Source organism: Phycisphaeraceae bacterium (assembly GCA_019454185.1).
Classification (GTDB): Bacteria; Planctomycetota; Phycisphaerae; order Phycisphaerales; family UBA1924; genus JAHBWV01.
The window spans coordinates 1842000-1957342 of record CP075368.1 but is presented as its reverse complement, the minus strand read 5'-3'; the positions used below and the strand labels follow the sequence as shown (position 1 = coordinate 1957342).

Sequence of the window (115343 nt, the reverse complement as noted above, 5' to 3'; positions counted from 1 at the left end):
TGGCCATACTCCTGCTCGTACGACACCGTCGTCGCGCTCTACGACCGTGGCCAGAGCTCGAACATCCGCGCCACCAGCGGGCCCTCCGTGACGCGTCGCATCAAGTATTCGTCTTCACACAACGCCTATATTGTGCCCGGAACCGCCGACCTCGACGCCACCCGCGCGTCCGACGTCACCTTCCCCTCCGGCAAGGCCTTCATGCATGAATCGGTTGACCGCTACAAGAAGATTCCCCGCTACTACGCCTACGACGATGCACGCATCCCCGTCCTCATGTTCGACGCCTCTTCCTCGGTCCGTCAGAGCGGCGACTCCAACGCCGGCTGGGACCCGTGGAGTCCGATGACCAAGTCCTCCGCGATCACTTGGTACTCATTCTCCCGCGCCCTCTACCCGCGCAACCAGTGGGAGCCCCCGACCCGCAACGGCGCGCTCACCGACACGAACATCAAGGGCTACATGAAGTGGACCCGAGGCGGCCTCAAGGGCATTGATTACGGTGGCCGCGAGGTCTTCACCGGCCAGTCCTTCGACTGATCGTTTCCATCGCATGACTTGATTCCCGCAAAGGACCCCCGGAGACCCCGGGGGTCCTTTTCGCTTGGCGCCGGGGCGATAGGCGGCGCTCAAACCAGCACGCGGTAGAATCGTGACGTCCCCAAGCGCGTAGGAGCCCCACAATGAACGTCGTGGTCGCTGACAAGTTCGAGAGGGTCGGCCTGGATGGGCTCGCAGCAGCCGGGTGCAAGGTCTCCAACGTCCCCGAGACTCCCTCGGACGGGCTCGCCGCCGTCGTCAACGATGCCCGCGCCGAGGTGCTCGTCGTGCGCTCGAAGAAGGTCACGGCCCAGTCCATCGAGGGCATGAGGGGCGTCCGCCTCATCATTCGGGCGGGCGCGGGCTACGACAACATCGATCTCAACGCCGCATCCAAGGCCGGTATCGCGGTCGCGAACTGCCCAGGCATGAACGCCGTCGCCGTCGCCGAGCTCGCGATCGGGCACCTGATCAACCTCGACCGACGCATCCCCGAGCAGACCATCGCCGCACGCGAGGGAAAGTGGGACAAGAAAGAGTTCGGGCGCACCGGTCTCGGCGGTGCGCGGGGACTGAAGGGTTCAACGCTCGGCGTCGTCGGATGCGGCGCGATCGGACGCGCGGTCATCAAGCGTGCCCTCGCCTTTGAGATGCGCGTGATCGCGTGGAGCCGCTCCATCACCAAGGATCACGCGAAGGATCTCGGCGCAGAGTGGGGGGGCAACGACACGCCCGCCCTCCATACGCTGGCCTCTGTCTGCGACGCCATCTCGATCCATCTCCCCGGCGCATCCGACACCAAGCACCTGATCGGGCGTGACTTTCTCTCGAAGATGAAGCCCGGCGCGTACCTCATCAACACATCCCGAGGGAGCGTCATCGACGAGGCGGCTCTCCGCGAGGCGATGGTCTCAAAGGGGATCCGTGCAGGGCTCGATGTATTCGAGAATCAGCCCGCGGAGCCGCAGGGGGCATGGACCTGCCAGACCGCGAAACTGAGCGGCGTCTCGATCACCCATCACAGCGGTGCGGGGACCGAGCAGGCCCAGAACGCTGTCGCGGAAGAGGTCGTCCGAATCGTCCGAGTCCTCAAAGAAGCCGGCTCGATCGAGAATCGCGTCAACTGAGCCCCGCTCCAGGACCCGGCAGAGATCGATCGGGGCGTACAATCCACCACTCATACCTCCACTCAACGCAGATCCTCTGTTCAGGAACGATGCCATGACCACGATGAGCCCCGCCGGGACCGCGCCGGCCGTGACCAAGACGACTTCCGGCGAGCGGATCTTCAACTTCTCCGCAGGACCCGGCTGCCTCCCCGAGCCCGTCCTCCGCCAGATTCAGGAGGATGTGTTCAACATCAAGGGCTCCGGCATCGGCATCCTCGAACACTCGCACCGCGCCAAGGTCTACGACCGGGTGCTCGCCGAAGCGTTCGAAGACTTCCGGAAGATCAGCAACCTTCCGAGCAACTACCACGTCCTCTTCATGACCGGCGGCGCGACGAGCCAGAACTTCCTCGTCCCCGCAAACCTGAAGCCCCAGGACCAGACCGCCGACTACATCACCACCGGCTACTGGGCCGAGAAGAGTCTCGAGCAGGCCAGGGTCTACGGCCCCGTGCACGAGGCCTTCACGAGCAAGGACAAGAACCACTCCTACATCCCGACGGACGAGCAGATCAAGTACTCCGCCTCGCCCGCCTACGTCCACATGTGCTCGAACAACACAATCTTCGGCACCGAGTGGCACGAGATCGCCGGTGACAAGAACACCTGGCGCGAACGCATCCCCAATGTCCCCGCGGGCGTGCCCCTCGTCTGCGACATGTCGAGCGACATCTACAGCCGCTCGGTCGACTTCACCAAGTACGGCCTTGTCTACGCAGGCGCACAGAAGAATCTCGGAGCCGCCGGCACCACGCTCGTCGTCATCCGCGACGATCTCGCCTCGAAGAAAGTCCGCGACCTTCCGTGGATGCTCAGGTACGAGACCTTCGCCAAGGACGAGAGCCGCCCCAACACGCCCCCGGTCTTTGCGATCTATGTCTGCGGCCTCGTCTTCAAGTGGATCCTCGCCCAGGCCCAGGGCAACCGCCACTGCCTCGATGTCATCCACGAGCGGAACATCAGGAAGGCCGGGCTTGTCTACGACGCGATCGACACCTCCGGCGGCTTCTGGAAGGGATGCGCCCATCCACACGCCCGCAGTCTCATGAACCTCACGTTCAAGGCCCCGACCCCAGAGCTGGACGACAAGTTCTGCAAAGAGTCGGCCGCCGCAGGGCTCGACGGCATGAAGGGCCATCGCTCCGCCGGCGGCATGCGGGCCAGCATGTACAACGCCATGCCCGAGGCAGGATGCAAGGCCCTCGCCGACTTCATGCGCGACTTTGCGAAGAAGAACGGGTGAGCCAAACGGCTAAGCCCCGGTTCGTGATACTCAGACAGTCTTGAGCACGATCCGGACGCGCTCGACAACCTCGTCCACGGAGATCCGCTCCATCATCTCTCGCCCGGCCAGATCGTCCTTGTGATCAAGGACCTCCCCCGGCTGGACGTGTTGGATCACATCTCCTTCGCGCCGATACGGCCCGACCCGCGCGATCGAGGTCGGCCCGTAGAGCGCGACCATCGGGCGCTCGAAGCCGACCGCCATGTGGATCGCCGCGGAATCGTTCGCGACGACGACCGCCGCCCGCTCAACGACGGCCATCAGCTCACCGACACTTGTCTTCCCGATCAGGTCGAGCACGCGTTCATCCCGCGACGCCAGCTCGAGCAGGGGGCCGCACTGCTCGCGCTCGGACCTTGCGCCGACGATCGCGACACGTTCAATCCCCATCGCGAGCATCCGCTCCGCCAGTGCCGCGAACCGCTCCGCCGGCCACCGCTTCCCCGCCCATCGGCTGGTCGGCGCGAGCACCGCAGCGCGAGATGCTCCCAGCGTTTGCGCTGCCCACTCCCTCCAAGCCGGCAGCGTGGAGAGGCGCATATCGGCGATCGGTTTCACGCCCGCTCGCTCGACGAGCGCCAGCATCCGATCCACCGCGTGCATCTCACGACTGATGCGATGCCTCGTGTTGTACCCGAGCCAGCCGAGTTCCTGGGCATTCGCGTAGCCGACGCGTCGGCGAGCCCCCGTCGCGAGTGCAAGCATCCCACTCCGAAACAGCCCCTGTGCATCGATCACAAGGTCGTACCGCTGAGCACGCAGCCGGCGAAGAAACCGGATCGTGCTCGCCGGCCGGATGCTCTTCAGGTCCTTGCCCAGTCTCCCACGCTCGAACGGCACCACGCCCGACAACGCAGGGTGCCCGGAGATCGCGTCGGCAAAGCTGTCCTGCACCAGCCAGTCGATCCTCGCCTCCGGGTACGCGCTCCGCAACGATGCCAGCACCGGCACCGAGCGGCAGACATCCCCCAGCGCGCTCGGCCGGATGATCAGGATCGACTTGGGCAGTGATTCGCTCTGCAAGGGTCGCTGTCCATCGGCCCGGCACACGCCCGCCCGTGAAAGTGGGCCGACCGCACCCCCAATAGTCCACAGGGTCCGCACTGCAAACCATCAGGGCCGCGTCACGATCGGCGGGTGATCAGAACCGCCCTTCCCAAGTCTCCAGGAGGTCCATCCATGCGTCGCTCGATCATCGGAATCAGGCGTCGGTCCATCCTCGGCACGGCGGCACTCGCCGGAGTGCTCGGCCTTGCCGCCGTCTCCCCCGGCCTTGCCCTCGCCCAGGATGCAGGCGGCGTTCAGCCCTTCATCCTCTACGAGCACGCCCCGATGTCCGCGTGGCTTGTCGATGGGAAAGACGCCGGCCTCAAACAGGCCATCTCGATGATCCCGGCTCGACTCGCCGAACTCCCAGGCGAGATTCCGGACATGCCCCCGGAGATCGAGCCGATCGTCCAACTGGCCCTCCGGACGCTGGCTCAGCCCGCGCGGCTCGCGATCACCTACAACCCCGACAACGCCGCCGGCGGGTTCTTTGGCTACGGATTGACGCTCAGCGTGCAGGCGAAGGACCAGGGCCACGCAACCCAGTTGCACGGCATCCTGCACGCCGCGCTCCTCGAGAAGTTCCAGGAGCAGGGCATGCCCGCGCCCGCCGACAGCATGCGCTTTAAGGGCATGCAGGACGTGCAGTTGCCCTTCGGCCTCATCTCCTACGGCCCGCGTGAGTCCAAGGATGGCTGGCGATTCGAGTTGGTCGCCGGCGCGGTCGACAACCCCGACGCCGGTTTCGACCGACTCCCCGTGCCCCCACAAGGCGTCAGCCCCGTCATGCGCGGCTCACTGAACTTCGCCGCGCTGACGCCGGGTATCAACATGGCCCGCACGCTGGCGGGAAGGAACTTCCCTCCCGAGGGTGTTGAGGTCCTGACCGGATTAGAGCGAGCCGGCATCATCGGCTCCGAAGCGATCGCCATCGACTTTGTCGCTGGGTACACCGCAACCGACACCACGAGCATCGTGCGTGTGAAGGGCGCGGGCAAGTACGCGAGCCAGTGGCACATGTCGAAGGAGCCCGTGAACGACAAGGACCTTGCCATGGTCCCCGCCGACGCGACCATGATGTCCATCGCCAAGGGCGACCTCTCGGGGATTTCGGCTCTGATCGACAATCTCGCCCAGCGCGGCGTGCCCGTCAACGACGTGCTCGGCGAGTTCAAGAGCCGCACAGGAGTTGACCTCCGCGCGGACATCATCGACTCGATCGGCGGCACTTGGGGCGCGTACCTGTCAGATTCGACGGGGGGCGGCTCCTTCGGCTCGGGCGTCCTCTTCGCGTCGCTCAAGGACCGCGCCAGGGTTATCGATGCGCACCGCAGACTCGTCGCCGCAGCCGGAAAGCAACTCGCCCAACAAGACAAAGGCATGTACATCCGTCCGACGATCTGGACATCCGGCGAAGTGGAACTCATGTCCCTCCGCTTCCCCGGAATGCCCGTGCCCCTCGAGATCACCTATGCCGTCGTGGGCGATTGGTTCATCGCGGGCTTGACACCCCAGGCCGTGCTCGCGGCGTCGGCCCAGGCACTTGGCAAGTCCGGCCCGGGCATCTCCTCAAACCCGACCTTCGCCGTCGCGGTGCCCAACGGACGCAACCTCGCAAGCGTCACCTTCGTGGACACCGCCCGCGCTGCCAAGAACGGATACCCCTTGGTCAGCATGGCCGGCTCGGCGTTCGCCAACCTGGCCCGCTCCCCGAAGGGTGACCGCGACATCGGGCTGACCGTGCCGCTCTACGCCGACTTCATGAAGAACGTGAAGCCCACCACCCAGTTCTCATACTGGGACGGCGAGGACCTCGTCACCGAGAGCCACGCCGATCGCTCCATGCTCGTCAACGTCGCGGGCGCGATGGGCAGCGGTGGCGCCTTCTGGCCCCTCCTCATCGCGATTCCGGCCATCGCCGAGGGTGCCGAGCGTGGACGCTTCGGGATGGGACCATGGGACCACAACCTCCTGCCCCACGCGCGCAGGACCGCGCTGGCGCTCATCGAGTCTCCCGAGATGATCCTCGATCCAGTTCGGCGTCGGGCCTCGATCGCCGCAATCGGGCTCGTCTGGAAGCTCGACTGATCGTCTCGCCGCTTCGCATCGGTTCACGCTCGACTCGAAGAAGGGCCTCCGCACACGCGGGGGCCTTTCTCGTTGTCGGCTCCTATGCGATCACCCTTCGCCGCCGAGTTGCGTCATCGGCAGCAGCAGCCCCATCGCCACGACGACGACCACGCCCGCAATCGCCATGAGCATCAGGGGCTCGATCAGCCGCACCACGATCCCGAGCAGGCGGTCGATCCGTTTCTCGATCGTCTCGGCGACGCTGAGCAGCACCTTCTCAAGGTTGTTCGCCGATTCACCAACTGAGATCATCTCCACGATGTCATCGGCAAAGAGGCCGCTCGAAGCGAGGGGCGGAGCCAGCTGCTCGCCCGCTCGCACGGCCTCGATCGCACGATCGATCGCCTCTTCCATCAGCACGTTGCCCGCTGCTTCCTTGCTGATCGCCATCGCCTGGAGCATCGGCACGCCGTTCTCAAGCATCGTTCCCAGCAGGCGGCAGAATCTCGCCGCCGCGAGGGCCCTCACCAGTTGCCCGCACACGGGAGCGAACGTGAGGAACTCCGTGCCCCGGCGTCTCACGTCCGCACGCTTCGAGAGTCTCCATCCGAGTAGCCCGGTCGCGACCGCGCCCCCGACGATAGAGATACCAAACCCCGCGATCAGGTCGCTCGTCCCGAGCACAAGCCGTGTGGAGAGCGGCAACTGAGACATCCGCTCAAAGACCGGCTTGAACATCGGGACAAACACACCAAAGACCACGCCGAGAATCAGCACGCCGAAAAGCACGAGCAGCGCGGGATAGATGAGCGACCCGACGATCCGACCCCTGAGCTCCGCCTGCGCCAGCACAAACGCACCGAGGCGGCTGAACACACCCTCAAGAAACCCACCCTTCTCGCCAGCGCGGATCATCGCGACGTGGATGCGTGGGAAGACCTCAGGACGCCGCGACATCGCCTCTGCAAGCTCTCCTCCGTCCGACACGGTCTCAGCGAGGTGGCGATACACATCCGCGACCTTCGGCTGGCTCCGTCGGGCAGCGATCAGCTTGAGCGACCGGAGCAGGGGCACGCCCGCATGGAGCAGATCGCCGATCTGCACATAGGACTCGCCTAGCTTCCGTGCCGAGACACGCCGACCCCTGGCCGTCCGTTCTTTCGCCGGTGAGATCGTCACCGGGGTCAGGCGACGGGATTCCAACTCGGCGAGCACGGCCTGCTCCGTTGCTGCTGATAGCAGGCCGGTGACCCGGTCGCCTGAGGCAGTGAGGGCTGTGTACGCGTAAGTCGCCATCCCGAGCGAACAGAATAGCAGGCATCAAGAGAACGAACATCGCGGGGGCAGCCACGCGAGATCTCGCCCCTGATCTGTGGGCTCATGGGCTCGCGAGCAGCTCATCGATCCGGCTTACAAGCTCTGACGCGTCCGGCTTCGTGCGTGGCTCAAACCGCTGCACCACATTCCCCTCGCGATCGATCAGGAACTTCGTGAAGTTCCACGAGGGCTCGCCGCCGAGCGGCTTGGGGAGCGACGCCAGTTGCTTGTAGAGGTCACACGCATCCTTCCCCTTGACAGAGACCTTCTCGAACATGGGGAAGGTCACGTTGTACTTGCTCTCACAGAACGCGGCGATCTCCTCGTTCGTGCCCGGCTCCTGGCCCATGAAGTTGTTGGCCGGGAACGCAAGCACAACAAAGCCCTTCTCCCTCTTCGACTCGTAGAGCGACTGAAGCGCATCGTATTGGGGCGTCAGCCCGCACTTGCTCGCCACGTTCACAAGCAGAATGACCTTCCCCTTGTACGCGTCGAGGCGTTCGGCAGTGCCGTCAATCCTCGTCATGGTGTAGGAGAGCACATAAGGCGATACCTCGCCGGCCGGTTCCTGCGATGCCGATCGGTGGGAGACAAGCCCCAGGGCTACAGGAAGCCCGAGAAGAGGTGCGAGCAGGAGAGCGAGCCGAGAACGGGTTGCCATCGCATGACTCCAGTGTGGGTGCTTCGACCAACGGTTTCGGAACGACGCGCCACACAGATGCGGCCGCAGGCCGCGTTCCATCACAGAACCAGCATCAAACCAACTCCCTATCGTATCGCGTGGTGACGCTCAGACGCACAGTTCGGTTTGCGATCAATCCGAGCACCGCCGGCGATCGCGGCACAAACGGATACGGCGGCGTTCCCTCGCTCCTCCCCTGGGGCAGGACTTTCGAGCTCACGGTTTCCTGCAGTGGCATCCCCGACCCGGCCACCGGGTACCTGATCAACATCAAGGCGATCGACGACGCTGTGCGACGCACCGCCGTGCCCGCGCTCGCGGCTCACATCGACCGCCGCGCCGATCCCGCAGCGTGCGTGCCGGATCTTCTTCAGTCGCTGCGGCACCAGGTGCCTGTTCCAGTTGTCGCTGTCCGACTCCATCTCACGCCGACACTCGTTATCGACTCAGAGGTCACTATGGGAACCAGGGTGGTGCTCGCTCAGAAGTTCGAGATTGCTGCCGCACACAGACTCCACTCGCCGGCGCTCTCGGACGCCGAGAACCGGGCGTTTTTCGGCAAGTGCAACAACCCGGCGGGACACGGGCATAACTACGTGATCGAGCCGCGGGTCGAAATCGGCACGGATGCGTCGCGAGCCGCCATCACACTAGCCGAACTCGAAGAGATCACCCAGCGTGTTCTTGTCGAGCCGTTCGACCACAAGCACCTGAACCTCGATACGCCTGAGTTCTCCGACCACGGCGGACTCAATCCGACAGTCGAGAACATCGCCATGGTCTTTTTCCGGCTGCTTTCGGCCGAGATCGCTCGTCTCGGAAGAGACGCCAGACTCAGGGAGATCACAGTCTGGGAGACCGATCGAACCAGCGCGACATTCGGACCTACGCAGGATTCCAAGACCGTGAGCGATCAGCAGGTCTGATCCCGACGTACCATCCGACATGGGTGTGGCGACCATACTTGTTGAACGTGGACTGATCACGCGCGAGCAGCTCGAACAGGCCGCGGCCGAGCACAGATCGTCAGGCGAGCGCCTCGACCGTGCTCTGATCCGGATGGGAATGGTGGGGCGGCGCGAGGTGCTCGAGATCATCGGCGAGCAACTGGCCATGCCCGTGGTCGATCTCGGCGCTGCTGACGTCGCTCCGGAGGTCATCCAACTCCTACCCGCCCGCGTTGTCTTCAAGCAGCAGGTTGTTCCCATCGAGCTTCGGGATGGCGTCCTCGTCGTCGCGACGAGTGACCCCTTCGATCTTTCCGCGCTCGACGAGCTCCGCCTTGTCACCGGAAACCCCATCGAGCTTGTTCTCGCTGATGAAGAAGAGCTCCGGCAGTTCATCCGGACGCACTACGGCGTCGGCGGCGACACGCTCCATGAGATGGCGGGCCAAGGACCCGGTCTCGAATCCATCGAGGGCGAGGCGGACGAGATCGAGCAGGCGCAGGAAGCGTCGGTCATCAAGCTCGTCAACGACCTTCTCGCTGAGGCGATCAGCGAGAGAGCGACCGACGTCCATATCGAGCCCTACGAGGGATCGCTCGCCGTCCGCTATCGAATCGACGGCGTGCTCCAGCGTGCGAACGTCCCGCCCACGATTCATCGGTTCGGCGCGGCGATCGTCTCTCGCCTCAAGATCATGGCCTCGCTCAATATCGCCGAGAAACGCAGGCCCCAGGACGGACGCATCACCTTCCGGCACAAGCCGCCGGGACAGGCCCCCTCCGAGTTCGATCTCCGCATGAGCGTGATCCCGATGCTCTCCGGTGAGGGTGTCGTGCTCCGCGTGCTCTCCAAGACAGCGGTTCTCATGGGGCTCGATCAGCTCGGCATGCCCGAAAACGTCCTCAAGAGCTGGGACACGCTCATCAATCGCCCGCACGGCATCCTTCTCGTGACGGGGCCGACCGGCAGCGGCAAGAGCACGACGCTCTACGCGAGTCTCAACCGCATCGTTTCCGACGAAGTCAAGGTGATCACCGTCGAGGACCCTGTCGAGTACCACGTTCCGGGCGTCAACCAGATCCAGGTCAACCACAAAGTCGGTCTCGACTTCTCCTCCGGCCTTCGCTCCATCCTGCGCCATGATCCCGACGTCGTCATGATCGGCGAGATTCGAGACAAAGAAACCGCCGAGACCGCTGTTCAGGCCTCGCTCACGGGGCACCTCGTCTTCAGCACGCTGCACACCAATGACGCTGCCGGTGCAGCAACCCGACTCCTCGACATGGGGGTTGAACCGTTCCTCATCGCATCGAGCGTCGAGGGCGTCATGGCCCAGCGACTGGTCCGGCGCGTCTGTGCACAGTGTTCACAGCCGTTCACAGCAGAACCGGGCTCCCTGCCCAAAGACTTCGAAGAAGAAGGTGCAAACCTCCGCTGCGGGGCTGGGTGTCGGAACTGCCGAGGCACTGGGTTCAGGGGCCGGGTCGGGCTCTATGAGATGCTCCATCTGACCGGCGCAACTCGCGAGATGATCATGAAGCGGGTCAATGCCGCTGAGTTGGCCGCCGCCGCGTTGGCCGAGGGAGAACTCTCACTCCTCAAGTACGATGGATACGCCAAGGTCAGGCAAGGCCAGACGACGATGGAAGAGGTTGCCGGAGCGTTGGTTGTGTGAGGCATACGAACAGGAAGCGAAACGCGCATCCTCCGCGATCTCATCGACTTGGATAAACTTCTTTGCAGCCGAGGGGCGATTTGCTAGTATGGACTAGCTCCTGAACACTCCCTTCGCTTCAGGATGTTGAGATGATGCCGGGCCGACTCCGGTCCGACAGCCGAATCTGCCGACTGAGATACGCGGCAGGAACCGCTCAGAAAGGATCTTTGAGCCATGACCCAGGAAGTGGAGTCCAGATCAAGGGTGTCGCGCCGTCGCACGCGACGCGGGTTCACCATCATCGAAGTGATGATCGTGATCGCGATCATTCTCGCGCTCTCCGGCCTCGTCGGTTTCGCCCTGATCGGACAGAGTGCCAAGGCCAAGAAGGGCATCGCTGAGACCCAGATCCGTCTCATCAAGGGTGGTGTGAAGGCGTTCTACGTCGACTTCGGTCGCTTCCCGTCCGAGGACGAGGGGTTGGCTGTTCTCTGGAACAAGTCACTCCTCCAGTCTGAAGAGGATCAGGCCCGGTGGACCAAGTACCTCGAATCTCCCGTGCCCACAGACCCCTGGGGTTCCCCGTGGGGTTATCGGGCCGAGAGCCAGAATCGCGATGGCGAATACGACTTGTGGTCATACGGACCGGACAAGCAGGACGGGACGGACGATGACATCAACGCCTTCGCCGCCGAAGAGGCCGACGCAGACGGTGGATTCGGAAGGGGATTGCCCCCGCCCCCGCCCGGTGGCTGATATGTGCATAACCCCCGGCCAAGGGAATCACTGCCGGGGCACGTTTGAGAAGTGTGTGGGCGAATGCCCGGATCGCATGGAGCGGTCGTTTCAACTGTCGCGGAGCGAACTCGTGGTGCGGACGACCGTGTCCGCACATCTCGGGGTGACGATCATGGCCACCAGCCGAACGCTCTCACGCAACAAGTGCTTCTCGATGGTCGAGGTCTTGATCGCGATCGCGATTATCGGCATGCTTGCCGCTCTTGTGGCCGTGCCCATGACCAGCCATGTCCGCGGAGCCGAGGTCGATGGTGCCGCTGCTCGGATCCAGTCCGCGCTGAGCGATGCCCAGGCCACGGCCAGAGAATCCGGTCTGCCCGTGACAGTGATCGCAATCGTCGGTGACGATGGTCGCACCGGCGTAGACAGCCGCACCGTCTCCGATACGGCATCCCAAGCCGCAAGCGCCAATCCCGGCATGGAGCACGCCTTCACGCGCGCAACCAAGCGGCTGAACCTGCCCCAGGGCATCACCATCGCGGGCCGCACTCCCGCCGCAGACCCGGTGAGAAGTCTCGGCGGCATGGGGGCGCCCGCATCCGATTCCCGCTCTGAAGTCTCCGAACCCCGCGAACGCACCCTCGCGGTCTTTCTCCCAGATGGCAGCGCCGTTGTTTCCGGTCCCATCCTCGTGCGAGGTCGCGACGGTCGCTCCAGCGAAGTCAGAGTGAATCCCTGGACAGGTGTCGCCGCGCTCGCAGGCGCAACAACCGACGATCCTCGCCGCACCGACACGCTCGACACCCGTGCGGGCGGTTTGCAAGACGAGTTTGATCCGTTTGCGAAGTGGAGATGAACAGACGAGGCGCGATCCTTCTCGAGCTCCTTCTGGCCGTCGTGCTCTTCGCGATGGCCGGACTGGCGATCCACGGAGCTCTCGATCACGCCCTCGACCGATCCACGCTCACCGCCGAACGCCTTCGTGCAGCGGATCTCGCCTGGTCCGCGATCTCCCTGATCGAATCCGGCGTCGTTCAGCCCGAATCCATCGACGGTCCGATCGAAGAATCCTCTCCGCTCTGGATGGGACCTCCGCCCGGTGCCGGCGTAAGCGACCCGCAGCTCGGGCCCTGGAGCGGCTGGGGAATACGCGTCGAGACCGAGCCGACCCAGTTCCGTAGCCACATGCTCGTATCGATCGGCGTGGTGCGCTCGGTCGGCACCGAAGAGCGGCTCATTTACACCGCGAGACAGATCGTGCGCATCGGCAACGCCCCGGCCGCCGCCCTTCCCCTCGATCGGCAGGGAGGTGACGCGTGAGCCGTCGCAGATCCGCACGCTGCTTCACGGTGATCGAGGTCCTCGTCGCGTGTGCGTTGCTGCTCCTGCTCATGGGCGCGGTGATGTCGCTCATGTGGAGCGCGAGAGACCAGAGAGCCAGAGTCACCGCGATCTCAACATCCGCTCGCGAAGTCCTCGCGATGATGGACCAGATCGAGTCCGATCTCATGACCGCGGTCGCCGCCGATCCGCGCGAGGGCTCCGGCGTTGTGGGAGACGAAACATCGATCAGAATCCTCTCGCGAGGCGTGTGGCTGCGAGGCAGCTTCGGCGAACGATCTCCGCGTGACATCCAGGGATCCTCATTCAACTTCGACGGACAGGGGGCCAGGGTTGAGGCCGAGCGATGGCTCGTCTCGGGCGAACGCATGCGAGCGACCGTCTGCGAACGTGTTGGAGAGCTGCGATTCAGATACGCGGACGGTTTCGCGTGGCACGACACGTTCGACGCCGCCGATCGAGGCAGAATGCCGACCGCGATCGAGATCAGCGTCACCACATCCCGAGGAGAGTTCTGGCGCAGAATCGTCCGGATCCCCGATGGCGGAGGTGAAGGCGCATGAAGCGGGCAATCGCGCTGCTCTCGGTGCTGCTCGTGATCGTGCTCGGCGCGCTCACCGCCATGATCGCGCTGGACCAATCAGACGCCACCGCGTCAGGCGCAAGGGGCTCGCTGCTCAGGCGCGAAGCCAGGGCCGCCGCTTGGTCAGGCGTGCTCGGCGTCATGGCAGAGCTTGAAACCCAGCGCAACGATCTCATCGAAGGAGGCGACCCGGAACTCACCGAGGAATGGACCATTTACACCGATGGCTCGACCACGGCCCGAGTGAGGTTAGAGCAGATTGGGTCCGACGGAGGCTCCCCGCCGAGCGCCCTTGCCAGGAGCGAGGCCGCGAAACTCAACCTCAATGTGGCGACGGCACCCATGCTCGCCCGCCTCTCCGGCCTCGGCGATGAGCGAGCACAATCGATCAGGTCGCTCGCGACCCGCGGCGGACTGACAAGCATCGAGGACCTTCGCCTCGTCGGCATCGATCCTCGCGACGAGGCAGGCGCGATCGGAGGAGTCTCGCTCGAATCGCTCGCGACCGCGTACTCGCTCGATCCCGATCTCGGCATCGGCGTGGGCGATCGCGCGTCTTCCGGACGGAAGCGAGCACGCTGGGACGCCGCAGCCGGGTCCTTCGATCGTCGGCTCGCCGCCGACAACGCGGTCACCGAGACTGTCGAGCGATTGACCGGCGCGAATGTGGACCTCTCATCCGCTCAAGACGTGGCCCGGGCCCTCGATCGACTCAGTATCTCACCCTCAGTGTGGGCCGCACTCTGGGACGAACTCGCCTTCGGCGAACAGGGTGCTGGCCGCGAGGGACTCGTTGATATCTCCCGCGCGCCGGAGGCCGTACTCGGGTGCATCCCCGGATTCGAGGGCCGGGCAAAGGAGATCCATGAAGCGGCACGCCGCTTGGGCGCGGATCGCACGAGAAGCCCGACGTGGCCTCTGGATGCGCGGCTCGTCTCTTCCTCCGACATGGCACGGGCACTCCCGTGGATCACCACGCGCACGCTGCACTGGCGTGTCAGAATCGTCGGTGAGATCACGAGGGCATCGTCCTCAAACGATGAACCGATCGTGCTCTCCCGTGCGGCGTTGGATGCGATCATCGATTGTTCCGCCGATCGAGTGAGGGTGTCATACCTTCGGGACGTCACCTTCGACGGTGCGTCCGAGGGCATCGACACGCTGCTCGCTCAGACACTCGTTGCGGACGAGGAACAATCCAGCACCCCACCCGAATCTTCGCTCGGCGCGTCGCTTGCCGAAGCAGCACAACCCGGCGACGATGCTCGGTCTGTGAGCAGACCAAGCGGGACGCGCAACGGCACAAGCCGAGGGGTTTCACCTTCGCCCCAACAAGGCGGAGACTCCTCGGGACAGCGCAGGGGCCGATGGTCAGCGAAAGGATGACAACGGATGCCACGAAGATCCGACATGCTGGCGATCGAGTTCGATGGGTCGCGCCTCCTTGGCGCACGCATGTCCGTGGCATCCGGCAAAGTTGTCGTGCGCGAACTCATCGAGTCTCCAGCACCGGAGGGTCTCGACCGTGGCGATGCCGCCGCGATCGGAGCGTGGTTGGGGCGCGTCGCCGCCGAGAGCCGCCTCTCACTCCGCCGCGTTGTCTTCGTCGTGGGTCGCGAAGAGGTCATTCTCAAACGGATGAATATCCCCGGCGGAGCCGGCCTGAACCAGACCGAACTGGCCGGGCTCGTCCGACTCTCTCTCTCACGCCAGATGACCGTTGCCATCGATGGCGCGGGTATCGACTTCATCCGTGTTGATACATCCGGCGATGAGAGCGGTGCCGCCACCGTTGTCGCCGCCGCACTGCCGGCAGATCGGCTCGCCTGGTACCGGGCCGTTGCCGGTGCAGCAGGTGCTCGTGTCGGGGGGATCCAGCTCGCGATCTCCGGAATCTCCGCCATCGCACGCGGCATCGCCGCTCGTCACGACGGACCCGCGCTCTGCATCGCGCTCAGCCGCTCAAAGGCCGAGTTCCTCGTCCTTGAGAGCGGCCAGATCGCAACCGCACGCGCGGTAGAGATCGGCGCGCCTCAAGATGACGGTGGCTTGGAGCAGTACGCCGCACGTGTCGTGGTCGAGGCGAGAAGAACGTGGATGGGTTGGACCAGCGGACGCGAAGGTTCTGTTCCAGAATCACTTCTCCTCTTCGGCGATGCGGATCTAGCCGAGCGGGTTCGGGCTCGGAGCGCCGACGCCTCGCTCGCGAGCCAGGTTCGAGTCGCATCGCTCCCTCCCGGCGTCCTGATCGAGCCCGATACCAAGCAACCCGCCGATGCCGCAACCGGCGCGTTCCAGTCGATCATCGGCATCGGCGTCTGCCGCGCCGAGTCTCACGAAGCTTTCGATTTCGCGGTCGTCAAGAAAGGGCCGGATCCGAAGGCCAGGCGTCGCCAACTCGCCCTGGCAGGCACATTCTCGCTCATCATCATGCTTGGCGGCGCATGGGTTGTTGCCCAGATGAGACTCGCCGAGTTTCGCGAGAGCCGGGACACAGCCCGAGCCGCCATGAATCGTGCGGGCACGCAGTACGCCGACCTGCTCGTGCAGGAGGTAAGGGCAGAAAGCGTCGAGAGATGGGCTGGCGCGGGGATGGACTGGCTCGGACATCTCACGTGGCTCAGCGATCAGATGCCCGATCCGAAAGACGGCCAACTCGACGAGGTCTCCGCCATCATGAGCGCCGATGTCGAGTTCGTTCCGCGCGATCGCTCCGTCGCCGGTGCGCAGTGGACAAGTCGCCAGCAGGCCGTCTTCTCGCTCTCCGGCAAGGTCATCAAACGTGAGATCGCGCTCGATCTCCGCGGGCGCCTGGTGCGTGGAGATTTGTACAAGGTCGTGAACCAATCGGCGGACACCGAAGACCGATTCAGTTTCGATCTCGTCACATCCCGCCGAACGCCATCAGACTCCGCCCCTTCATCTCCCGCCGCAAAGCCCGATGCAAGGCCGGCCTCGAACGGAAGCTCGCCCGCACCGGGAGGACGCGGCACATGAGACGCTTCCTCAAGCCAACGCTACTCGTGCTTGCCGCGATCATGTTCGCCGGCGCATCCTGGTACGGATACCGCGCGATGTACGCGAACGAACGCGATGCCTTGCTCAAAGAGACAGCCGACCTGCGGCGCGCCCAGGTTGCCTACGAGAAAGAACTCCAGCGCCAGCAAGCAGTACGCGACCGCCTCGCCGCGATGGCCTCCACAACCCTCGGCAAACAGTTCGATCGTGTCGATCATCGACTGCGCACGGGGTTGAGTCGGGTGGGGCAGGATGCAGGCCTGACCGATGTCGTCGTCAGCAGCACACCCCCGAAAGACGAGCGAAACCCCGCCGCCGTTGCCAGAAACATGGAACGTCTGATGCAGGATCGCATCAAGAAGTCTCCAAACTTCTCTGTGGTTCGCGCTCAGGTGAAAGGTACGGGCACACTGCCGCAGGTCCTGCAAGCGCTCGCGACGTATGCCTGCCAGCCGTGGATCCATCGAATCGACACCCTCAACATCCGTCCCGTCGGACGCGAACGAGAGAGGTTCGAACTGAAACTCGACGTCGCGACCATCTGGATGCCCGATCTCTCGACGGACGACCCGAACGATCCCTCCATCATCGCTCCGGGCGAGTCAGGCGTGCAGGCAATCGCCTTGATCACAGCGAAGAACGTCTTCAAAGTGCCGACGCCTCCCCCCAGAACACCCAACCGAGCCGTCGCGGCGGCCCCCCCCAAACCACCGGAACCAGCCCCGCCCTTCGCGGAATGGAAACTGACAGGGGTCATCTCCGGACGGCGCGGCGTCGAGGCCCTCATGCTCAACATGAGGGATGGCGAGCGGCGAGTGCTCGCACCGGGTGCCGCCGTGCTCGGCGCTACGCTCGTTTCGGGGGCTGGCGAAGAGGCCGTCTTCGAGCTCGAAGGCACGATGTGGACAGTTCGGACAGGCGCGACACTGGCAGACCGGATCAGGAAGGAATAGGTAGACTGTGCGGGTGGTCGGACAATCGACCGCTCACACGGAAGGAGCGGGTTCTATGGCGTGGAGACGCAACACTGGCGCGGTCATTGCCTCACTCGTGCTCTGCGCAGGGCACCCGATCTCGATCTGGCACCTCGACTCGCTCGCCTTGGCACAAGAAGCCCAGCCGCCCGCGGCTCCCCCCGTCGTGCAGCTGGATGCAAGCCCGGTCCCTCCCGTCGGCATCCGCTTCAACTTTAAGGACTCCCCCTTCGATCAGGTGATCGACTTCTTCTCGCGCGAGTCCGGGTTGCCGGTCATCAAGGAGACCGACGTTCCCGCCTCCGCCCTGACCTTCATCAGCGAAGAGTCTTACACCCTTGACGAAGCGCTCAGCATCCTGAATCTGAACATGGCGAGGTTCGGCGCGCACCTCCGTCGCGAAGGCAAGTATCTCTACCTCTCCTCGCTCCAAGACGCCGCTCGCAAACCGATGAGAGTCTCCGGTGACGAAATCCCGTCCGAGATCATGCCGGACGAGATGCTGACGATCACGATCCCGCTCAACAACGCAAGGGCCGAACTCGTCGCCGCGCAGATCAAGCCCCTCCTCGGCGCATACGGCGGCATCACCCCCATCCCCGCGCAGAACATGGTCGTGATCGTCGAGACCGCGGCGCAGTGCCGCAGGATCCGCGAGATCGTCCGCTCGATCGACGAGGTCCGCCCCGTCGATTCCGCCTTCAAGCTTTTCCCGCTCAAGCACGCGAAGGCCGACTCCGTCGTCGCCGCACTCCGCGGCCTCGTCGGCGAGCGCCAGAAAACCGTGATCGTCGACAAGGACGGTCAGCAGCGCGTCGTCGAGGAGGTCAACGTCGCCGGCCTCAACATCCAGCCGGATCCGCGCACGAACTCAGTCATCGCTGTCGGCTCCGAGAGCCGCCTACGCGTCGTCGAAGAGCTCGTTGGCCTGCTGGACGTTCCACCCGGCGGCGAATCCGGCGACCAGCAGCTGATCTCATTCTCCCTCCAGGGGCTCACGGTCGATCTCGCCCAGCAGGCGCTGAACGCTGTCTACGCACAGGTCCCTGCAGACCGCAAGCCCGTGGTCGTCACAACGCCGGATCAGCAGCGCGTCACCGTCATCGGGCTCCCTCTCTATCTGCGTACCGCGACCGCACTCATCGGCGCGCTCGATCCCGCCGGCGCGCCCGATGGACTCCCCATCACTCGTGTCGCCCGCACAATCCGCTTGATGCATGTCGTCCCGAATCAGATCGAGTCGGTCCTCTCCCGGCTGCTCACGCCTCGCCAGCAGCAGGTGCTCCGATACGTCGCAGCGCCCGATCGATCCTCCATCATCGTCACAGGACCCGAGTCCGACGTTGACGCCGTCGCCGCGCTGATCGCAGGGCTCGATGTTCCCTCCGAGGCAGATCGAGACGTGCGGCTCTTCACCATCGCGGGTGGCGACCCAGCCGATGTCCTCGCTCGCGCGAAGGATCTCTACAAGGCCGCGGGGTTCGATCTCGCCAGGCCCATCCACGCCGCACTCGAGGCCGAATCCCGCACCGTCACGCTGATCGGCGCCAGAGAGAGCATCTCAAAGTTCGAAGAACTCCTCCGATCAGCGGAGGTCAGCGCACGCATCGAGCAGGAAACCCGCACCTTCCAGGTCTCGTCAAAGCCCAGCGAACTCGCGCCCATACTCGCCAGAGTCGCTCGTCCCATCCTCGAACCCACCGACGGCGCGCGATACGTGCCGCCCAGCATCGAACCCATCGACGATGTGGCCAGCGTGATCGTTCGGGCCAAGTCCGAGCAGTTCCCCGCGATCGAGGCCATGATCCGCCGCCTCGATGACTCCCGCAAACTCGGCGATGCCGAGATGCGCACCTATCGCGTCCAAAGAGTTGCGCCCGACGCCATGGCCGCCACCATTCGCCGCATGGTGGACGCAGGCACCATCTACGGTCCGGCGGGCGCGCCCTCGGGCGCGAGGGGCGTCTTCGTCGACGTCGAGCCCACAACCCGCACCCTTCTCGTCACCGGTCCTTCAGTGATCTTCCCACAGGTTGAGAAGATCCTCGCCGAACTCGACGTCGCAAGAGTCAGCCCGGCCGCCCTCAAGATGTACGACCTTGCGCACGCCAGGGCCGACCGCCTCTCACCTCTTCTTGAGCGGCTGCTCCTCGTACGGATCCGCGAGGCGCAGAGCGGAGGAGAACTTCCGCTCGGCGTCGACGCGCGCTCGTTGCTCGAGATCGTCCCCGACGCGCCCTCGAACAGACTCATCATCTCCGCGCCGGAGTCGGTCCACGCCGTCGCGGTTGAACTCCTCAAGACGCTCGACAGCGAGCAATCCAGCGCGGGCAACAGCGTCGTCAAAATCATTCCGCTCGCCTTCGCCGAGGTGAACGCCACGGTTGCCGCCTTGGGCCAGGCCGTCGGCTCGATGCAGTTCCCCAGCGGCGGCCGCGTCACCGTCACCGGCGCGCCCGGCGCAAACTCGATCATTCTCGCCGGCCTCGAGATGGATATCCGCACGGTCGAAGAGTTGATCGAGCCGCTCGATGTGCGTCCCACAAGCGCGGAAACGCCCGCCGTTGAGACCTTCGCCCTCAAGCACGCGGATGCCGCCCAGATCGCCACCACAGTGGAGAGGTTGCTCGTCGATCAACAGGAAACCGACCCGCGGATCCTGACCCTCCAACTTCGTTACGCGCAGAACCGTCCCGATCTGTTCAAGAAGCCGACCATCCGTGTCCAGGCAGAAACCAGAACAAACGCGCTCATCGTCTCAGCGCCGCAGGGCACGCTCGAACTCGCGCGCTCTGTCATCGAGAAGCTCGACCAGCCCGCCAGCGATCCGGAGCGCACCGCCGCGTCATACTCGCCTACACGGGGCGATGCGAACACGCTGGCCTACGCGGTCGCCAGAATCGTCAACGCCACGCTCCCACAGGGACGCTCACCCCTCGAGTTGTCCATCGAGCCACGCTCAGGAGCGATCCTCGCCCTCGGCACAAAGACACAGGTCGAAGAAGCATTGCGCCTTCTGAAAGAGCGCGACGAGCAATCCATCGCGATGCCCGCGAGCGAGGTCAGAATCCTCGAGCTCAAGCACTCCGACGCCAGTTCGGTCGCACAGATGGTCCAGCCCATGCTCCTCGATCGCTCGAGATGGCCGGAGGATCTCCTCCGCGCCGAGCGAGCCGGGCTCGCCCTCTCCATGCCCAGCGTCCGGGCCGAGACCCGCTTCAACCGGCTCGTGCTCAGCGGCCCCAGTCTCCTCATGCCGATCGCCGATGAACTCATCTCGGCCTTCGATCGTCCCGCACAGACAGGCCCGATCGATGTCCGCGTCTTCCGCCTCACCGAGGGTTCCGCACAAACCGTCGCCGACGCCGTCCGCGCCGCACTCGCCGGAACACTCATGCCCGGCGAACAACCCGCATCCGTCTCCGGCGAACCCTCCGGAAACACCATCCTCGTCGCGGGCAGCGCCGCACAGCTCGCTCGTGCCGCCCAGCTCATCGAATCCATGGACACCGCCGGTCGAGGCGATGGCGCAGGCGTTCGAACCGTCTTCCTGAAGAATGCCCGCGCAGAACAGGTCGCACCCCTCGTCGAGCAGGTTCTGAGGAAGGAATCCCTCCTCAGAATGCTCCCCGAATGGCAGCGCGGCCAGGCCCTGCTCCAGAGTGGCGGCAAGATCGAAGCCGAGATCCGCGTCGCCGCAGAGAAACGCCTCAACGCGGTCGTCGTCAGCGGCCCTCTCGCCACCCTGACCCTCGCCGAGCAGATGATCACCGAACTCGACGTAAAGCCCGAAACCGACTCCACGTCGAGCGTCGTGCGCGTCATCACGCTCCACGGTGCGGACGCCGCCGAGCTTGCCGTCAGCATCGGCGAAGTCATCGGCGAGCAGAACGATCAGGGGCCCGCGCCGACCCTTCGCGTCGACCGCCAGAGCAACTCCCTCATCGTCAGGGCGACGCCCGATCAGATGAAGTTGATCGAGTCCCTTGTGAAGCAACTCGACCAGGCCGCGCTCGCCTCAAGCCGACAGGTCCGGATGATCCCGGTCGATCGATCAAGAGCCGATGCCGCGCTCATGGCCGAGACCCTGAAGCGCCTGCTCGAAGACCGAGGCGGCCTCACCGTCGAAGTCATCTCCTCCGAAGAGCTCCTGAAGAGATCCGGTGCCGCTGGCCGCGAAACGCCCGACATGCCGGCCACAAAGCCCTCAAGCAACGCAGCACCCCGTCACGACGTCCCTCCTGATCTTCAAACCATGCCCTTCCTCGCCCGCGCGCTGGCCATCGCCGCACTCGGCCAGCCCTCGGTCTCGAACGAACCCGAAGAGTCCACCGGCGGCCTCACCATCGGCGTCGATCCCGCAACAAACTCTCTAATCGTCGTCGGTCCCCCTCGACTGACCGACCGTGTCGCCGCGCTCGCCGCCCAGCTCGAACGCAGTCTGCCCTCAGAGCCCGGCAAGGTCCGCATCATCACACTCCCCGATGCGATCGATGCCAACTCGGTCGCCGCGATCGTCAACCAGACCATCGCTCGCATCGGGCGATCCGGCATCGAGAATCCCAGCGGCTTCTCCGGCTCGGTGTCTGTCGCTCCCGATCCGAGCGGCGGGGCCCTCATCGTCTGGTCGAATGACACAGACTTCGCGGTCGTCGGCGAACTCATCGGTTCCATGATCCACCAACGAGGTGGGCCGACGATGACCCTCCGCGTCCTCCCCCTCCAATCCATGACCGCCGCTCAGGCCGTTCAGGCAGTCAACGACCTCGTCAGCGCCGCGCCCCGCGGCATCCAGGCCAGACGCGTTCGAGCCATGCAATGGTCCCTTCCCGGCGCAGACACGCCGGGTACCGACACGCTCGCAACCATCGAGCCCGGCGCAATCCGTGTCGTCGCAAGCCCGGGTGGCGCATCGCTGATCGTGGCCGGCCCGGTTGAAGCCATGCCCATCGTTGAGCGATTTGTCTCCCTGCTCGATCAGGGATCCAGCGGCGATCGCCTCGCCATCCAGCGCTTGACGCTCGACAACGCCAGGCCCACCGAGATCGCCTCGACCCTCCAGCGGCTCTTCGATGCCAGACGCCAGGGCACACCCGGCGCGACGCAGGTCCGTGCCCAGTTTGTCGGAGACGATCGCTCCGGCTCGCTCCTTGCCACCGGCACCCCCGACGAAATCAAAGAAGCGCTCGAACTCGCCGCCTCCATGGACAATCCCGCGGCATCCCGCGACTTTGCCTTCAAGGTCATCGAACTCAAGAACGCGCGGGCTATGGACATCGGGCCGACGCTGCAGAATCTCGCCGGCGAGATGCAGTGGGAGCGAATCTCCGGCCGCGCGGGCCAGAATGACAAAGATCGTTTCTACCTTGAACCGAACGAGCGCACGAACTCCATCGTGATCATGGGCCGCCAGGAGACCATCGAGACCGTCGAGGGCATCGTGCGTTTGCTCGATGTTCCGCCGGGCGAAGCCGGCGCGGTAGCGGTCAAGGCGGTCGCCGTGCAATCCGCTGATCTGGCATCGATCAAGTCGGTCATCGAGCGTGCCATGGCGACGCCCGGCTGGCGCCCGTGGCGTGGCCCTGATCCCGACGGAGTCACGGTCGAGATCGATCGTCTGAGGCGGGCCGTCGTTCTCGTCGGCAAGAATGATCGCGTCGAAGCCGCCGCCAAGTACATCGCCGACCTCGATGTCGGCGGTCCAGGCGCGACGATCGAAACGATCCGGCTCGAGCACGCCTCGGCCGAGCGCGCCGCGGCCAGTCTCCAGCGTTTCTTCGCAGCCAGGAACCAGGCCCAGGGGCTTCGCGCCGATAGCTTCTCAATCCTCGGTTCTCCCGAGGGGAACGTCATCATCGCCTCCGGCGATGTGGAAAGCATGAAGCTCTTGCGTGACCTCGTCGCGCAGATCGACCAGCCCGAACTCGGTGCCGACCGCTCCATCGAGGCCTACACCGTTCGCAACGCAACCGCACAGGATGCCGCATCCACCATCCGCTCCATGTTCCCCCGAAGCGGACGCGCTGAAGATCAGGTGATCGTCACGCCCCAACCGAGCACCGGCACCCTCATCGTCTCCGCGCCCACAACCCTGCAGACGCAGATCGCCGATCTCGTCCGACAACTCGACACGCCGCCGACCGATGGCGGGGCGACGCTCGCAACGGTCAAGCTTGAGTCCGCCCGCGCGACCGAGGTCGCGAACGCGCTTCGTGCCGCCCTCCCGCAGACCCTCCGCGTGACCGTCACGCCGGTCGAGCGCAGCAACTCGATCGTGCTCTCGGGCTCCCCCGAAGCAATCCAGTACGTCATCGATCAGGTCAAGAAGCTCGACGAGCAGCCCGCCCGAACCATCGCTTCGTTCAAGAGGGTAACGCTCGAGCACGCCGTTGCCGATCGCGTCTGGGCATCCATGAACGAACTGCTCCGAAACCGCCCCCGGGTTCCCGGCGAAACACCCGTGAACCTCGACTACTCCGCGACCGAGAACGCCATCTCCATCGCCGCACCGGCCGATCAGATCGACGAGATCGAGGCCATGATCAAGGCCCTCGACGTCCCCGCTTCAACGACACGCACGACCGAGTTCGTCAAGCTCGATTTCGCCGATGCAGAGCAGGCCTCCAAGGCGCTCGGCATGTTCTACGGCCGCTCCGCCCCGGAGGCCACAAGCCCAGGTGCACGCAACGTCACGATCGTCGCCGATCCCGCCTCCAACTCCCTCGTCGTCAGCGCCGAGCCGACCCAGTGGGAGGGCATCCGATCGCTCCTCAAGAAACTCGATACCGAGGACTACGACCGCTCCCGTCAGTTGGAGGTGATGCCGCTCCGCTTCGCCGATGCGACAGGTGTCGCCCGCGCCATCAACGAGGGCTTCCGCGCCATCGTTCAGGAGCAACTCGAAGCACGACGCCTCCGCGTCGAAGAATCGCGCAATCGCGGGGCCAACGCCCGCGCGGGAGAGTCCGCTGCTCCTTCGCTGCTCGTCGATGAAGAGGGCATCCCCAGCGTCGCGCCGGAGATCCAGACCAACTCCCTCGTCGTCTTTGCCGGCAAACGCTACATGGACCGCATCCGTGGCATCGTGGCACGCCTCGACGAGCCGGATTCCCTCCGCCTGCCGGAGGCACGTGTCGTCCCCCTCAGGGGCGGCAGCGCGACCGCAGTCGCCAACTCGATCCGAGAAGTCTTCGCCGCATCATCCGGTGCAGGCAGAAACGCCAATCCCAGGGCACTGGTCGTCGTCGGCGACGAGGCCAGCAACTCCCTCATCGTCCGCTGCGACGACACGCAGTTCACCCAGGTCAAGGCCCTCGCCGAGGCGCTCCAGGGGCAGGCCGATGTCACACGCCTCGCGACAAGAGTTCTCAAACTCGAGCACGTTCCCGCGGCTCGCCTCCGTCAGACGATCCTCGCCACCTTCACGCCCGTCGCGCAGCAGAATCGTGAGACACTCGCCGTCGAGATCGATCGTACCGCGAACGCCCTCGTCATCGCCTCAAGCCAGCGACTCTTCGAGCAGATCCAGACAACCATCAAGGAACTCGACACACCCGCGCTCGGCACCGCCGACGGAGAGAGCATCACTCCCGGGCTCGGCCAGGTCGTCTCGATCGTCGATCTCACCAACACGTCTCCCGCTGATATCAAGCGCACGCTCGACCAGCTCGGCATCTCCGGCGCACAGCCGTCCGATCGCCCCGGCATCGTCTCCGAGCCCGTCACAACCGTTGCCCTGACCACACGCCAAGCGATCGCAGTTGTCGCCGGTCCCGCCGACGCCCGCATCGTCAGCGGCCTCATCAGACAGATCGATTCCGATCCCGTCGAAGCCGATCAGGCCGTCGGCATCGTGCGTCTCCGCATCGCGGGCGCCAACCAACTCGTCAATACCCTGAGACTCATGCTCAATCCCGCCGAACAGGCGAGCCAGACAGGGCCCGCCCGGGCCATCGCCGAGCAGGTCAGAAGACTCAGCGTGATCCGAGAGGGTGTCGGCAAAGACCCGCTCAAACTCGATCTCTCCAAGCCGATCCGCCTCATCCCTGACACTGAAGCCAACACGATTCTGGTTGCCTCCACGCCCGGCAACGTCGAAGCGGTCCGCGCTGTGATCGACACGCTCGACACCCTCGCCACCGGCGACGCGGTCGTGATCCGCATGTTCGCGCTCGAGAACGCTTCGGCGGTGCGAGCCCGCACCGTCGTCGACACACTCTTCCGTCAGGGCGAGGCACTGCGCCGGCTCCCCGGGACGGCCAGACAGGGTCTCCCGACCACCGCAACCGGCAGGGCACTCGCCGGAGAGATCGCCCTCGCCGTCGATGATCGAACCAACACACTCGTCGTTGCCGGCCGCGAAGAGGCCGTCGCGCTCGTCGAAGTCCTCATCCGAGATCTCGACAGCACCGAGGCCACCAGTTGGATCGAGCCAACCATCCTCCAGCTCAAGCACGCGGATGCCAACGCCATGGCCGATCTGCTTCGGCGGACGCTCGTCCAGGGCCTCGCCGGCACACCCGAGGCGCTCGGCATCCAGCGTCAGATCGCCCGCCTCCGCGTCGTTGACTCTGGCCGCGACCCCGCCGACCCGCGCGCCTCGGTCCAGGGCGACCTCTTCGCTCCCATGACCGGGCTCGTGATCCAGCCCGCGCTCCCGATGAACGCGCTCGTTGTGATCGGCTCCGCTTCCAACCTCCGCATCGTCACCGAACTCGTCGCGCAGCTCGACGTCGAACCGGCCGCCGCAGCAAACTCGGTCCGCTTCTTCCCGCTCAACCACGCCAACGCGGCCCGTGTCGCGAGCATGGCCTCCGAGATCTTCCGCCAGCGCCAGGCGACCGGCGCGATGCGCCCCGAAGACGCCCTCGTCGTCACCGCCGATATCCGCACCAACTCCCTCATCGCTTCGACCAGCGTGAGCAGCTTCTCGATCCTTGAAGCCCTCCTCAAGACCCTCGACACGTCGGAGACCAACGAAGCGGTCGGGCTCCACGTCGTCCCGGTGCCCGGCGTCGATGTCGCATCGCTCGCGCCCCGCGTGCAGCGACTGATGCGTGAACGCCTCGAAGCCGCTCGCCGCGCCGGATCCATCGAGCAGCCGCAGGACGCGTTCTCCATCGAGCCCGACGCCGCAAACTCACTCCTGATCGTCGCCTCCAGCGACGAGAACCTCGCCGTGGTGAAAGACCTCATCGTCTCCCTCACGGCCGATGCCGCTGCCGTCGCAGGCGCCGAACGCACAACCCTCATCCCGCTCGGACAGATGAGAGCCGCCGATGTCGCCGACACCGTCAACGCACTCTACGTCCAGAAAGAGATCGCCCGACGTGGCCAACGCGCCGTCAGCGTCGTTCCAAATGCTCAACTGAACGCCCTCGTGGTCAGCGGCACTGAATCCGATGTCAACGCCATCCGTGGAATCATCGAGCGAATGGAGTCGGCCGAGGTCACCGCCGTTCAGGATGTCAGACGCCTCGAGCTCCGCACCGCCAACGCGCTCGAAGTCGTGAACCTGCTCGAGAACGTACTCGCCGGCCGCACGCTCGGCGGCGGCCGAGGCGTCGGCGCAACCCAGGCCACACGCATCCGTTTCCTCCGTGATCAGATCGCCGACCAGATCGAAGGACGCACCGGCCGCGAGGCCACGGAGGCCGCTGTCGACGGCGCGATCCGAGACCAGGTCCGTATGACGCCCGATCTGCGCACCAACTCGCTGATGGTCGCCGCGCCGCCCGCCGTGATGGAAGTCATCGCCGCTATCGTCGCCGATCTCGACACAACCTCCGCCGGCTCACGCCGTGTCGAGTGGTTCCGTCTGAAGAACGCCGACGCCCGCGCCATGGCCGATGTCCTCCGTGATCTGTTCAGTCTCCAGCAGCAGGGCGATCGTCTCGTTCTCGTCCCGACGCAGACCGATCTGAGATCCCCGGGCGAGAGCGATCCCGCCGCGCCCGCGTTCAACAACACGACGCTCACACCCATTCCCGACACTCGCAAGGAGCTCTCGATCACGATCGACGCCCGGACCAACACGCTCCTCGTCTCAGGAACCGACGAGTATCTTGAGATGGTCCGCTCCGTCGTCGATGAACTCGACGGGATCGAAGCAACCGAGCGCCTCCAACTCGTCTACAAACTTCGCTACGCAAAGGCCGACGAGGTCGAACGCACCCTCGCCAGATACTTCCAGGAAGAATCAACCAAGATCCGCTCCACACTCGGCCCGTCTCAGACCGGCTCGCTGACACGCCAGCTCGAGCAGGAAGTCACGGTCGTCGGCGACGGCAAAAGCAACAAGCTCGTCGTCTCGACCTCGCCTCGCTACGCCGAGATCGTCCAGTCCATCATCGAGGAACTCGACGCCGCTCCGCCCCAGGTCATGATCCAGGTCCTCCTCGCCGAGGTCACGCTCGATGCCTCACGCCAGTGGGGCATGGACTCGACCGCAGGGCCGTTCGGCGGCAACATGTGGCAGTTCGGCGCGCTCGGCGCGGGCGCGGGCGTTGCGACCGCTCTCGGCGTTGCGAACCTCTCCATTTCGAGCAACGACTTCAGCGTCCTGATCCGTGCGCTCGAAGTCCAGGGCAAGCTCGAAGTGCTGAGCAGACCCCAGGTCACGGTCAATAACAACGAGCGGGCCCTCATCCAGGTCGGTGAAGACATCGCCATCGTCACCGGTGTCGAACGATTGGACAACGGCAACACACGGTCCGACGTCGAACGTCGAGATGTCGGAATCATCCTCAACGTCACGCCATCCATCAGCGCCGACGGGTTCGTGCGGCTCGAAATCGCCCCCGAGATCTCTTCCGTCAGCCAGCGCACCACCCAGATCTCCGAGGACTTCGAAGCCCCGATCATCACCACACGTAAGGTCGACACCGTCGTCACCGTCAAGGACGGACAGACGGTCGTCATAGGCGGCCTGATCCAGAACACCCAGGAAGATCGCCGCACCAAGGTCCCGCTGCTGGGAGACATCCCCATCATCGGCAACGCCTTCCGCTCGACCCAGGTCGAGAACATCAAGACCGAACTCCTCGTCATCCTCACGCCCAAGGTCGTGCCAGGCGATTCACCAAGCTCCATCGATCTCCAGAGCCGCTGGACACGCCACGAGATCGGACGCATGTCCAATCCCACCCAGATCCGCGACGCCCTCGAGATGCACGATGGCTCCCCACCTCCGACCACTCTGCCCCCGCTCGAAATGCGGGAGAGCAACCCGTCCGGCGCCGCTCCCGGCTCATCCTCGGCTGCTCAGGGCGACCGCGTCCGGACCGTCGGACGCAAAGAGGAGCGCCCGCGATGATCCCCGTCGCCCGACTCGCCATCCTTCTCGCTGCCCTGCTCTCGATCGGGCTCGCTACCGGCTGCGCCACATCGGATTCTTCGCGCCCACGCAGGCAGACCCAATCTCAGTTCCCCACCCAACCCTCCGACCTCAAGCCAGAGCGAGTCTTGGTCGCCAACGAGCCGCTCGAGGACCGAGATCTCAACGGCTTCGTGGACACCGTCCGCGTGATCGTCTATGTCTTTGGCGATACCAATCGCTTCGCCCTTCCCATGACCGTCGACGCCACCTTCCAGTTCCGTATGGTCGGCGAACAGGGACAGTCGCTCGGGGTCTGGGCGTTCGCGCCGCGCGAGACCAGTCGCGCCGTCTTCCCCACACAGCCCGGCCCGGCCTACGGCTTCGAACTCAACCTCAACGCCGTCGGCACAGACCGAATCCCATCCCAGGCCGCACGCCTCTCTTGCGAGATCACACTCGCCGATGGAACCAGAGTCGTTTCCCGAGAGCCGCTCGAACTCCGCGTGGGCGGCAGAGCGCCAAAATGAACGCTCCAACCATGCACACGAATTATGAGGATCGCGCAAAGACGTCTCCGACACGGGCCATGAGGGCCGCCGCCGCTACCATCTACTCGCATGCCCACAACACAGCTTGAGGCAGGGAAGCACGTGCAGGCCACAAAGCGCCCAGGGCGCTCATACCCGGTCATCGAGGCCATCCGAAGGGGCGAGACTCCCGCTCCCGTCATCCACGAGACAGTCGTCTCCGGCGATCCCGTGCTTAGCATCGAAAACTTCTGCCTCTACTACAGCGCCGCAAAGGCCCTCTACGACGTCACAACCCAAGTCCCCCGAGGCAAAGTCACGGCCATCATCGGTCCGTCCGGCTGCGGCAAGTCAACGCTCCTCCGCTCCGTCAATCGTCTCAACGACCTCGTGGAAGGCGTCCGCATCACAGGCGACATGCGCCTGAACGGCACCTCCGTCTATGGCCGTGATGTCGATGTGATCGACCTCCGCAAACGCCTCGGCATGGTCTTCCAGAAGCCCAATCCCTTCCCGATGTCGATCTTCGAGAACGTCGTCTACGCCCTCCGCATCGATGGCGAGCGCCGCCGCAAGGTCCTCGAAGAGGCCTGCGAACGCAGTCTCAAGGGTGCCGCCCTCTGGGATGAGGTCAAAGACCGATTGAACCAGTCCGCCCTCGGCCTCTCGGGTGGCCAGCAGCAGCGTCTGTGCATCGCCCGGGCCATCGCCGCCGAGCCCGAGGTCCTCCTCCTCGACGAGCCATGCTCAGCCCTCGACCCGATCGCGACGCTCAGAATCGAGGAGCTGATCCACGAGATCAGCAGCCGCTACACCGTCCTCATCGTCACCCACAACATGCAACAGGCGACCAGGGTCAGCGACTACACCATGTTCATGTACTTGGGCCGACTCGTCGAACACGGAACGACCGAGGATATCTTCCAGAACCCCCGCCTCTCAGAGACCGAAGACTACGTTACCGGCAGGTTCGGCTGAGCACCGCCGGGGGGGACTCAACACGGTCCGAAGTGTCTCGTCTCCTTTACGCCGAAACCCCCGAAGGTCTGAGAATCAGGCCAGTCCTGTTCGCGAACCGCCGATAGATGGGCCTACCATCCCGGTTCAAGCGTTGGCGCGCGCCGCCCGCACGGTTACGTGGCTCGCTCGCCGTCGAGGTTCATCATGGCTGGGTCAACCCAAGCGCAGCAGTTGCAATCACTTACGCCATCCGTGAACGGCTGGAACGCCGACTTCCTGGAGGCCGAGTTCGATCGGTATAGGCAGGATCCAAACTCGGTAACGCCCGACCTGCGGGCGTTCTTCCAGGGCTTCGATCTCGCGCTGGCCGGTGGCGGACCGCGAAGCACGACCAACTCCTCGGGTTCCGCCGCAGTCGGCAGCTTCGAGCACGCAGTCTGGCACCTCGTCCACGCCTACCAGGAACTCGGCCACCTTTGCGCCGCCCTCGATCCATTCGACCGTCCACGGGAACGCCCCGCCGCGCTCGCGCCCGCCCACTGGGGTCTCTCCGATGCCGACCTCGACCGAGACGTCGACGGCTCGATTGTCGGGGTCGCCGGTTCCATCCGCCTGCGCGACATCATCGATCGCCTCGAGACCACGTACTGCCGCTCCATCGGCTGTGAGTTCATGCACGTTCAGAACCGCGAGGAACGCGACTGGCTCATCGCCAGGGCCTCCCGCAACGGAGGCGGCATCAAACTCACCCGAGGCGAGCAGGCACACGTTCTCGAACAACTCACCCGCGCCGAATCCTTCGAAACCTTCCTCGCAAAGCGCTATCCCGGCGAGAAGCGATTCAGTCTCGAAGGCGCAGAGTCGCTCATCCCCCTCCTCGACCGTCTCCTCGAACACGCCGCAGACAACGGCGTTCAAGAAGTCGTCATGGGCATGGCCCACCGCGGGCGGCTCAACGTCCTCAACAACATCCTCGGCAAGACCTACGAGCAGATCTTCACCGAGTTCGAGGACAGCTACCAGGATGGCTTCGCAGACGCCTCGGGCGACGTGAAATACCACCGCGGCTACTCCGGCGTCCGCACCTTCAGGTCCGGCAAGACCCTCCGTCTCGCCATGGCCAGCAACCCCAGCCACCTTGAAAGCGTGAACCCGATCGTCGAGGGCCGCACTCGCGCCAAGCAGCGCCTCCGGAACGATGTCGAGCGCAGACGCGTCGTCCCTGTCCTCATCCACGGCGATGCCGCCATCGCGGGCCAGGGCGTCGTGGCCGAGTGCCTCAACTTCTCCCAGTTGGAGGGCTACACCACCGGCGGCACAATCCACGTCGTCGTCAACAACATGATCGGCTTCACAACGGTCCCGGAGGACTCTCGCTCCAGCCGCTACTGCACCGACGTCGCCAAGATGATCGACGCCCCGATCCTGCACGTGAACGCCGAAGACCCCGACGCGGTCTTCAAGGTCGCCGAGATCGCGCTGGAGTACCGCCTGGCGTTCCGCAAAGACGTCATGATCGACATGTGGTGCTTCCGCAAGTACGGCCACAACGAGCAGGACGAGCAGTCGTACACCCAACCCATCCTCGCCGCGCTCATCAAGGCCAAGGACAGCACCCTGACCTCATACGCCAAGCGCCTCCAGGCCGCGGGCGTCATCCAGCAGTCCGATATCGATGTCATCAACGGGCGTCTCTCTCAGTCGCTCGAGGACGCACAGGCCGCTGCCAAGCGTAAGCCCTTCGATCCCAACATCGACCCCGGCAGCGACCGCTGGCGCGGGCTCTCCCAGAAGTTCAATTTCGAGAGCGTCCCGACCAATGTCAGCATCGAAACGATCCGCGAGGTGAGCGAGGCGCTCGGCCGCGTCCCCGACGGCTTCAACGTCAACCCCAAGCTCAAGGCCCTTCTCAAGTCCCGGGCCGAGCTCTGGCGGGCCGGCGCAATCTCCCACGCCGACGCAGAAATGCTCGCATTCGGCACGCTCCTCCTCGAAGGCAACCACGTCCGGCTCTCCGGGCAGGACTGTCGCCGGGGCACCTTCTCGCAGCGTCACGCTGTCCTGCGAGACGCCGTCACAGGCGCGCCGTACGAGCCGCTCAACGGCATGCGCGAACTGGGCGAGCCCTCCACCGATCATCCGGTCGGGAGCCCCGGAGCCGACGGTCGCCCCCGCCAAGCCGGATTCAAGGTCTACGACAGCCCGCTCTCCGAGATGTCCGTCCTCGGCTTCGAGTACGGCTACTCCCTCGCCGATCCCAACGTTCTCGTCATCTGGGAAGCCCAGTTCGGCGACTTCGTCAACGGTGCGCAGGTCATCATCGATCAGTTCCTCGCGAGCGCGGAAACCAAGTGGGAACGCTGGTCCGGGCTCGTCATGCTCCTCCCGCACGGGTACGAAGGCGCGGGCCCCGAGCACTCATCCTGCAGGATCGAACGCTTCCTGCAACTCTGTGCCGAGCACAACATGCAGGTCGTCGTCCCCTCGACAGGAGCCCAGACCTTCCACCTCCTGAGAAGGCAGGTCAAACGCTCCTTCCGCAAACCCCTGATCGTCGCAACCCCAAAGGGGCACCTCCGTAAAGAGACAAGCACGATCGACGAGCTGGTCTCCGGCAGATTCTGGGAGATCATGGACGATCCCGCGTTCGTCTCGCGCGGGTCAGACAGGTCCAAAGTCAATCGCATCGTCTTCTGCTCCGGAAAGATCGGGCACGAACTCATGGAGCGACGCGACGCGATCGCTCGCACAGACGTCGCCATCGTCCGCGTCGAGCAGCTCTATCCGTTCCACGAGCAACTCGCCAAAGACATCATCGCCAAGTATCCCAACGTCAGGGAGCACGTCTGGTGCCAGGAAGAGCCGCGGAACACCGGCGCGTTCCTCTTCATCAGCGACATCGTCCGCTCGCGTCTCGGCATCGAGCTCACATACATCGGTCGCCGCGCCGCCGCCAGCCCCGCCGTCGGGTCGAAGACCGTTCACAAGCACGAGCAAGAGGACATCATCGCCGCCGCAGTCGGCCCCGCCGCCGGAACGACGGATACCGCGCCCCGCGCAACGGAAGCCGCAAAGCCCGGCAAGGCCAAGGCCGCTGCATCACGCTGATCACCGACCGCACACCCTCCACGAGAGCATCCTCATGTCGACGGACATCCTCATCCCGACTGTTGGCGAGTCGGTCGCCTCCGGTGTTATCTCCAAATGGCTCAAGGCCGACGGCGCGTTCGTCAAACGCGACGAAGCGGTCCTCGAACTCGAAACCGACAAGGTCAACATGGAGATCGTCGCCCCCGCCGACGGCATCCTCCGCCACGCCGCGAAAGAGGGCGACACCGTCAACGTCGGCGCTGTCGTCGGACGCATGGAAGCCGGCGGCTCACCCGCCGCGTCTGCTGCCTCTGTTGCCAGCGAGTCCGGGTCCGCGACCAGTGTGCTCGCGCCCCCCGCAGTCGACACCGTCAAGACCTCGGATCAGGCCGCAAACGGCGAGATCCGCGCCACACCGCTCGCGAAGAAGGTCGCCGCCGAGCACGGTGTAGACCTCTCCAAAGTCTCCGGCACAGGCGCCGGCCACCGTGTCCGCGAGCAGGACGTCATCGATTTCGTCAAGGGCAAGAGCCCCGCGCCGGCTGCTGCTGCCTCTACGCCAACCAAAGCCCCCGCGCCCGCTCCGTCAGGCCCTCGCGCGACCACGATCGAGCGCATGCCGCCGATCCGCCAGCGCATCGCCCAGCGCCTCGTCGAGGCCCAGCACACCGCCGCCATGCTCACCACCTTCAACGAAGTGGACATGACGCGCATCATGGCGCTCCGGGCAAAGTACAAAGAGTCCTTCGAGAAGAAGCACGGCATCGGGCTCGGGTTCATGTCCTTCTTCGTCAAGGCCGCCGCCAACGCCCTCGTCGAGTTCCCGATGGTCAACGCGTACATGGTCAAGGATGCCGAGGGGCATCCCGCCGTCCAGAAGCACGCCTACGCCGACATCGCGATCGCAGTCTCAACGCCCAAGGGCCTTGTCGTTCCCGTACTGAGAAACGCCGAACGCATGTCCTTCGCAGAGGTCGAGAGCGGCATCAAGGAACTCGCGACAAAGGCACGCGACGGCAAACTCACGCTCGAAGAGATGCAGGGCGGCACGTTCACGATCACCAACGGCGGCGTCTTCGGTTCACTCATGTCAACGCCCATCCTCAATCCGCCCCAGTCGGCGATCCTCGGGATGCACGCGACCAAGAACCGCGCCGTCGAGGATCCGGACAAGCCCGGCCAGGTCGCCATCCGACCGATGATGTACCTCGCCCTCTCCTACGACCACCGCATGGTCGACGGCGAGGGAGCCGTCCGGTTCCTCGTCAGGATCAAGGACCAGCTCGAGAATCCCGAACGCATCCTCCTCGAGGTCTGACACTGGGTGGCTCGGCTCTCCGAGCCGAGGCCCTCCTGCTGGCCACGCCCACCTCACTGCTCGCGCATCAGCTCATCGAGCAACCCCGTCGTTGCTCGATGCAGCATGTCGTACACCCGCACAAACCCGTCCCCACGACCGTAATACGGGTCGGGCACGTCCAACTCGTGCTCGGGTGACTCGCGGAGGGCCGGGTCGAACGACCGCATCAGATGCACACGTTCACCCGGCGCACCGAGGGTGATCAGCCCGGCCCGGTTGCTCCGGTCCATCGCCAGAATCAAGTCGAACCGCTCGAAGTCCGACTCCGGATCGACCTGCCTCGCAACGCTCGGCAGATGCACCCCCCGCGCCTGTGCCACCGCGATCGACCTCGGGTCCGCGGGCTCCCCCGTGTGCCACGCCCCCGTTCCCGCCGAGTCCACCAGGAAGCGGTCACGAACACCCCGTTCCGATGCAAGGTGGATGAAAATGCCCTCAGCCAGTGGCGAGCGGCAGATGTTCCCCATGCACACAAACAGCACACCCTTCCGATCACGCCCGAGCTCATTCACGCCAGAACCTCCGTCATCGGAGAGGATCCTGCCCACTGGCGACTGCCCACGCTGTACGCCGCGATGATCTGTTCTCGCAAACGGTCGGACCCCATCGCCCCCTCCGCCGCACGCCGCGCAAGCAAGGCCGTCTCAACCCTCAGCCCGCGGTCCTCGATCATCACCGAAAGGCACCTCGCCATCTGCTTCGTAGTCGCGGCCGACACAACGAGTCTCTCCTCAAGCGCTCCCGAGTACAACGCCTCAGGAGCCAACTCGCGAGGTGCGATCACAGGCACGCCTGACATGTGCGATCGTCCGATCGCTCGGCCGATCGCCCACCCGCTCACGCATGTCGCATGCACATCCGGACGAACGATGGCAACGTCGCAAGCCCTCCACGCGCTCACCTCGTCCGAACCGGCGCCGCCGACCTCACAACCGCTGTCTACCACGAGCACCCGAAGGTTCAGTCGCGTGGTCGCGTGGAATCGCCTCATGCGTGCCACCTGCGCCGCTCCCCGCGGCACAAGCACCGTCAGCGAAACGCCCCCGGCCACCAGAATCCCCGCGAAGAAAACCAGCCATCGCGCGTTCGTCGCCCCCGCAGGGTCCGCGAGCGCGCCGACCACACACTCGTCCGCGCCGATTCCCATCGCCCCCCTGATCGCCTCTCGTCCGACGCCGCCGTCGCAGACCTGCAGGCAAGCGAATCCCGCCGAACCACTCGCAAAGCCATGCCTGATCAGGCGATCAGGCCCCGCAATACGGAACGGAAGCGAGACCGGCTCGGCCTCCTCTCCGACGCTGAGCACAATCGGCCACCTCCGCCCGAACGCGACACGCAGCGCAGCCGCCCCACGCCTTGAGTAGCAATGGAACAACGCGCGCCCGTCCGGCGGACGCCGCACGCGTCGAAGTCCCGCGATCGCGCTGAGCAGCGTCCATCCCTCAAGGTCGAGGGAAACATGACGACAGTGGGGGGCCAGAGAGGGAGCGCACGCCCGAATCCCCTGCACATCCAGGTCACCAAGCATCCCGCGCTCTCGCTCGCTCGCGCCACGATCAAGCACATGGATGATTGTCAGGCCGTTCGCCACAACGAGAGTCTATCGACGGGACGCGCCCTGGGCTCGCTCATACTTGTAGAACAGCTGCGCCAGCCCGAGCCCGATGGTCCTGCCGACCTCCTCCTCAGCAATACGCAACTCCGCCGCACTCCTGGGGATCTCGCTGGTCCTGGGCGGAAGCGTCATGGAGAGCGGGTACCCCTCCTTCTCGTCGGGCCATGTCCGCTTATCCGCGTTGACATCGATCACCTTGACACGCAGCGTCGCCGACGGAGAGAAACTCTGGCCGTCAGTCGACATCGTGAACGAATCCACCGTCGCGTAGATCACGACCTCAGCGCCGACCGCTTTCCCGATATCCACGATCGACATCGCCTGGCCCGCGCGATCCTGGCTCGAAGCCGCGATCGCGCCGCGCGTGTCGATCATGTCAACGACCGCCTTCTCATTCAACAACGCCTGCTGGGCCGCATCGCCGATCGTCTGACGCAGAGCCCTGCGAGGCAGTCGATTCCCCCTGTCGTCAATGAACACCACTGTCGGCCGCTTCGAGTCCAGCTCGTGCACGGCAGGCACCTTCTCCGGCCCGTGGATGATGTAGTACGCCGGCGCCACGATGTTGCACCCGGAAAGCATGCCAACACACACACAAACCGCGGCACACATCATCGCCGCCGCGCCCATCGACACAAGATTCAATCCAAGAGCTTTCGTCAAGAGTGGAGCTCCGTCTGCTTCTCTAATACTTGATCTGGGGCTCTTCCTCGTGGTCATAGAACAGCCACGCTGCCCGATTCACAAACCTCGCTATCAACACAGACGCGATCTGCCGAGCCGTGAACTGCTCCTGCTCGACTCCCGTCACATCCGGGAATCCGATGCGGATCGCACGCTGGTATACAAACTCATCCGGCACCGATCCGTCCGCCTCAATCACAGAGACCGCACCCGCCGCAACCCCGTCCCACAGATATCGGTTCCCCGGGTCGTTCAGGCGGAACTCATTCAGATCGATCACCACGAGCCGCTCCACACCAAGCGTCGCGGCTAATTCCGAGTACGGCCGAGCCGTCCAGCTCGGATTCTCATACAGATACCGCAGCAACTCCTGAGCCGGCACACCCGCCGCCGCTCCCGAGTTCGTCCACAGCCGATCGTTGATCCGTGCCGTCAGATCCGTCACCAGCGTCGGGTACTCCGACTGCACGGAGCGGTCCGCCGCCACAACAACGGCATAAGACTTTCCAACCAGCCCCGTGTACTCGGCCTTCACCTTCTTCGGGCGAGATTCCTCGATGCTCTTCGCCGCGACCGCAGCAACGCCGACCGCCGCACAACCGGCCCCCGCGCCGAGCATGATCGCGCACACCGCCGACCCCAGCACCACACGCACGCCGCACACCCGAGTATGTCGCTTCCTTCTATCCACGTACACGCTCCAGAGGGGTGCCGATCCGAGCGATGACCATCGCCGGTTTCACCAAGTCACGAACTTGTACGCCCACGATACGCCGACCAGAGCCCCCGCGCACCAGAGCGACCTCGTCCCCAGCAGCCGCAGGCCGATCAGCCGCCCCAAGGCCGACCCCGTCGCAGCGATGTACAGCGATCCCCAGAACGCCACAGCGCAGAACAACGCGAACGCCGCGCCAGCCGGTTGCACAACCAGAGAACTGAGGAATTCACCCCTCGAAGCGTGCGCAACCGATGTCGTCATGCCGCACGTCGGGCATGGCCTGTCGAACCGCACAACCCACGCACACGGCGGCATGCCCAACTGCACATGCGACCCGTGCCCCGCAGACGACGGCTCCAAGCCCCGCCCAACCCACAGAACGGCCAGGCACGCCATCGCGAGCGCAACATGCGCCAGCCGCTCCCACACGCCGATGGATGGCCCGCGCCGTGCTGACGCGCGTGCCCGACTCTCGAAGCCAAGCGATGCCGAAGTTCCATCCACGCGAGAACGCTAGGGATCCAGCGGTCTCCCGGCGCGGCTCAGCACTTGGCCAGTGCCTCAAGCGTCCGAGTCACCGCGCCACCCGCGATCGCCGCGCCCCGAGTCGTCGGAAACCCGACAAGGTACCCCTGAACATACGAGATACCGAGATCAACAATCGTTCCCAACTCCGCCCGCCGCTCGATGCCCTCTGCGATCATGCGGATCCCTGCACCCTCAGAGAACGTCACCATCGATCGCACAAGCCGCTGCCTCATCGGGTCCGAATCGATCCCCGACACAAGGTCCCTATCAAGTTTCAGCCATGACGGCCGCAGCTGCGAGATCCGCTTGAGCCCGTTGGAACCCGCGCCGACATCGTCGAGCGCGATCTGCACGCCCCGCTCCCTCAGTTCCTCAACCGCTCGCAGCAACTCATCAAACCGTGACTCGGACGCACGCTCCGTGATCTCGATCACAAGCCGATCCGGCCCCAGCCCGGCGATCTCATGCGCTGCCCCCAGCAACGCATCCGCAAACTCCGGGTGTCCTGCCACATCCGGCGTTGTGTTCAGAAACAGCAGGACATCATCCGGCCACGGAGCCGCCGCGCGGAACGTCACCCGCCGGATCGCCTCCTCAAGCATCCACAGCATCCCCAGCTGCTCAGCGCGATCAAACAACTCGCTCGGCGTCGTGAAGCTCACAGTCGGTGCAGGACGCACCAACGCCTCCACCCCCGCGATCCGCCCCGCGGCAACATCGACGATCGGCTGAAACGCAGCACCCATCCGGCGCGAAGTGATCACCTCAACCAAGTCATGATGCGTCGTCGCGATGCTCGGCGATGCAGGCGAAAAGAGCCCGGTCGATCCCCTCTTGCTGCTCATGTATGGCTTTCCAGTCTCTTCGGGTGTCCGAGCAGGCCCAGGTCGCCCCGTGCCGTCACCCTCGATCGGCACCCCGCCGACATCCCTGTTGGCTGTCAACCCGTTCCGTGCCGGCAGCGCGCAACCAACAACACCTGATCCGCCCCGGACGGTTGTGCCGGTGCGTTCTCGGGCAGTCGCAGCAAACCACTGGTTATCAGACGCCCGTCAACTCGCTCGCAGAGGCGCGGGTTCAGTCAAACCGGAACACGCCCTTGCGGAAGCCGTAGACATACGCCACGACCGTCGTGAACAGGAAGAAGAGAATTCGCCCGAGCCACACCAAAGAGTCCGGAGAGCCGGGATCGATGTTCGGGAACGTCGCCGCCCACGGATACAGGAAGATGATCTCAACGTCGAACACGAGGAAGACCATCGCGATCAGATAGAACCGCACATTGAACCGCTTACGCGCCGTTCCAACCGGGTTCATCCCCGACTCATACGCGATCCCCTTGTTCCCGCCCTTGCGCTGAGGACCGATCAAGAGCGAGCCCGCCACGTTCGCCACGGCAAAGGTCACCGCCATCAACAGAATGATGAAGATCGGCAGGTAACTGTTCAGCTCAACCGCTGCGAGAGTGCTCGGCATAGGCCGCTATCGTACACCATCAGGAATCTCAGGCCAACGCGGGAAGAGCATCACAATCCTGAGAGAGCAAAGCCCCACCGTGCGGCTGGCAAAGCACGCTCACACGAATGTGAACTGCAGATCCCCGAGCACAGCATCGACGCCCCGCTCGCCGCCTTCGAATGCTGTGTTTCGCCACGCAACCAGTCCCCGCACCTCGTAGCCCTGAGAAAGAGCGACTCCAGCCCCAACCGGTATCATGCCCGGCAGGACCGGCTATTCACACGCTCAGCCCGAACTCTTTCCTCCCCCGCAGCCGCCCGCCGTGAAGGCAAGACTGCCGTTCTGGCAGGTTCCCGCTGGTTCCGCTCGCTCGATGTCAGGCATCGACACGAACCAACCAACCTTCATCGTCCTTGAACCATTGCAAATGCTGGACTTGTGACGCGATGCCGGTTGGCACTCTGCTTGCCATGGCCTCCATACACCCAACCGCGCGATCGTTCTCGCACGGGTAAGTCTTTGTTCGGTCGTGCCCCGTGGCACCCCAATCAGGCCGTCATACCAAGACACACTTGTCTTTCGGAGACCCGTACATGGCATCCAAGGAACTCACGTTCGATATCGAGGCACGTCAGGCACTTCTTGCCGGAGTCGAGAAACTCGCCAAGGCCGTGAAAGCCACCCTCGGGCCCCGTGGCCGCAACGCCGTCATCGACAAGTCCTGGGGCGGACCCACCGTCACCAAGGACGGCGTCACCGTCGCCGAGGAGATCGAACTCCGCAACAAGGCCGAGAACATGGGAGCCATGCTCGTCAAGCAGGCCGCCAGCAAGACCTCCGACGACGCCGGCGACGGTACCACCACCGCCACCGTCCTCGCCGAGGCGCTCTTCCGCGAGGGGCTCAAGTACATCGCCGCCGGTGTCGACGCCAACGCCCTCGTCCGCGGCATGAAGAAGGCCGTCGAGACCGCCTCCAAGGCCATCGACGATCTCTCCACCCCCGTCAAGGGCAAGGCCGACATCCAGAACGTCGCCGCCATCTCCGCCAATAACGACGCCGAGGTCGGCAAGATCATGGCAGACGCCTTCGATCGCGTCGGCAAGGACGGCGTCATCACCGTCGAAGAGGGCAAGTCGCTCGAGACCGAGGTCACCGTCGTCGAGGGCATGCAGTTCGACCGTGGCTTCCTCTCCCCCAACTTCGTCACCAACGTCGACGACATGAAGGTCGAACTCGACAAGTGCCTCATCCTCATCCACGAGGACAAAATCGACTCCGTCTCCAAGCTCGTCCCCCTGCTCGAAAAGGTCATGCAGGCCAAGAAGCCCCTCCTCATCATCGCCGAGGACATCGCCGGCGAAGCCCTGAGCACGCTCGTCATCAACAAGCTCCGGGGCACGCTCCAGGTCGCCGCCGTCAAGGCCCCCGGCTACGGCGACCGCCGCAAGGCCATGCTCGAAGACATCGCGATCCTCACCGGCGCGACCGCCATCATGAAGGACCTCGGCATCGAACTCGACAAGGTCGAGATCAAGCACCTCGGCATGGCCAAGAAACTCGAAATCGACGCCGACAACACCACCATCATCGAGGGCGCGGGCGACAGCAAGTCCATCCAGGCACGCATCGCCCAGATCCGCGCCGAGATCGAGCGCACAACCAGCGACTACGACCGCGAGAAACTCCAGGAACGCCTCGCCAAGCTCGCCGGCGGCGTCGCCCAGGTCAACGTCGGCGCCGCCTCCGAGGCCGAACTCAAGGAGAAGAAGGCCCGCGTCGAAGACGCCCTCCACGCCACCCGCGCCGCGCTCGCCGAGGGTATCGTCCCCGGTGGCGGCACCTCCTTCATCCGCGCCCGAGCCGCGATCGAGAAGCTCAAAGAGCACAAGGCCGTCTTCGGCAAGGCCGCTCAGGCAGAGGACCTCTCCGCCGACGAAGTCGGCCGCGTGAAGTACGACTTTGCCGCAGGACTCGACGTGGTCTATCAGGCCCTCGGCGTCCCCCTCCGCACGATCGCCGACAACGCGGGCGTCAAGGGATCCGTCGTCGTCGCGAAGGTCGCCGAGAACAAGTCCGCCAACTTCGGCTTCAACGCCCTCACCGAGGAGTACGGCGACCTCGTCGACATGGGTGTCATCACCCCCGCAAAGGTCGATCGCCTCGCGCTCCAGAACGCAGCCAGCGTCGCCACGGTCCTCCTGACCGCCGACTGCATCATCACCGAAAAGCCCGAGAAGAAGGACGAGCACGCGGGCCACGCCCACGCGCACTGATCTCGGTTCCTGGTGGCACCGCTCTCCAGAGCGGTGTCCGGTCGGCCGTGCCGCAGACCGCTCGTCAGGCAGTGGTCGGCAGACCGGGCGTCCGAAGGAATGATTCACGCATGCTCGACCGCACCCTCGCCATCCTCCACGGCCTCCTTCTTTACAACCATGTACCGTTCTGTCCGACATGCAGAGTACAGGAATGCAGAGTGAAGAGACGAGCGCCAGCCAGGTGCTGTCTCTCGAAACGATAAGTCACTGGACCATAACCCCCGCACCCCACTCAGGTGCAAGTCAGATTCACAAAGCACCAACACGCGGCAACCGCCGCACGAGTTCTGGAGAACCCCAATGGCCGTCAAACCCCTCGAAGATCGCGTCCTCGTCAAGCCCCTCGAAGCCGAGACCAAGACCGCCTCCGGCCTCTACCTCCCCGAGTCCGCCAAGGAGAAGCCCATGCAGGGCAAGGTCGTCTCCACAGGCCCAGGAAAGCTCTTGGAGAACGGCAAGCGCGCCCACCTCTCCGTCAAGGTCGGCGACACCGTCGTCTTCGGCAAGTACGCCGGCACCGAGGTCGAGATCAAGGGCGACAAGCACCTCATCATCCGCGAGAACGAACTCCTCGGCGTCATCGGCTGATGCTCGCTCCACACAACGAGGCAATCACGTGGCATCGGTGCGCGGCATCCTGAAGCGTCTCTCCGGCAGCGAAGCGCCGGCCGACGCACCGCGCGCCGATGCCGCTCTCTCGCTCAGCATCGAGCCCAAATCCCTCTCCAACACCCCAACCAATGGCCTCGCCGAAGGCCACTCCCGCGACGGATTCCACCAGGTCTATCAGGGCGTCGAACGCTCCTTCTTCTTCCTCTGCGGCCACCCCCGCTCCGGCACCCACTGGATGCAGTCGCTCCTCAACCTCCACCCCCGGATCAACATCCAGGGCGAGTACCACTTCGAGATGCTGTATGGGGGCCTCTGGCAGTTCGAGAAGCACGATTGGCACCTCGGCCACTACGACCCCATGCGCGAGATCGCCCGCCGCAACATGCAGCGGCTCGTCCGCGAGTGCATGCTGACAACGGTCCATCTCCGCCCGCAAGCCGATGTCATCGGCGACATGACGCCCCGCGAAGTCTTCCAGATGCTCCCGGGCGCGCCGACCATCCACCTCATCCGCGACGGGCGCGATGTCTGCGTCAGTTGGACCTTCCACCAGCTCCGCATCGACAACGAACTCATCACGCGCGAGCCCTGGAAGCGCGACATGCTCGCGCTCCTTGACCTCCTCAAGGCCGACCCGAAGCACTTCGAGAAGCACCCTGAGGCGCTGCTCTCTTCAGAGACCTGGGTCCGACACGTCGCCCGAGTCTGGGCCACCCGCGCCCGGCGCGACGAGTTCGCCAAGGGTCGCTACGCCCGCGCCGAGCTCGACGGCAAGGTCCTCGAAGTCCGCTACGAAGCCGTCCACGCCGATCCCGAGGCCCAGCGCCGTCGCATGTACGAGTTCCTCGGCGTCAACCCCGACGAGGCCGCACCCATCGACGCCAATCCGCTCGCAAAGCCCGGCTTCGGCGGCAAGGGACAGGGCGCGACCTCCTTCTACCGCAGCGGCAAACGCGGCGAGTGGGAGACATACTTCACCAAAGACGCCCGCCGCTGGTTCATGGAAGAAGCCGGTGAGATGCTCGTCGCCCTCGGCTACGAATCTCAGGGAAGCGAGTGGGATACCAGAGCTGCAAAGAGTCGCGGAGGTCACCCATGACCACCCAGCTCCGCGCCTCAACTCCCGTTCGCGTCGATGCGCCCCTCTCCGTGCGCGAACTCTTCCTCCGTGCTCACCCCTCCAGCGGTCTGGAAACCCTGGCCGCGGCGCTCGCCCGCACCGGGATCGTCACCACCGGCACGTTCGGCCTCGGTCCCGTTGTCAGCGCCGCGCACCGCGCCGCGAGCACGCTCGACGCCCCCGGCGCCGAAACGCTCCTGCGCTCGACCAACGAACTCGTCCGCGCCACGATGCACGCCGCGATCACCGACACGCGCGCCATCCGCTGGATCGCCGACATCGCCCAGGAGCCCGTCGACGAGATTCTTCCCGGCGGGACATACATCTACCTCGTCCGCGATGGGCGCGACGTCGTCATCGCCGAGGCCCTCCGCCAGTTGACCAGTGCCCACGCCGGCCCCGACTCCCTCTTCAGCGACCAGCGCTACCGTGCCCGGCTCGAGCACCTTCGCGAGGAACTCCGGCGCGATCCGAACCTCCTCCGCGATCGTCCCCATCGCCTCCTCTGGCTCGAACCCTGGCTCCGCCAACTCGCTCGCACCTGGGCGACCCGCATCCAGTCCGATCTCGGCGCGCTCAAGCGCCTCGCCGATGCTGGCTCTCGCACCCTCGTCGTCCGATTCGAGGACGTCGCGACCTCCGGCGATTCGGTCCGCGCCCTCTGTTCTCTCCTTGGGGTGCAGACCCTCGCGCCCCGCGCCGCAGAGCCGTCCGAGGCCCACGACGTCGCGCCCGGCTCTTGGCGTCGATTCTTCACGCGCGAGAACGCGCTCGCCTTCCACGACGAGGCCGGTGCCGCGCTCACTGCCGCTGGCTACGCCTCAAACGATCTGTGGATCAGCGAGGTCGCACCCTCGGTCGCGCCAACCGCCGCGCCTGCGCAACCCGCCATCCACGCGCCGCACACCCACCCGCACACCCATCACGATCCCGCCCTCATCGAGGCCCACGCCGACCCCGCGCCGCTTCCCGGCGACGCGCCCGAACACACCATCACCATCGACGGCATCGCCCGCAATCTCTTCTTCGTCTGCGGCCATCCCCGCTCCGGCACCACCTGGACCGTCGCCGTCATGAACCTCCATCCGCGCACCTTCGTGCAGGGTGAGTTCCGCTTCGAGGCCCTCCGAAACGCCTTCGACCAATTGACCCGCTGGCCTTGGCACGTCGCCCATCACGAGCCCGTCCGCACCGAGGCCGAGCGCGCCGCACGCGACGCCGTCCGCCGCATCATGGGCGCGATCAGCACCCACAAGCCCGACGCAACATGGCTCGGCGACAAGACGCCCCGCGCCCTCCGCGTCCTCGTCCCCGGTGCGCCCCACATCCTCCTCCTTCGCGACGGACGCGACGTCCTCATCAGCCGCACCTTCCACGAACTCGCCTCCGGCGGCACGATGCTCAAAGACCCGCTCTACGCCGGGCGCATGCTCGCCCTCCAGCAGGCCTTCCTCGCCGACCCGGACCTCTTCAAACGCGAGCCGCACCGGCTGCTCGCCGAAGAACAGTGGGTCCGCACGCTCGCCCGCCAATGGGCACAGCAGATGCGGCACGACCTCGCCGTCGCCGCAGTCATCCGCGAGCGCGGGCGCACGCCCTTCCACGAACTCCGTTACGAACGCATGCGCGCCGACGTCGAGTCCGAGCGCGCCGCCCTCTACCGCTTCCTCGGGCTCGATCCCGCCGAAGCCGCCCCAGTCAGTGCCGCCAACCGCTCCGCGCCCGGATTCGAGACCGAAACCCCCGGCGGCTTCTATCGCAAGGGGCAAGTGGGCGACTGGCAGAACTACTTCACCGACGATGCAAAGAAATGGTTCAAGCAAGCCGCTGGCGACCAACTCATCGCCCTCGGATACGAGAAGGACGGTTCATGGTGAGCCGCACCGAAATCACGACACACACACGCGGCACCGCATCCACACGCCGCCCGACAACCAACACGCACGATCCAAAGAGGTGAACACATGTCCAAGAAGCAGATCATGTACAAAGACGCCGCACTCCTCGAGATGAAGAAGGGCGTTGACCAACTGGCCGAGGCCGTCAAGTGCACGATGGGCCCGAGCGGCCGCCACGTCGTCATCGAGAAGTCCTACGGCGGCCCTCACGTCACCAAGGACGGCGTCTCCGTCTCCAAGGAGATCTCCCTCCCCGAGCCCTTCGCCTCCATGGGCGCCAAGCTCGTCAATGAGGTCGCCAAGAAGACCGCCGACAAGGCCGGCGACGGCACCACCGCCGCCACCGTCCTTGCCCAGGCCATCTTCACCGAAGGCCTCCGCGTCATCGCCACCGGCGCCAACGCCGTGCAGGTCCAGCGGGGAATCAACAAGGCCGCCGAGGCCGCCGCCGAGGCCATCACCGGCATGGCCGTCAAGTGCAAGGGCAAGGACGACTACAAGAAGATCGCTTCCGTCTCTGCCAACCACGACGCCGAAGTCGGCGAACTCATCGCCGAAGCCATCTCAAAGGTCGGCCCCGACGGCGTCGTCGAAGTGGAAGAGGGCAAGTCCGCCGAAACCACGCTCGATTACGTCGAGGGCATGCAGTTCGACAAGGGCTACCTCTCCCCCTACTTCATGACCAACCCCAAGACCGCCGAGTGCGTGCTCGAAGACTGCTACATCCTCATCCACGAGAAGAAGATCAGCAATCTCACCGACTTCCTCCCCTTCCTCAACAAGGTCGCAACCAGCGGCAAGCCCATCCTCGTCATCGCCGAAGAAGTCGAGAACGAGGCACTCGCCGCCCTCGTCGTCAACCGCCTCCGCGGCGTCCTCAAGATCTGCGCCGTCAAGGCCCCCGGCTTCGGCGACCGCCGCAAGGCCATGCTCGGCGACATCGCCGTCCTCACCGGCGGCACCTTCTTCGCCGAAGATCTCGGCCGCTCGCTCGAATCCATCGAGATCTCCGAGCTCGGCCGCGCCAAGAAGGTCGTCATCACCAAGGACGACACCACGATCATCGAGGGCGCGGGCAAGAAAGCCGAGATCAGCGCCCGCGCCTCACAGATCAAGGCCCAGCACGACAAGTCCACCAGCGACTACGACAAGGAGAAGCTGATGGAGCGTCACGCCAAGCTCACCGGCGGCGTCGCCATGATCCGCGTCGGCGGCTCCAGCGAAGTCGCTATGAAGGCCAAGAAGGACCTCGTCGACGACGCGCTCCACGCGACCCGCGCCGCTGCCAAGGAGGGGTACGTCCCCGGTGGCGGCGTCGCCATCATCCGCGCTCAGGAAGCCATGACCGCCGCCCAGAAGAAGGCCAAGGGCGATGAGAAGCTCGGCTTCGACATCGTGATCGCCGCTGTCGAGAAGTGCGCATGGCAGATCGCTGTCAACGCCGGCTTCGACGGCGACATCGTGGTCGAGAAGGTCAAGGACGGCAAGGGCTCCTTTGGCTTCAACGCCGCGACCGGCGAGTACGGCGACCTCGTGAAAGCCGGGATCATCGATCCCGCCCTCGTTGCGAAGAGCGCGCTGGTCAATGCCGCGAGCGTCGCGGGCCTCATGCTCACCACCGACGTCATGATGACCGAACTCAAGGACGAGCAGGAAGCAACGACCGGATCCGTCTCCTGATCGATAGGAATCAAAAGGGAGCCCCGAGCGCAAGCTCGGGGTTGACCGAACCGCGAGCGCGAGCGAGCGGATGAACCAAACCACCCCGCCCCACCCGTGGACACACGCGTGGGACGATTCGAAAACCGACCAAGACAAAGACTCACCACAGAGGCACAGAGAGCACCGAGAAGAGCCATTGATGCAGGACCGTGGCATCCATCTCGCGCCGGATTCCACCGACTCTCTGACAGGAGAGATCATCGGGGCTGCGATCACCGTTCACGAGGCCCTCGGACCTGGGTTGCTCGAATCCGCGTACCAGGCGTGCCTCAGGCACGAACTCGGCCATCGCGGGATCGCGGTCGAGTCCGAGGTCGCAGTGCCGCTCGAGTACCGAGGCCTTCAGCTCGAATGTGGATACCGAATCGATCTGCTCGTTTGTGGTGCAGTCGTTGTCGAAGTGAAGTCTGTTGAGAAGCTCTTGCCCGTCCACGAGGCCCAGTTACTCACGTATCTCCGGCTCGCAAGAAAGTCGAAGGGGCTTCTCCTCAACTTCAACTCTCCCTATCTCCGTGACGGCATCAAGCGAATGGTGTTGTAGTCTTTCTATCCCGTTTTTGCATTTCTCTGTGTCCTCTGTGCCTCTGTGGTGAGTCTTCTTTCTTCGTCTTTGCCTTCCCGGATCCCCCATGCCCACCACCCGCGACTATTACGAGATCCTCGCCTTCGAGAGACCACCGACCGCGAGGAGTTCAAACGCTTCGTCTTTGAGGGCCTTCATGACCCGTTCTTTGCCTTTCTCTGTGTCCTCTGTGCCTCTGTGGTGAGTCTTCAATCTTCGTCTTTGCCTCCCCGGATCCCCCATGCCCACCACCCGTGACTATTACGAGATCCTCTCCGTTGAGCGCACCGCCGACGGCGAGGAGATCAAGCGCTCCTATCGCCGCCTGGCGATGAAGTACCACCCCGACCGCAACCCCGGCGATGCCGAGGCCGAGGCCAAGTTCAAGGAAGCCGCCGAGGCCTACGAGGTCCTCTCAGACGACGCCAAGCGCAAGATCTACGACCAGTACGGCCACGAAGGACTCCGAGGCCGGGGCGGCCCCGCCACCCACGACTTCACCCGCATGAACGTCGACGACATCTTCTCGATGTTCAACGACATCTTCGGGGGCGGCGGCATGGGCGGCAGGGGGGGGGGAGGCCAGCAGCGCCGCGGCCCAGCACGGGGATACGACCTCGAGACCGAAGTCGAGATCTCACTCGAAGAAGTCCTCAGCGGCTGCGAACGCGATGTCGAGTTCACACGCATGGACGTCTGCGAAAAGTGCACCGGCTCCGGCGCAAAGCCCGGATCAAAGCCCGACAAGTGCCCCACCTGCGGCGGCCACGGAAAGGTCCAGCAGACCGGCCTCGGCGGCATGTTCCGCATGGTCGTCGCATGCCCCAACTGCAAAGGCCGAGGCAGCATCATCAAAGACCTCTGCGACGGCTGCCGGGGCAAGGGGCGCGTCCCCAAGAAGCGCAAACTCTCCGTCAAGATCCCCGCCGGCGTGCAGGAGGGCATGGCCGTCCGTGTCGCGGGCGAGGGCGAACCCCCGCCGCAGGAGGTCTCCGCCGACGGCCAGGGCGTCCGCGGCGATCTCCACGTGGTGATCCGCATCGACGAGCACTCGCTCTTCCAGCGCGACCCCGAGCAGGCCGACAACCTCACGCTCGAGATGCCCATCACCTACACCCAGGCCGCGCTCGGCGCCGACATCAAGATCCCCACGCTCGACGGTGAGCACACCCTCCGAGTCCCCAAGGCAACCGCCTACGGCACCGTCTTCCGCATCGAGGGCAAGGGGCTTCCCAACCTCCGCACCGCCCGCCGCGGCGATCTTCTCGTCGGCGTCAAGATCGAAGTGCCCCGCAAACTCACGAGCGAGCAAGAGGGGCTGCTCCGCAAACTCGCCGCACTAGAGAACCACGATGTGCTTCCTGAGAGCGAAGGATTCTGGAAACGCGTCAAAGACTTTCTGAATCCCTGAGAGCCCCAACGCAAGACCGGCATGAACCATGGGTGATGCGATGAACAAGAAAGACAGACACAACCAAGGCACGCCGGGCGATCAATCGGTGCCCCCCCGCGAGCACGACATCTCCGACACCGGCGACTGGGGCAGCGCAAGCGATCCCGCGCCGTCCGGCGAGCGCGCGTCCGACACCTGGAAAAGCGAGTGGGGACCCGAGAGCGCGGAGGAGGCGATCGCGCGTGTCAACATACTGGAATCCGAGCTCACCGAGACCAAGAACAAACTCCTCCGCACCGTCGCCGATTACCAGAACAGCCAGCGCCGCGCCCTCCAGAACGAGCAGCAGGCCAAGGCAGACGGCGTCTCACGAATCGTCTCGGATGTCGCAGCGGTCCTCGATCACTTCGACCTCGCCATCGGTCAGGACCCCGCCAAGGTCACCGCCGAGCAGCTCATCGGCGGCGTCCGCGTCATCCGCGAAGAGATGCTCAAGATCCTCTCTCGAAACGGCGTCACGCTCATCCACCCCCAGCCCAACGATGAGTTCCAGCCCGGACGCCATGAGGCCGTGATCCAGCAGACGGCAGATGGCATCGAGCCCGGCCGCATCGTCTCAACCTTCCAGCCCGGCTTCCTCCTGACGATGCTCACCGGCGAGCGCGTCATCCGTCCAGCAAAGGTCGCCGTCGCCCCGAACGCGTGACCGAGTCCTGTACTCTCATTCCTTCACCTACGAGCCCAACGGCTGTCGCCTTCCGACACCCTATCCCCGCTTCTTCACTGTCTTTCTCTGTGTTCTCTGTGCCTCTGTGGTGAGTCCTCCTAGTTTGAAGTTGGATCCCCGATGCCCACCTACGACTACAAGTGCAACGCCTGCAAGCACCGCTTCGAGCTCTTCCAGTCCATGAAGGACGCGCCCAAGCGCAAATGCCCCAAGTGCGCCAAGAACGCCCTCGAACGCCTCATCGGCACCGGTGCCGCGATCCTCTTCAAGGGCTCCGGCTTCTACGAGACCGATTACCGCTCCGAGTCTTACAAGAAGGCCGCCGACGCAGAGAAAGCCCCCGCGCCTGATTCCAAGACCGACTCCAAGCCAGAGACAAAGTCTGATTCAAAATCGGACGCGAAGCCCGACGCCAAATCACAATCCACGCCCAAGCAAGAATCCAAACCCGAATCGAAGTCGGCTCCCAAGTCTTCCCCCTCCAAAGGAGGCAAACCCTCCCCCAGCAAGTCCTCCCCGAAGCCCGCCTCCAAGTCCTCCAAACACCGTTCACCCTCGAAGTAACTCTTCCCTCTTCCCATGCATTCTCTTCTCTGTGCCCTCTGTGTCTCTGTGGTGAGTCCTGCCTTTTCTCTTTCTCCTTCCATGCCACCAGCCACTCACATCCTCGGCCACGGCATCGACCTCATGCCCGTCGAACGCCTCCAGCGTTCCATCGATGAGCACGGCGATCGCTTCCTCCAGCGCGTCTTCACCCCCGCCGAACTCTCGTACAACGCCGTCCACGCCCGCCGCGTCGAGCACCTCACCGGCCGCTTCGCCGCCAAGGAAGCCGTCCTGAAGGCCCTCGGCACCGGCTGGTCCGGGGGAATCGCTTGGACTGACGTCGAGATCCTCGCCACCGCCGGCCCACCCTCCGTCGCGCTCCGCGGCGAAGCCGCTCGCATCGCCGCCGCACGGTCGATCACAACCTGGCACCTCTCCATCTCACACGCCGGTGGCCTCGCCATCGCCTCCGCCATCGCCTGCGGCTCGTGAAGCGAGCCGAAGGCGATGGCGCGCCTGTATCCCTTCGGTTGTGGATCGTGTGTGACAAGATCATCTCAAGCACAGGCCTTGCAGCGTTCTGACACGCCGCAGGCGTCCGTAGTCCTCGGAGAGCGTCCAGCAGAGTGCGCACCCCGCAGCAGTGCCAGTCTCTCGTCCAAACTCGGTACAATCACCTTCCAGCTCAACTCAACGCCATGGATCAGACATGCCGACGCCACTCCCCAAAGTCCTCATCACCGATGTCATTCGCTCGACACATCAGGGCGACAGCCACGGTGGCGTCTATCTCGTCGATCTCGAAACCGAAGAGGTCCAGAAGAAACTCGATTGGAACACCGGCGACATCGACTGGGAGGGCCGAGGCGGCGACCGCGGACTTCGCGGCATCGCCTTCTGGCGCGACCGAGTGATCATCGCCGCCAGCGACGAGATCTTCTTCTTCGACAAAGACTTCAATCGACTCAGTTCCGTCCGCAACGACTACCTCGGCCTCTGCCATGAGATCTGGGTCGCGGGCGACCGCCTTCTCCTCACGTCAACCGCCTTCGATTCCATCCTCGAATACGACCTCCCATCGGATCGCTTCGTCTCAGGACTCTCGATCCGCGTACTCAACGAGCCGCCCCCCGGAGTCCCCATCGGCCCCCAGCATCTGAACTTCAAGCCCTTCGACCCGAACGCCGCGGGCGGCCCGCACAAGGCCGACACCATCCACATCAACGCCGTCAGCCGTATGCAGGGAATGACCTTCATCTCAGGCGTCCGGCTCCCCGTGCTCTTCATCTTCGACGGCCGGCGCGTCGGCCTCGGCGCGCGACTGCCCACCTGGACCCACAACGCCCGCCCGTGGCGCGATGGCGTGATCTACAACAGCACCTCCGAAGAGAAAGTCTGCTTCGCCGATCGCACAGGCAACATCCGCGCCGCGATCGACATCTACAGGCACGACCCCGCGACACTCATCAACATGAACCTGCCGAGCGATGTCGCCAAACCGAACTTCGCGCGAGGCCTCACCGCCTGGACAGGCGACCCAGGCCGCCCCGGCATCGTCATCGGCGGCTCCTCGCCCTCCACCGTCAGCGTCTACGACATCGATCGCGCCGCACGCATCAAGACCATCACATTCGGCAACGATGTCAGGAACGCGCCCCACGGTCTGGCCGTCTGGCCCTTCGCGTAAGCACGGATCATCGCATCCGACACGCCTCCGCCGTGTACGATCGGGCTCGACGACGCCGCGCCGCCGCGTCGAGCCCGGAGAAGAGAGTGTCCGACCACAGCAAATCGCCCCACGAATCCCATCAGGGCGGCTCGCCGGCGCTGAACCCAGAATCCATCGACCCATCCGAGGAACTCGCCCTCTCCCCCTCACGCACGCGCCCCTCGGGTCTGACGCCCGATGGACGCCTCCGTGCCGGCAGACTCGCCGGGCTGACCATGCGCCAGGCGATCTGGATCCTCTCCTGGCCCATCCTCGCAGAGTCCTTCTTGAATTCGATGGTGGGGCTCACCGACACCGTCCTCGCCGCCGGCCTCGGCGAGCAGGAGACCGACGCCATCGGCGCCGCCGCGTACATGATGTGGCTCATGGGCCTCGTCGTGATGTCCGTCGGCATGGGAGCAACCGCACTCATCGCAAGATCCGTCGGTGCGCGACGCATGGCGGTCGCGAACGCCGTGCTGGGTCAATCCCTCGTCGTCGCCATCGTCGCCGGTGTCGCCACCGGCCTCATCGTCGCCATCACAACGCCCGCCACCGCCTCCATGATGAACCTCAGCGGCGACGGCGCAGCCGCGTTCCGCGACTACATCCTCATCGTCTCGTGCGGCATGCCCCTCATGTCCATCCTCTTCACGGGCATCGCCTGCGCCAGGGGCGTCGGAGACTCCATCCGGCCGCTCTGGATCATGGTCGTCGTCAACGCCGTCAACATCGTCGTGAGCTGGGTCCTCTCAGGCGTCGATTGGAACACGCTCTCGTCCGATGGAACGCGCTCGGTCGTCCTTGCCAATCCCTTCCCCTTCGAGCTCGGCATCAAGGGTATCGCGCTCGGCACGATCGCCTCTCAGGCGGTCGGCGCTGTCATGGTCCTCTGGATGGCCTCGCGCGGCACGTGGGGCATCCGGCTCCGCGCCCGGCGTCTACGGCCCCACTGGCACACCATCCGCCGCATCGTCCGCATCGGGCTTCCCAACCTCTTCGAGACCTTCGGCATGTGGATCGGCAACTACGCCATCATGCTCTTCGTCGGGCTCATCGGGGCCGCGGGCGTCTCCGGGGCCATGGGCGCCCACATCGTGGCCATCCGGATCGAGGCCTTCAGCTTCCTCCCCGGGTTCGCGATGGGCGCGGCCGCCGCGACCCTCACCGGGCAGTACCTCGGGGCAGGCAGCCCGGCCATGGCCAGGAAGGCCATCTGGATCTGCACGCTCATCGCCTGCACGACCATGGGGCTGAGCGGCCTGGCCTTCGTCATCTTCCCTCGGGTGATCACGTCGCTCTTCACGCCGATCGAGTCGCACCTGACGCTCGTTCCAGCTCTGCTCATCATCAGCGGGTGTGTCCAGATCCCGTTCGCGGCCAGCATCGTCTGGCGGTCGGCGCTGCGCGGGGCCGGGGACGTGAAGGCCGTCATGCACCTGACATGGTGGACGACCTACGCGGTCCGGCTGCCTCTGGCGTATCTGCTCTCGGGCGTTGAGATCCCGCTCCCCGGAGGTAAGGTACTCCCCAATCCTAGTGGGATGGAGCCCTCGCTGGCCTGGCTCTGGGTCGGTCTGTGCGCGGAGATCGTCGTGCGGGCCGGGGCGTTCGGCTGGCGGTTCCTGCGGGGGGGCTGGGAGCACGGGCGGATCTGACTCGGGCCCGTGCGATGCTCAGGAGTCGCCGGACTGCTTGGAGCCGGGGGTCTCGAACTTCAGGCGGGTGACCATGACCTGGTACGTGAAGGGGTTCACGTTCTCCATGGTGCCGGCGACCTTCTCGACTTCTGAGGCGATGCTCTGGGCGACGATGCCGACTGCCTCAGTGCGGAATCGCTCGATGGTGTAGGGCACGATCGAGCGGATGCGCACGATCGCGATGCCGAGCTGGTTGGGCAGGGGGATGCCGAGGACCGCGCCGGGCTCGGAGGCCAGGGCCTCCGGGCTGAGCCGCGGGTCGAGGGCCTTGACCGCGTCCATCACGGCATCGGTGAAGGCCCGTGACTGGATGGCGCGGTCGGACGTGGCCGGGCCGTTGCGCGAGATCGTGACCGCGTTGGTCGGGAAGAGCAGGCGGGTGCCGTCGGTGTCCACGAGGCGTGCCGCGGCGTCGAGCGAATCGGTCCGCGCGAGGGTCTCGAAGATCCCGAGTTCGCCGATGAGGCGCTCATAGGCCTTGATGGTCTTCCAGTCGTCGCGCAGGGTGGTGACATCGGCGATGCCGTCCGGGGCGGAGGGGGGGCGTGCTTCGAGCACGGTGAAGAAGTAGATGTTGCCCGAGGCGTCTTCCAGAGGGTTATCGATCGGCGTGAGCCCGACCTGGAGACCGAGGGAGGGGTTGCCTTCGAGTTCCTTCACTTGAAGGGCGTACTGGGCGAAGGGGGCCTGCATGCTCCCGAGGCGCACCACTGAAGAGCCGATGCCGGGGAGCATCGAGAGGTCCGCGGCGTCGAGCCAGTTGGCATCGCGCGACTCGACCCTCGGCAGCGGGATAGTCACGCCCTTGATGGTGCGGAGCGACTCGACGACGGTCAGCGCGATCTGCTCAAGACGCGGGCGTTCGTCTGCCCAGGTCTCGGGGAGTTTCTTGTAGGTGTCCTGCGTCTCGAGGCGTCGTGTCGCCTTGAGGACTTCCGCGCGGACGATCCGGAGAATCTCGGACATCAACTCGGCGGTCTTCGCGCTGAGATAGTCGGCGCGGACGATCTCACGCTCGATCTCGTAGTCGCTGGTGTACTTGGTGCGGTTCGACTCGTAGAGCTTGCGCAGCTCGACCCGGTCCACGGGGATCGCGCCGGCGATGGCGGTCCGATCGATCACGAGCCATTCGATCTTGATGCGGGCCGGACGCATGTATCCGATGCCGAAGTCGCCCGTGCCGGGCTCGACCGAGGCGTAGGCCTCGTAGTGGGCTGCGAGGTCGGCCTCGCTCGGCTCGTCGATCTCGTTCAAGAGCGTGCGGGCGGGGATGAAGAGGTAGTCGATGGTGGCCGAGTCGCCGATGGTGCGAGCCGCGGCGACCGCCTGGGCGCGGGTCGGCCGGGCGGCGAAGACGTATGCGTCTTTGAGGCGTGTGATTCCTCGTGCTGCTGCCAGGGCGCGGAAGCCGTCCTGCTCGGTGAGGCGGTTGCTGCCCGCGGCGGAGGCGACCCTGCCGAGCATGCTCTGTGCCTGGCCGGCGATCTCCTGCTGGACCTGCGGGTCCTGCATCATCATGGCGACCCACTGCTGGCCGAAGCGTCCGTACTGCTGGGTGAGGGAGATGCGGGCGATCTGAGCCGCGACCTCGGAGAGCCAGTCGCGTCCATCGTCGATCTCACCGATGAGTCCCGCGGCCTTGGCCTCGCTCTTCAAGAGCATCCAGTGCTCGGGCTGTCTCGTGTTATCAAGGCCGAGGATCACGGGGATCGCGGGGCTGATGGTCTCGAGCATGCGGACTTCGGACGCGGCCTGCTGCAGGTCGCCGACCGTGAAGGCGACGCCGGAGATGGAGCCGGCCTTCTGCTTGAGGGGGTTGGGCCCGAGCTGCTGGATGGCCTGGGGCGCGACGAAGGCGACCATGAGGATGACGACGAACATCCCGAGGAGGATGGTGCGGTACTTCCGTAGAAACTTGAGCATGTGCTGTCCCCAGCGGGCCGGTGGCGCGGGCAGGCCCGGCGCGTGGCCAGCGCGTAAAGGCAGCGGGATCGCCTTCGCGACCCCGTTGCGGGAATTCGATCAGCGATAGAGCTCGATGATGAGGTTGGGATTCACGTCGTAGGGGATCTGGTCCATGGTGGGGACCGCGACGATCTTGAGCGTGAGTTCGGAGGGGTTGAGCTCGATCCAGCCCGGGACCTCGTGACCAGCGAGAGATTCCATGGCCTCGCGGGCGAGCTTCTGGGCCTTGGGCTTCAGCGTGATGACATCGCCGACCTGGGCCGAGTAGGAGGGGCGATCGGTCTTGCGGCCGTTCACGAGGACGTGCCCGTGCGCGACCATCTGACGAGAGGCCCAGATCGTCCGGGCCAGCCCGGCGCGGCGGACGACGTTGTCCAGACGCTGCTCCAGCAGCGACATCAGGTTCATGCCGGAGTTGCCGGGGCGGCGTGCGGCCTCGGCGAGGTAGCGGCGGAACTGCTTCTCGAGCACGCTGTAGTGGTAGCGGACCTTCTGCTTCTCATTGAGACGCAGGCCGTAGTCGCGGAGGCGACGGCCGCGGAAGCCGTGGACGCCGGGCGTCGTGAGGGCGCGCTTGGAGGTGTGCTTGGGGATGTCGGCGACTGGTGTGCCGACGCGGCGCGAGAGCTTGAGCTTTGGACCTGTATAACGAGCCATGCGAAACTCCTTCCGCCCACAGGTCGGGTGTGATCCGCCTGGGTGCCGCTCCGTTGTGCGGAGGTCGAGCGGCGATCTGCGCCGGGTGGCCGCGGCTGCGGTCCGGCATGTGCGATCCGGGCATTCCCGGGGACTGGTTTTGAGCCGGTATTCAATGCGCAGCAGCGACCACGGTCAAACGGGGAGTTTGACTGGGCCAGAGGGGGGGCCAAATGGCCAGAGGGCCAAAGGGGCAAAGGGGAAGAGGGGGAGGAGCTATGGGGAGGAGCCGAGGGGGATCGGGGCGGCGGCAGCGCGGATGAGATCGGCGGGACGGCGTGGAGAAGGGGTTGAACGCGAAGATCGCGACGGCCGCGAAGGTGAAGAGAACACAGGGTGTGCGGAGGAACGCGGAGGAGAGGGAGCAGAAGGGGCTGAAGGGGCTGAAGGGGCAGAGGGGGGAGGAGCGTCGGCGGCGGGGGAACGCCTTTCCTGACGGTCGGGCTGCATGGTTGCAGGCGCGGCTGGCGTGGCGGCGGAGCCCATCCGCTCGAGAGGAGTGGCGCCAGAGGAGAGTGACGCCCGGATCGCGGCGGCGCGTGCCGCGGAGCCACTGCTCTGGAGAGCAGTGCCACCAGGAACCGCGGCACGGGCGAGTTGTTCGTCGGTGAGGGGCGTGATGCGTGAGAGGCGGTAGAGGTGGTACGCCGCGATGCGGGCGTGGGCGGCGGCGCGGAGAAGGATGGGGTCGGCGGGTTCGAGTGTGGCGTGGAGGCGTTTGAAGTTGTCGAGGATGAGGAGGAGTGTCTGGACGGCGGTGGAGAGGTGGAGTGAAGCGGTAAGGCGGACGTGGCGGCATGCGCCGGATTCGAGGGTGTGGAAGAGTGCCGCGGCTCGGGGGGTGGAGAGCCAGAGTGCGAGGGTGGCGAGCGGGATGTTGTGTGCTTCGGCGACCGAGGCCAGCGTGGCTTGGGGCTGGGCGAGGTCGGCGACGATGCGGTGGGCGAGGGCGTCGTCCGGGTGGAAGTCGAGAGGGGATGGAGGGGCAGGGGCGACCACGGGTACGGGTAAGGTACGGGGTGGTGGTGGGTGTGTCAAGTCGATTTTTGGGATGTGTGAGGATATGGGGGAATGGTGGAGCGCGAAGGTTGCGAAGTGAAAGAGAACGCAGAGGCCGCGGAGAGCGCGGAGGAACGCGGAGGGGGAAGGGTGTGGGAGTGGGGGAGGCACGAAGGCACGAAGGCACGAAGGCACGAAGGCACGAAGGCACGGAGTCGGGGGCGTCCGCCCCACTCCACTCAGGAAGCCGCTGCGCGGGGGACTTTCCAGGGGCTGGCTTGTCGCGTGCCATCCGGGGGGGCGACTGCGCTGCGCGCCTGGCAACCATCGCTAGCCCGCCCCCCACGCCGCGGGCGTCAGATAGGACAGCCGGGCCGTCGCTGGGGGCCCTCCGACAAAGGAAGCCGCCCTCCGGGCGGGGGTCAGCCGCTGCGCGGGTGCTGTTTCAGACCCTGCGGCGACCGCATTTCGTGTGGGGCACCCTGCGCCTTGAATGTGGCGACCATCGCTTGCTGCTCCGAAGCGGAAGGCGATAGCACCCGGGAGGGCGGCGAAAGGAGCCGTGGAGCGAGGTCACGACGGCGACGGTAGAAGCGTATGAACCGCCAAGCGCCATTTGCCTAGTATTATCGAAGCCGGGAACGTGGCCTTTTAGCCACGCCCCAGCGCAGTGAAATCAGTCACCTAGCCGCCGCGAAAGCGGCGGTTATGGTTTATCGCCCATGGGTCCCGTCGTGGCCGGCGACTGTGACCGCGTGAGACCGGCAACCCTCCTGTTCATCGCCATCATGGCTATCACTGTCCTTTCGGTTCGGTTAAGGGTCTAAAAGGCAAGAGCGGCGTCCGTATCCACCCGGAAGATCGTGCGACTGACGGTGAGTGACTACGGATGCCTGAAGTTCTTGACGGACTTGGCGAGCTTTGTGCCGATGGCAAAAGACAGTTCGTTCCCCTCAAACTCGCAGCGGTACAGCCCTTGCAGGTTCGACGGCACCCTAAGCCGCTTGTCCCATAGCAAGACCACGCGCTTGTTGTACAGGACGAACGCCGCGCCGATCTCGATGAGCACGTTGTTGTTGATCGTGTACTCGGTCCCCGTCTTCGACTGTTCGTCGGCGGTTACGACCATAACCCCGGCGGTGCAACGCCGCATGGCGTCGAGTACCTTGTCGGGTACCGGGATCGCGGTCGTTTCCTCTTCGACTGCCAACTCGAAGTTGATGTCGTAGAGGCCCAGAATCTCCTTGACCTGCTCGACGACCTCCATGTTTTTGCTGTGCGAGATGAACACCTTGAAAGCGGGCGGCGGTGTTTCGGCAGGCTTCGCAGGCGTCTCTACCTGTTTGACGGGCGCAGAGGTGCCCTTGATCTCGGCGATTACGGGCGAATCGGCTGCTTCGTCATCGTCCACAGCTGGCGGTTCGGCAGGTTCCACCGAAATCGAGGCGCTTGGCTGGGGGTTGTTCAGGGCCACAAAGAGGCCGGTCTTGGTGTTATGCAGGACACCTACGTATGCGCCGTTGTCCTTGACGATCGCGAGTACTTCGTCGCAGCGGTCAGCAGGAACGCTGAAGTTGTGCTGCAACACGTTCTTGGCGATCTTCTCGTCCGGAAACTTGTTCTTGTCGTACTTCTCAAAGAACTGCCGGAGGATCTGCGGCCGCATGGCGGCCTCATTCTTTGCGGCAACATCCTCACCGTCGGCGACGGGGGCCACGCACCGACGCCCAAGCTCAGTGAGCGAAATTTTGGCCGAGTTGTATCCGCCCTCGGTGAGCCCGTAAGCGATCGCGGCACCTGTGAGGTGGCGCCAGGTCGAGGATGTGGGGGACGAACCGATCGCCATGGCGATCTGATGGGGGGCTGCGTCCTTCCCGCCGAAGTTGTCGATGAGCGCTTGGGGGATGAGCATCGCGTCCCGGAGTTTCCGCTTCGGCAACAGCGACTGTTGCACATACTCCCGCTTGCCCTGCTCCGCAGCCGTCTTCTTGCCGTTCCCATTCGTCGTAGTCGCTGATTTCGCCATGCGCGGCTCCTTCATCAGGGCGGCTCCGTTCGCCCAGCCGATTGTACCTTGATTCCCACGGATTGTCTATTCGGCAAGTCCAGCCCCAATGTACCCTGTGTGCTTGCTTGAAAACATGTTATTCTGGTGGTTCAGGTGCATCAAGCCGGATCAAATGCCAGTGTATTCCACTCCAAAGACAGGCCATATCGTCTTGCAGGTCGGGTAAACCGCCAAGTATCGGCTATGGGCACTGCCACCAATGGAGGGACCGTGAGACAGAGGACGATGGGCCTTGACGGGAAGCGCCGATGCCGGGGGCTTCAGCCCTCGGCACCCCCTGCTTAGGAGCCGCCGTCCGTGTGGGGTTTCTTCGGCCCTCTGCCAGCTATGCGGTGAAGCAGTTCCTTGTCGAGAGCTACCCGCATTGAGAATCCACCGCGCGTGACCGAGCAGAGATCGTCCAACAGAAGCACAGTTCCGAGGATGCAGCGCCGCGTTTGCTCTCGCGTGGTGCTAGCGTGGACGCCCCTGTTGATCACTTCAAGCAGGCGGTCGACGCACGCGGCGGTGTGGTCGATGTTTGCGACGATCATCCCCTTGTCGGCGTCGGCGACCTGATGGTCTTCGAAATATGCAAGCAGCCGGTTCTTCCACGCCGCCTGATCCAGCTTTCGTTCTCCCTGTGCAGTCGGCCTGGGGGGATATAGACACTCGGCGGCATATTCCACCAAGCGTCGGCAACTCACCGCGACTTGCGCGAGTTGCTCGTCGATCTCGGCCGATTCAAACGCCCGAAGGACCGCCCACAATCGTTCGTGAACCTCCGGCATGGCGTCTCGCACGCGGACAATCGCGGCGTCGATGACTCCGTCGAACAGCTCGACCATTGCGCCGCGGCACTGCGCCGATCGGTGACGCCCCTCTGCGCCGCCCTGCCGATCGAAGATCGTGAAACGAGCGGAAACGTCCTCGTGCTCCACCGGGTCGTAGCCGACTCGCTCCAGCATCTCCACGACCCAAGGTCTCTTGGAGTCCTGGTTGATCCCATCCCAATTGACGTATCCCGCCGCTTCGTCAATGCGAAGCCAAGGGACCAACTGGTACCCAGCAAGGTGCGAGGGCACTCGTTCGTCTACCTGCAACGCGCCGACATACACCTCCGGCATCGCTTCCAGTGCGGCGTTGTGAAGCGCCAGCGCATGGCGTGGCTCGATCGTGTCGTAGAGATTGCAATGCACCGTGCCCGTGATGACGACTTCGACGGCGCGCGATGTCAGGGCGTACCAGTTGAAAGGCTGCGGCGTCAGCCATTCCCGCACCAATGAGCGCAGTGTCTCGGGTTGCGTCGTGCGCGTGCAGGTGCTTCCCTTCTTGGATTGCTCTTGTGCGCCCGTGCGGATCAGGAGCGAGCCGACGTACAAGCGAGACCGGATTGGCAGATTCATGCGTCGCGCGAGTTTCAACAGATGCTCAGTCGCCTTGTCAGCATTGCCCAGCACATCTTCGTCATAATGGAAGGCGACCCGCATGGACTCAGGATACACCAATGCCGGGGCTGCCGCGCCCGGCACGCCCTCTGCAGGACTGCATCAGCGGATCAACAGTGAGTTCATCGAACTGGCAACGTTCTCACACCTCCACCCTCTCGAACTGGACGCCGTTTCCGACGAGTCGGGCGAAGTAGGCCTCGATGTTGTTGAGGTTGGTGACTTGGTGGACGTATGCCGCGGCGCGGACGAGGTCGGCGCGCTGGACGAGTTCCAGGCGGGGTTCCTTGAGACCGATGCGGGTTGAGTAGAAGGCGCAGCCCTGGTGTGCGATGAGGACGACGCGCTTGAGCCGGTGGACTTCCACCAGGAACTGGAGCTCGTCGATGACGCCTTTCTCCTCGAGGGTGGCCTGGGGGTGGCCGGCGAGGCAGGCCGGGCCGCCGGGGAGTGTGACGCGGTCGTAGCGCGGGAGGCCGAGACCCTGCTGGAGGAGGTCGTCGAAGTGCTCGCCGAGGCGGCCGTCGGAGCAGTAGATGGACGCCGCGTGGATGCGGGAGGATTCGTAGGGAAGAGAAGAGGTGTAGGCGGGAGAGGGGGGGGGAGAGAGTGACGGAGTGACAGAGTGACGGAGTGACGGAGTGGAAGAGCCGGAAGAGCCCGGTGGCGTGGGGTCGGGGGTGGGCATGTGGACCTCGACGGGCCTGTGGGGGGGGCGGGGGGAGCGTGGGGTGGAGCGGGTGGGCATGGGGAGAGAATAGCAGAAGAAGTGACGGAGTGACCCAGTGACGGAGTGACAGAGTGGGAGGCAAAGCGGACACGAAGAACGCAAATGGCAAAGGGCCGGATGGCAGATGAAGTGGGGGAGGGGGGAAGCGAGGAGCGAAGAGCGAACAGGGGGAGAAGAGGTTCACCACGGAGGGGAATGGATGAAGGTGGAGCGGAATGAAAGAACCCCGCGAGGGCGGGGTTTGGGGGAAGCGAGGCAGGGCGGAGGGTCAGGCGACGCGAGAGTCGCGTGGGGCGAGGATAGTTGTGAGTGTGGCGCGGCCAGCGCGGATGGATTCGCAGGCCCGGAGGATGTGGAGTTCGCGGAGCATGAGGTCGGAGGGGTAGTCACGCTCGAAGAGCTGGATGAGGCGGGCGAGATCGGCAGATGAGATGCCCGCGTCGCGAGCCGCGGCGGGATAGTCGAAGTGGGCGGGGGATGTGGGCGTGGGAGTGGTCATGGTCAGACTTCGGGTGGAGCCAGAATGATGATAGGAGGCAGGCCAATGGAGAGATTGAGTGCGTCGATGGCGGCGCGTCGACGCTGGTTCACGAGGTGCTTGAAGTTCCAAGAGACGATGACGTCTTGCCGGTTGAGGACGGCGATCGCGACATGGAGGGCATCTTCGGGAACGCTGGGAGGGAAGATGGCCGCGCCGAGGTAGTTCGAGGCGAGAGCTTCGGCTTCGGGCGAGGCGGGGAGTATGTGATTGCAGCGGGCGAGAATCGTGAGCATCTCATCGCGGCGGGACGAGTCCTTGGTGCGCTCGATTTCGAGCCGCGTGATGTCGGACGCGGCGGACTCGAAGCTCGACAGCCGATCGAAGAACTCTCGAGTGAGTTCCTGACGATCGGGTGCCCGTGCGTCACCCAGTGCGCTGATCACGGAGGTATCGAGATAGATCCGTTGCTTCATTGGGAATCACATGTGCTTGATGATCGCGTCGGCGAACTCGGAGCACTTGACCTTTTTGACGGTGGTGTCGCCCTCGGCCTTCATGAGGCGTTCGAAGTCGTAGGTGACGGTCTTGGCGGAGATTGCGCCGTCCATGCCCTTGATGATGAGGTCGGCGGCTTCGGTCCAGCCCATGTAGCGGAGCATCATCTCGCCCGACAGGATGACGGAGCCGGGGTTGACCTGGTCGAGGTTGGCGTACTTGGGGGCGGTGCCGTGGGTGGCTTCGAAGATGGCGTGGCCGGTGATGTAGTTGATGTTGGCGCCGGGGGCGATTCCGATGCCGCCGACCTGGGCGGCGAGTGCGTCGGAGAGGTAGTCGCCGTTGAGGTTCATGCAGGCGATGACGTCGAAGTCCTTGGGGCGGGTGAGGACCTGCTGGAGGGTGATGTCGGCGATGGAGTCCTTGATGAGGAGTTTTTGCTTCCACTTGCCGTCGCCGTGGGTTGAGCCGATGGCGGCGAGGGTGGACTCGATCTCTTTGACGATTTTGGACTGCTGGTCCGGCGTCATCATGTCGTAGCCGGGGTCGATCATCCGGGCGTTGGCTTCGGAGGTGAGGGCGGGGTTGGACTCTTTGTTGCCGAGGATCCAGGACTCACGCTCGGTGACGACGTCCGCCCGGAAGAACGTGGTCGCGACCTTGTACGCCCAGTCTTTGAACGCGCCCTCGGTGAACTTCATGATGTTGCCCTTGTGGACGATCGTGACGCTCTTGCGCTTCTCCTTCAGGGCGTAGGCGATGGCGGAGTGGACGAGGCGCTCGGTGCCGAGGTAGGAGACGGGTTTGAAGCCGATGCCGACTTGCGGCGCACCCCCCACGCCGGCGTCGCGCTTGGGAGCGCCGATGGCTTCGAGCATGGTCTGCCACTCTGCGGCGGCGGCGGTGGTGCCGAAGCGGATCTTCTTGAAGTCCTTGGGGAACTCCTTCTCCATGAAGGCGAGGACCTTGGCGGCTTCGGGGGAGCCCGCGGCCATTTCGATGCCGGCGTAGATGTCCTCGGTGTTCTCGCGGAAGATGACCATGTCGCAGTCGCCGGGGCGCTTCACGGGGGAGGGGACGCCCTTGAACCAGCGGACGGGGCGGAGGCAGACGAAGAGGTCGAGCATCTGGCGGAGGGCGACGTTGAGCGAGCGGATGCCGCCGCCGACGGGGGTTGTGAGCGGGCCCTTGATGCCGACGAGGTGTGTGCGGAAGGCGGTGAGTGTCTCTTCGGGGAGCCAGTTGCCGGTCTTGTTGAAGGCCTTCTCGCCGGCGAGGACTTCGTGCCAGTGGAGCTTTCTCTTGCCGCCGTAGGCCTTTTCGACGGCGGCGTCGAAGGTGCGGACGGAGGCGCGCCAGATGTCGGGGCCTGTGCCATCGCCTTCGATGAAGGGGATGATGGGGTCGTTGGGGACGTTGAGCTTGCCGCCGGACATGGTGATGGAGGTGGGCATGTGAAAAGCTCCAAAGGGCCAAATGGCAAAGGGCCAGATTGAGACACGTGGCCCCGGGACGAGTTGGGCGGGATGGTAGGGAGGATGCGTTGGCGGAGCAGCCGAAGCTGTCACTCGCGCGGCGTCATGAGCTGGTCGTAGACGAGCTGGTAGGGCTCTGCGGAGAGGCCGAGGTCGCCGCGGTAGGGGCGGTCGAGGGCGACGATGAGGAAGATGACCAGGCCGATGAACGTGGAGAGGAGGACGGCGTGGATGGACTGGAAGCGGGCGTCGTCGACCTTGAAGAAGAAGGAGGATGTGAGACCGATGAGGGCGCCGGCGATGACGACGAACCACATGACTGCGGGGAGGCCGGTGGTGACGGAGTCGAGTCGGAGGCGGCGTGCGAGGACCATGGTGTTGTACGCGCGGAAGGCCTCGGCGCGGAGGATCTTCTGTGACTCGGTCTCGGGCTGGAAGGCGATGAGATGACCCTGGAGCGTGTCGATGCGTGCGACGCCGCCGACGGGGACCTCGCCCTTGCGCTGGAGGGGCCACGCCTCTTCGATGACGTAGCGGGTGTACTCGCGGATGTCGGCTTGCAGATTCGAGCGGGTGGGCTCTGGGTAGGTGCTCGCGTCGCGATAGAGCGCGGCGAGTGAGGTTGCTTCGCCGGAGACGAGCTTGGCGGTGTCGGAGTATGTCTGCCAGACGCCGACGGCGATGAGGGCCGAGGCGAGACCATAGAAGACCATGACGGCCTGGAGCATCGCGCCGCCGAACTCAGAGTCGGCGATCTGCACGCGGAGGCGGGGGAGGATGAAGCGTCGGACGAGGAGCAGACCCGTGACCGAGTAGAGACAGAGCGCGACGATGATCGCGAGGCCGATGAGGGCGAGGGGTAGATCGAAGAGGAAGTCAGGCATGGTGGGACGTCCCGAGAGTGACCGGATGGATGCGGCGGCAACGGAGCGCCGGCGCGAGACGACTACGGATGAGGGAAGACCTTTCGCCAGTCTGAACTCATATTGACGATGATCCAGTGGCGGGCGATCGCTTCGTCGAGGGCCTTGTCGAGTCTGCCGATGTGCGAGTCACGGTCATAGGCCCACTCGCGATCGGCGTCCGTGTGATGCACGAGGAGACAGAGCCGCGCGCCGGGACCGGCTGCGGTCCACTGGAGCATCTGGTGATCGCCGTCGGAGTTACCGGCGGCGAAGGTGGGCCGGCGGCCGATGGCGGCGTTCATGCCGATGGGCTTGCCGGGGCCATCGTCGATGAAGTCGATGTCGGGGAGTTTCGTGAGGACGGGACGCGCGGGATCGTTGTCGGTCAGCGAGAAAGCGACCTTGCCCCGAGAGCCGATGACCTGCTCGGGCGGGATTCCGTAGACCTCTTCAGCGAATGCCCGCATGAACTCGACGCCGCCACCGGAGACGATGAAGGTCTTGAATTTGTTGGCGCGGAGGTAGGCGAGCAGCTCAAGCATCGGCTGGTAGACGCACTGGGTGTAGGGGCGATTGAGCGTCGGGTGCTTCGCGGTGCGGAGCCAGTCCTTGACGATGGTGTTGAACTCGTCGGTGGTCATGCCGCTGTGCGACGCGGCGACGATGGCGGCGATGGACTTCTCGCCGCCGGCGAGGGCGGACTTGACGTCGCCCTTGAGGATTGAGGCGAAGGGTTCGGTGGTCTGCCACTCCGGGTGCGTGGGCGCGAGGGCCTTCACGCGATCGAGGGCGAATGCGAGCTGGAAATACATGGGCTGCTCAGCCCAGAGTGTGCCGTCGTTGTCGAAGACGGCGATGCGCTCGGCGGGCGGAACGTAGTCCGGCGTGCTCTTGTCGGTGACGCGTTCGACGAAGTCGACGATCGAGGCGCGGGTTGGTGTGTCGCTCCACGATGGAAGGGCGTTCGCGGCGTGAGAGCCACTCGAGCGGCAGCCCGTGACGAGGGAGATGACCACGAGGAGCGTCATGGAGAGGACGTGACGTGCGGCCATCTGAATCTCCGAGGGATGGCGGGAGCAATGCGCCCCGGTGCGTCTCCGCTGCGGGGCGGTGAGCCGGAGGAAGGGGGCCGATCAGTTGCCGCCGTGCGGCTTGGTAATGGCCTCCATCACGTGCTCGAGGTTGAAGGTTCCCGGCTTCTGGCGCGGCGGGAAGTCCTTGAAGGACTGGAGCCACTGCGCGACATGGGCGCCGGCGGGGGCGATGAGGAAGAGGCGGTCGATGCGCCACTGCGCGTAGCCGAGGGCTTCGTGGTCGGCGCGCTCAAAGGGATCGGTGCGGAGGTTGAAGAGCTTGGGGAAGCGGAGCGTCACGAAGGGCTCTTGCCAGACTTCGAGTCCGTGGCCGCGCTGCTCAAGGAAGACCATCTTCCAATGGTCATAACGGAGCGCGGCGACATTGCCGTCGTCGGTCCAGTAGATGAAGTCCTTGCGGGGCCACTCCGCGGCGTTGCCCTGGAGCGCGGGCATGAGGTTGTGGCCGTCGAGATGGACCTTGTACGTCGTCTCTCCGATCTTGCGGCCTTTCTGCAGATCCGCGATGACGGTTGTGTCGCCCGTGGCGGCGAGGAGTGTGGGGAGCATGTCCTCGTGGGCGCCGATGTCGTTGATGATGGTGCCGGGCTTGATGACGCCGGGCCAGCGAATCAGGCAGGGAACGCGGTAGCCGCCCTCCCAGTTGGTGTTCTTCTCGCCGCGGAACATGGTGGTGCCGCCGTCGGGCCAGCTCATGGCCTCGGCGCCGTTGTCGGTTGCGTACATGACGATGGTGTTGTCGTCCATGCCGAGCTCGGTGAGCTTTGCGAGGACCTGGCCGACATGGGCGTCGTGCTCAACCATGCCGTCGGGGTAGATGCCAAGGCCGGTCTTGCCGACGGACTCTTCCTTGAGGTGGGTCCAGATGTGCATGCGGGTGGAGTTGTACCAGAGGAAGACGGGCTTGTCGGCCTTGCTGGCGCGCTCGAGGAAGTCGAGGGCTTTCTCGGTGACCTCGTCGTCAATGGTCTCCATGCGCTTGCGTGTGAGGGGGCCGGTGTCGGTGATGCGTCCGTCGGCGAAGCTGTGGATGACGCCGCGCGGGCCGAAGCGTTTCTTGAACTCCGGGTCCTTCGGGTAGTCCGGGTTCTCCGGCTCTTCCTCGGCGTTGAGGTGGTAGAGGTTTCCGAAGAACTCATCGAAGCCGTGGGCGGTAGGGAGCATCTCGTCGCGGTCGCCGAGGTGGTTCTTGCCGAACTGGCCGGTCATGTAGCCGTGGGCCTTGAGAAGTGTGGCGATCGTCGGGTCTTCCTTCTTCATGCCCTCCGGCGCGCCGGGGAGGCCGACCTTGGTGAGGCCGGTGCGGATGGGGGACTGGCCTGTGATGAAGGCGGCGCGACCGGCGGTGCAGGACTGCTGGCCGTACCAGTCGGTGAAGAGCGCGCCGTCACGTGCGATGCTGTCGATGTTGGGCGTGCGATAGCCCATGATGCCCATGTTGTACGCGCTGACGTTGAACTGCCCGATGTCATCGCCCCAGATCACGACGATGTTGGGCTTCTTCTGCTGTGCGTGTGCATGGCCGGGGGGCGCGGCGAGCGAGATCGCGAGGATCATTGCGATGGCCGCGAGAGCCGCTGTGAATCGCATGAGGTACTCCTGTCTGGATCTGAGCGGCGCGGCACCTCCCGAACGAGGGGCGACGCTGGTTTCTCTGAAGCAGTATGCGGCGTGGTCGTGGTCGGATCGATGCGCGTGCACGAGCACGCCGGTTTGGGGTTCAGAACGTGAATCCGAGACCGAGGAAGGGGCCGTGCATGAGGACATCGAACTCGAACTTCTGGTTGCCGGAGCCGTCGTCGTAGTCTACATCGAACCAGCGGTAGCCGCCGACGAGGGAGAGTCGCTTGTGCTTTCCGAGGTGTGCGTCGAGGCCGAGGATGACGTTCCACGCGAGGTCGGAGCCGCCCGCTCCGATGTCGAAGCGAGCGAAACCGGTGACGCGTTCGGCGAGGTCGATGGTGGTTCGGACGCCGATGAAGCCGTCGACCCACACCTCGTCGCGTCCGGGGTTGCGGGAGAGGGCGTCGAAGTTGACCTCCATGTCGAGGTAGTAAAGGCGGACGCCGGCGAGGGGCTCGACGCGGAAGCGACGGGCGTTGTTGTTGTTGACGGGGTTGTCGACGACGGCGTAGGCGACACCGGCCTCGAAGAAACCCTGTGAGACGTCGATGTCGCCGTCGCCGATGATGGGCCGGTCCACGTCGTCTTCGGTGGCGAGGTACATGATGTCGCCGAAGATGGAGAATCGGTCTTTGCGGGCCTCGATGTGGCCGGTGATGGCGAACTTGAAGTTGTCAACGAGGTTCTCGAAGGAGTCGCCGACGGAGACGTTGACGTCGGCTTCGCGCCCCCGCACGGTGAGGTCTCCTTCCATCGCCGGCACCCAGAGGTAGGTGACGAAGGAGAGTGTCCATTTCTTCTCGTTGAGTTCGGGTGAGGGCGCGGTTGCGGCCTGGTCCGCGGGTGTTGGAGGGGCAGGATCGGTCTGGGCGTGTGTGCTTAGCGCGATCGGGGCGAGTGCGAGCAATGTGAGAAGCGGGTTCGTGAGTTGTTTCACATGGACATTCCGGTGTGGAGTGGCGATGGGGAATCGAGCGTGCGATGCTCGGGGATGAAGTCCCGGGACGCGAGGTGGCGCGTCCAGGGGTGAGTGTGCGTGTGACGGGTTGCTTATTCGGTGTAGCCGAGGGGCTGGTAGCGGAGGTAGTCGAGGGCAACGTTCACGCCAGCCATGAGGCCTGAGCTTGCGCCCTGATAGATGGCGACGCCGTTCTCGAAGCGTCCGACCGCGCTGGTGCCTTCCTGGGCGACGACAACGACGCCAGTGACGGAGCCGCTCAGTTTGTTGGCCTTGAACTTCTCCATCGTTGCTTCGTCCTGGATGACGACGAGCATTTTGAAGCCGCGGACGCCTGCCTGGAGGCCGAAGGAGCCGGTGTTGAGTGCTCCCCAGCCGATCTGTGTGCCGTTTGGCTTGTTGACCATGGCGCGGCCGTACTGGCCGCCTCCGAAGACGATGCCCCACTGGCCGACTTCGGGGTAGATGAGGTATCCGGCGGAGTTGTTGATCTGCTCGCGCAAGCCGGGGACCTGGCGTTCGAACCAGCGGGTTGCGGCGCGGGCCTCGTCGATGAATACTTCCTGATTCTCGGCCTTGGGGGCTGTGGAGCATCCGGAGATGAGCGCGACAGCGATGATCGAGAGCAGGGTCGTGAGTGCGATGCGGATGTTTGTCATACAGGGTTCCTCTGTGTCGGCCCTGCTCCATGAGGGCCGTTGATGTGCGGCTGTGGAGACGGGAGCGTATCAGTTTGTGCGGCGGACAGCGGGGGGCACCCATCGGCCGTCGAGCGCTTCGGCGCGGGGTGCGTAGAGGCGCATGGTGACACCGATGTGGCCTGAGGCGGGGGCGGGGAGCCAGTTGGATTCTTTGTCGGCACCGGGGCTGGCGTGCTGGATGTAGATGTCGATGGAGCCGTCGGCGTTGCGCTTGAGCGCATCGCGATCACCGATGGCGAAGCGGTTGATGGGGTTGGCGACCTGGAAGCCCTCGGCGTCGTACATTGTGATGGACCAGAAGGCGTCGACGGGGGGGAGTTGCTCTTTGCTGAAGTGGAGGATGTAGTTGTTCTCGCCGACGAGGGGCTTGCCGTCGGCATCTGCGATGCAGAGGGGGTAGATGGCGTCCTCGGGTTGATTGGCGCCAAGACCCAAAGCGGCGACGATCGCTCGCTTCAGGTAGTAGTTGCCGTAGACACCCATGGTGTCGGTGTTCATCTGCCAGCCGTTGGTGACGCGGGCGAGGGTCGGCACCTTGTCGGCCATGTTCTTCTGAGCGGCGGCGACAGCGCGATCGAGGAGGGCGGGATCGACGGCGGCGGTGTCGAAGGGTTGGCCCGGCACGATGCCGATGCGGCTCATGCGGGCGATGGCCGACCAGTCGGTGATGTGGGGAGGGTTGGTGCCGAGCAGCTCGGCGGCGAGCGTGAAGTAGGGGACGCCCTTCATCGTGTCGACCTGGGTCTTGGGCGGGGTTTTCATGTCGACGGCGGGATCGACCACGACGGGCGGGGGCGTGTAGGGCGACTTTGAGCGCCAGTTCGAGAGTGGTGTGATGGTGAAGCCGTCCTGCACCTTGTGGACATTGGCGTAGTCAGCGGGGCCGTTGGTCTGGGTGCGGCCGATGATCCAGACGTGGGGTGTCGTCGCATCGATGCGCTGGAGGCCGGAAGGAACCACGCCGCTCCAGCCGGGGCCGACGACGACGTACGACGCAGCTCCGGTGCCGGACGTGCGCTTGCCGGGGACAGCGAAGACATCTGACCACATATCGAGCATGGGAAGGAGGTAGTAACGACCCGCGGTGTCAGGAGCGGAGACGACGACCGGCTCGGCGGTGAGGTCGAGCCAGGCGGAGGAGTAGAGGGTATCGAAGTTGGGGCGAACGACCGCCTTCAGGTCGGCGGGTGGGAATGCCCGCATGTGGACGAAAGTATTGGATGGGCCACGGCCGAGTTCCTTGCCCGCATCGATGTTGGTGAGCTGGCGGCGGGTGATCTCCATGGAGATCAGCGGGTAGAAGTAGTAATAGGCCTCGGTGGCGATGGTGAGGGCCTCGGCATCTGTGATGGAGTGTGCCGCGGGCTTGGGCTGGAGGGCGTTTGCGCAGATCGGGGCGAATGTGGATGCGGCGATGAGCGTTGAGGCGATGATGCGGGATCCTGTCAGCAAGATGAGACTCCTGATGGTGCGGCGTGTGTGCAGCCGCGTGCGTGGGTTACGGTTGTGGCTGGGTTGAGTCCTGGAGGGTCAACGGAACGGCTTCGGTGCGTTCGAGCCCCGGCGGGAGTTTGTGCCATGGGTATCCGCCAGCGGCGGGCTCGGAGAGGTGGAGCGTGGGCGGGTAGAGGAAGAACTGGGCCTCGGCACTGCCGCCGACATGCATCTCCTGGTAGGGCTTCCAGTCGACTTCGACATCGAACATGACGTGGGGAATGCGGCGAGGATCGCGTGCATGATGCGCGAGCGAAGATGGCTCACTCCGTGAGCGGCGGGCAGTCATGGTGCGTCGTCTCCAGTTTGGAGTGAGGTCTGCGGCGCATCCGCGACGCAGCGGAACCCGACGTGGGACATGCCGGTGTCGGAGGAGGATCCCATGCGTGCGGCGGGTCGGTATGAGGCGCAGTATGAGTCGTTGCAAAGGAATGAACCGCCGCGCTGGATGCGGCTGTCCGCGGTGAGTGGATTTCGCGGATCGCGGGCGATGACGGGACCCTTTGGGTTTGAGATGATGGCTTCGGCGCGGACTCGATCGGCGTAGTGGCCCGCGTCGTAAAGGTCGGCGCACCACTCCCAGACGTTGCCGCCCATGTCGAGTAGTCCGTAGCCGTTAGGGGGAAAGGAACCGACGGGGGCGGTGCCTTCGAAGCCGTCTTCGCGCGAGTTCATCACGGGGAAGAGGCCTTGCCACGTGTTGGCGCGTGTGGGGTCGATGGGTTCTGATCCCCAAGTGTTCGGCGCGCCGGGGATGCCGCCTCTTGCGGCGTATTCCCACTCGGCTTCGGTCGGGAGGCGTTTACCGGCCCATTGGGCGAAGGCGACGGCGTCGTGCCATGCGATGTGGACGACTGGGTGGTTGTCGCGACCGTCGATGGTGGAGTTGGGTCCTTCGGGGTGACGCCAGTTTGCGCCGGGTGTCCACTGCCACCATGAGAGATCGGGGATCGGGCCTTGACCTGGCTTGATGCGTGGTTTGATGAAGACGAGCGAACCGGGTTGGAGCATCTCTTCGGGTGGCCTGGGTGTTCCGGCTGGGACCTGCTTCTTGAGTTCTTCCCAGTCAACGGGCCGCTCGGCGAGTGTGATGTAGCCGGTGGCTTCGATGAAGGCGCGGAACTGGGCGTTGGTGACCTCGGTGCGATCGATCCAGAAGCCGGAGAGGTTGACGGTGTGGGGCGGCTGCTCGTCGGGACGTGCGAGGGGATCTGTGCTGCCCATGGTGAAGGAGCCGCCGGGAATCCAGACCATGCCGTCGTGGTGTGCGGTGTGTTGGATCGGGGGGGAGTCGGGCGCGGGTTGGGCGAGGGAGGAGCCGCGTAGCGTGGCTGCGATCGCGAGTATGGCGACAATGCGTGCCATGGGTTGAGGCGTTCGGATTGCGGGCGTGTTGGCGGGCGTGGGTGAAAGGTATTCAAGTTCGTCTTGAATGGCTGAAGATGCTACGCCGCGGCATGAGGAGGGAGGAGTGTTGCAAGGTGTTTGATCCGTGAAGTCTTGCATTTGACACGTCACACGGAAATGAAAAGAGAAAGCCCCGGCGCCACTGTGTGCGGCCGGGGCTTGGGGGTGTGTTGGAGCCGGAGGGTTGGGAGCCGTCCGGAGTCGGTGTTGGCGAACCGGCACCCGCGATCGTGATCAGTCGAGGAACGCGACGTGCTGCATAGCGGGCGCGCGGCTCTCGGTGTTCATCTCCACGCGGTGCCAACCGTTGAGGTGGATGGTGGCGTGGTCGGGGTGTCGTACGCGTCCGTTTGCGTACACGGTCGCGTTGCGGACCATGATGCGCCAGTTCGAGTTCCGGGCGCGGGGGTCGCGTGCGATCAGCGAGGTGTACTGATCGCGCGTGAGCCCGTTGGGCGCACGGTGGGAGACGTAAACCGGCTCGCCGCCGATGCGGGCGAGACGCTCGACGATGTGGGGCTTGCCACGTCCTCGTGAGATCGGCTCGTCACGGAGGATCATGTCAAGGTCGATCACAGCGTCGGGAGTCGGCACGAAGAACCATTCACCCTGGCGGATGAACGCGCGGTTCTTGCGACGGAACTGGGCCGCATCGCGGAGGCCGAGTCGGGCCTGTGCTTCGCGGACGGCTTCGGGCTTCAGGGCTTCCATGGCGGCGCGGACACCGGAGATGCCACGCTCGCCGGGTACGGCGGCGACGAACCAGTGGCGTTCATCGTGGCCGCAGAGGAAGCGGTCCTTGGGCGCGTCGAGGCGATCGGCGAGGAGGAGGAGATGGCGCATGCCGGGCTTGATGTCGACAGCGCGGACGGCGACATCGTCACCGATGCTGACGTGGAAGAACTCGCCCTTGCGGTCCGAGCGGATGTCGAGGCGCAGGCGCGAGCTGCTGCGGTCGGCCTGGACGACGGCGCGGGCGCCGATGCGGGCGAAGTCACGAAGGATCTGGTTGCCATCCATGATGGGCACTTTCGGAATGAGCGCACGTGGCCACGAGCCGCGGGCGCGGGTGTAAGAACGATGTCAGTGAAGTCGGCGGGCGCGAGGTGGCCGGCGCGCGGGTGCCCAAGTGATGGGATCGCGGCCGGTTCGGCCCGGGTGGAGTCGGAGCGTCAGCGATCGGTGCGGCGCGACGATCGCCGATAGCCGCGTGGGTGCGGAATCTGCGGAGATCGCGGCGAGAAGCCGGATTCGCTGTGGCGTTGGATGTGGGTGGAGGAGGCCCCCGCGCTCGGCTTAGCGGCTGAGCGTGCCCGGATGGGCGATTGGGAGCGAGCGATGTGTGAGGACAGTGCGCATTGGTGTGCGTAGAAGATACGCGATGAAGCGAGAGTGGTCAAGCCAAATGTGTGGAAGAAAGCAACATGAGAATGAGTTGCAAGTGGAGTCGGTGCTCTCTCATCGGGATGTATTGCTCATGCACGTTTTCGTTCAAGCCATGACGCCATGTCATCGCGCGCGCTCCAGAGCCATGAGGCTCCGATCCAGAGCACACCTGCGCACGACAGGATGAGCCATGAACCCATGCCGTTCTTGCCGCCCCAGCGTCGTGTGCCGCTGTCGAGCATGGCGTTGAAGTACAAGATGCCGAGGCAGATCGCGGCGATCAGTGCGATGGGCGTGAGGATGCGAGCGATGGAGAAGAGCGTAGCTCGGAGGGGATCGGCGGGGTGTGGGCGGCGGTTGCTGGCGGATGTGTGATCGCGGCTGAGTCGGTGCCCAAGGGGACGAGCGAGGAACGCGGCGGTCAGCGAGAATGAGGCGGGTGCTGCGAGGATCGCGAGGATGGCGATGCTGTCCCAGCGCGGACCAAGCGCAGCAGCGGCATCGCGGGCGAGTTGTTCGATGGAGTTGAGCACGAGGAATCCGGGGTCTCAATATGGCAGCGAAACTGAGTTGGCTTTGAGCGTTCGCTCGTAGAAGGCCAGTTGCTCTTCGAGGTCGGCAAGCAGGTACTGGAGTTCCTCGTTGCATTCATCACGAGTCGCGGCGGTGTGTGCCGCACGAATGCGTTGGATCATGTGAAAGAACGTGTCGCCTTGCATGGCGATGGCGGGGAAGGCGCGGCCGGAGAGGTGCACTACGGCAGTGTTTCCGTCGCGTGCGAGGACGTTAGCTTGATCGGACATGGCGGTTGTCCTGCGCACGGGTCACGCGGATACGGCGGCTGAGATTGATCCGACGAGGGACTTGGCGGTCTCGGCATCCAACTTGCCCGTGTTCCACGTGATGCCGAGCCCGGATGAGCCGGAGGGGCGTGAGGGGAACTTGGGGATGATGTGGAAGTGGACGTGGAAGACGGCCTGATGGGCATCCGCGCCGTTGTTCTGGAGGACGTTGTAGGCGGTTGCGCCGGTGGCCTTCATGACGGCGCGGCAGAGGCGGGGGAGGACGCGCCCGAGGGCGGCGGCGGACTCATCGGAGAGAGCATCGAGTGTGGCCGCGGGTTCCTTGGGGATGACCAGCGTGTGGCCGTGGCTCAGGGGGCCGATGTCGAGGAAGGCGAGAACGTGGGCGTCCTCATAGACCTTGTGGCAGGGGATCTCGCCTCGGATGATCTTGGAGAAGATGGTGTCGGGCATAGGGGGAGTGTATGAAGTCGGGGCGGGATTCGAGTGTCGGCGGCGTACGGGGTGTGTGTGCGTACCTATCATGCGGCGAATGGTGGGGGATGAGTTCGGATGTCGCACACTCACGGCCGCTTGGCGGCTGAATTCTGGAGTCCTGTCCCATGCCCAAGAAGACGATCGCACAGGTTGATGTCGCCGGGAAGCGCGTGTTGGTTCGGGTGGATTTCAACGTGCCGATGTCCGGCTCGGAGATCACGGATGATCGGCGGATCCGGGCGGCGGTGCCGACGATCCAGAGCATCGTTGATCGGGGTGGGCGGGCGATCCTGATGTCGCACCTGGGGCGGCCGGAGGGGACGGGGTATGTGGAGCACGAGTCGCTGCGGCACGCGGCGGCGAAGCTGGAGTCGATCCTCGGGAAGAAGGTCGCGTTTCCTTCGAAGGACTGCGTGGACGACGCGTCGGCGGCGGGCGTGGCGGCGATGAAGGATGGCGAGGTGCTCATGCTTGAGAACCTGCGCTTCCACAAGGGTGAGAAGAAGGGGGATGCGGCGTTCGCGGGGAAGCTGGCGGCGTACGGGGATGTGTATGTGAATGATGCGTTCGGCACGTGCCACAGGCCGGATGCTTCGATGGTGGCGGTGCCGCTGGCGATGGGGGGCAAGCCGCGGGTGGTGGGGTTCCTGGTAGAGAAGGAAGTGAAGTATCTTGGGGATGCGCTCCGGAGCCCTGCGAAGCCGTTTGTGGTGATCCTGGGCGGCGCGAAGGTGTCGGACAAGATCGGCGTGGTGGACAACCTGCTGTCGAAGGCGAGCGCGGTGATCGTGGGCGGCGCGATGGCGTACACGTTCCTGGCCGCGCTCGGTCGGAAGGTGGGGGAGAGCCGCGTGGAGACGGACAAGATCGCGCTCGCGAAGAAGATCATTGATGATGCCGCGAAGCACAAGTGCGACCTGCACCTGCCTGTGGACCATGTGTGTTCGACGCAGTTCCTTGAGCATGCGGGTGATATTCAGACGTTCAAGGACTCGATCAAGCCGGGGTATATGGGGCTGGACATCGGGCCGGAGACACAGGCGATCTACTCGGGTGTGATCTCGAAGGCGAAGACGATCGTGTGGAACGGGCCGATGGGTGTGTTCGAGTGGGCGGCGTTCAGCGTGGGGACGAGGCAGGTCGCCAGCGCGATCGGGCGTGCGACGGCGGCGGGCGCGACGAGCATCGTCGGCGGCGGGGATTCCGCTGCGGCGGTGGAGAAGTTCAACCTTGCCGACAAGATGTCGCATGTGTCGACGGGTGGCGGTGCGTCGCTTGAGATGCTCGAGGGCAAGCCGTTCCAGTCGATCGAGATTCTCGATAACGCCTGAAGAGAGGCACGAAGGCACGAAGGCACGAAGGCACGGAGGCACGGAGGCACGGAGGCACGGAGGCACGGAGGGGGGGATGGTACTTCGCGCCGACGGTGGTTGGAGGGGAGTTGAGTCGGCGCGGGAGCAGTGATGACGGGTTCACTCGGGCCACGCTCGGTGCGACAGGACATCGTGACGCTGGTTGCGCTGTGCGCGGTGGTGTTGTTCGTCGGTTTGACGACGCACGGGCTCTCGAACTGGCAGGAGTCGATGCGGGCCCTTGTCGCTCGTGACATGGGCGTGATGGGTGAGTGGGTTGTTCCCAGGGTGAACGGTGAGGCGTACCTGGCGAAGCCGCCGATGGTGTATTGGTGCCAGTTGGCGATTGCGCGGGTGCGAGGGGTGTTCGGCGGGGATGGTGTGCCGGGCGTGTTCGAGTTGCGGTTGACGGTTGCGCTGGCGGCGATGCTGGGGGTGGTCGCGACGTATGTGGTGACGAGGCAGTTGCTGGGTGCGTCGGGGGAGATGCGAGAGAGAAGTCCGGCGGCGGCGGCGCGGAGAGATCTCGTGGCATCGCACGCGGCGTGGTGGAGTTCGCTCTTTCTCGGGACGGGGATTCTGTATGTGAGATCGGGGCGGACGGGGGAGCTCGACATCTTGCTTGCGCCGTTGACGGTGGTTGCGATCGGCGCGCTGTATGTGGCGTATGAGAGCCACGTCGAGCGGCGTCGGATGCACTGGCGCGCGTTGGCGGTGGGGGGGATCGCTGTGGCAGGGGCGGCACTCACGAAGGGACCGCCGGGTGTGGTGACGATTCTGCTCGGGGCGTATGGGGGGATCGCGCTTGCGATCGGTGCGGATGCGGCGTGTTCGGCGCGGGCGCGTGCGGTGGGCGCGGCGGCGGGAGGGCTTGCACTCGGCGTGCCGACGCTGCTCAACGTGCATGAGGTTGGGCACGTTGTGGGTGCTGTGCTGGTCGCGGGGGCTGGTGCGATGGTGGGCGCGGGGCTGGCACCGCTGGCACGGTGGGAGACGTTCAAGGGTTTCTTCGGCGCGATGTCGCGGACGCACCCTGTGGGTATGGCGCTGGTGGCGGTGGGCGCGGTGTACGGATGGATGCGTCTTGTGGGTGAGGGGATCGGCGCGGAGGCGGTGAAGCGAGCGGTTTCGTCGGAGACGGACGCGAATCTGGTGTTGTTTGATCCCGAGTCGATCCTGAGCAATCTGGAGGTGGTGCCGTACGCGTCGGGCATCGGGTCGGTGATGGCGATTGTGTCGGTGGTGTGGCTGGTGAGGAGGGGGCCTCGGGGGACGTGGTGCGCTGGCGCGGGGTTGTGGTTTGTGATCGCGTGGGCGGGGCTTGGGTTGCTGGCGTTCAGCGTGCTGGGGAAGGGTGTGGCGAGGTATATGACGCCGCTGTGGCCCGCGCTTGCGATGCTGGGCGGGGCGTTCTTCACGCATGTGCTGATGGCGGGGGAGCAGAGGAGGGGGGCGCGGGCGAGATGGGTTGTGGGCGCGATCGTGGTTGTGATGGCGCTGGGGCAGAGTGTGTGGTACGGGTATGGGCGGGAGCGGCTGTACCCGCACAGGCATCCGCGGGCGATGTTCGAGGAGTTGCAGCGGTTGTCGCCGGTGCTTCCTCCGATCTCGCTTGATTACTGGACGCCGGCGTATGACTTCTATGCCGGGACGCACATCAGGTTGTATCAGGATGTGGGGCCGCGCGTGCCGGTGTCGGGTGTGGAGCCCGAATCGCTGGAGTCGCTGATGGAAGAGTTGAAGCGGACGGGACAGCGGCGGCTGATGCTTGTGCGGGAGACGCCCCACAGGTCGGTGCTGCCGGAGTTGCCTGTCGAGCGATTGTCGCGTGCGGGTTTCGTGGTTGAGCCGGCGGAGGTTGCGAGCGAGTATCGCATCGACAACGGGAAGACGCGGGTGCGGCCGGTGTGGGTCAGCGCGTCGAGATGAGCGGGATCAGGAGCGGCCGAAGAGGCGTTCGAGATCGCGGATGGTGATGCGGACGGTGGTGGGGCGGCCGTGGGGGCAGTTGCTGGAGCGTTCGACATCCTCGCGGAGGTCGAGAAGGGCCTGGAGTTCATCGCCGGACATTTTGTCGCCGGCCTTGACGGCGGCCTTGCAGGCCATCATGTCGAGGACCTCGTGGAGTGCCTGTTCCTCGGCGGGCGCGAGGCCGTCTTTCTCTGCGGCGGCGAGGATCTCTTCCATGAATGGGACGGGATCGACGCCTCGTTCGAAGAGGAAGGTGGGGAAGGCGTGGATGCCGAGTGAGCGTGGTCCGAGTGGTTCGGCCCTGATGCCGACGCGTGTGAGGAGTGGTTCGAGGGGTGCGAGCAGATCGAGTTGCTCGGGGGTTGCCTCGACGAGGACGGGCATCAGGAGGGGCTGGCTTTCGAGCGGTCCGCAGACCACGCGCTGCAGCAGGTACTCGAACATCACGCGCTCGTGCAGGGCGTGTTGATCGACGATGACGACGCCGTGCTCGTCCTGGGTGACGATGAAGGAGTTGTGGACCTGCAGGGCACGGTTGGTCGGCGCGGGGGCTGCGATCAACTGGTCTGGCGCGAGTGGAGAGCCGGCGGTGTCGTGTGGATGAGAGGCGAGTGCGTTCGGCGTTGATGCTTCGGGAGTGAGAGGCGTGGGTGGGGCGGTTTGGTCGTTCCCGGGGAAGGCGGCATCGGTGAGCGGCGCGGGGGATGGGCGTTCGATGGCGCGTCTGAGCGCGTCGAAGGAGAGGCGGCCGGCTGCGCCGTACTGGGCGGGGATCTCGCGCTTGAAGAAGGAGACGAAGTCCTTTGGCTCGATGGAGCCGGTGGTTGAGCCGGGGAGGATGGCGGTGGGGCTGTGGAAGGAGCCGAAGCCGGTGCCGCCTGAGAGCCGGGGGGTGAGGTCGCGTGCCTGGAGTGCGCGTCGGATGGAGCCGAGGACGGCGGAGTGGACCATGGACTGGTCGCGGAAGCGGACCTCGAGTTTGGCAGGGTGGACGTTGACATCAACGGCTTCGGGGGACATCTCGATCATGAGGACTGCGGTGGGGTAGCGTCCGGGCTCGATGAGTCCTCGGTAGGCCTCGGCGATGGCGTGCTGCACGGTGCGGTCGCGGATGACGCGTCCACGGAGGAAGACGTGCTGGGATTTGCTGGTGGGGCGCGCGAGCGAGGGGAGACCGATGAGGCCCCAGAGGGCGAGGCCTCGTGCATCGTCGAATTGATCGACGGAGATTTCGATGAGTTGGTCTTCGAGTTCCTTGCCGATGATGTCGAGGACGCGTTCGCGGGGTGACTGGTTGGGCGGGAGTTCGAGCGAGCGTCGTCCGTCGTTTGTGACGGTGAAGCCGATGGCTGGGTGGGCCATGGCCAGGTCGCGCAGCCAGTCCATGCAGCGTCCCTGCTCGGTCGTGGGCGTGCGGAGGAACTTGCGTCGCGCCGGCGTGTTGAAGAAGAGGTTGCGAACGGTGACGCTGGTGCCGATCGGTCCTGAGGCGGGACGGACTGGTGAGGCGACATCGCCTTCGGCGTCGATCTGTGATGCCCCGGTGTCGATGGGGCGCCGGGAGCGGATGGAGAGGCGGGAGACGGAGGCGATCGAGGCGATGGCCTCGCCCCGGAAGCCGAGCGTCGCGATGCGATCGAGATCACCGGCTTCGGTGATTTTGCTGGTGGCGTGGGGCGCGATGGCGAGGGGGAGCTCGTCGGGCGAGATGCCTTGCCCGTCGTCGCTGACGCGGACGAGTTCGATGCCGCCTTGCTCGAGATCGACGGTGATTCGCGAGGCGCCGGCGTCGAGGGCGTTTTCGACGAGTTCCTTGACGACCGATGCGGGACGATCGACGACCTCGCCTGCGGCGATCTGGTTGACGAGGAGTGCGGGGAGCGGGCGGATGCGCGGCGTGCTGCTCGCTTCGGAGAGAGGGGAATTGGTGTGCGGCTCCGCCACGCGTCGAGTGTAGGGGCCGATAGCGCGGAGATTGGCGCTATGATGGCCAGATGTGGCCAGTACCCCATTTTTGTGTGTTGGTGAGACGTGAAATCGGATATGTTGAAGAACTATGATGGCGGTAGATCCTCCCAGGACGCAATGCACGCGGCATGAACAGCAGCATCCGCAGTGCGGCCCGCGAGGGCCATGCGTCCTCAGCAGCCAGCCCCGTCTCGAAAGGGACGGGGTTGGTTTGTTTTTGGCGAACGCGTAGAGCCCTCTCAGCGTCGCTTGATGATCACGGCGGTCATGTCGTCGCCTTGCGGCTCTGACTGTGCGAAGTCGGAGGTCTCTTTGTCGATCGCGTCGATCATGGCGGATGCGGAGAGTGCTGCGTGGCGTGTGATGGAGTGTGAGAGGCGCTCGAAGCCGAAGAGTTCGCGGCGCGGGTTTGCGCGCTCGATGAAGCCATCGGTGAGCATGACGAGCGAGTCTCCGGGTTCGAGCCGGAAGCGGCGCGGCGATCCGTAGCGTTCGCTTTCGTCGATGCCGAGGGGGAGGCCATCTCCATCGAATCGGGAGAGTGTTCCGGTTGCGGCGCTGTGGTGGAGTGTCGGGCCGTGCCCCGCGGAGAGGAGTTCGACGTCGCCATCGGGGCTGATGATGGCGACGGCCATGGTGATGAAGCGTGCGCCGCGGACATCGGCGACGATCAGTTGGTTGAGTCGATCGAGGAGTTCGGAGGAGGATCGAACTTGGCCGATCATGGCTCGCGCGTAGGCGCGGCAGACCGCCATGACGAGCGCGGGGCCGATGCCGTGTCCGGTGACATCCGCGATGGAGACGATGATGCGGCCGTCGGGCATGGGTTGCCAGTCGTAGTAGTCGCCGCCGGCTTGCGTGGCGGGGCGTCCCATGCCTGCGATGTCGAAGCCGGGCGTGCTTGGGGGCTCTGAGGGAAGCAGTCCCTGCTGGATCTCGCGCGCGATGTCGAGTTCTCGCTCGACTGCTGCGAGGGCGAGGCCGGACCTTTCGGCGGCCTCGGCCTCGCGGACGGCTTCTTCGATCGCTCGGCGTGAGAATGAGGCGAGTGCGCCGGCGGCTATGCCTGTGAGCATGAGCAGGATCGCGTAGCTGTAGAGCGAGTGCATGGCTTCGATGGGTAGCCCGGCGACACGTCCGGCGTGCCACGCGAGGGCTGCGTGTGCGACGGCGGCGACGATGCCGTAGGCGATGGAGTTCGCCGGGCGCAGGCGCATGACGGAGAGCATGATGACGAGCGGCACGATGAGGATTGCCGGGGCGGAGAGCGCGGCGACCGGCCCGTGTGTGCCGTGTTCCTGGAGGATGCGGAGGAAGAGGAACGGCGCGATGAGGTCGGAGAGCGTTCCGAGGGCGGGCCTCCATTCCGGGAGCGATTTGCCGTATCGGAGTCGGCGGGTTGAGTCCATGATCCCGGCGATCTGTATAGCGATCGCGGCTGTGATGACGCTGACACCCCAGACGAAGAGGAGGTGATTCGATGGTCCGTCGAGCAGTCTTCTGAGCGCGAGGACGAGGCCTATGCAGGCGTAGCAGAAGAGGAGGATCCCGCCGCGCCAGCGATCGGTGCGGAGCAGACGCACCTGCAACGAGTGTGCGGAGGTGATCGAAGCGTGTGCGGGCATCGGATTTGCTCCTGACGTGGGGGGCGCTCGATCGTGAGGCATCGCCTATGGTGGATTCGATGGGTGCGGGTGCTGAGCGTTTGCCGGTCTCGCGCGGGAAGCGGATCGGTGGCGCGAGCTGGCGTCGTGGCTTCTTCGGCGGTCAGAGACCGAGACGGGAGAGGACACCGTCGAGGATCGCGCGGGAGCGGACTTGATCTCCGAGCGGGGTTGTGGTGACGGAGACGCTCGAGCCGGCGCGGTTCCATGTCGCCTTCACGATGTGCTTTCTGAGTGTGCCTGTGTTGGGCTCGCGCGCGACGACCCGGACGCTGTCTGTGGTCGCGACTGCTGATGAGACGGTGTACCCGCGATCGCGGAAGGTCTGTTCGGCGGCGGCGGCGACTGCCTGGGGCGTGACCCACTCGGGGAGCGCGGCGGTGAGCGAGCGAACGGAGTAGGACGCCTCGGTCTGTCGGGAGCCCTGGGTCTGCACTTCTGCTGAGTTGCATCCGGCGGCGACAAGCAGCGCGATGATCGCGCAGTGCATCACGGAACGGCGCAGTTGGCGCGAGCGGGACGGACTCGGGTGGTGTGCGGCTTGCTTTTTCACTGTCCGAGCCACCTTCCGGTGTCAAGATCGTCAAGATCCAGCGTGAGACCCCACTCTTCGGCGAGTTGGATGAGTTCTCGATCGATCTCGGATGGCGAGCGATGCTGCGGGTGCGAGTTCCGGCTGGATTTCGAGGGTTTGCGTGGCCGCTCGGGAGTGGGCGGGGGTGTGACGGGAGCGGTGGGGGGCGTCGGGAGCGATGTGTGAGGGTGATTGGGCGTGAGACTCTCGAGCAGCGAGGCGTCGGATTCTCTTGGCAGGCCGAACTCGATTCTCCAGAGATCGACTGCGCTCGAAGAGAGGGGGATCTCTTGGACGAAGGCGGGGATCGCGGGCATGGGCGCGCGGGTGCGGTCGGCCATGACCTGAGCAAGGAAGACGTCGCTTGCGATGGAGCGTGAGCGTTTGCGAGTGGCGGCGCGCTTGATGCGTCGGTCGGAGCTGACGACGACCAGATCTCTCGGGGCGGTGTGTGCTTCGATGATCCGCTCGATGACATCATCTGCGGAGCCGCTTCTGCCGGAGTAGATGACCTCGGCCGGTCCGAGGCGCACGGACAACGCGGTTTCTCCGTAGGACTTTGCGGGGATTCCCTCGCCCGTGGCTGGGTGTCCATCGCAGACCATCCGAACCGGGTGTCTGCGGTATCGGCTGTGTGCGATTGCGCGCAAGAGTCCGACCGGGGTGAGTTCCGGGCCGCGCGGATCGAGCGCAGCGCCAAGCCAGAGGACGTTGTATGTGTCGATCAGCAGCATGGGTCGGGCCCTCTGGGGGCGGAAGTTTGGGATGTACAATAGGATGGCGTCGAACGTCGATCGGAGTCCGTTTGGATCGATCGGGACTTGATACCCTGCCGTGAGGGGGCTTCTATTCCCCCTCTACCTGCCGGGCGTCCGGCACGGGGCGGCGATGGTGTCGGCCCGCGGCTCTCTGTACACAGTTCCCGCTCAGCAACGGGCGATTGGGGCATTCATGGCGATTCGGATCAAGTCACGTGGCGGCGAGTCGGTCGAGCAGATGATGCGGCGCTTCAAGAAGCTCTGCGAGAAAGAGGGCTTGACCAAGGACATCAAGCGGAAGGAGTTTTACGAGAAGCCCTCCGAGCGTCGCCGTCGCAGGATGCGGAAGACGTCGAATCGCGCTCTGGCTGGCTTGGCGGTCGCGACGCGTGCGCCCCGCACGCCGCGTCCATGAGCGCGTTTGATTTGCCGGCATGCCGTGACGGTGTGCCTCGTGGATGTTGAATGAATCGGGTGCGGCGTGGGCGTTGTTTCTTGCGATGCTCTCCCTGGTCTTGCCGAAGAGACTGTCAGGGTGCCGGATCCAGTCTGAAAGCAGATCGTGTCGCGGCTGGTCGTTGGGCCATCGCCGCAGGATGATCGTCCCTCTCGGTCGCCGACGGGTTCGGCGCACAGCTCAGGAGCGAATCCGATGCAGCAGTTGTCACTCTTCACTCTTGCGGATCTCAGCGCGATTCCCCGGGTTTTCTGGCTCGCGCCGCTCGGCGCGGTTGTTGCGCTGGTGATGGCCCGGGTCTTTGCGACTTCGGTGATGAAGAAGTCCGAGGGCGAGCCGGAGATGGTCAGGATCGCTGACGCGGTGCGGAAGGGCGCGATGGCGTACCTTGCGCGTCAGTACAAGGTTGTCGCGGGCGTGTTCGTGCTGCTTGTGGCGTTCCTGGCGGTGATGGCTCTGCTGAACCTCCAGAGTTCCTGGAGTGTGATCGGCGTGCCGATCGCGGGTCTGCTCTCGGGGTTGTGCGGGTGGTTCGGCATGCGGATGGCGACGAACGCCTCGGCACGCACGGCGTTTGCCGCGAAGCAGTCGTTGAACGACGGCTTGACGGTCGCGTTCAGGTCGGGCGCGGTGATGGGCCTCGTGGTGGTGGGCTTTGCGCTTCTGGATATTTCGGTCTGGTTCATCGTCTTCAATGCGACAGGCATGGGCGGATCGCTGCGTGAACTGACGACCGTGATGCTCTCGTTCGGCATGGGTGCTTCGACGCAGGCACTCTTCGCGCGTGTGGGCGGCGGCATCTACACGAAGGCGGCGGACGTCGGGGCGGATCTTGTCGGCAAGGTCGAGGCGGGCATTCCTGAGGACGATCCTCGCAATCCGGCGACGATCGCGGACAATGTCGGCGACAACGTCGGCGACGTCGCGGGCATGGGCGCGGACCTGTATGAGTCGTATTACGGATCGATTCTGGCGACGGCGGCGCTGGGTGCGGCCGCGGCGTTCACGATCGGTAATCTCACTGGCGATCAGACCAACTCGCTGGCGTTGCGGCTTGCCGCGGCTCCGATGGCTCTGGCCGGTCTGGGCATTCTGTGCTCGATCCTCGGCGTCTTCACGGTGAAGGCGTCGGAGAACGCGACCTTCGCGCAGCTGCTCAAGGGGTTGCACAAGGGCGTGTACGTCGCTTCGGGGCTGATCCTTGTCGCGGCGTTCGGTCTGCTGTACTTCCTGTTCAACAACGTTGCTTCGCTGAACGGCGTGACGACGTGGTGGGGGCTTGGGCTCTCGATTCTGTCGGGACTTCTCGCTGGTCTGGTGATCGCGTACGCGACCGAGTATTACACGAGCTACGAGCACCCGCCGACCAGGCGCATCGCCTTCCAGGCGCTGACGGGCCCGGCGACGGTGATCATCGCGGGCATTGCGGAGGGGATGAAGTCCACATGGGCATCGCTGCTGACGGTCGCGATCGCGATCATCGCTGCGTTTACCTTCGCGGGCGGCGGCGAGAACTTCCTGATGGGTCTGTACGGCGTCGGCATTGCGGCCGTCGGCATGCTCTCGACGCTGGGTATCACACTGGCGACCGATGCGTACGGCCCGATCGCGGACAACGCGGGCGGCAACGCCGAGATGAGCAGCCAGCCGCCGCACGTTCGCGAGCGGACGGACATGCTCGATTCGCTCGGTAATACGACTGCGGCGACGGGCAAGGGCTTCGCGATCGGTTCTGCGGCTCTGACGGCGCTGGCGTTGTTCGCGGCGTTCATCCAGGTTGTTCAGGTTCAGATCACGACGCAGTCGGAGTCGTTCGTACGCAAGGGCGGGTTTAGTGCGCCGGCGTCGGGCGCGTACGCGGTGTACGAGGGGTACGGTCGATTCGCGATCGTGCTGCCAGGTGAGGGTCGTGACAAGAAGGGCGGCGTGGTCGACTACGTGGATGGCGGGATGTTCCTGCCGATCGGGCAGAGCACCGAGATCCTCGATCACCTCTCCGTTGGGCAGGTCTTTACGCAGGTGCACGCTGAGGGTGAGGAGCACCACGGACACGTCGCGATTGAGGAGGCGGCACACCTGAAGGCGGCGTCGCAGTTCACGATCCATGCGACGTTCGACCACGGCAGCCACGGGCACGACGAGAAGTTTGTGCTGGCCAGTTCGCGCAACGGCACGCTGGCCGATGTGCTTGCTTTCTACGACGTCTCGCTCGCGAACCCACGACTGCTCGCGGGGATGTTCATCGGGGTGCTCCTGGCGTTCCTGTTCTGCGCGTTGACGATGAACGCGGTGGGACGTGCGGCGTACGCGATGATGGGCGAGTGTCGGCGCCAGTTTGCCAAGATGAGGCAGGCGATGCGGGCCAAGGGGATGTCCGAGGAGGATGTTGCGAACCCCGACAACTGGCCTCGTGAGGGCGTCGATCTCGACGGGCAGCACTATCCGGACTACGCGAACTGCGTGGCGATCTCGACGGCGGGCGCGCAAAAGGAGATGGTTGTTCCTTCGATCTTGGCGATCATCGTCCCGATTCTTGTCGGCCTGACGCTCTCGGTACCCGGGATCATGGGTCTGCTCGCGGGCGGGTTGGTCTCGGGCTTTGCGGTCGCGGTCTTCATGGCCAACGCCGGCGGCGCGTGGGACAACGCCAAGAAGCTGCTGGAGTCGTTCGGCAAGACGACAGCGCAGCAGATGGTGGATGGCACGGGTAACTCGTCCAAGGTTCCCGCCGAGGTCCGCGAGTCGATCATGGCTCGGGCGCAGGAGTTCGTGGCATCGGGTCAGGGCTCACGCCTTGTCTACGGCAAGGGCTCGGACGACCACAAGGCGACCGTCGTGGGCGATACAGTCGGCGATCCCTTCAAGGACACGTCGGGTCCGGCACTGAACATTCTGATCAAGCTGATTTCGATCGTGTCGGTCGTGTTTGCCGGGCTTGTGGTCAAGTTCGGGCCGGTGGTGGGTGCGGCGATCGGGCTGAACTGATCGGCGTTCGGATTTCTTATGGATTGAGTTGCTCTTGATGTGAATTTGGGCAAGCCCCGGACCAGTCCGGGGCTTGTTTTTGCAATACACTCTTTTTCAATGAATTCCGGTGTTTTACCTTGTCGCCCCCTTGAACCCGTGGCACAATATGGAAGTCGTGATGCGCGCGAGGATTGCGCACCGACTGCCTGAGGTACGGTTTGTTCGGTTGGTTCGAGTCGGTTTAGAGTCAAGCTCGTTGGGATCGTGGTTTGGGAGACTCGTCGGGTTTCACAGGCACACAGAAGAGTTTGCGCGCCGGGGTTGAGCGCTCGTGTCTCTCTCTGGCTCACGTTTGGAGGTTCTCAGGCGGGTCACGCGGTGGACGCTTGAGAAGGTTTCGAGTCACACTTTGGAGGTCTTGAGATGAAGAAGATTCTCGCGTCCGCGTCCGTCCTCGTCGCCCTCGCCGGTATTGCTTCGGCCGACGGCATCATCGTCAGCCCTGCCGGCAACTTCGCGGTCGGCATCAACGCCGGCGGCTCCATCTTCACGCAGAACTCCTACAACACCTCGATCGGCACGCTCGGCTATGTCGGCTTCCAGCGCGTCAATGACTCCTACGACCCCATCAACCCCGGCACCCCGACCGAGGGTTGGGCGATGGCTCTCAACGGCATCAACGCCCGTGGCGATGACTATTTCCTCGGCTCCAGCGGCATCTCGCTGATCAGCGAGAGCTACCTGCCCAGCTCCGCCGTTATTGTTCACGACATCAACGGTGGTCAGGCCCGCAAGACCCAGCGTTACAGCTTCCTCCAGAACAACGTGATCGGCATCCAGGTCACGGTGACCAACACCTCCGGCGGCGCCATCAACAGCGCTCTCTACAACCGCGAGGTTGACTGGGACATCCTCCCCTCGTTCTTCTCTGAGTTCGCTCGCACCGACGCCCTCGGCGGCGACGTGGTCGACTCCTCGTACTTCGGCTTCGAGGATCGTGATGCGACCACGCCGTTCGTCTCCTTCGGTGGCGTCGGCGGCGGCCTCTACGGCCTCGGCGACCTCGGCGCCGGCATGACGATCGACCTGATCAACCTCAACGGCGGCGCGATCGCCGATGGCGCGTCGGTCACCTTCTATGTGTTCCACGCCATCAGCCAGTTCAACCAGAGCGAGGCCGCTCTTCGCAACCAGCTGATCGGGCAGGGCGCGACCTGGATCGCGACCGGTATCTCTTCCTCCGGCCCCGGCCCCTTCGCGTACCACGCTGCCATGGGCTACAGCCGCAACCTGATCCCGGCTCCGGGCGCCCTCGCGCTCCTCGGCGTCGCGGGTCTGGCCGCTCGTCGTCGTCGCTGAACGACAGGAACGTCGGGCCTGACCGCTCGGCGTGATTGAGACAGTCAGGCACTGGCTCGCCTTCGGGCGGGCCAGTGTTCTTTTTGCGTTGGTGAGTGGGGCAGGTTCGCTGTTAGAGCAGTTTCAGTCCATTCGTAGCGTCCGGAGCTGGCTGCGACTTCGCGTGGCATTGTCGGCCTGTATCGGCGTATCACTGGGGATACGCCTGCTTCGGCCTCCGCGCCACGCTTGTCTCGCCGACGCTCCAGCCGCTGCGCCTGAACTTCAACCGCTCTAGCGATGATGACGGCGTCAAAGAAATGCGGCCGGGGATCTCACGATCCTCGGCCGCGTGTTCAGTCGGGGCACGCTCTCGCGAACTCCGTCGAGCGCGCTCTTACGAGCGGAGCCCCTTCGTACAGTCACCATTGATCACTGGATCACCTCCTTTACCGAAGGACCTGTCCAGCCGCCGCGAACCCTGTACAGGTTTGCCGCCGGACTCCTTCCCGCGAGCCGTCGCCCGCGGCACACCGCCCGTGATGGGAAGGACACCCATGACGGTCGTCGTGGTTGCTTTCGGTCGTCGGCGAGTATTGAAACGCCTCAGGGCCGATTGCTCACCACGAGTCATGAGTATTGCATACCCGATCGCTGCATGCAAGACCCCAAACGGGGTGTGGATGACTGCTCCGGGTCAGGGCTCGAAGTCGTCGAATGCCCCTTTGGCGGCCTGTTCGTCCAGGTACTTCTGGAGGTCCGCGATCTTGTAGGAGACGAAGCAGAAGACGTGGTGGAGGGTGAGCCACTCGATATCGGACGCGTCCTTGGGTACATCGCTGCGGAGCCGGTTGAGTTCGGCGAGGATGGTCTCTGCTTTCATGGATCACCTCTTGGCGGCGACGGCGTGTCGTCGGCGGGTGCTGTGTGGAGGGTGGATGTGGAGCGAACTGTAGTTCAGCGTCGGGCGAGAGCGGGGCGCGTGATGCGTGCGATCGCGTAGATGCCGACGAGCGAGAGCACGACTGCGGCTCCGGACGGCCAATCGGCCTCGAAGCTCAGGATAAGTCCAGCGGTGGCGCCGCCCATTCCGCAGAGCACGGAGAGCGTGAGGACCGGCTTCCATCGGTCGGTGAGCGTGAGCGCGGTCGCGGCGGGGAGGACGAGCAGAGCCGTCGCGAGGACGACGCCGACGACCTTCATCGCAAGGACGATCGCGAGTGTGATGAGTATGAGCACGAGCGAGCGGATCGCGCCGACACGCACGCCCATGGCCTCTGCACCGGATTCGTCGAATGCCCACGCGACAACCGGGCGGCGGAACCACGTTGCGAGCGCGAGGATGATCGCCGCGACACCCGCGCTCCACATTGCTTCTGTCCATCCCGAGAAGAGGATGGAGCCGAAGAGCACGCCCTCCCATCCTGGGACCCTCTCCGCCGGATGCCATTGATGAGCGAGGTGGAGGAGCACGGAGCCGAGCGCCATCGCACCGACGAGCACGATGCCGATGGCGGTGTCGGGCTCGGTGTCACGCCGACGAGAGAGGGCGGCGATGAGGAACGCCGAGGCGATGCAGAATGCGAGCACGATGCTGAGCGTGGCGGGCGCGGAGGTCGTGACGCCCAGAGCCGCGGCGATGCCGACGCCGCCGAACCCCGCGTGGCTGACGCCCTGGCCGACGAACGCCATGCGTTTGAGGACAACGACGACGGAGAGGAGCGAGCAGACGGTGGCGACGATGAGAAGCGTGAGCACTCCGGGCCAGAAGAGGTCGGCGGATCCGCCTGTGAGGTATCGGAGGGTGTTCATGGTTCACCCCCGGCTGTTCCCTCGTGCGGTCTGGTTGAGTGGTCGTGCGAGCATCCGGGGCCGTGGGCGTGTGTGTGCGAGTGCGCGGGCGTTGCGCACTCGGCTGCGCGGTGTGCATCCATGTGGACATCGCCGAAGACCGCGGCGAGATCGTGCTTGAAGACTTCTGCGAGCACTGCGGGCGTGAGCCCTGCGGGGGCGTCGTGGTAATGCAGTGTGCGGCTGAGGCACGCAACACGGTCGCAGCCGGCGGCGATGGCTCGGACATCGTGGCTGACGATGACGATGGTGAGCCCGAGTTCGGTGCGGAGCCGCGAGACCAGCTCGCCGAAGCGTTGCTGACCCGAGGGATCGATGCCGACGGTCGGCTCGTCCATCAGGAGGACGCGCGGGCGGCGGCCGAGTGCGCGAGCGATCATGACTCGTTGGAGCTGTCCGCCTGAGAGGGAGCCGACGGGCCTGTCGGCGAAGGCGGTCGCGCCGACGCGTTCGAGACATTCCGATGCGAGATCGCGTGAGGCGCGTGAGCGTCCTGCCCATGGAGGCGTGCCGAGTTCGATCGCTATGAGAACGGCTTCGCGGGCGCTGATGGGAAAGGCGAGTTCGGCCTCGACACGCTGGGCGACGTAGCCGACAAGTCGGGCTCGGCGTGCTTCATGCGGAGGTCGGCCGCAGATGAGGATCTCGCCGTCGCCGGGTGTGAGAAGCCCGAGCATGAGTTTGAGGAGCGTCGATTTGCCGCCACCGTTGGGGCCGAGGATGCCCAGGCGTTCGCCCGAGCGAACCTGTATCGAGACGCGCTCGAGCGCGACGAGCGGCGTGCCGCCCGAGCGTGGGTAGGCGAATGAGACGTCGCGGATATCGATGGCGATGTCGTTCGCGGGTTCGGTGTGCATGGGGCGGTAGTGAGGGTGTGTGTGCGGCGTGGTCGCACACTGGTATCGGCGTGAAGCGGATCAGTCGGAGAGATTGGAGACGAGTGATCGGAGATTCGCCTCCATCATGGCGAACCAGTCGCCGGTTCCGAGCGGGTCGAGCGTGCCGAGCCGCACGCCGGCACGTTGCGCGATCAGGTTTGCGCCGCGTGCGTCGAACTGCGGCTCAACGAAGATCGCCCGAACACCCTCGCGGGAGATCGCTTCCGTGACCTGTGCGAGGTTTGCGGGCGTCAGCTCTGCGCCCTCGACGGGTCGGATCACCTCGACGACGCGGAGACCGTAGCGTTCGGCGAGGCGCCCGAACGCGGCGTGGTGGGTGATGATCGCACGGCCGGCGATCGGAGAGAGATCGCGGCGGTAGGCGGCATCAACTTCGTCGATACGCGAGAGCAGTGAGGCGAGTGCCGGAGCGACGGATGTGGCATCGCCCAGGTTTGATTCCGAGATGCTGACGCCGACGAGGCGCGCGATCTCGGGGAGGAACTGCTTCACAAGGATCGGGTCGAGCCAGACGTGGGGATCGATGGCGTGGGCGTGGTCGCCGTGATCGTGATGGTCGTGGTCGTGGTGGTCGTGGCCATGGCCGCCGTGAGAGTCTTCGAGGCCGAGGATGACGCCGAGCCGTGCCTCATGGCGATACGGGCGGGGCCGTTTGCGCAGCGCGGCATCGACGCTCGACTCAAGGCCCATGCCGACAAGTACGACTACGTCGGCTTGTTCGAGCGCGAGGATGTCTTGTACTGTCGGCTCGTACCCGTGCTCGGAACGCCCGGGCGGGATGAGCACGCGGACAGTGGCGTTCTCGGGAAGGAGCGGGCGAACGATACCTTCGAGCGGTGCGAGCGTGACCACGACCCGCATCGGGCCGGGCGATCGCTTCGCGGAAGCCGCGGCGCGTTCGGAGCATCCGCCCGCGAAGGCGGCGAGCCACGCCAGCATCGCGAGGAGGACGGCCATCGCCGTGCGGCGATGCGGAAGCGAGGTGGGTGCTGCGGGTGCGGCGTGCGCGAGATCGGCCAGGGAATGGGATGCAGCCGAAACTATGCGGAGCGTGCGGGTGTGTATTTGATAATTCATTCTCAAGAAGCATATCCGGCGTGGTGGGACATTGCACGTGCGACGGGTTCGACGGGGCGTGATGAAGTCGAGCGTGGCGGTGATGGCGTTGTGTCGGGGACTGCCGGGGTCGGGCGTGGGCATGATCCATGACGATTCGTGCGTGCGGGGCTATACTGTTGCCGCGATGGGGCGGTAGCTCAGTTGGTAGAGCGCATCGTTCGCAATGATGAGGTCGGGAGTTCGACTCTCCTCCGCTCCACTTCTTGTAACCCTTGCTGAATACGCGAGTTGCGTATACCCGACGTGAACGTCGGTGCAGCCAGATCCCGGTTTTCAGCGCGGTGTCACGCCGCGCTGGAGGCACCGATGGCGACGGCGAAGCAGGGACGTCTTCCTTAGCAGGCAGGTCGCCGCGATAAAGCGGCTGGAGGATCGGCGCGACATCGTCGGCGAGTGTCCGAGGTGCAACGGGCGCGGCTGGCCGCAGCACTTCGTGCAGGGGCCGCCCGAGTGCGATCTGACCACCAAGCCAGGCGACCGGATCGGGTGCGACCGCTGCGGACGCGTGTCGCATCCTCGGCTGGTGATCCTCGACAAGGCCGCGCCGAACCCGCTGGAGCAGTGGCTCGCGGCGGGCGGGACGTTCGCGTCACGTCGTAGCCAGGAGGAGCCGCCCATGCGATCGCTGAGGTCGCGTCTGACTCGGATGGAGCGGCAGTCGCAGCGCGACGACGCCGAGAGCCGCGCCCGCGACAACATGCTCACGCACCGGATCTGCGCCCTGAAGGCAGCGCGCGAGCCGGGCTTGGCGCTGGTGAAGCCCGAGCACACCGACGGCGAGACGTACCGGCACATCCAGGAGACGCTGGCGTGGGCCCGCGGGGACTTCCGGGAGGCGGAGCGCCTGGCGAATCTGGACCCGAACAAGCACGTTCCCCCACCTCCCGGTACGCCGTGGGAGGAGCAGATGCGTCTGGCGCGGGAGGCGCTCGATGCGACCGCCGACGAAGCGCACGACCTGACCAAGCGCGTGGCAGCGGCCGTGCGGGCGGCAAGGGACGCGACGGCGTAGGTGGACCCGTGCGGCCCATGCGGCCCGTTGACTGGGAAGACGCTCACGCCGGGTGCGGGAACGCGGCATCCGTGGGCTACGTTCCGCGATTGAAAGCGGGGCTGGGGGATGGAGTGCAGCCCGGGGCCGTGCGGCCGTTGCGGCCATGCTTTGCACCATGTGTTCTGCCATGCCGCGATACATGCGACACATGCGATACGTTGAAACACGACTTCTGCAGTGCGAGCGTCGCGCGGACCATGCGGCCCCACCATGAAACCAGCCCCTTCCCGTTGAGGAAGAGGCTGGCTGCTGAAGACGCTTGGCCCGATCGGGCCGCGACGCGGATGCTGCTGATCAACCAGTCGCAACAGCGTCTTGGGAGGATCTACGACCAATATACCCCACGTTCTGCTGATCGGCCACCGCTCCCGTCACAGAACCAGCGCAATGCCACAACAGCATCACCGGAGGTCGGAACTTGGGAAGGCACAGAGCCCGGCGGCGAGAAGCCGACTGCCTCAACACCCTTGCGCGAACGCATCGATGAAGTCGAGGAAGTCCACGATATCCACGATCGTGTCGCCGTTGATGTCCGGGTTGCCGAACTGGCCGCAGGGCGCGGGGAGATTGGTGCACGACCCGAAGTCGTCCATGAAGTCGAGGAAGTCGATGATGTCACCCACGTCTCCGGACCCGTTGTAATCAGCGGCGCAGGGTGTCGCAACGCACTGATTCAGCAGCACACTGACGGTGTTTGAGCCTTGATTCGTGACGGCGAGGTCGAGCGTGCCGTTCCCGTCGAGATCGGAGATCGCCACGAAGCTGGGGGTGGTACCGGTCGCAAAGTCTTGGCGTGGCTGAAAGGTACCATCGCCGTTGCCGAGCAGCACGCTGACGCTGTTGGAGTCAAAGCCAGCGTTCGCGACGACGAGGTCGGGCACGCCGTCGCCGTTGAGGTCGCCGATCGTCACGGCATAGGGACTGCTACCAGTTGCGAAGTCTTCACGGGGCTGGAAGGTGCCGTCGCCGTTGCCCAGCAGCACGCTTACTGTGTTGGAGTCAACGTTAGCGACGGCGAGGTCGGGCACACCGTCGCCGTTGAGGTCGCCCGTCGCCAAGGATAAGGGAAAATCGCTGCTGGCGAAGTCCTGGCGTGTCTGGAAGGTACCATCACCGTTGCCAAGCAGCACGCTGACGGTGTCGGAGTCTATATTCACGACGGCGAGATCGAGCTCGCCGTCGCCGTTGAAATCACCGATCACAATGGAGCTGGGACGACTGCCTGTGGCGAAGTCCTGGCGTGTCTGGAAGGTCCCGTCGCCGTTGCCCAGCAGCACGCTGACGGTGTTGGAGACTTCGTTCGCAACGGCGAGATCGGGCACGCCGTCGCCGTTGAGGTCGCTGATCGCAACGGAGCTGGGACGAATGCCAGTGGCGAAGTCTTGGCGTATCTGGAAGGTCCCGTCGCCGTTGCCCAGCAGCACGCTGACAGTGTTGCCGGGGTTGAAAAATCCGCCAGCGTTCGTGACGGCGAGGTCGAGCGTGCCGTTCCCATCGAGGTCGGAGATCGCCACGAAGCTGGGGGTGGTACCGGTCGCAAAGACTTGGCGTGGCTGAAAGGTACCGTCGCCGTTGCCGAGCAGCACGCTGACGGTATTCGGACCAACATTCGTGACCGCGAAGTCGGACACGCCGTCGCCGTTGAGGTCGCCGATCGCCACGGACTGAGGAAGGCTGCCGGTGGCGAACTGCTGATCGGGCCCAAACAGTTTTGCCGGGTCGCACTGCGCGTGGGTGGTCGTCGCCGCTGCGCCGACGGCTAAAACCGACAAGACGCGTTGAGTCTTTCGAACGACTCCGTTGAAGATCGCTTGCATGGATACCTCCTCCTATCTACTAGTCTCTGGCTTTGTTCAACGCATCACCACCGTCGGCCAAGAGCAGTTGCGGTGGACCTTGGAGGGTCACTTTACAAGGTCGTCCCAGCGCGAGCAATGCAAATCCGAACACTCCAACACGAACTTCGCGCACACGCGAGTCGTCATCTCGGGTATATGTGCCAACAGAGATCTAGATACGCGAGCCTCAGTGACACCTGTCGCTTTGATGCTTGAACTCACCGCCTGCTCCCCCCTCCATCACCCGGTGCCGCTTTGGTCGCCGGAACGAAGCCGCGGGATGCTCCCGCGAACGGCTCCCCGAGCGGTAACCCCAGCGGGAGCAAGGGCATGCAAGAGAGGAAGGCAGATCGGGGCGACGGGGGCGGAAGTACGCGCCGGCGTCGGAAAGATGTTCCGAACCAACGGGCCGCATGGGCCGCAGGCGAGCGCGTCGAACGGAAGATCGCGAAACAACGTGGCGCACGTATCGCCTGTGTCGCACGGGAAGAACGACGGGGGGAAACCACGGCCGCCGTGGCCGCAACGGCCGCGCCCTCCTGTCGGACCCGCCGCCCCAAGCCCAAGCGCCGCCTGCCGCCCGAGGTGCTGACGGACGAGGAGGTCCGGGCTCTCTTGGACGCCTGCGGCCGGTACACCCCCGTCGCCCTCCGGAACCGCGCGCTGATCACGCTGATGTACCGCGCCGGGCTCCGGGTCTCCGAGGCGCTGGCCCTCCAGCCCAAGGACGTGGACCTCGAGAACGGGGTGATCCGCGTCCTGCACGGCAAGGGCGACCGGTACCGGGCCGTGGGTCTCGACCCCGGGGCGGCGGCCGTCGTGGCGGCCTGGCTCGCCGAACGAAGCAGGGGCCAACCTGTGGGGGGGCGGGTGGCGGCACGGGCGACCCCCCCACGAGGACGGGCGGGTGACGGCCAGCGTGATCCCCTCGCCGCCGCGCCACTGCTCTGCACGGCGTTCGGCACGCCCGTTACGACCGGGTACGTGCGTCGGCTGATGAAGCGACTCGGGCGGCAAGCCGGGATCGCCAAGCGCGTCCACTCCCACGGGCTGCGACACACGCACGCCGCACAACTCCGTTCCGAGGGCGTTGAAGTGGGGGTCGTCTCGCGCGAGAGGCACTGGACCGGACCTTCGAGGAGGCGGGCGATAGGACGGAGCGGGTGAGGGCGGTGGTTGCTGTGGCCAGTGGTTGAATCTCTCCAGAATGCTCGCGCACTGGTCCTGCAGCCGCTAGCCGCGCTCCGTAGTCTCTCGTCAGTCGCGACCGGAGCCCGATGCGGGATCTCTCACGAGCCAGAGGAACCGACTCCAGTGCCAATTCATGGCTGCACAACCGTTCAAGTCTGCATGATCGCTGCGAATGCAAGCGGACATGCGCCTCGGATCAGCTGCTGCGGCCGCGGTAGGATGCCCACTCAATACCAAGTTTCCGCATGCGCGACCTCAGCGTGTGCGGGTTGATACCGAGCGCCTTTGCAGCACCGAAGGGGCCTTCGATGCGTCCATGGCACTTTGCGAGCGCGTCGTTGATGTGACGGATCATCGCAGAATCGAGCGTTGCGTCGGCAGTCGCATGGGAGGCGAGAGACGCGGGCGGCGTCCCAGTGAGAAGGGGATGGGTGGACGCGTGCGGCATGCTCGGGCTTTGCTGATGCGCAGGAGCTTGGGTGGGAGACCTGCCGACGCCGAGAGATGTCGCGATCTCGAGCGAGCGACCGTTACCGAGGATGACGGCGCGTTCGATGACTGAGGAGAGTTCGCGGATATTCCCCGGCCAGCCATATTGCAGCAGAAGCGACATGTCCTCGGGGCTTGGCGCGATGGGCGAAGTGCCGAAGCGACGTGCGGCCTTCAACGCGAAGTGTGTCGCGAGCGCGGGGATGTCGCCCAACCGGTCGCGCAGCGGCGGCAGCCGCACCGGGAAAATGGCGATCCGATACCAGAGGTCCTGACGAAAGCGTCCGTCGGCAACCATCGCCTGCAAGTCGCGGTGTGTGGCAGCGATGATCCGCACGTCTGCGTGGAGTTGTCGCTCACCCCCGACCCGCTCGAATGTGCCATCCTGAAGGACGCGGAGGAGTCGAACCTGAGCCGCCGGCGGGAGTTCACCGACCTCGTCGAGGAAGAGCGTTCCGCCATCGGCGCGTTCGAACCAGCCGAGGCGCTGGGACTCGGCTCCCGTGAAGCTTCCTCGCTCGTGGCCGAAGAGCTCCGAGTCGATGAGCTCGGGGGGGATCGCGCCGCAGTTGACCCGGAGGAAGGGCTTTGCAGCGCGACGCGAGCGATTGTGGACGGCGCGTGCGACGACTTCCTTTCCTGAACCAGTCTCGCCGAGAAGCAGGACCGGCACGTCGGAAGTCGCGACCTGGTCAACGCGCTCGATGACATCGCGGAGCCCTGCCTCTGCGCCGACGATCGTGTCCGAGATATCGTGGCGACCAAGTCGCGTGAGCAGCGTCCGCTTGTCGGCCTCGGCCGCCTCGCGAAGCGATCGCATCTCGTGTACACGCTGGTCGTTCTCAAGAGCAATGGTGAAAGGGTCCAGGAGTGACTGGCAGATCGCGATGTGATCCTGCGTCATCGCCGCCCCGGATTTCAGCACGAGGATAAGGAGAGCGACGTGGCCCTCGGTTCCGTTCAGCGGGCCCACGATGAGTTCCTGGCGGACTCCCGGGAGCGAAGCAGAGAGGGACGCGGGCTTTGCGCCACGGGGACCGACCCGGACGGCCTGCGACCTGCGGCACCACGACAGAAGCTCCTCGGCTTCGTCCCCTTGAAGGGCGGTGCGGCTCTGCTCGGATCGCGTCTGGCCGCTGGACTCGGCAGCCGCCACCGTCTCGAGGAGTGACCTCGCGAGGTCGAGCCGCCTGATGACGATTCGCTCGACTGGCACCCTACGCGCAATCGGAGCGAAAGTTCGCTCGAGAGATTCAGCAAGCTCGACGTGCTTGCAGACTTCGCGCCAGACGGAGAGCAGAAGTGTGGTGTGTCGTTCCATGGGCGGGACTGCACCCGGAGTATCGGACGGATTTTCCGTGTTATGTAGCGGAATAGTGTAGGCATTTCCGTGATCAGTGTCGGCCATAGGGCACTCCGAGGGGAATTCTGTTGTGCTCACGAGGCCTTCCATGGCTCTTCACAGCAAAGGAAGGGGGATTCGCGGCACATCGCTTGCAATGTGCATGCCGCACGCGGCAGCCCCCATGCAAACGCGATGCCCGAGTCGGGCATTGGTGCCGGGGGTCGCGTTGCAGGAGCAATGACGCCATGGCACGAGTGACTGGGACTGAACGAAACAGACGGGCAGGGCGCGTGATGGCTGCGGGCATGATCGGCGCTGGCACTCTCGGCGCGTTGCACGCGCACGCTGACGGTGCGGATGCCTCACGAGCAGAGCTCGCGGAACTTCGGGCATCTGCGACGTCCGCACCCGCCGCCGGGCACGACGGGAGTGCGTTCTATGTCGGGAGCGACGATGGCGCGTTCAAGTTGAAGGTCGGTGGGCAGATCCAGTTCCGATATCTCGCCAACTTTCGTGACGAGCCAACGGATGGAGATGACGACTACACAGGGGGATTTCAGACGAGGCGTGTCCGTCTGGAGTTCGGCGGGAACGTGATCAGCAAGGACACCACATTCCTTGTGCAGACGGACTTCAGCCGCAGCACCGGCACAGCGTCGCTCCTGGATGCGTGGGTGCGTCACTCGCTCGGCGAGAACTGGGGACTCCGGTTCGGCCAGTTCAAGGCACCCTTGCTTCGCGAGGAACTCGTCAGCGGAAAGCGGATGCTCGCGGCGGATCGGTCGGTGACAAACGCTGTGTTCACACAGGCGAGGTCGCAGGGCATCCAGCTTGAGTATGAGGGTGATCGAGCGAGGGTTGCCGCGGCGTTCACAGACGGGCTGAACACGCTCAACTCGGACTTTGATGCGAGCGCCGAGGCCGATTATGGTCTGACCGGGCGTGTTGAGCTGCGCCTCGCCGGCGACTGGAAGCAGTTCAACGACTTCACATCCTGGCGAGGGTCACAGTTCGGCGCGATGCTCGGGCTCGCGGGTCACTGGCAGTCGGGCGGCGACACCGGGGGAACGGTCGATACCGACGTCCTCTCGTACACCGCGGATCTGAGTCTTGAAGGCAACGGTTGGAACGCGTTCGCGGCGTTTATCGGCCGGAGCACTGAACCTTCAGGTGGCGGCGAGTTCGATGACTTCGGCTTCATCGTGCAGGGGGGCGTGTTTCTGACGGAGAAAGCCGAGATCTTCGCGAGGTACGACATCGTGCTTCCCGACGACGATCGCGCTTCGGGCGATGACGACTTCAGCACGATCACGGCGGGCATGAACTACTACTTCATCGAGAAGAGCCATGCAGCGAAGTTCACGGCTGACGTGCTCTACTTCCTCGACGCGCAATCGGACAGCTCGTCGCTTGTCTCCAGGAACACGGGCATCGGACTGCTGCCGGATGCCGAGGACGGGCAAATCGCCGTGCGCCTCCAGTTCCAGCTGCTGTTCTGATCGATTCTTCGGGCTTCCTTCGACGGGCGTGGGCGAGCGATCGCTCACGCCCGATTCACGGTATCAGGCGTCTATGGGCTGTGACAGGTACAGGATGGTGCGGTACACAAGTCGGACGACACCATCGGGACCGGCAAAGCGTTGGTGCGCAGCGCGGAGTTCGTTCTCCACCTTCGTACGAGCATCCCCCTCAGTCGGGACATAGGACGCCGAGATCGCTCGCCCAACGAGCCCATCAGCGTTGAGCGACTGTTCATACACGAACGTTCGCTCCCATGCTGTGGCGAAGAGCTGACTGACGTACAGCTCCTCGGGGCGGATGTGCCACTTCTCTTCCGGAGCTCTGCTCGACGCGCGCGAGATGATGTCGGAGTAGACCGCTGTCAATGGGTCCGTCAGGTCCCGCTCATTCCACATAACCGCGAGCCGTCCGCTCGGCTTCAGGATGCGGTGGAACTCGCGCAACGACTCTTCGGGTCGGAACCAGTGAAACGCCTGTGCCGCGAGAACGAGGTCGAATTCGTGCGACTCCAGGCCGGTGGACTCGGCGGCGCCATCGGAAAAGATGACGCGAGGGTGTGTGTCGGCGGCGTCTCGCATCGCGGCGTTGGGCTCGACGGCGTTCACGCGCACGCCGCGATCCGCGAGAAGCCGCGATGAGATGCCGGTCCCCGCTCCGATATCCGCTGCGCGAAGAGAGCCGGGCTCACCGAGTCCATCGAGCATTGCATCGATCGCGCTGATTGGGTACGAGGGACGGAAGCGGCGATACGCATCGGCGCGGTCGCTGAATCGACCCGTCGGGTTGAGCGCGTACAACGCTCTGTTGTGTGTGTTGCTGACTGGGGCCTGCATGACGGAACCTCTTTGTGCACTGTTAATGTGTATTCGTTGAGCCGCCTGCGGCGTGCTCCGGTGATCTGGTGATCGGCTCACGGAGTACGCATGCTCGAGGTTCATGTTCGCACAGCTTTGAGCGAAGTTTCCGTGACGGGCGATAGGACGCAGCCGTGATTTATCACGGATACTCCGTGTCCCGACGGCGTTTGGGTCCGTAAACGCAGATGCATGCCCTCACAGGCCGCACAGAGAGTTGTGGCACGCCGTTCGCCAAAGTCCTCGTGGTGAGCCGCCGATCGGCTCGTCACCTTTCAGGAGTACACCCCATGGCTCGTTCGTTCATATCAAGGTTGGCTCTATCACTCGGGCTCGGCGCAGCGATTGTCGGCGGTGCTGCGGCCCAGCAGAAGATCACGCTGCTCAACGTCTCGTACGACCCGACGCGTGAGTTGTACACGGAGATCAATGCCGAGTTCGGGAAGGAGTGGAAAGCGAAGACAGGACAGACGATTGAGTTCCAGCAGTCGCACGGTGGCTCGGGCAAGCAGGCTCGATCCGTGATCGACGGCCTCGAAGCGGATGTTGTGACGCTCGCGCTCGCCTACGACATTGACGTGCTCGGATCCCAGGCGAACCTGATCCCCTCTGACTGGCAGTCCCGTCTCCCCGACAACAGCTCCCCCTACACATCCACCATCGTCTTCCTCGTTCGCAAAGGGAATCCGAAGGGAATCCAGGACTGGAACGATCTGGCGAGGCCTGGCGTTGCGGTGATCACCCCGAACCCGAAGACCTCCGGCGGAGCCCGCTGGAACTACCTCGCGGCGTGGGGCTACGGCCTCCGAGCGTTCGACAACGATGAGGCGAAGGTGCAGGACTTCGTCACGAAGATCTTCAAGAACGTGCCGGTGCTTGACACGGGAGCCCGTGGATCGACCAACACCTTCGTCCAGCGCGGCATCGGCGACATCTTCATCTCGTGGGAGAACGAGGCGATCCTTGTGCTCAACGAGTTCGGGAAGGACAAGTTCGAGATCGTCACACCATCGGTGAGCATTCTCGCTGAGCCGCCCGTCACGGTTGTGGACAAGGTGGTGGACAAGCGGGGAACACGGGCTGCTGCCGAGGCGTACTTGAAGTTCCTCTACACCGAGCGTGCCCAGGAGATCATCGGAAAGCACCACTTCCGTCCGCGCAGCAAGGATGCTCTCGCAAAGCACGCAGATCAGTTCAAGCCGGTCGAGTTGTTCACGATCGACGATGTGTTCGGCGGATGGGCGAAGGCGCAGAAGGCGCACTTCGATGACGGTGGCAAGTTCGACAAGATCATCTCGGGCAAGTGATTCCGTCAACATCACACACGACATTCAAGCACTTCATGTCTCTCCTCCTCCACCTCTCACCCCGTCCACAGACGGGGGAGAGGTTTACCGGCAGCCGTGGCCAGCGGCACTTCTCGGAGCATACTCGATGGATGCTGTGATCTCGAACGCGGCGCGGCGACGAAAGCAGTCTTCGGTGCTGCCGGGGTTCGGCCTGACCATGGGCTTCTCTGTCACCTACCTGGGGCTGATCGTCTTCCTGCCCCTTTCAACGCTTTTCCTCATGACGTCGCGCCTCACATGGGCCGAGTTCTGGCGGATCGTGTCGGACGAACGGACCATGGCGGCGTACGGGCTGAGCATCGGGGGAGCGATCATCGCGGCGATCGTGAACACGGTCTTTGGTGTGGTCATCGCATGGGTGCTGGTGAGGTACACATTCCCCGGCAAGAAGATTATGGATGGGCTGGTCGATCTGCCGTTCGCGCTGCCGACCGCGGTCGCTGGCATCGCCCTCACGGCGATCTACGCGCAGAACGGGTGGCTCGGGCGGTTCCTTGACCCGATCGGAATCAAGGCGGCGTACAGCCGCGTGGGCGTGGTCATCGCCATGATTCTCGTGAGTCTGCCGTTCGTCGTGCGGACGGTGCAGCCGGTGCTGGAGGATCTGGACGCGGAGATCGAGGAGGCGGCGGCATCACTCGGCGCACGGCGGTGGTCTTCGTTCATCCGCGTGATCTTTCCAACCCTTCTCCCGGCGATCCTCACAGGGCTTGCGCTGTCGTTCGCCAAATCGGTCGGTGAGTATGGATCGATCATCTTCATCGCGGGCAATCTGCCGGGGAAGACAGAGATCGCCCCTCTGCTGATCTACCTTCGACTGGAAGAGTTCAACTATCCGGCGGCCACCGCCATCGCGGTCGGCATGCTGGCGGTCTCCTTCTTCATGCTGCTCGTCATCAACCTGCTTCAGACGTGGACGCGACGGAGCGCCCACACGTGACCGCACACTCGAACGCAGAACGCGTAGTCTCGAACCCGGAGGCGATCTGACATGGCCGGCGGTACAGCATCTTTGATGGCCGGCGCACGATCCCGATCCGCGGCCGGACGTGTCTCGAACCAGGAGGCGTGGTGGTTCAAGTGGCTGCTCATATCGCTCGCGGCGGGCTTCCTGACGCTGATGCTTGTGCTGCCTCTCGCGGTGGTCATCTATGAGGCGTTGTCGAGAGGCATCGAGACTTTCTGGAAGGCGGTGGTGGACAAGGACGCGCTCGCAGCGATGCGTCTGACACTGCTGACCGTGGCGTTCGCCGTCCCGCTCAACCTCATCTTCGGCGTGGCGTGCGCGTGGGCGGTCGCGAAGTTCAGATTCCCCGGGAAGAGTCTCTTCATCACGCTGCTCGATCTGCCGTTCAGCATCTCTCCGGTCATCGCGGGCATGGTCTTCGTGCTGCTCTTCGGCGCGAGGGGCGTGCTGGCGGGGACTCTGCTCGGAAACTGGATGGCGGACAGTGGGATCAAGATCATCTTCGCTCCGCCGGGAATCATCCTCGCAACGATCTTCGTGACCGTGCCTTTCATCGCGAGAGAGTTGATCCCGCTCATGCAGGCCCAGGGACGAGACGAGGAAGAGGCCTCGATCTCGCTGGGTGCCACGGGTATCAAGACTTTCCTTCGCGTGACGCTTCCGAACATCAAGTGGGGGCTTCTGTACGGCGTGATCCTGTGCAACGCCCGCGCGATGGGAGAGTTCGGCGCGGTGTCGGTCGTCTCAGGGCATATCCGGGGCAAGACCAACACAATGCCGCTCCACGTCGAGGTGCTGAACGGGGAGTACCAGTTCGCGGCGGCGTTCGCGATCGCGGCAATCCTGGTGCTGATGGCCGTGCTCACGCTGGTCGCGAAGAGCATCGTCGAATGGAATGCGGCCCGCGAGTTCGCGCGACTCGCAAGCGCGGAAGGAGCGCACTGAGATGTCCATCGAGGCGTTTAACATCACCAAGACGTTCGGCACGTTCACGGCTCTGGACAACGTGAGTCTCCACGTGCCCTCCGGCGAGCTGGTTGCCCTGCTTGGGCCGTCCGGATCCGGCAAGACGACGCTCCTGCGCGTGATTGCTGGGCTTGAATCGCCCGATCGCGGCACCGTGCTCTTCGACGGATCGGACATCACCGACCGGCACGTCCGCCAGCGTCAGGTGGGCTTCGTGTTCCAGCACTACGCCCTCTTCAAGCACATGAGCGTCTTCAAGAACGTCGCGTTTGGCCTGAGGGTGCGTAGCCGGAAGACTCGCCCGAGTGCGAAAGAGATCGAGGATCGCGTGTTGCGTCTGCTCAAACTGGTGCAGCTGGATCGATTCGCGAATCGCTATCCGTCGCAGCTCTCAGGCGGCCAGAGGCAGCGTGTTGCGCTCGCACGTGCGCTCGCTGTTGAACCCCGTGTGCTGCTCCTGGACGAGCCGTTCGGTGCGCTCGACGCGAAGGTGCGTGTCGAGCTTCGCCGCTGGCTCCGGCGATTGCACGAAGAGATCCATGTCACAAGCGTGTTCGTCACGCACGACCAGGAAGAGGCGATGGAGGTCGCGGACCGGATTGTCGTGATGAGCAACGGTCGCATCGAGCAGGTCGGCGCGCCCGAGGATGTCTACCACCATCCTGCCAATCCGTTCGTCTACAACTTCCTGGGCAACGTCAACCTGTTCCATGCCCGCGTGGTCAACGGCCGTCCGGCGTTCACCGGCAACGGGCTCACGCTCGGTGCGGACTCCAAGACCCGTGTGCACGAAAGGGCGGAGGCGCTGGTCTATGTCCGGCCGCACATGATGGATATCGATTCGCGCCCTCGCGGCGACATCAGCGTTCGTGCGATCGTCAAGCACGTGAACGCGGCGGGCCCGCTGGTGAAGGTAGAGCTGTCCAGCCCGGAGAACGACGACATCCACGTTGAACTGCCGCAGGAGCGATACCGCGTGCTGCGCCTCAAGCAGGGCGACAACGTGTACGTGATCCCTCGAGACATGCGCGTGTTCGTCAACGCTTCCTGAGCCATGGAGCAGAAGACCATCGCGATCATCGGGGGTGGTTGCAGCGGCGTAGCCGTAGCGACCCACATCGCGCAAGTGGGGCGCGGCGCGTTGCGATGCGTGGTCATTGAGTGCTCGGACAAGCCCGGTACGGGTGTTGCCTACGGCACGACGCGACCAGAGCACCTGCTGAACGTGCCGGCGGGACGCATGAGCATCCTGCATGACGCACCAGGCGATCTCGTAAAGTGGCTCGATGCGCGGGGGCACCGATACTCACCCAACGACTTCGTGCCGAGGGTTATCTATGGCGAGTACCTGCGCTGGCATCTCGAAAGGGTTGCCGCAAGCGGGGGCGTGCGTGTCGTGCGTGGACGGTGCGTCGGCATTGCGCCTTGTGCAGACGGCCTGTGCATCGCGCTGCGTGAGGGCGCGGGCTTCGTTGCGGATGCGTGCGTGTTGGCGCTTGGCAATGGCGCGCCGCCGCGCCTGCACGAGGACACTTCTCGTCTTCGCAGGGACGGATCAGGACTGGCGGATCGCGTTGTGCAGAATCCGTGGGCTGAAGGCGCGTTCGATCGCGTGGCGCGGGATGAGCGAGTCGTGATCGTCGGAACCGGCCTGACCGCAGTCGATGTTGTGCTGACGCTCGATGCGCTCGCCCATCGCGGGCCGGTGACGATGGTGTCCCGGCGAGGACTGCTGCCACGCTCCCACGCGCCGGCTCGCCAAACGGTCTCGGCATGGGATGCGAGATCGCTTATCGTCGGAGTTTCGGCGCGGGTCGCGCTGCGAGCCGTTCGGAATGCGTGCGAACGCGAGATGGAGGCGGGCGGCGACTGGCGGGCGGTGATCGATTCGCTTCGGCCTCACACGATCGAAGCGTGGCGCTCGTGGACCGATGTTGAAAGAGAGCGATTCGCAGCACACCTGCGTCCGTTCTGGGATGTCCACCGACACCGCATGTCCATGGGCATAGCGTCGCGAGTGAATCATCACCTCGCATCCGGACGGCTGCGCCTCGTGCGCGGCTCCGTATCGGCCGTCGAGAGCGATGAAAGTGCCGGTGACAAGGTGCGAGTTGTGATCCAGAGCCGCGAACATGACGCAGAGCACAGCATGAACGCAGACCGAGTCTTTAACTGTGCCGGTCCGAGCGTCAACCCGGCTCGGTGGAATGACCCTCTGGTCGAGTCGATGCTCGCGAGCGGACTTGCTGTCATTGATCCGCTCGGGCTCGGATTCGCGACGGACATGCATGGGCGAGTTCTCGATCGGCGCGGCAATGCTTCAGGTCGCATTTTCGCGATCGGCCCACTCCGAAGGCCGGACATGTGGGAATCGACAGCAGTCCCTGAGATTCGCATGCAAGCAAGCGCGATCGGCACCTCTCTCAACCACGAGTTCTTCATGCTCCAGTCCGCAGAGCAGAGCTCGGGCTGAAGCACCAAAGCGTTCACTCCGCTTGGATCCTGCTTCACGTCTGAGCGCGTGCACTGCGGCGTGCACTGCGGCGTGAACCGCGGCGTGCACCGCGCTCCGCTACGCAAAGCGGTACAAAGACGCGCAAGGAACACGACGCTTGCAATCCGGAAGTGTCGTTTCTAGCGTTGGTTATGGGTTCTGGCTCATGTTATGTTTGGGTTCGCAATGATGAGGTCGGGAGTTCGACTCTCCTCCGCTCCACTTCTTGTAACCCACGCTGAATACGCGAGTTGCGTATACCCGGCGTGACAGCCGGTGCAGCCAGATCCCGGTTTTAAGCGCGGTGTCACGCCGCGCTGCACCGCGCTGGAGGCGCCGATGGCGACGGCGAAGCAGGGACGTCTTCCTTAGCAGGCAGGTCGCCGCGATAAAGCGGCTGGAGGATCGGCGCGACATCGTCGGCGAGTGTCCGAGGTGCAACGGGCGCGGCTGGCCGCAGCACTTCGTGCAGGGGCCGCCCGAGTGCGATCTGACCACCCGGCCCGGCGATCGGATCGGGTGCGACCGTTGCGGGCGCGTGTCGCACCCTCGGCTGGTGATCCTCGACAAGGCCGCGCCCAACCCGCTGGAGCAGTGGCTCGCGGCGGGCGGGACGTTCGTGACCTCGTAGCGAGGAGGAGCCGCCCATGCGATCGCTGCGATCGCGTCTGAACAGAATCGAGCGGCAGTCGCAGCGCGACGACGCCGAGAGCCGCGCCCGCGACAACATGCTCACGCACCGGATCTGCGCCCTGAAGGCAGCGCGCGAGCCGGGCTTGGCGCTGGTGAAGCCCGAGCACACCGACGGCGAGACGTACCGGCACATCCAGGAGACGCTGGCGTGGGCCCGCGGGGACTTCCGGGAGGCGGAGCGCCTGGCGAGTCTGGACCCGAACAAGCACGTTCCCCCACCGCCCGGTACGCCGTGGGAGGAGCAGATGCGTCTGGCGCGGGAAGCGCTCGATGCGACCGCCGACGAAGCGCACGACCAGACCAAGCGCGTGGCGGCGGCTGTGCGGGCGGCAAGAGCCGCGATGGCGTAGGTGGACCCGTGCGGCCCATTCGGCCCGTTGCCGGGGAAGACGCTCACGCCGGGTGCGGGAACGCGGCATCCGTGGGCTACGTTCGCCCACTCAAGGCGGTACCGAGGGATGGCACGCAGACTTGCGGCCCATGCGGCCGTTGCGGCCATGCCTCCCGCCATAGGTTCTGACCTGCCGCGATACGTGCGACACATGCGATACGTTGGTGCGCGAATCCCTGGTGCGCGGACCTCGCGCGGACCGGGCGGCCCCAGAACGAAACCAGCCCCACGCCTTTCGGAATGGGGCTGGCTGCTGAGGACGCTTGGCCCGCAAGGGCCGCGACGCGGATGCTGCTGATCAACCGGTCGCAACAGCGTCCTGGGAGGATCTACGACCAATATACCCCATGATCTGCTGATCGGCCACCGCTCCCGTCACAGAACCAGCGCAATGCCACGACAGCATCACCGGAGGTCGGAACTTGGGAAGGCACAGAGCCCGGCGGCGAGAAGCCGACTGCCTCAGCACCCTTGCGCGAACGCATCGATGAAGTCGAGGAAGTCCACGATGTCCACGATCGTGTCGCCGTTGATGTCGGGGTTGCCGAACTGGCCACAGGGTGAGGGAAGATTGGTGCACGACCCGAAGTCGTCCATGAAGTCGAGGAAGTCGAGGATGTCGCCCACGTCTCCGGAGCCGTTGTAGTCAGCGGGACATGATGGCAGGCCAATGGCTTGGGAGACACGAAACCCGAGGTTGAAGCCGTGGCCCCCCCCGTTGATGTCCATGCGGTTGTCGGCCCGCTGGAAGAAATCGCTTTCGTTGTACGACCCGCCGCGGTGGCTGCGGAGGTTGCCGAAAATGACGGCCTCGTTCCACTCCCACACGTTCCCGCCCATGTCGAACGTGCCGTAGAAGTTCGCGGCGTACGAGCCGACGGGCGTGGTGTTGCCGATGACGCTGTTGTAGTTCGCCTGCGAGGTGTTGATCGTGTTGCTCGATGTCGGGTACAGCCAGTAGTTGTCGCTATCGCCGCCCGCGCTGGCGGGCTGGTGGTACGCGGCCTTGTACCACTCATCCTCGCTCGTCACCGCCCACTGCCACCCCACGTTGCGGGTGATGGTGTTGAACCAGATGCCGTCGGGCGTCAGCGTGTACGCACCAGTCTCTGTGTCGCCGTCGCTCTGGCCGTTGTGCAGCCAGTTGGCGAACCTGCACGCATCCCAGAAGGATACGAAGTTCACCGGGTTATTCGCCCGGCCGCTGACGGTCGAGTAGGTGTATGAGCCCGGCGAGCCCGAGCGGGTGATGCCGCCCACCGACCCAGCCATGTTCGTGTTGTACAGGTCGAACGGGTCCGACGCGGCCTTGGCGTTCAGGAACGCCGCGTACTGCGCGTTGGTTACCTCGGTCTGCCCGATGTTGTACGTGTACGCCACCGAGCCGTAGAGATTGCCCGTGAACGGGTCCGGTGCATTGCCGGGGTTGCCGATCGGCACGGTCGGGATGGTGATCTGGGCGGATGCGCCAGCACAGCACATTCCGATTGCAGCAGACAAGGCCAAGACACGCGCACACTGAATTCGCATCACGATCACTCCCGCTTGTTTCGTCCGATCGGACAGTTTGCATGTTACCGAGTGCTGCACTTGCCACAATGCCGCAGTGACTCGATTCGCAAACTTCATGTGCTTGCAATCCTCGCCTGCTCGCCCCTCCATCAACCGGTACCGCTTTGGTCGCCGGTCCGTAGCCGCGGGATGCTCCCGCGAACGGCTCCCCGAGCGGTAACCCCAGCGGGAGCAAGGGCATGCGAGGTCGCCAGAAGGGCAGGGGCAGAACGGACGGGGCGAAGCGCGAGCGGGCATCGGATGTTCCCGACCGCCGGGCCGCAAGGGCCGCATGGGCCGCAGGCGAGCGCGTCGAACGGAAGATCGCGAAACAACGTGGCGCACGTATCGCCTGTGTCGCACGGGAAGAACGACCGGGGGAAACCTTGGCCGCGTCGGCCGCAACGGCCGCCCGAACCCCGCGTCGGCCAAAGCCCAAGCGCCGCCTGCCGCCCGAGGTGCTGACGGACGACGAGGTCCGGGCCCTGCTCGACGCCTGCGGCCGATACACCCCCGTCGCGCTCCGGAACCGAGCGCTGATCACGCTCATGTACCGCGCCGGGCTCAGGGTGTCCGAGGCGCTCGCGCTCCAGCCCAAGGACGTGGACCTCGAAAACGGGGTGATCCGCGTCCTGCACGGCAAGGGCGACCGGTACCGGGCCGTGGGCCTCGACCCCGGGGCGGCGGCCGTCGTGGCGGCCTGGCTCGCCGAACGCGGCAGGGGCCAACGGGTGGCGGCACCGGCGAACGGGGAGACCGACCCAGTCGCGGCCGCGCCGCTTCTCTGCACCGCCTACGGCACGCCCGTGACCACCGGGTACGTGCGGCGGCTAATGAAGCGGCTGGGCCGCCAAGCCGGGATCGCCAAGCGCGTTCACGCCCACGGGCTGCGACACACCCACGCGGCGCAACTACGGGAAGAGGGCGTCGATGTCGGGATCATCTCCCGCCAACTCGGGCACCGGTCGCTGCTCACGACGATCCGCTATCTCGACCACGTCCAGCCCACGGCGGTGGTGGATGCGATGAGGGGGAGAGTGTGGGAAACGACATAGAACGGCTGTAAACTGGCGCATCATCCCTATCCGGCACCTCAAGTAGCAAGCCCTTACGCTACCGGTTAGATTGTGCGGCAGTCGCAAGGCGCGTTCGACGATTGAACGCATCAGTTGGATCCCGCCAATTAGCAGGTCGTTGTAGAACCCCGGCGGCAGCACGCTTTGTCTCTCCGGGCGGAACTCGCTCGCGGCGCGACGGCGGATTGTTCTCACGGGCTGGTCGTCGGTTGCTCTGGTTTCGTGCTCACGAGGCGAGCAGGTTGCTCATTCGTACCAGGTTGTACGCCGCGGCCGCCAGATCGAAGCACTGGCTGATCTTCTCGCGTCCCACGTGCCCGGCCCTTGCTCTTCATACCCAACTGTTCGCAGCAACATTCGTCAGGGTTGCGCCTTCGAGAGCACTTCTTCAACGCCCTGCTAGAGATCGCCGAGAATCGCTCGGCCAAAGACGCGTTTGCCGCCTGGATCTCGCAGAATGTCCGGACGAGACCATCGATGGAACTTCGAGACTTCCTTCGAAGGCTCGATTATTCGCGGCTTGCAATTACATTTGATGGGGTCGCGGCCGGGTCGATCGAAGAACGCGTGCAATCAATCATGGAGGCAGGCGATGTTGTTCCAGCGATGCATCAGGCCAACGTCGGCGCTGTGGCGGCCGAGCATGGGGGCGATGTCCAATCGGCAACTATCCTGCGTCAACACGCCATGTTGCTGACCGCTATCTACCGCATTGCCGAGGACATGGGCTACGAGTGGTGAATCGGCCTCACCCCGGCAGCCCCTTCTCGAGCACACGCTCAATCGCCTCGCTGAACCGATCAACCTCCTCGATCGTGCTATGCACGCTCGGCGTCACGCGTATCCCCTCAAACTCCTCGTGCTTCAACGCGATCACGAAGATCCGGTGCCGATCCCACAGCACATCGCGCAACTTCCCTGAATCCACGCCCTCGATCTGGAATGTCCCGAGCCCGCAACTGAACCGCGGATCCAGACTCGTGTGCATCCTCACCCGCCCCGACGGATGAGCGAGGAGTCGCCTCGCCCATCGATCGCGGAGATACCGCATCCTCGCTTCTTTGCGCGCCGGCCCGATCCCCTGATGGAACGTCAACGCCTCTCCGATCGCGACACAGTTCGCCATCGGCCTCGTCCCGAACTCCTCAAACTTGCGGATATCTTCGTCCTGCGCCGCCGTTGCCGCCATCAGCGGCCACAGCCCCTTGATCTTCTCCCGTCGCACATACAGCAGGCCCGTTCCGTGCGGCGCGAAGAGCCACTTGTGCAGACTCACCCCGTAGTAATCACACTCCAGTTCCGCGAGCGTGTAATCGAGATGCGCGAACGAGTGCGCGCCATCAACAATCACCGGGATCCCACGCTTCCGCGCCATCGCGGAGATCTTCCGAACCGGAAGCACCTGGCCGGTCACATTGATGATGTGGCACATCAGAATGATGCGCGTGCGATCCGTGATATGGCTCTCGAAGAGCCGCACCGCCTCATCCTCGTCCTCCAGAGGGATCGGCAACTTGAACTGGACCAGCTTGATCCCGTCGCGACGCTCCCGCTGCCTGAACGTGTTGACCATCCGCGGATAATCGAGCGTCGTCGTCAGCACCTCATCGCCCGGCTCCAGTTCCATCCCCATCTGGCAGATCTGCAGACTCTCCGAAGCGTTCCGTGTGAAAGCCACCTCCTCCTTGTCCACGCCCCACTGGCGCGCCACACGCTCACGAACCCCCTCCATCTGCGGCTGCAACACGCCCCACAGCGCGCTCGACGTCTGGTGCCGATTGGTGTACTCCAGCAACCGCCGCATCGCGTCCTGAACGATGTTCGGCGACGGGCAGATCCCCCCGTTGTTGAAGTTCACAACCGAGCGATCCACGCTGAACGCCTGCTGCACATGAAACCAGTAGTCCTCGTTCATCGCCAGATCGCCCGGAGACCCGTCGAAAACCGACAACTCCTCCGCGATCGCACGCGATGCCGCCCCGAGAAGCCCCATCGTCCCCGCCGCACCGATCGCACGCCCAAGAAACGCACGCCGTGTATCCATCGCTCGCTCACTTTCCGGTCAAAACTACAACACCGGCAAGAATCATCACCACACCGACCGCCTTCTTCGCGGTCATCGCCTCGCCGAGCAGCATCCATCCCAACACAACCGCAACCGCCGGCGCGATCGCGAACGCTACCGGCTTGATCCGCCCGATCTCGCCCACATGAAGTGCCGAATAGAACAGAATCATCGCCGCCGCCCCCGCGACCAAACCCGAACCCAGCGTCAACTTCATCAGCGTCGGCGTCCCCGCCTTCATCCACTCCCTGGGCTCCACCTTCATCACATACATCGCAACCGCCCACGCCGCCCAGATCACGGGCAACGCCACCGTCGAACGCACCGCGATCGCCGTCAGCGGCCCCACCTTGTGCGTGTGCAGCACGCTCTTCGTGCAAAGCTCACCGATGCCCCAGCACAATCCAGCACCGATCGCAAGCAGAATCGCGTTCATGCCGCCGAGTCTACACATCTCGCACCCGCCACCACGCCCCTCACGCCAACCCTTCCACACCGACTGACTCGGCGACCCCGCCCACCCCAAAGCCCCGGATGCGAAACCCGCTGCCCCCAGAACCACTCCCCGCTATACTTCCCGCCCTCAGCCGGTCCCGACCGGCTTGCCACCTGGAGAGGTGTCCGAGAGGCTGAAGGAGCAGCACTGGAAATGCTGTATACGGGTAACCGTATCGGGGGTTCGAATCCCCCCCTCTCCGTTCGCGTCCGCGAGCTTCATGTCGTCCCCATGGGGGGATGAGAACACCCGATCGTGCCGCGCCGCGGCGGTATCGGGAGGTTCGACGCCCGAAGGGCGCTGCGCAGCACATCCCCCCCTCTCCGTTCGCGTCCGCGAGCTTCATGTCGTCCCCATGGGGGGATGAGAACACCCGATCGTGCCGCGCCGCGGCGGTATCGGGAGGTTCGACGCCCGTGCCATCGAAGTCGGCGGCTCTGCGGCGACTTCGATGCCCACCCACCCCCCCCAGCGACCACATCGAGAAACGCATCGCATTGACGAAACGGCTTGAGCCAGGTGCTGGTGGCCGACCACCTGCTGCCCTTCCCGCAGATGCACCTCGGCCACAAGGGGATCTTCATCGACCGGCTGGATGCGGCGGTTGTAGATAGTGCTGCCAATGAGTCGCCTCGTCTGGTACCCTTCGGCCACACGATCTGTCACAACCGAAACAGACTCTACTCGCCGCAGTTGGGCCGCTTCTTCCAGCTCGACCCCAACGCCACGGCGATGGCGCTCCTGGAGGCGTCGGTCTACCACGGCAAGGGCGTCGGAGCCCTCGCTCTCGCCTTCTCCGCCGAAGACATGTACGGGGACGGGATGAACCTGTACGAGTACCTCGGGTCCAACCCTTGGAACCGCAGCGATCCGCTAGGTCTCAGTTGGGACCCCTTCGACATGGTCGACGAGTTCCTCGCCGAAGACGCGGGATCCAAGGCCGCATTCATGCAGGCAATCGGTATGAGCGCCAAGGCCACGGCCGTTCTCGCTGCGACAATCGCCAGCTACCTGCCAATCCCCGGACTCGCCTCTGCAGGCGACCTCGCCCTATTCGCTCTGGGTGAGCAAGGTGCAGGCGCGACCGCGGTCGCGCTCGGTATGGGGATTATCCCCGGCGGCAAGCTCGCCAAGCTCTTCGCCACCAGCAAGATCGGCAAGCTCCTCGGCGGCGTCGCCTCCTCAGCATGGAACGGCGCGAAGCACTACGCAAGCAAGGCCGGGGCGATGCTCCTGAGCGGAGCGCGGAATGGGTTGCTGGGACCGGGTGGGACCATGTTGGCGAGAGCGGCGGACTGGATCAAGCGCAAGCCCGCCGCGGCGTGCGGGTGCTTCGCGGCTGGAACACTGGTCTGGACGACGCTCGGGCAGATCCCGATCGAGGATGTCCGTATTGGCGATCAGGTGATCACCCTCAACGAATCGACCGGCGCCATCGAGTTCCAGCCGGTGGTCGATATGATCGTGACGGAGCAGACCTCGCTGCTGCGCGTCGCGGTGATCCACGAGTCAGGCCACCGCGAGGTGATCGACACGACCGATGAGCATCCGTTCTATGAAGAGGCACGAGTCGGTAGCTGGATACGTGCGGACTCGCTCGCAGCTGGAGACGTGATTCGGACGATGGGTGGCGCCGCCGTCGTCGATTCGTTGAGTTTCTGGAGCCAGCGCGTCACCGTTTACAATCTCACCGTTGACAACGCGCACACGTACCTCGTCGGAGACGAAGCCGCGTGGGTGCATAACATGAAGTGTGCCGAGCTTCCAGATTGGATCACCAAGAAGTTTACCAATCCGGGGAAGATTGAGTACCATTGGCAAAAACATGCTGAAAAGCATGGCAAATCCCTCGAAGAGTACATGAACGATGCGATTGCATTCTTCAACACAAATAGGTATAGTAAAGAAGCATTCGAAGTCACATCTGAAGTAGGACGGGCAATTAAGATCAAAGGAAAGCCTGGCGGCATATTTGCGCCTGATGGCAGGATAATCACGTTCTGGTACGACTGACAATCGATGGGATACAAGAGACATGGGCACTGAAGAGGCATCACGTCTACAGTATGAAATTAATGTACTTACGCAAGACTTAGCCCCAAACGCAATCGTGATCAGTTTGGACCGGGATGCTGATGTCTTGGACTTGACTCAGAATGTGGATGTCTTTGTCACACGGGTCAAGTCGACTGAACAACGGGCATTTTCCATCAGGACAGCGGACTGGCTCTATAAACTACTAAACAATGACAATAAAACTGAGTGGAGCGGTCTTCCGAGCGTCACGCGAGGATTCTATTGCACTGGATACCCTCTGCTAGTAGTGCAGCAAATGTCTGCTGACGTTATTGTGAAATCAATACTTCATTATCTTGCAATTGAAGATGGTCATTCAGAATGATGCTATGTCCTGATCATGAAATCTATTTGCTCTGTCCAGAACATGGCGCAGCTCGCCCGTCAGCCGGTGATCGAGCTCGATCACCGGGCTCTCGCAGGCCGTTGAACAATGGCCGACACGCCGGGGCCTGATTCGGTCCAGCGGCACGAGCCCTGCTTGATCGGCCCCGCCTGCTCGGCTCGTGTGGTCCGATTCACCCGGCCAGCAGGTTCTTCATCCGCACGAGGTTGTACGCCGCGGCCGCCAGATCGAAGCACTGGCTGATCTTCTCGCGTCCCACGTGCCTGGCTCTTCTCATCCCCGCCACCGTCTTGGCCCATCCGAAGAACTCCTCCACCAGCTTTCGTCGGCGTTGGCTCTTCCGGAACGCCGCGGTGCGTTGCTCGCCGCGTGCGAACCATCGGGCCCAGGTCCCGTCGTCGGCCCGCTCGCTGGTCGGATCGATCTTCCCGGCCTTGATGGCCACGTGCGGCTCGATCCAACGCCGCTCCAGTTCCAAGAGGAACGGCCCCGCGTCGTACCCCTTGTCGGCGCCCAGTGTCTCCGGACGCACGCCGTGCCGCCGCTCC

General features: G+C 64.7%; 93 protein-coding genes and 2 tRNA genes (1 of these 95 only partly in view). 49 read left to right on the top strand and 46 right to left on the bottom strand.

All coding sequences use genetic code 11. The annotated features are described in order from the left end of the window. Positions 1-683 precede the first annotated feature (683 nt). The gene (locus KF838_08270) at positions 684-1667 is read left to right on the top strand and encodes a hypothetical protein (protein QYK46781.1); all 984 of its coding nucleotides are present in this window, start codon (positions 684-686) and stop codon (positions 1665-1667) included. 94 nt (positions 1668-1761) lie between these two features. Beyond that, positions 1762-2952 (top strand): 3-phosphoserine/phosphohydroxythreonine transaminase, encoded by a 1191-nt coding sequence (gene serC, locus KF838_08265; GenBank protein QYK46780.1) that lies wholly within the window; start codon positions 1762-1764, stop codon positions 2950-2952. A 30-nt stretch (positions 2953-2982) separates the two neighbouring features. Here the strand turns inward: serC and waaC are convergent, their stop codons facing one another. After that, a complete protein-coding gene (waaC, locus tag KF838_08260) occupies positions 2983-4017 on the bottom strand; it encodes a lipopolysaccharide heptosyltransferase I (GenBank protein QYK46779.1) in 1035 nt (344 codons plus the stop codon). A 156-nt stretch (positions 4018-4173) separates the two neighbouring features. On the opposite strand from waaC, the gene KF838_08255 reads away from it, so the two are divergent. Then, positions 4174-6129 carry a hypothetical protein gene (locus KF838_08255; GenBank protein ID QYK46778.1) on the top strand — a complete coding sequence of 652 codons (1956 nt, stop codon included), beginning with the start codon at positions 4174-4176 and terminating at the stop codon, positions 6127-6129. 90 nt (positions 6130-6219) lie between these two features. Here the strand turns inward: KF838_08255 and KF838_08250 are convergent, their stop codons facing one another. Together KF838_08250 and KF838_08245 are read right to left on the bottom strand one after the other, a co-directional pair. After that, entirely contained in the window at positions 6220-7407 is a 1188-nt protein-coding gene (locus KF838_08250) for a type II secretion system F family protein (GenBank protein ID QYK46777.1), read from the bottom strand. Between the two features lie 82 nt (positions 7408-7489). Then, entirely contained in the window at positions 7490-7954 is a 465-nt protein-coding gene (locus KF838_08245; GenBank protein ID QYK49825.1) for a glutathione peroxidase, read from the bottom strand. A gap of 257 nt (positions 7955-8211) precedes the next feature. Between KF838_08245 and KF838_08240 the strand changes: the two genes are divergently transcribed. The 14 genes from KF838_08240 (at position 8212) to odhB (ending at position 34580) form a co-directional block, all read left to right on the top strand. Continuing rightward, the gene (locus tag KF838_08240) at positions 8212-9036 is read left to right on the top strand and encodes a 6-carboxytetrahydropterin synthase (GenBank protein ID QYK46776.1); all 825 of its coding nucleotides are present in this window, start codon (positions 8212-8214) and stop codon (positions 9034-9036) included. A gap of 19 nt (positions 9037-9055) precedes the next feature. Further along, positions 9056-10732, top strand: coding sequence for a type II/IV secretion system protein (locus tag KF838_08235; protein ID QYK46775.1), 1677 nt, complete (start codon positions 9056-9058; stop codon positions 10730-10732). Between the two features lie 216 nt (positions 10733-10948). Next, positions 10949-11470, top strand: coding sequence for a type II secretion system major pseudopilin GspG (gene gspG / locus KF838_08230; GenBank protein QYK46774.1), 522 nt, complete (start codon positions 10949-10951; stop codon positions 11468-11470). A gap of 154 nt (positions 11471-11624) precedes the next feature. Continuing rightward, complete coding sequence (locus KF838_08225; protein ID QYK46773.1) at positions 11625-12308, top strand: type II secretion system protein; 684 nt, start codon at positions 11625-11627, stop codon at positions 12306-12308. Next, a complete protein-coding gene (locus KF838_08220; protein QYK46772.1) occupies positions 12305-12772 on the top strand; it encodes a hypothetical protein in 468 nt (155 codons plus the stop codon). Before KF838_08225 ends, KF838_08220 begins: the two co-directional genes overlap by 4 nt. After that, on the top strand, positions 12769-13356 hold the full coding sequence (locus KF838_08215) for a hypothetical protein (protein ID QYK46771.1): 588 nt from the start codon (positions 12769-12771) through the stop codon (positions 13354-13356). Before KF838_08220 ends, KF838_08215 begins: the two co-directional genes overlap by 4 nt. Next, on the top strand, positions 13353-14762 hold the full coding sequence (locus KF838_08210) for a hypothetical protein (protein ID QYK46770.1): 1410 nt from the start codon (positions 13353-13355) through the stop codon (positions 14760-14762). The genes KF838_08215 and KF838_08210 overlap by 4 nt, the downstream gene beginning before the upstream one ends. 6 nt (positions 14763-14768) lie before the next feature. Next, complete coding sequence (gene pilM, locus KF838_08205; GenBank protein ID QYK46769.1) at positions 14769-16373, top strand: pilus assembly protein PilM; 1605 nt, start codon at positions 14769-14771, stop codon at positions 16371-16373. After that, positions 16370-17347 carry a hypothetical protein gene (locus tag KF838_08200; protein ID QYK46768.1) on the top strand — a complete coding sequence of 326 codons (978 nt, stop codon included), beginning with the start codon at positions 16370-16372 and terminating at the stop codon, positions 17345-17347. Before pilM ends, KF838_08200 begins: the two co-directional genes overlap by 4 nt. 55 nt (positions 17348-17402) lie before the next feature. Then, positions 17403-28682 carry a hypothetical protein gene (locus KF838_08195; GenBank protein ID QYK46767.1) on the top strand — a complete coding sequence of 3760 codons (11280 nt, stop codon included), beginning with the start codon at positions 17403-17405 and terminating at the stop codon, positions 28680-28682. Further along, entirely contained in the window at positions 28679-29212 is a 534-nt protein-coding gene (locus KF838_08190; protein ID QYK46766.1) for a hypothetical protein, read from the top strand. The genes KF838_08195 and KF838_08190 overlap by 4 nt, the downstream gene beginning before the upstream one ends. Positions 29213-29302: 90 nt before the next feature. Next, complete coding sequence (gene pstB, locus KF838_08185; protein ID QYK46765.1) at positions 29303-30190, top strand: phosphate ABC transporter ATP-binding protein; 888 nt, start codon at positions 29303-29305, stop codon at positions 30188-30190. A 186-nt stretch (positions 30191-30376) separates the two neighbouring features. Then, positions 30377-33280 (top strand): 2-oxoglutarate dehydrogenase E1 component, encoded by a 2904-nt coding sequence (locus KF838_08180; protein QYK46764.1) that lies wholly within the window; start codon positions 30377-30379, stop codon positions 33278-33280. A 34-nt stretch (positions 33281-33314) separates the two neighbouring features. Further along, complete coding sequence (odhB, locus tag KF838_08175; GenBank protein QYK46763.1) at positions 33315-34580, top strand: 2-oxoglutarate dehydrogenase complex dihydrolipoyllysine-residue succinyltransferase; 1266 nt, start codon at positions 33315-33317, stop codon at positions 34578-34580. 53 nt (positions 34581-34633) lie between these two features. Here odhB and KF838_08170 read toward each other — a convergent pair whose 3' ends face one another. The 7 genes from KF838_08170 to ndhC form a co-directional block, all read right to left on the bottom strand. After that, positions 34634-35134, bottom strand: a complete 501-nt coding sequence (locus KF838_08170; GenBank protein ID QYK46762.1) for a low molecular weight phosphotyrosine protein phosphatase — start codon at positions 35132-35134, stop codon at positions 34634-34636. Next, a complete protein-coding gene (locus tag KF838_08165; GenBank protein QYK46761.1) occupies positions 35131-36213 on the bottom strand; it encodes a hypothetical protein in 1083 nt (360 codons plus the stop codon). Before KF838_08165 ends, KF838_08170 begins: the two co-directional genes overlap by 4 nt. A gap of 9 nt (positions 36214-36222) precedes the next feature. Further along, positions 36223-36900: a hypothetical protein gene (locus KF838_08160; protein ID QYK46760.1), complete on the bottom strand. Its 678-nt coding sequence runs from the start codon at positions 36898-36900 to the stop codon at positions 36223-36225. 22 nt (positions 36901-36922) lie between these two features. Next, positions 36923-37612 (bottom strand): hypothetical protein, encoded by a 690-nt coding sequence (locus tag KF838_08155; GenBank protein QYK46759.1) that lies wholly within the window; start codon positions 37610-37612, stop codon positions 36923-36925. A gap of 48 nt (positions 37613-37660) precedes the next feature. Next, positions 37661-38143, bottom strand: coding sequence for a DUF2752 domain-containing protein (locus KF838_08150; protein ID QYK46758.1), 483 nt, complete (start codon positions 38141-38143; stop codon positions 37661-37663). A 38-nt stretch (positions 38144-38181) separates the two neighbouring features. Further along, positions 38182-39012: an EAL domain-containing protein gene (locus KF838_08145; protein ID QYK46757.1), complete on the bottom strand. Its 831-nt coding sequence runs from the start codon at positions 39010-39012 to the stop codon at positions 38182-38184. Positions 39013-39244: 232 nt separating this feature from the next. Then, entirely contained in the window at positions 39245-39643 is a 399-nt protein-coding gene (gene ndhC / locus KF838_08140; protein QYK46756.1) for an NADH-quinone oxidoreductase subunit A, read from the bottom strand. 575 nt (positions 39644-40218) lie between these two features. Between ndhC and groL (KF838_08135) the strand changes: the two genes are divergently transcribed. The 12 genes from groL (KF838_08135) (at position 40219) to KF838_08080 (ending at position 53889) form a co-directional block, all read left to right on the top strand. Next, a complete protein-coding gene (groL, locus tag KF838_08135; GenBank protein ID QYK46755.1) occupies positions 40219-41901 on the top strand; it encodes a chaperonin GroEL in 1683 nt (560 codons plus the stop codon). Positions 41902-42243: 342 nt separating this feature from the next. Further along, complete coding sequence (locus KF838_08130; GenBank protein ID QYK46754.1) at positions 42244-42531, top strand: co-chaperone GroES; 288 nt, start codon at positions 42244-42246, stop codon at positions 42529-42531. Positions 42532-42559: 28 nt separating this feature from the next. Then, complete coding sequence (locus tag KF838_08125) at positions 42560-43654, top strand: sulfotransferase (protein QYK46753.1); 1095 nt, start codon at positions 42560-42562, stop codon at positions 43652-43654. Beyond that, on the top strand, positions 43651-45552 hold the full coding sequence (locus tag KF838_08120) for a sulfotransferase (protein QYK46752.1): 1902 nt from the start codon (positions 43651-43653) through the stop codon (positions 45550-45552). The genes KF838_08125 and KF838_08120 overlap by 4 nt, the downstream gene beginning before the upstream one ends. An 87-nt stretch (positions 45553-45639) precedes the next feature. Further along, complete coding sequence (gene groL, locus KF838_08115; GenBank protein ID QYK46751.1) at positions 45640-47253, top strand: chaperonin GroEL; 1614 nt, start codon at positions 45640-45642, stop codon at positions 47251-47253. A gap of 181 nt (positions 47254-47434) precedes the next feature. Further along, entirely contained in the window at positions 47435-47836 is a 402-nt protein-coding gene (locus tag KF838_08110; protein QYK46750.1) for a GxxExxY protein, read from the top strand. A gap of 262 nt (positions 47837-48098) precedes the next feature. Continuing rightward, complete coding sequence (gene dnaJ / locus KF838_08105) at positions 48099-49268, top strand: molecular chaperone DnaJ (GenBank protein QYK46749.1); 1170 nt, start codon at positions 48099-48101, stop codon at positions 49266-49268. 40 nt (positions 49269-49308) lie between these two features. After that, the gene (locus KF838_08100; protein ID QYK46748.1) at positions 49309-49956 is read left to right on the top strand and encodes a nucleotide exchange factor GrpE; all 648 of its coding nucleotides are present in this window, start codon (positions 49309-49311) and stop codon (positions 49954-49956) included. Between the two features lie 141 nt (positions 49957-50097). Continuing rightward, positions 50098-50541: a zinc ribbon domain-containing protein gene (locus tag KF838_08095; protein QYK46747.1), complete on the top strand. Its 444-nt coding sequence runs from the start codon at positions 50098-50100 to the stop codon at positions 50539-50541. A gap of 81 nt (positions 50542-50622) precedes the next feature. Further along, complete coding sequence (gene acpS, locus KF838_08090; protein ID QYK46746.1) at positions 50623-51015, top strand: holo-ACP synthase; 393 nt, start codon at positions 50623-50625, stop codon at positions 51013-51015. Between the two features lie 217 nt (positions 51016-51232). Beyond that, positions 51233-52210 carry a hypothetical protein gene (locus KF838_08085; protein QYK46745.1) on the top strand — a complete coding sequence of 326 codons (978 nt, stop codon included), beginning with the start codon at positions 51233-51235 and terminating at the stop codon, positions 52208-52210. Positions 52211-52296: 86 nt separating this feature from the next. Beyond that, positions 52297-53889, top strand: a complete 1593-nt coding sequence (locus tag KF838_08080; GenBank protein ID QYK46744.1) for an MATE family efflux transporter — start codon at positions 52297-52299, stop codon at positions 53887-53889. Positions 53890-53907: 18 nt separating this feature from the next. Here the strand turns inward: KF838_08080 and KF838_08075 are convergent, their stop codons facing one another. From KF838_08075 to KF838_07975, 21 genes are all read right to left on the bottom strand, one after another. Next, entirely contained in the window at positions 53908-55854 is a 1947-nt protein-coding gene (locus tag KF838_08075; GenBank protein ID QYK46743.1) for a hypothetical protein, read from the bottom strand. 99 nt (positions 55855-55953) lie between these two features. Further along, the gene (rpsD, locus tag KF838_08070) at positions 55954-56553 is read right to left on the bottom strand and encodes a 30S ribosomal protein S4 (GenBank protein ID QYK46742.1); all 600 of its coding nucleotides are present in this window, start codon (positions 56551-56553) and stop codon (positions 55954-55956) included. A gap of 255 nt (positions 56554-56808) precedes the next feature. Further along, entirely contained in the window at positions 56809-57591 is a 783-nt protein-coding gene (locus tag KF838_08065; GenBank protein ID QYK49797.1) for a hypothetical protein, read from the bottom strand. An 883-nt stretch (positions 57592-58474) separates the two neighbouring features. After that, positions 58475-59617 (bottom strand): nucleotide-binding protein, encoded by a 1143-nt coding sequence (locus KF838_08060; protein ID QYK49796.1) that lies wholly within the window; start codon positions 59615-59617, stop codon positions 58475-58477. Between the two features lie 323 nt (positions 59618-59940). Continuing rightward, positions 59941-61128: a hypothetical protein gene (locus KF838_08055; protein QYK49795.1), complete on the bottom strand. Its 1188-nt coding sequence runs from the start codon at positions 61126-61128 to the stop codon at positions 59941-59943. Positions 61129-61228: 100 nt separating this feature from the next. Then, positions 61229-61774, bottom strand: a complete 546-nt coding sequence (locus tag KF838_08050) for a hypothetical protein (GenBank protein ID QYK49794.1) — start codon at positions 61772-61774, stop codon at positions 61229-61231. 310 nt (positions 61775-62084) lie between these two features. Next, positions 62085-62315, bottom strand: a complete 231-nt coding sequence (locus KF838_08045; GenBank protein ID QYK49793.1) for a hypothetical protein — start codon at positions 62313-62315, stop codon at positions 62085-62087. 2 nt (positions 62316-62317) lie between these two features. Continuing rightward, on the bottom strand, positions 62318-62770 hold the full coding sequence (locus KF838_08040; GenBank protein ID QYK49792.1) for a hypothetical protein: 453 nt from the start codon (positions 62768-62770) through the stop codon (positions 62318-62320). Between the two features lie 6 nt (positions 62771-62776). Next, on the bottom strand, positions 62777-64246 hold the full coding sequence (gene icd / locus KF838_08035; GenBank protein ID QYK49791.1) for an isocitrate dehydrogenase (NADP(+)): 1470 nt from the start codon (positions 64244-64246) through the stop codon (positions 62777-62779). A 110-nt stretch (positions 64247-64356) separates the two neighbouring features. Then, a complete protein-coding gene (locus KF838_08030) occupies positions 64357-65151 on the bottom strand; it encodes a DUF4239 domain-containing protein (GenBank protein QYK49790.1) in 795 nt (264 codons plus the stop codon). Between the two features lie 62 nt (positions 65152-65213). Beyond that, entirely contained in the window at positions 65214-66224 is a 1011-nt protein-coding gene (locus tag KF838_08025) for a haloacid dehalogenase-like hydrolase (GenBank protein QYK49789.1), read from the bottom strand. An 81-nt stretch (positions 66225-66305) separates the two neighbouring features. Beyond that, positions 66306-67856, bottom strand: coding sequence for an arylsulfatase (locus tag KF838_08020; GenBank protein ID QYK49788.1), 1551 nt, complete (start codon positions 67854-67856; stop codon positions 66306-66308). 130 nt (positions 67857-67986) lie between these two features. Beyond that, positions 67987-68826 (bottom strand): hypothetical protein, encoded by an 840-nt coding sequence (locus KF838_08015; GenBank protein QYK49787.1) that lies wholly within the window; start codon positions 68824-68826, stop codon positions 67987-67989. A gap of 113 nt (positions 68827-68939) precedes the next feature. Next, positions 68940-69506, bottom strand: coding sequence for a hypothetical protein (locus KF838_08010; GenBank protein ID QYK49786.1), 567 nt, complete (start codon positions 69504-69506; stop codon positions 68940-68942). A 69-nt stretch (positions 69507-69575) separates the two neighbouring features. Further along, the gene (locus tag KF838_08005; protein ID QYK49785.1) at positions 69576-71000 is read right to left on the bottom strand and encodes a DUF1254 domain-containing protein; all 1425 of its coding nucleotides are present in this window, start codon (positions 70998-71000) and stop codon (positions 69576-69578) included. A 46-nt stretch (positions 71001-71046) separates the two neighbouring features. Beyond that, complete coding sequence (locus KF838_08000) at positions 71047-71253, bottom strand: hypothetical protein (protein QYK49784.1); 207 nt, start codon at positions 71251-71253, stop codon at positions 71047-71049. 74 nt (positions 71254-71327) lie between these two features. Then, positions 71328-72407, bottom strand: a complete 1080-nt coding sequence (locus KF838_07995) for a formylglycine-generating enzyme family protein (GenBank protein ID QYK49783.1) — start codon at positions 72405-72407, stop codon at positions 71328-71330. Between the two features lie 276 nt (positions 72408-72683). Then, positions 72684-73469 carry a hypothetical protein gene (locus KF838_07990; protein QYK49782.1) on the bottom strand — a complete coding sequence of 262 codons (786 nt, stop codon included), beginning with the start codon at positions 73467-73469 and terminating at the stop codon, positions 72684-72686. A 455-nt stretch (positions 73470-73924) separates the two neighbouring features. Then, positions 73925-74368, bottom strand: a complete 444-nt coding sequence (locus KF838_07985) for a hypothetical protein (GenBank protein ID QYK49781.1) — start codon at positions 74366-74368, stop codon at positions 73925-73927. 15 nt (positions 74369-74383) lie between these two features. After that, the gene (locus KF838_07980; protein QYK49780.1) at positions 74384-74638 is read right to left on the bottom strand and encodes a hypothetical protein; all 255 of its coding nucleotides are present in this window, start codon (positions 74636-74638) and stop codon (positions 74384-74386) included. A 21-nt stretch (positions 74639-74659) separates the two neighbouring features. Then, on the bottom strand, positions 74660-75091 hold the full coding sequence (locus tag KF838_07975) for an HIT family protein (GenBank protein ID QYK49779.1): 432 nt from the start codon (positions 75089-75091) through the stop codon (positions 74660-74662). Positions 75092-75240: 149 nt separating this feature from the next. Here KF838_07975 and KF838_07970 point away from each other — a divergent pair, with 149 nt between their 5' ends. Together KF838_07970 and KF838_07965 are read left to right on the top strand one after the other, a co-directional pair. Continuing rightward, positions 75241-76446 (top strand): phosphoglycerate kinase, encoded by a 1206-nt coding sequence (locus KF838_07970; protein QYK49778.1) that lies wholly within the window; start codon positions 75241-75243, stop codon positions 76444-76446. Between the two features lie 132 nt (positions 76447-76578). After that, complete coding sequence (locus KF838_07965) at positions 76579-78396, top strand: phospholipid carrier-dependent glycosyltransferase (GenBank protein QYK49777.1); 1818 nt, start codon at positions 76579-76581, stop codon at positions 78394-78396. A gap of 6 nt (positions 78397-78402) precedes the next feature. Here KF838_07965 and mutL read toward each other — a convergent pair whose 3' ends face one another. The 4 genes from mutL to KF838_07945 form a co-directional block, all read right to left on the bottom strand. Further along, positions 78403-80382 (bottom strand): DNA mismatch repair endonuclease MutL, encoded by a 1980-nt coding sequence (mutL, locus tag KF838_07960; protein ID QYK49776.1) that lies wholly within the window; start codon positions 80380-80382, stop codon positions 78403-78405. 263 nt (positions 80383-80645) lie between these two features. Next, complete coding sequence (locus KF838_07955) at positions 80646-82031, bottom strand: serine/threonine-protein phosphatase (GenBank protein QYK49775.1); 1386 nt, start codon at positions 82029-82031, stop codon at positions 80646-80648. Between the two features lie 142 nt (positions 82032-82173). Next, positions 82174-82560, bottom strand: coding sequence for a hypothetical protein (locus tag KF838_07950; GenBank protein QYK49774.1), 387 nt, complete (start codon positions 82558-82560; stop codon positions 82174-82176). Between the two features lie 59 nt (positions 82561-82619). Beyond that, positions 82620-83378: an NYN domain-containing protein gene (locus KF838_07945; GenBank protein QYK49773.1), complete on the bottom strand. Its 759-nt coding sequence runs from the start codon at positions 83376-83378 to the stop codon at positions 82620-82622. Positions 83379-83595: 217 nt separating this feature from the next. Here KF838_07945 and rpsU point away from each other — a divergent pair, with 217 nt between their 5' ends. The 3 genes from rpsU (at position 83596) to KF838_07930 (ending at position 88185) form a co-directional block, all read left to right on the top strand. Further along, positions 83596-83817, top strand: coding sequence for a 30S ribosomal protein S21 (gene rpsU, locus KF838_07940; protein QYK49824.1), 222 nt, complete (start codon positions 83596-83598; stop codon positions 83815-83817). Positions 83818-84054: 237 nt separating this feature from the next. Then, complete coding sequence (locus tag KF838_07935; GenBank protein QYK49772.1) at positions 84055-86844, top strand: sodium-translocating pyrophosphatase; 2790 nt, start codon at positions 84055-84057, stop codon at positions 86842-86844. A gap of 405 nt (positions 86845-87249) precedes the next feature. Next, complete coding sequence (locus KF838_07930; GenBank protein ID QYK49771.1) at positions 87250-88185, top strand: hypothetical protein; 936 nt, start codon at positions 87250-87252, stop codon at positions 88183-88185. A 676-nt stretch (positions 88186-88861) separates the two neighbouring features. On the opposite strand, the gene KF838_07925 is transcribed toward KF838_07930, so the two are convergent. The 4 genes from KF838_07925 to KF838_07910 all read right to left on the bottom strand — a co-directional run bounded on the left by KF838_07925 (position 88862) and on the right by KF838_07910 (position 91991). Next, positions 88862-89047, bottom strand: a complete 186-nt coding sequence (locus tag KF838_07925) for a hypothetical protein (GenBank protein QYK49770.1) — start codon at positions 89045-89047, stop codon at positions 88862-88864. 74 nt (positions 89048-89121) lie between these two features. Then, on the bottom strand, positions 89122-89976 hold the full coding sequence (locus KF838_07920; GenBank protein ID QYK49769.1) for a metal ABC transporter permease: 855 nt from the start codon (positions 89974-89976) through the stop codon (positions 89122-89124). Further along, positions 89973-90872 carry a metal ABC transporter ATP-binding protein gene (locus tag KF838_07915; GenBank protein ID QYK49768.1) on the bottom strand — a complete coding sequence of 300 codons (900 nt, stop codon included), beginning with the start codon at positions 90870-90872 and terminating at the stop codon, positions 89973-89975. Before KF838_07915 ends, KF838_07920 begins: the two co-directional genes overlap by 4 nt. A 60-nt stretch (positions 90873-90932) precedes the next feature. Continuing rightward, entirely contained in the window at positions 90933-91991 is a 1059-nt protein-coding gene (locus KF838_07910; GenBank protein ID QYK49767.1) for a zinc ABC transporter substrate-binding protein, read from the bottom strand. Between the two features lie 168 nt (positions 91992-92159). Between KF838_07910 and KF838_07905 the strand changes: the two genes are divergently transcribed. Together KF838_07905 and KF838_07900 are read left to right on the top strand one after the other, a co-directional pair. Further along, positions 92160-92232 (top strand) — tRNA-Ala (locus tag KF838_07905). Between the two features lie 54 nt (positions 92233-92286). Continuing rightward, positions 92287-93045: a hypothetical protein gene (locus KF838_07900; GenBank protein ID QYK49766.1), complete on the top strand. Its 759-nt coding sequence runs from the start codon at positions 92287-92289 to the stop codon at positions 93043-93045. Positions 93046-93545: 500 nt separating this feature from the next. Here KF838_07900 and KF838_07895 read toward each other — a convergent pair whose 3' ends face one another. Continuing rightward, positions 93546-94904 (bottom strand): VCBS repeat-containing protein, encoded by a 1359-nt coding sequence (locus KF838_07895; protein QYK49765.1) that lies wholly within the window; start codon positions 94902-94904, stop codon positions 93546-93548. 537 nt (positions 94905-95441) lie between these two features. Between KF838_07895 and KF838_07890 the strand changes: the two genes are divergently transcribed. Then, positions 95442-96092, top strand: a complete 651-nt coding sequence (locus tag KF838_07890; protein ID QYK49764.1) for a tyrosine-type recombinase/integrase — start codon at positions 95442-95444, stop codon at positions 96090-96092. Between the two features lie 220 nt (positions 96093-96312). On the opposite strand, the gene KF838_07885 is transcribed toward KF838_07890, so the two are convergent. Beyond that, positions 96313-97926 carry a sigma-54-dependent Fis family transcriptional regulator gene (locus KF838_07885; GenBank protein QYK49763.1) on the bottom strand — a complete coding sequence of 538 codons (1614 nt, stop codon included), beginning with the start codon at positions 97924-97926 and terminating at the stop codon, positions 96313-96315. A 269-nt stretch (positions 97927-98195) separates the two neighbouring features. Between KF838_07885 and KF838_07880 the strand changes: the two genes are divergently transcribed. Continuing rightward, complete coding sequence (locus KF838_07880) at positions 98196-99449, top strand: hypothetical protein (GenBank protein ID QYK49762.1); 1254 nt, start codon at positions 98196-98198, stop codon at positions 99447-99449. A gap of 63 nt (positions 99450-99512) precedes the next feature. Here the strand turns inward: KF838_07880 and KF838_07875 are convergent, their stop codons facing one another. Then, positions 99513-100304: a class I SAM-dependent methyltransferase gene (locus tag KF838_07875; protein QYK49761.1), complete on the bottom strand. Its 792-nt coding sequence runs from the start codon at positions 100302-100304 to the stop codon at positions 99513-99515. Positions 100305-100615: 311 nt separating this feature from the next. Here KF838_07875 and KF838_07870 point away from each other — a divergent pair, with 311 nt between their 5' ends. The 7 genes from KF838_07870 to KF838_07840 all read left to right on the top strand — a co-directional run bounded on the left by KF838_07870 (position 100616) and on the right by KF838_07840 (position 107144). Beyond that, positions 100616-101632, top strand: a complete 1017-nt coding sequence (locus KF838_07870; protein ID QYK49760.1) for a sulfate ABC transporter substrate-binding protein — start codon at positions 100616-100618, stop codon at positions 101630-101632. A 127-nt stretch (positions 101633-101759) separates the two neighbouring features. Then, complete coding sequence (gene cysT, locus KF838_07865; protein ID QYK49759.1) at positions 101760-102614, top strand: sulfate ABC transporter permease subunit CysT; 855 nt, start codon at positions 101760-101762, stop codon at positions 102612-102614. A 75-nt stretch (positions 102615-102689) separates the two neighbouring features. After that, positions 102690-103586 carry a sulfate ABC transporter permease subunit CysW gene (gene cysW / locus KF838_07860; GenBank protein QYK49758.1) on the top strand — a complete coding sequence of 299 codons (897 nt, stop codon included), beginning with the start codon at positions 102690-102692 and terminating at the stop codon, positions 103584-103586. 1 nt (position 103587) lies between these two features. Next, on the top strand, positions 103588-104658 hold the full coding sequence (locus KF838_07855) for a sulfate ABC transporter ATP-binding protein (protein QYK49757.1): 1071 nt from the start codon (positions 103588-103590) through the stop codon (positions 104656-104658). A gap of 3 nt (positions 104659-104661) precedes the next feature. After that, positions 104662-106080: an FAD/NAD(P)-binding protein gene (locus KF838_07850; protein QYK49756.1), complete on the top strand. Its 1419-nt coding sequence runs from the start codon at positions 104662-104664 to the stop codon at positions 106078-106080. Positions 106081-106405: 325 nt separating this feature from the next. Beyond that, positions 106406-106732, top strand: a complete 327-nt coding sequence (locus KF838_07845) for a hypothetical protein (protein QYK49755.1) — start codon at positions 106406-106408, stop codon at positions 106730-106732. Between the two features lie 16 nt (positions 106733-106748). Continuing rightward, positions 106749-107144 carry a hypothetical protein gene (locus KF838_07840; GenBank protein QYK49754.1) on the top strand — a complete coding sequence of 132 codons (396 nt, stop codon included), beginning with the start codon at positions 106749-106751 and terminating at the stop codon, positions 107142-107144. 503 nt (positions 107145-107647) lie between these two features. Here KF838_07840 and KF838_07835 read toward each other — a convergent pair. Further along, positions 107648-108625 carry an SUMF1/EgtB/PvdO family nonheme iron enzyme gene (locus KF838_07835; protein ID QYK49753.1) on the bottom strand — a complete coding sequence of 326 codons (978 nt, stop codon included), beginning with the start codon at positions 108623-108625 and terminating at the stop codon, positions 107648-107650. A 311-nt stretch (positions 108626-108936) separates the two neighbouring features. Between KF838_07835 and KF838_07830 the strand changes: the two genes are divergently transcribed. Then, positions 108937-109791 (top strand): tyrosine-type recombinase/integrase, encoded by an 855-nt coding sequence (locus tag KF838_07830; GenBank protein ID QYK49752.1) that lies wholly within the window; start codon positions 108937-108939, stop codon positions 109789-109791. A gap of 387 nt (positions 109792-110178) precedes the next feature. After that, positions 110179-110553 (top strand): hypothetical protein, encoded by a 375-nt coding sequence (locus KF838_07825; GenBank protein QYK49751.1) that lies wholly within the window; start codon positions 110179-110181, stop codon positions 110551-110553. 7 nt (positions 110554-110560) lie between these two features. Here KF838_07825 and KF838_07820 read toward each other — a convergent pair whose 3' ends face one another. Next, on the bottom strand, positions 110561-111856 hold the full coding sequence (locus KF838_07820; GenBank protein QYK49750.1) for an aminotransferase class V-fold PLP-dependent enzyme: 1296 nt from the start codon (positions 111854-111856) through the stop codon (positions 110561-110563). A 7-nt stretch (positions 111857-111863) separates the two neighbouring features. Beyond that, positions 111864-112313, bottom strand: a complete 450-nt coding sequence (locus KF838_07815; GenBank protein QYK49749.1) for a DMT family transporter — start codon at positions 112311-112313, stop codon at positions 111864-111866. 175 nt (positions 112314-112488) lie between these two features. Between KF838_07815 and KF838_07810 the strand changes: the two genes are divergently transcribed. Together KF838_07810 and KF838_07805 are read left to right on the top strand one after the other, a co-directional pair. Then, positions 112489-112575: transfer RNA gene (locus KF838_07810), tRNA-Ser, on the top strand. Between the two features lie 308 nt (positions 112576-112883). Then, a complete protein-coding gene (locus tag KF838_07805) occupies positions 112884-114386 on the top strand; it encodes a Hint domain-containing protein (GenBank protein ID QYK49748.1) in 1503 nt (500 codons plus the stop codon). Positions 114387-114967: 581 nt separating this feature from the next. On the opposite strand, the gene KF838_07800 is transcribed toward KF838_07805, so the two are convergent. Continuing rightward, a protein-coding gene (locus KF838_07800; GenBank protein QYK49747.1) for an IS5 family transposase crosses the window boundary here: on the bottom strand, positions 114968-115343 show its end. Its footprint extends 1061 nt past the window's final position; only the last 376 of its 1437 coding nucleotides appear in the window; its start codon lies off the right edge, out of view; its stop codon occupies positions 114968-114970.

Excerpts from the sequence above, each read along its gene's own strand:
- KF838_08250 (QYK46777.1), bottom strand. The coding sequence starts at position 7,407 with ATGGCGACTTACGCGTACACAGCCCTCACTGCCTCAGGCGACCGGGTC.
- KF838_08110 (QYK46750.1), top strand. The coding sequence starts at position 47,435 with ATGCAGGACCGTGGCATCCATCTCGCGCCGGATTCCACCGACTCTCTG.
- KF838_07930 (QYK49771.1), top strand. The coding sequence starts at position 87,250 with ATGAAGAAGATTCTCGCGTCCGCGTCCGTCCTCGTCGCCCTCGCCGGT.
- KF838_08000 (QYK49784.1), bottom strand. The coding sequence starts at position 71,253 with ATGTTCGATGTCGAAGTCGACTGGAAGCCCTACCAGGAGATGCATGTC.
- gspG (QYK46774.1), top strand. The coding sequence starts at position 10,949 with ATGACCCAGGAAGTGGAGTCCAGATCAAGGGTGTCGCGCCGTCGCACG.
- cysW (QYK49758.1), top strand. The coding sequence starts at position 102,690 with ATGGCCGGCGCACGATCCCGATCCGCGGCCGGACGTGTCTCGAACCAG.
- KF838_08245 (QYK49825.1), bottom strand. The coding sequence starts at position 7,954 with ATGACGAGGATTGACGGCACTGCCGAACGCCTCGACGCGTACAAGGGG.
- dnaJ (QYK46749.1), top strand. The coding sequence starts at position 48,099 with ATGCCCACCACCCGTGACTATTACGAGATCCTCTCCGTTGAGCGCACC.
- KF838_08095 (QYK46747.1), top strand. The coding sequence starts at position 50,098 with ATGCCCACCTACGACTACAAGTGCAACGCCTGCAAGCACCGCTTCGAG.
- KF838_08190 (QYK46766.1), top strand. The coding sequence starts at position 28,679 with ATGATCCCCGTCGCCCGACTCGCCATCCTTCTCGCTGCCCTGCTCTCG.
- acpS (QYK46746.1), top strand. The coding sequence starts at position 50,623 with ATGCCACCAGCCACTCACATCCTCGGCCACGGCATCGACCTCATGCCC.
- KF838_07980 (QYK49780.1), bottom strand. The coding sequence starts at position 74,638 with ATGTCCGATCAAGCTAACGTCCTCGCACGCGACGGAAACACTGCCGTA.
- KF838_08085 (QYK46745.1), top strand. The coding sequence starts at position 51,233 with ATGCCGACGCCACTCCCCAAAGTCCTCATCACCGATGTCATTCGCTCG.
- KF838_07915 (QYK49768.1), bottom strand. The coding sequence starts at position 90,872 with ATGCACACCGAACCCGCGAACGACATCGCCATCGATATCCGCGACGTC.
- KF838_08010 (QYK49786.1), bottom strand. The coding sequence starts at position 69,506 with ATGACAAACATCCGCATCGCACTCACGACCCTGCTCTCGATCATCGCT.
- KF838_08020 (QYK49788.1), bottom strand. The coding sequence starts at position 67,856 with ATGCGATTCACAGCGGCTCTCGCGGCCATCGCAATGATCCTCGCGATC.
- KF838_08145 (QYK46757.1), bottom strand. The coding sequence starts at position 39,012 with ATGAGCAGCAAGAGGGGATCGACCGGGCTCTTTTCGCCTGCATCGCCG.
- KF838_08120 (QYK46752.1), top strand. The coding sequence starts at position 43,651 with ATGACCACCCAGCTCCGCGCCTCAACTCCCGTTCGCGTCGATGCGCCC.
- rpsD (QYK46742.1), bottom strand. The coding sequence starts at position 56,553 with ATGGCTCGTTATACAGGTCCAAAGCTCAAGCTCTCGCGCCGCGTCGGC.
- KF838_08050 (QYK49794.1), bottom strand. The coding sequence starts at position 61,774 with ATGCCCACCCCCGACCCCACGCCACCGGGCTCTTCCGGCTCTTCCACT.
- KF838_07970 (QYK49778.1), top strand. The coding sequence starts at position 75,241 with ATGCCCAAGAAGACGATCGCACAGGTTGATGTCGCCGGGAAGCGCGTG.
- KF838_07965 (QYK49777.1), top strand. The coding sequence starts at position 76,579 with ATGACGGGTTCACTCGGGCCACGCTCGGTGCGACAGGACATCGTGACG.
- KF838_08220 (QYK46772.1), top strand. The coding sequence starts at position 12,305 with ATGAACAGACGAGGCGCGATCCTTCTCGAGCTCCTTCTGGCCGTCGTG.
- KF838_08075 (QYK46743.1), bottom strand. The coding sequence starts at position 55,854 with ATGCTCAAGTTTCTACGGAAGTACCGCACCATCCTCCTCGGGATGTTC.
- KF838_08255 (QYK46778.1), top strand. The coding sequence starts at position 4,174 with ATGCGTCGCTCGATCATCGGAATCAGGCGTCGGTCCATCCTCGGCACG.
- KF838_08225 (QYK46773.1), top strand. The coding sequence starts at position 11,625 with ATGGCCACCAGCCGAACGCTCTCACGCAACAAGTGCTTCTCGATGGTC.
- KF838_08030 (QYK49790.1), bottom strand. The coding sequence starts at position 65,151 with ATGCCTGACTTCCTCTTCGATCTACCCCTCGCCCTCATCGGCCTCGCG.
- KF838_08060 (QYK49796.1), bottom strand. The coding sequence starts at position 59,617 with ATGGCGAAATCAGCGACTACGACGAATGGGAACGGCAAGAAGACGGCT.
- KF838_08270 (QYK46781.1), top strand. The coding sequence starts at position 684 with ATGAACGTCGTGGTCGCTGACAAGTTCGAGAGGGTCGGCCTGGATGGG.
- KF838_08025 (QYK49789.1), bottom strand. The coding sequence starts at position 66,224 with ATGGCCGCACGTCACGTCCTCTCCATGACGCTCCTCGTGGTCATCTCC.
- KF838_08055 (QYK49795.1), bottom strand. The coding sequence starts at position 61,128 with ATGCGGGTCGCCTTCCATTATGACGAAGATGTGCTGGGCAATGCTGAC.
- serC (QYK46780.1), top strand. The coding sequence starts at position 1,762 with ATGACCACGATGAGCCCCGCCGGGACCGCGCCGGCCGTGACCAAGACG.
- KF838_08040 (QYK49792.1), bottom strand. The coding sequence starts at position 62,770 with ATGAAGCAACGGATCTATCTCGATACCTCCGTGATCAGCGCACTGGGT.
- KF838_07820 (QYK49750.1), bottom strand. The coding sequence starts at position 111,856 with ATGGATACACGGCGTGCGTTTCTTGGGCGTGCGATCGGTGCGGCGGGG.
- cysT (QYK49759.1), top strand. The coding sequence starts at position 101,760 with ATGGATGCTGTGATCTCGAACGCGGCGCGGCGACGAAAGCAGTCTTCG.
- KF838_07880 (QYK49762.1), top strand. The coding sequence starts at position 98,196 with ATGGCACGAGTGACTGGGACTGAACGAAACAGACGGGCAGGGCGCGTG.
- KF838_07925 (QYK49770.1), bottom strand. The coding sequence starts at position 89,047 with ATGAAAGCAGAGACCATCCTCGCCGAACTCAACCGGCTCCGCAGCGAT.
- KF838_08235 (QYK46775.1), top strand. The coding sequence starts at position 9,056 with ATGGGTGTGGCGACCATACTTGTTGAACGTGGACTGATCACGCGCGAG.
- KF838_07855 (QYK49757.1), top strand. The coding sequence starts at position 103,588 with ATGTCCATCGAGGCGTTTAACATCACCAAGACGTTCGGCACGTTCACG.
- KF838_07875 (QYK49761.1), bottom strand. The coding sequence starts at position 100,304 with ATGCAGGCCCCAGTCAGCAACACACACAACAGAGCGTTGTACGCGCTC.
- KF838_08100 (QYK46748.1), top strand. The coding sequence starts at position 49,309 with ATGAACAAGAAAGACAGACACAACCAAGGCACGCCGGGCGATCAATCG.
- KF838_07815 (QYK49749.1), bottom strand. The coding sequence starts at position 112,313 with ATGAACGCGATTCTGCTTGCGATCGGTGCTGGATTGTGCTGGGGCATC.
- KF838_07885 (QYK49763.1), bottom strand. The coding sequence starts at position 97,926 with ATGGAACGACACACCACACTTCTGCTCTCCGTCTGGCGCGAAGTCTGC.
- KF838_07910 (QYK49767.1), bottom strand. The coding sequence starts at position 91,991 with ATGAATTATCAAATACACACCCGCACGCTCCGCATAGTTTCGGCTGCA.
- pstB (QYK46765.1), top strand. The coding sequence starts at position 29,303 with ATGCCCACAACACAGCTTGAGGCAGGGAAGCACGTGCAGGCCACAAAG.
- KF838_07945 (QYK49773.1), bottom strand. The coding sequence starts at position 83,378 with ATGCTGCTGATCGACACATACAACGTCCTCTGGCTTGGCGCTGCGCTC.
- KF838_08045 (QYK49793.1), bottom strand. The coding sequence starts at position 62,315 with ATGACCACTCCCACGCCCACATCCCCCGCCCACTTCGACTATCCCGCC.
- KF838_08180 (QYK46764.1), top strand. The coding sequence starts at position 30,377 with ATGGCTGGGTCAACCCAAGCGCAGCAGTTGCAATCACTTACGCCATCC.
- odhB (QYK46763.1), top strand. The coding sequence starts at position 33,315 with ATGTCGACGGACATCCTCATCCCGACTGTTGGCGAGTCGGTCGCCTCC.
- KF838_07950 (QYK49774.1), bottom strand. The coding sequence starts at position 82,560 with ATGCACTGCGCGATCATCGCGCTGCTTGTCGCCGCCGGATGCAACTCA.
- KF838_07995 (QYK49783.1), bottom strand. The coding sequence starts at position 72,407 with ATGGCACGCATTGTCGCCATACTCGCGATCGCAGCCACGCTACGCGGC.
- KF838_07935 (QYK49772.1), top strand. The coding sequence starts at position 84,055 with ATGCAGCAGTTGTCACTCTTCACTCTTGCGGATCTCAGCGCGATTCCC.
- KF838_08195 (QYK46767.1), top strand. The coding sequence starts at position 17,403 with ATGGCGTGGAGACGCAACACTGGCGCGGTCATTGCCTCACTCGTGCTC.
- groL (QYK46751.1), top strand. The coding sequence starts at position 45,640 with ATGTCCAAGAAGCAGATCATGTACAAAGACGCCGCACTCCTCGAGATG.
- KF838_07830 (QYK49752.1), top strand. The coding sequence starts at position 108,937 with ATGCGAGGTCGCCAGAAGGGCAGGGGCAGAACGGACGGGGCGAAGCGC.
- icd (QYK49791.1), bottom strand. The coding sequence starts at position 64,246 with ATGCCCACCTCCATCACCATGTCCGGCGGCAAGCTCAACGTCCCCAAC.
- KF838_07895 (QYK49765.1), bottom strand. The coding sequence starts at position 94,904 with ATGCAAGCGATCTTCAACGGAGTCGTTCGAAAGACTCAACGCGTCTTG.
- ndhC (QYK46756.1), bottom strand. The coding sequence starts at position 39,643 with ATGCCGAGCACTCTCGCAGCGGTTGAGCTGAACAGTTACCTGCCGATC.
- KF838_08130 (QYK46754.1), top strand. The coding sequence starts at position 42,244 with ATGGCCGTCAAACCCCTCGAAGATCGCGTCCTCGTCAAGCCCCTCGAA.
- KF838_07975 (QYK49779.1), bottom strand. The coding sequence starts at position 75,091 with ATGCCCGACACCATCTTCTCCAAGATCATCCGAGGCGAGATCCCCTGC.
- KF838_08200 (QYK46768.1), top strand. The coding sequence starts at position 16,370 with ATGAGACGCTTCCTCAAGCCAACGCTACTCGTGCTTGCCGCGATCATG.
- groL (QYK46755.1), top strand. The coding sequence starts at position 40,219 with ATGGCATCCAAGGAACTCACGTTCGATATCGAGGCACGTCAGGCACTT.
- pilM (QYK46769.1), top strand. The coding sequence starts at position 14,769 with ATGCCACGAAGATCCGACATGCTGGCGATCGAGTTCGATGGGTCGCGC.
- KF838_07990 (QYK49782.1), bottom strand. The coding sequence starts at position 73,469 with ATGGATGGCAACCAGATCCTTCGTGACTTCGCCCGCATCGGCGCCCGC.
- rpsU (QYK49824.1), top strand. The coding sequence starts at position 83,596 with ATGGCGATTCGGATCAAGTCACGTGGCGGCGAGTCGGTCGAGCAGATG.
- KF838_07920 (QYK49769.1), bottom strand. The coding sequence starts at position 89,976 with ATGAACACCCTCCGATACCTCACAGGCGGATCCGCCGACCTCTTCTGG.
- KF838_07870 (QYK49760.1), top strand. The coding sequence starts at position 100,616 with ATGGCTCGTTCGTTCATATCAAGGTTGGCTCTATCACTCGGGCTCGGC.
- KF838_07955 (QYK49775.1), bottom strand. The coding sequence starts at position 82,031 with ATGCCCGCACACGCTTCGATCACCTCCGCACACTCGTTGCAGGTGCGT.
- KF838_07840 (QYK49754.1), top strand. The coding sequence starts at position 106,749 with ATGCGATCGCTGCGATCGCGTCTGAACAGAATCGAGCGGCAGTCGCAG.
- KF838_08210 (QYK46770.1), top strand. The coding sequence starts at position 13,353 with ATGAAGCGGGCAATCGCGCTGCTCTCGGTGCTGCTCGTGATCGTGCTC.
- KF838_07850 (QYK49756.1), top strand. The coding sequence starts at position 104,662 with ATGGAGCAGAAGACCATCGCGATCATCGGGGGTGGTTGCAGCGGCGTA.